71 protein-coding genes and 23 pseudogenes (1 of these 94 running past the window's edge) are annotated in these 115,343 nt (G+C 66.0%); 53 read left to right on the forward strand and 41 right to left on the reverse strand.

The features are described 5' to 3' along the window. Window positions 1-427 precede the first annotated feature (427 nt). The gene (locus OG310_RS36105) at window positions 428-1,030 is read right to left on the reverse strand and encodes an ankyrin repeat domain-containing protein (RefSeq protein WP_329453783.1); all 603 of its coding nucleotides are present in this window, start codon (window positions 1,028-1,030) and stop codon (window positions 428-430) included. A gap of 120 nt (window positions 1,031-1,150) precedes the next feature. On the opposite strand from OG310_RS36105, the gene OG310_RS36110 reads away from it, so the two are divergent. The 9 genes and pseudogenes from OG310_RS36110 (at window position 1,151) to OG310_RS38680 (ending at window position 14,372) form a co-directional block, all read left to right on the forward strand. Next, window positions 1,151-3,802 carry a DEAD/DEAH box helicase gene (locus OG310_RS36110; RefSeq protein ID WP_329453784.1) on the forward strand — a complete coding sequence of 884 codons (2,652 nt, stop codon included), beginning with the start codon at window positions 1,151-1,153 and terminating at the stop codon, window positions 3,800-3,802. Window positions 3,803-3,895: 93 nt separating this feature from the next. Next, entirely contained in the window at window positions 3,896-7,171 is a 3,276-nt protein-coding gene (locus OG310_RS36115) for a Helicase associated domain protein (RefSeq protein ID WP_329453785.1), read from the forward strand. A 240-nt stretch (window positions 7,172-7,411) separates the two neighbouring features. Continuing rightward, window positions 7,412-8,818: a DNA-binding protein gene (locus tag OG310_RS36120; protein WP_329453786.1), complete on the forward strand. Its 1,407-nt coding sequence runs from the start codon at window positions 7,412-7,414 to the stop codon at window positions 8,816-8,818. 178 nt (window positions 8,819-8,996) lie between these two features. Next, on the forward strand, window positions 8,997-9,773 hold the full coding sequence (locus OG310_RS36125; protein ID WP_329453787.1) for a TnsA-like heteromeric transposase endonuclease subunit: 777 nt from the start codon (window positions 8,997-8,999) through the stop codon (window positions 9,771-9,773). Then, window positions 9,770-11,932 (forward strand): Mu transposase C-terminal domain-containing protein, encoded by a 2,163-nt coding sequence (locus tag OG310_RS36130; protein ID WP_329453788.1) that lies wholly within the window; start codon window positions 9,770-9,772, stop codon window positions 11,930-11,932. The genes OG310_RS36125 and OG310_RS36130 overlap by 4 nt, the downstream gene beginning before the upstream one ends. An 83-nt stretch (window positions 11,933-12,015) precedes the next feature. Continuing rightward, the gene (locus OG310_RS36135; RefSeq protein WP_329459966.1) at window positions 12,016-12,999 is read left to right on the forward strand and encodes an ATP-binding protein; all 984 of its coding nucleotides are present in this window, start codon (window positions 12,016-12,018) and stop codon (window positions 12,997-12,999) included. A 7-nt stretch (window positions 13,000-13,006) separates the two neighbouring features. Further along, window positions 13,007-13,639 carry a hypothetical protein gene (locus OG310_RS36140; RefSeq protein WP_329453789.1) on the forward strand — a complete coding sequence of 211 codons (633 nt, stop codon included), beginning with the start codon at window positions 13,007-13,009 and terminating at the stop codon, window positions 13,637-13,639. 259 nt (window positions 13,640-13,898) lie between these two features. After that, window positions 13,899-14,072 (forward strand): annotated as a pseudogene (locus OG310_RS38675) (helicase associated domain-containing protein); the annotation flags it as partial. A 24-nt stretch (window positions 14,073-14,096) separates the two neighbouring features. Continuing rightward, on the forward strand, window positions 14,097-14,372 hold the full coding sequence (locus tag OG310_RS38680; protein ID WP_443078927.1) for a helicase associated domain-containing protein: 276 nt from the start codon (window positions 14,097-14,099) through the stop codon (window positions 14,370-14,372). A 1-nt stretch (window position 14,373) separates the two neighbouring features. On the opposite strand, the gene OG310_RS36150 is transcribed toward OG310_RS38680, so the two are convergent. Further along, entirely contained in the window at window positions 14,374-14,598 is a 225-nt protein-coding gene (locus OG310_RS36150; protein WP_329460541.1) for a hypothetical protein, read from the reverse strand. A 91-nt stretch (window positions 14,599-14,689) separates the two neighbouring features. Here OG310_RS36150 and OG310_RS36155 point away from each other — a divergent pair, with 91 nt between their 5' ends. After that, entirely contained in the window at window positions 14,690-16,411 is a 1,722-nt protein-coding gene (locus OG310_RS36155) for a hypothetical protein (protein ID WP_329460542.1), read from the forward strand. Here the strand turns inward: OG310_RS36155 and OG310_RS36160 are convergent. Next, window positions 16,316-17,166, reverse strand: a protein-coding gene (locus tag OG310_RS36160) for an IS5 family transposase (protein ID WP_443078929.1) whose coding sequence is annotated in 2 segments (ribosomal slippage) — window positions 16,316-16,819 and window positions 16,822-17,166 — 849 coding nt in all. Because the reading frame shifts where the segments join, the coding sequence is not laid out codon by codon here. The genes OG310_RS36155 and OG310_RS36160 overlap by 96 nt on opposite strands. A gap of 101 nt (window positions 17,167-17,267) precedes the next feature. On the opposite strand from OG310_RS36160, the gene OG310_RS36165 reads away from it, so the two are divergent. Beyond that, window positions 17,268-17,537, forward strand: a complete 270-nt coding sequence (locus OG310_RS36165) for a DUF742 domain-containing protein (RefSeq protein ID WP_329460543.1) — start codon at window positions 17,268-17,270, stop codon at window positions 17,535-17,537. A 405-nt stretch (window positions 17,538-17,942) separates the two neighbouring features. Here the strand turns inward: OG310_RS36165 and OG310_RS36170 are convergent, their stop codons facing one another. Genes OG310_RS36170 through OG310_RS36180 form a run of 3 tightly spaced genes read right to left on the reverse strand, consistent with a single transcriptional unit; the run spans window position 17,943 to window position 22,007 of the window. Beyond that, window positions 17,943-20,492: a hypothetical protein gene (locus OG310_RS36170; RefSeq protein ID WP_329460544.1), complete on the reverse strand. Its 2,550-nt coding sequence runs from the start codon at window positions 20,490-20,492 to the stop codon at window positions 17,943-17,945. Window positions 20,493-20,495: 3 nt separating this feature from the next. Then, window positions 20,496-20,867, reverse strand: a complete 372-nt coding sequence (locus OG310_RS36175) for a helix-turn-helix domain-containing protein (RefSeq protein WP_329460545.1) — start codon at window positions 20,865-20,867, stop codon at window positions 20,496-20,498. A gap of 12 nt (window positions 20,868-20,879) precedes the next feature. Next, window positions 20,880-22,007, reverse strand: coding sequence for a tyrosine-type recombinase/integrase (locus OG310_RS36180; RefSeq protein WP_329460799.1), 1,128 nt, complete (start codon window positions 22,005-22,007; stop codon window positions 20,880-20,882). A gap of 170 nt (window positions 22,008-22,177) precedes the next feature. On the opposite strand from OG310_RS36180, the gene OG310_RS36185 reads away from it, so the two are divergent. The 4 genes from OG310_RS36185 to egtD all read left to right on the forward strand — a co-directional run bounded on the left by OG310_RS36185 (window position 22,178) and on the right by egtD (window position 26,919). After that, complete coding sequence (locus OG310_RS36185) at window positions 22,178-23,353, forward strand: ATP-grasp domain-containing protein (protein WP_329460546.1); 1,176 nt, start codon at window positions 22,178-22,180, stop codon at window positions 23,351-23,353. Then, complete coding sequence (locus tag OG310_RS36190; protein WP_329460547.1) at window positions 23,341-24,567, forward strand: hypothetical protein; 1,227 nt, start codon at window positions 23,341-23,343, stop codon at window positions 24,565-24,567. Before OG310_RS36185 ends, OG310_RS36190 begins: the two co-directional genes overlap by 13 nt. Window positions 24,568-24,644: 77 nt before the next feature. Continuing rightward, on the forward strand, window positions 24,645-25,835 hold the full coding sequence (locus OG310_RS36195; protein WP_329460548.1) for an MFS transporter: 1,191 nt from the start codon (window positions 24,645-24,647) through the stop codon (window positions 25,833-25,835). Between the two features lie 133 nt (window positions 25,836-25,968). After that, a complete protein-coding gene (gene egtD, locus OG310_RS36200) occupies window positions 25,969-26,919 on the forward strand; it encodes an L-histidine N(alpha)-methyltransferase (protein WP_329460549.1) in 951 nt (316 codons plus the stop codon). 107 nt (window positions 26,920-27,026) lie between these two features. Here egtD and OG310_RS36205 read toward each other — a convergent pair whose 3' ends face one another. Then, entirely contained in the window at window positions 27,027-27,224 is a 198-nt protein-coding gene (locus OG310_RS36205) for a hypothetical protein (protein ID WP_329460550.1), read from the reverse strand. 69 nt (window positions 27,225-27,293) lie between these two features. Here OG310_RS36205 and OG310_RS36210 point away from each other — a divergent pair, with 69 nt between their 5' ends. Next, entirely contained in the window at window positions 27,294-27,764 is a 471-nt protein-coding gene (locus OG310_RS36210) for an MmyB family transcriptional regulator (RefSeq protein ID WP_329460551.1), read from the forward strand. Between the two features lie 845 nt (window positions 27,765-28,609). Here the strand turns inward: OG310_RS36210 and OG310_RS36215 are convergent. Next, window positions 28,610-29,830, reverse strand: a complete 1,221-nt coding sequence (locus OG310_RS36215; protein ID WP_443078930.1) for an ISAs1 family transposase — start codon at window positions 29,828-29,830, stop codon at window positions 28,610-28,612. A 1,148-nt stretch (window positions 29,831-30,978) separates the two neighbouring features. On the opposite strand from OG310_RS36215, the gene OG310_RS38685 reads away from it, so the two are divergent. Together OG310_RS38685 and OG310_RS36220 are read left to right on the forward strand one after the other, a co-directional pair. Continuing rightward, complete coding sequence (locus OG310_RS38685; protein WP_443078931.1) at window positions 30,979-31,224, forward strand: transposase; 246 nt, start codon at window positions 30,979-30,981, stop codon at window positions 31,222-31,224. 188 nt (window positions 31,225-31,412) lie between these two features. Continuing rightward, entirely contained in the window at window positions 31,413-32,099 is a 687-nt protein-coding gene (locus OG310_RS36220; RefSeq protein ID WP_329460553.1) for a hypothetical protein, read from the forward strand. 37 nt (window positions 32,100-32,136) lie between these two features. On the opposite strand, the pseudogene OG310_RS36225 reads toward OG310_RS36220, so the two are convergent. From OG310_RS36225 to OG310_RS36240, 4 genes and pseudogenes are all read right to left on the reverse strand, one after another. Next, window positions 32,137-32,726 (reverse strand): annotated as a pseudogene (locus OG310_RS36225) (transposase); the annotation flags it as partial. A gap of 4,535 nt (window positions 32,727-37,261) precedes the next feature. After that, complete coding sequence (locus OG310_RS36230; protein WP_329460554.1) at window positions 37,262-37,573, reverse strand: hypothetical protein; 312 nt, start codon at window positions 37,571-37,573, stop codon at window positions 37,262-37,264. 48 nt (window positions 37,574-37,621) lie between these two features. Further along, window positions 37,622-37,822 (reverse strand): hypothetical protein, encoded by a 201-nt coding sequence (locus OG310_RS36235; RefSeq protein WP_329460555.1) that lies wholly within the window; start codon window positions 37,820-37,822, stop codon window positions 37,622-37,624. 1,593 nt (window positions 37,823-39,415) lie between these two features. Next, window positions 39,416-40,246, reverse strand: a pseudogene (locus OG310_RS36240) (transposase); the annotation flags it as partial. A 105-nt stretch (window positions 40,247-40,351) separates the two neighbouring features. Between OG310_RS36240 and OG310_RS36245 the strand changes: the two are divergent. After that, window positions 40,352-41,152: pseudogene (locus tag OG310_RS36245) on the forward strand (IS5 family transposase). Window positions 41,153-41,207: 55 nt separating this feature from the next. Beyond that, window positions 41,208-41,502: pseudogene (locus tag OG310_RS36250) on the forward strand (zinc ribbon domain-containing protein); the annotation flags it as partial. Between the two features lie 620 nt (window positions 41,503-42,122). Here OG310_RS36250 and OG310_RS36255 read toward each other — a convergent pair. After that, the gene (locus OG310_RS36255) at window positions 42,123-42,344 is read right to left on the reverse strand and encodes a hypothetical protein (protein WP_329460556.1); all 222 of its coding nucleotides are present in this window, start codon (window positions 42,342-42,344) and stop codon (window positions 42,123-42,125) included. Between the two features lie 777 nt (window positions 42,345-43,121). Then, window positions 43,122-43,769: pseudogene (locus OG310_RS36260) on the reverse strand (IS5 family transposase); the annotation flags it as partial. A 107-nt stretch (window positions 43,770-43,876) separates the two neighbouring features. On the opposite strand from OG310_RS36260, the pseudogene OG310_RS36265 reads away from it, so the two are divergent. The 4 genes and pseudogenes from OG310_RS36265 to OG310_RS36280 all read left to right on the forward strand — a co-directional run. Continuing rightward, window positions 43,877-44,111 (forward strand): annotated as a pseudogene (locus tag OG310_RS36265) (transposase family protein); the annotation flags it as partial. A gap of 69 nt (window positions 44,112-44,180) precedes the next feature. Beyond that, on the forward strand, window positions 44,181-44,489 hold the full coding sequence (locus OG310_RS36270) for a transposase (protein ID WP_329460557.1): 309 nt from the start codon (window positions 44,181-44,183) through the stop codon (window positions 44,487-44,489). Beyond that, window positions 44,486-45,100: an IS3 family transposase gene (locus tag OG310_RS36275; protein WP_329460558.1), complete on the forward strand. Its 615-nt coding sequence runs from the start codon at window positions 44,486-44,488 to the stop codon at window positions 45,098-45,100. Before OG310_RS36270 ends, OG310_RS36275 begins: the two co-directional genes overlap by 4 nt. Then, window positions 45,028-45,756 (forward strand): annotated as a pseudogene (locus OG310_RS36280) (NF041680 family putative transposase); the annotation flags it as partial. The gene OG310_RS36275 and the pseudogene OG310_RS36280, both read left to right, overlap by 73 nt. 1,926 nt (window positions 45,757-47,682) lie before the next feature. On the opposite strand, the pseudogene OG310_RS36285 reads toward OG310_RS36280, so the two are convergent. After that, a pseudogene (locus tag OG310_RS36285) lies at window positions 47,683-48,502 on the reverse strand (IS5 family transposase). 813 nt (window positions 48,503-49,315) lie between these two features. Here OG310_RS36285 and OG310_RS38690 point away from each other — a divergent pair. Next, window positions 49,316-49,723: a hypothetical protein gene (locus OG310_RS38690; protein ID WP_443078932.1), complete on the forward strand. Its 408-nt coding sequence runs from the start codon at window positions 49,316-49,318 to the stop codon at window positions 49,721-49,723. 268 nt (window positions 49,724-49,991) lie between these two features. After that, on the forward strand, window positions 49,992-50,156 hold the full coding sequence (locus OG310_RS36290; protein WP_443078933.1) for a transposase family protein: 165 nt from the start codon (window positions 49,992-49,994) through the stop codon (window positions 50,154-50,156). 1,241 nt (window positions 50,157-51,397) lie between these two features. Here the strand turns inward: OG310_RS36290 and OG310_RS36300 are convergent. Continuing rightward, window positions 51,398-52,756: an RNA-guided endonuclease InsQ/TnpB family protein gene (locus OG310_RS36300; RefSeq protein WP_329460560.1), complete on the reverse strand. Its 1,359-nt coding sequence runs from the start codon at window positions 52,754-52,756 to the stop codon at window positions 51,398-51,400. 24 nt (window positions 52,757-52,780) lie between these two features. Here OG310_RS36300 and tnpA point away from each other — a divergent pair, with 24 nt between their 5' ends. The 5 genes and pseudogenes from tnpA (at window position 52,781) to OG310_RS36325 (ending at window position 56,347) form a co-directional block, all read left to right on the forward strand. Further along, complete coding sequence (tnpA, locus tag OG310_RS36305) at window positions 52,781-53,209, forward strand: IS200/IS605 family transposase (RefSeq protein WP_329460561.1); 429 nt, start codon at window positions 52,781-52,783, stop codon at window positions 53,207-53,209. Window positions 53,210-53,404: 195 nt separating this feature from the next. Continuing rightward, window positions 53,405-53,875 carry a helix-turn-helix domain-containing protein gene (locus tag OG310_RS36310; RefSeq protein WP_329460562.1) on the forward strand — a complete coding sequence of 157 codons (471 nt, stop codon included), beginning with the start codon at window positions 53,405-53,407 and terminating at the stop codon, window positions 53,873-53,875. Between the two features lie 110 nt (window positions 53,876-53,985). Next, a pseudogene (locus OG310_RS36315) lies at window positions 53,986-54,553 on the forward strand (IS630 family transposase). Between the two features lie 20 nt (window positions 54,554-54,573). Then, window positions 54,574-55,282: pseudogene (locus tag OG310_RS36320) on the forward strand (helix-turn-helix domain-containing protein). Window positions 55,283-55,483: 201 nt separating this feature from the next. Next, the gene (locus OG310_RS36325) at window positions 55,484-56,347 is read left to right on the forward strand and encodes a Bax inhibitor-1/YccA family protein (RefSeq protein ID WP_329460563.1); all 864 of its coding nucleotides are present in this window, start codon (window positions 55,484-55,486) and stop codon (window positions 56,345-56,347) included. A 253-nt stretch (window positions 56,348-56,600) separates the two neighbouring features. On the opposite strand, the gene OG310_RS36330 is transcribed toward OG310_RS36325, so the two are convergent. From OG310_RS36330 to OG310_RS36335, 3 genes are all read right to left on the reverse strand, one after another. After that, a complete protein-coding gene (locus OG310_RS36330) occupies window positions 56,601-56,831 on the reverse strand; it encodes a DUF4287 domain-containing protein (RefSeq protein WP_329460800.1) in 231 nt (76 codons plus the stop codon). 159 nt (window positions 56,832-56,990) lie between these two features. Further along, window positions 56,991-57,812 carry a transposase gene (locus tag OG310_RS38695; protein ID WP_443078957.1) on the reverse strand — a complete coding sequence of 274 codons (822 nt, stop codon included), beginning with the start codon at window positions 57,810-57,812 and terminating at the stop codon, window positions 56,991-56,993. Between the two features lie 591 nt (window positions 57,813-58,403). Beyond that, window positions 58,404-59,608, reverse strand: a protein-coding gene (locus tag OG310_RS36335) for an IS3 family transposase (protein WP_443078934.1) whose coding sequence is annotated in 2 segments (ribosomal slippage) — window positions 58,404-59,317 and window positions 59,317-59,608 — 1,206 coding nt in all. Because the reading frame shifts where the segments join, the coding sequence is not laid out codon by codon here. A gap of 1,607 nt (window positions 59,609-61,215) precedes the next feature. Between OG310_RS36335 and OG310_RS36340 the strand changes: the two genes are divergently transcribed. Continuing rightward, a complete protein-coding gene (locus OG310_RS36340; RefSeq protein ID WP_329460564.1) occupies window positions 61,216-62,031 on the forward strand; it encodes an IS5 family transposase in 816 nt (271 codons plus the stop codon). Window positions 62,032-62,094: 63 nt separating this feature from the next. Then, complete coding sequence (locus tag OG310_RS36345; protein WP_443078935.1) at window positions 62,095-63,255, forward strand: IS701 family transposase; 1,161 nt, start codon at window positions 62,095-62,097, stop codon at window positions 63,253-63,255. Window positions 63,256-63,577: 322 nt separating this feature from the next. Here OG310_RS36345 and OG310_RS36350 read toward each other — a convergent pair. The 5 genes and pseudogenes from OG310_RS36350 to OG310_RS36370 form a co-directional block, all read right to left on the reverse strand. After that, window positions 63,578-64,696: pseudogene (locus tag OG310_RS36350) on the reverse strand (IS1380 family transposase); the annotation flags it as partial. After that, window positions 64,642-65,412, reverse strand: coding sequence for an IS21-like element helper ATPase IstB (istB, locus tag OG310_RS36355; protein WP_329453874.1), 771 nt, complete (start codon window positions 65,410-65,412; stop codon window positions 64,642-64,644). The pseudogene OG310_RS36350 and the gene istB, both read right to left, overlap by 55 nt. Further along, complete coding sequence (gene istA, locus OG310_RS36360; RefSeq protein ID WP_329453873.1) at window positions 65,409-66,827, reverse strand: IS21 family transposase; 1,419 nt, start codon at window positions 66,825-66,827, stop codon at window positions 65,409-65,411. The genes istB and istA overlap by 4 nt, the downstream gene beginning before the upstream one ends. Before the next feature lie 117 nt (window positions 66,828-66,944). Then, window positions 66,945-67,322 (reverse strand): annotated as a pseudogene (locus OG310_RS36365) (transposase); the annotation flags it as partial. A 1,040-nt stretch (window positions 67,323-68,362) separates the two neighbouring features. Beyond that, window positions 68,363-69,730: pseudogene (locus OG310_RS36370) on the reverse strand (IS1380 family transposase); the annotation flags it as partial. A gap of 166 nt (window positions 69,731-69,896) precedes the next feature. On the opposite strand from OG310_RS36370, the pseudogene OG310_RS38700 reads away from it, so the two are divergent. Beyond that, a pseudogene (locus tag OG310_RS38700) lies at window positions 69,897-70,184 on the forward strand (transposase); the annotation flags it as partial. Window positions 70,185-72,822: 2,638 nt separating this feature from the next. Here OG310_RS38700 and OG310_RS36380 read toward each other — a convergent pair. Continuing rightward, window positions 72,823-74,053, reverse strand: a pseudogene (locus tag OG310_RS36380) (IS701 family transposase). Window positions 74,054-74,973: 920 nt separating this feature from the next. Further along, window positions 74,974-75,623, reverse strand: a pseudogene (locus OG310_RS36385) (transposase family protein); the annotation flags it as partial. 1,282 nt (window positions 75,624-76,905) lie between these two features. Between OG310_RS36385 and OG310_RS36390 the strand changes: the two are divergent. Beyond that, window positions 76,906-77,973, forward strand: a complete 1,068-nt coding sequence (locus tag OG310_RS36390; protein WP_329460565.1) for a zeta toxin family protein — start codon at window positions 76,906-76,908, stop codon at window positions 77,971-77,973. A gap of 49 nt (window positions 77,974-78,022) precedes the next feature. On the opposite strand, the pseudogene OG310_RS36395 reads toward OG310_RS36390, so the two are convergent. Beyond that, a pseudogene (locus OG310_RS36395) lies at window positions 78,023-78,840 on the reverse strand (IS5 family transposase). 498 nt (window positions 78,841-79,338) lie between these two features. On the opposite strand from OG310_RS36395, the gene OG310_RS36400 reads away from it, so the two are divergent. Both OG310_RS36400 and OG310_RS36405 read left to right on the forward strand, forming a co-directional pair. Beyond that, the gene (locus OG310_RS36400; RefSeq protein ID WP_329460566.1) at window positions 79,339-79,881 is read left to right on the forward strand and encodes a hypothetical protein; all 543 of its coding nucleotides are present in this window, start codon (window positions 79,339-79,341) and stop codon (window positions 79,879-79,881) included. A gap of 185 nt (window positions 79,882-80,066) precedes the next feature. After that, window positions 80,067-80,600: a hypothetical protein gene (locus OG310_RS36405; protein WP_329460567.1), complete on the forward strand. Its 534-nt coding sequence runs from the start codon at window positions 80,067-80,069 to the stop codon at window positions 80,598-80,600. Here the strand turns inward: OG310_RS36405 and OG310_RS36410 are convergent. Together OG310_RS36410 and OG310_RS36415 are read right to left on the reverse strand one after the other, a co-directional pair. Beyond that, a complete protein-coding gene (locus OG310_RS36410) occupies window positions 80,550-81,413 on the reverse strand; it encodes an IS5 family transposase (RefSeq protein WP_329460568.1) in 864 nt (287 codons plus the stop codon). The genes OG310_RS36405 and OG310_RS36410 overlap by 51 nt on opposite strands. A 352-nt stretch (window positions 81,414-81,765) precedes the next feature. After that, window positions 81,766-82,902, reverse strand: a complete 1,137-nt coding sequence (locus OG310_RS36415; RefSeq protein WP_329460569.1) for a lactonase family protein — start codon at window positions 82,900-82,902, stop codon at window positions 81,766-81,768. A gap of 453 nt (window positions 82,903-83,355) precedes the next feature. Between OG310_RS36415 and OG310_RS36420 the strand changes: the two are divergent. Beyond that, window positions 83,356-83,793: pseudogene (locus tag OG310_RS36420) on the forward strand (sigma-70 family RNA polymerase sigma factor); the annotation flags it as partial. A gap of 363 nt (window positions 83,794-84,156) precedes the next feature. Here the strand turns inward: OG310_RS36420 and OG310_RS36425 are convergent. Beyond that, window positions 84,157-84,926, reverse strand: a pseudogene (locus OG310_RS36425) (transposase family protein). A 160-nt stretch (window positions 84,927-85,086) separates the two neighbouring features. Between OG310_RS36425 and OG310_RS36430 the strand changes: the two are divergent. From OG310_RS36430 to OG310_RS36445, 4 genes are all read left to right on the forward strand, one after another. Further along, window positions 85,087-85,569, forward strand: coding sequence for an SDR family NAD(P)-dependent oxidoreductase (locus OG310_RS36430; RefSeq protein WP_329460570.1), 483 nt, complete (start codon window positions 85,087-85,089; stop codon window positions 85,567-85,569). A 29-nt stretch (window positions 85,570-85,598) separates the two neighbouring features. Beyond that, the gene (locus tag OG310_RS36435) at window positions 85,599-85,820 is read left to right on the forward strand and encodes a hypothetical protein (RefSeq protein ID WP_329460571.1); all 222 of its coding nucleotides are present in this window, start codon (window positions 85,599-85,601) and stop codon (window positions 85,818-85,820) included. 1,460 nt (window positions 85,821-87,280) lie between these two features. Beyond that, a complete protein-coding gene (locus OG310_RS36440; protein WP_329460572.1) occupies window positions 87,281-87,916 on the forward strand; it encodes a TetR/AcrR family transcriptional regulator in 636 nt (211 codons plus the stop codon). A 931-nt stretch (window positions 87,917-88,847) separates the two neighbouring features. Further along, window positions 88,848-90,056 carry an acyl-CoA dehydrogenase family protein gene (locus tag OG310_RS36445; protein ID WP_329460573.1) on the forward strand — a complete coding sequence of 403 codons (1,209 nt, stop codon included), beginning with the start codon at window positions 88,848-88,850 and terminating at the stop codon, window positions 90,054-90,056. A gap of 519 nt (window positions 90,057-90,575) precedes the next feature. On the opposite strand, the gene OG310_RS36450 is transcribed toward OG310_RS36445, so the two are convergent. Continuing rightward, the gene (locus OG310_RS36450; protein WP_329460574.1) at window positions 90,576-91,217 is read right to left on the reverse strand and encodes a hypothetical protein; all 642 of its coding nucleotides are present in this window, start codon (window positions 91,215-91,217) and stop codon (window positions 90,576-90,578) included. 861 nt (window positions 91,218-92,078) lie between these two features. On the opposite strand from OG310_RS36450, the gene OG310_RS36455 reads away from it, so the two are divergent. Further along, window positions 92,079-92,483 carry a hypothetical protein gene (locus OG310_RS36455; protein WP_329460575.1) on the forward strand — a complete coding sequence of 135 codons (405 nt, stop codon included), beginning with the start codon at window positions 92,079-92,081 and terminating at the stop codon, window positions 92,481-92,483. A 101-nt stretch (window positions 92,484-92,584) separates the two neighbouring features. Here OG310_RS36455 and OG310_RS36460 read toward each other — a convergent pair whose 3' ends face one another. Further along, window positions 92,585-93,613 (reverse strand): IS701 family transposase, encoded by a 1,029-nt coding sequence (locus OG310_RS36460; RefSeq protein ID WP_443078936.1) that lies wholly within the window; start codon window positions 93,611-93,613, stop codon window positions 92,585-92,587. Here OG310_RS36460 and OG310_RS36465 point away from each other — a divergent pair. Continuing rightward, window positions 93,612-94,994: pseudogene (locus OG310_RS36465) on the forward strand (IS1380 family transposase). The gene OG310_RS36460 and the pseudogene OG310_RS36465 overlap by 2 nt on opposite strands. A gap of 1,285 nt (window positions 94,995-96,279) precedes the next feature. Here OG310_RS36465 and OG310_RS36470 read toward each other — a convergent pair. Then, entirely contained in the window at window positions 96,280-96,546 is a 267-nt protein-coding gene (locus OG310_RS36470; RefSeq protein ID WP_329460576.1) for a hypothetical protein, read from the reverse strand. Window positions 96,547-97,075: 529 nt separating this feature from the next. Then, entirely contained in the window at window positions 97,076-98,368 is a 1,293-nt protein-coding gene (locus tag OG310_RS36475) for a nucleotide disphospho-sugar-binding domain-containing protein (protein WP_329460577.1), read from the reverse strand. Window positions 98,369-98,983: 615 nt separating this feature from the next. On the opposite strand from OG310_RS36475, the gene OG310_RS36480 reads away from it, so the two are divergent. Further along, a protein-coding gene (locus OG310_RS36480; RefSeq protein WP_443078958.1) for an IS5 family transposase occupies window positions 98,984-99,911 on the forward strand; the annotation gives its coding sequence in 2 pieces (ribosomal slippage) (window positions 98,984-99,358 and window positions 99,360-99,911; 927 coding nt in all). A 117-nt stretch (window positions 99,912-100,028) separates the two neighbouring features. On the opposite strand, the gene OG310_RS36485 is transcribed toward OG310_RS36480, so the two are convergent. Both OG310_RS36485 and OG310_RS36490 read right to left on the reverse strand, forming a co-directional pair. Further along, window positions 100,029-100,835, reverse strand: a complete 807-nt coding sequence (locus OG310_RS36485; RefSeq protein WP_329460578.1) for a family 1 encapsulin nanocompartment shell protein — start codon at window positions 100,833-100,835, stop codon at window positions 100,029-100,031. Next, window positions 100,832-101,890 carry a Dyp-type peroxidase gene (locus tag OG310_RS36490; RefSeq protein WP_329460579.1) on the reverse strand — a complete coding sequence of 353 codons (1,059 nt, stop codon included), beginning with the start codon at window positions 101,888-101,890 and terminating at the stop codon, window positions 100,832-100,834. Before OG310_RS36490 ends, OG310_RS36485 begins: the two co-directional genes overlap by 4 nt. A gap of 585 nt (window positions 101,891-102,475) precedes the next feature. Here OG310_RS36490 and OG310_RS36495 point away from each other — a divergent pair. Both OG310_RS36495 and OG310_RS36500 read left to right on the forward strand, forming a co-directional pair. Further along, window positions 102,476-102,781, forward strand: coding sequence for a type II toxin -antitoxin system TacA 1-like antitoxin (locus OG310_RS36495; protein ID WP_329460580.1), 306 nt, complete (start codon window positions 102,476-102,478; stop codon window positions 102,779-102,781). Beyond that, entirely contained in the window at window positions 102,778-103,164 is a 387-nt protein-coding gene (locus tag OG310_RS36500; RefSeq protein WP_329460581.1) for a fic family toxin-antitoxin system, toxin component, read from the forward strand. The genes OG310_RS36495 and OG310_RS36500 overlap by 4 nt, the downstream gene beginning before the upstream one ends. A gap of 892 nt (window positions 103,165-104,056) precedes the next feature. On the opposite strand, the gene OG310_RS36505 is transcribed toward OG310_RS36500, so the two are convergent. The 3 genes from OG310_RS36505 to OG310_RS36510 all read right to left on the reverse strand — a co-directional run bounded on the left by OG310_RS36505 (window position 104,057) and on the right by OG310_RS36510 (window position 106,383). Further along, window positions 104,057-105,226 carry a serine hydrolase domain-containing protein gene (locus tag OG310_RS36505; RefSeq protein ID WP_329460802.1) on the reverse strand — a complete coding sequence of 390 codons (1,170 nt, stop codon included), beginning with the start codon at window positions 105,224-105,226 and terminating at the stop codon, window positions 104,057-104,059. Window positions 105,227-105,609: 383 nt separating this feature from the next. Then, the gene (locus OG310_RS38705) at window positions 105,610-106,017 is read right to left on the reverse strand and encodes a winged helix-turn-helix domain-containing protein (protein ID WP_443078938.1); all 408 of its coding nucleotides are present in this window, start codon (window positions 106,015-106,017) and stop codon (window positions 105,610-105,612) included. Between the two features lie 6 nt (window positions 106,018-106,023). Continuing rightward, window positions 106,024-106,383 carry a response regulator transcription factor gene (locus OG310_RS36510; RefSeq protein WP_329460582.1) on the reverse strand — a complete coding sequence of 120 codons (360 nt, stop codon included), beginning with the start codon at window positions 106,381-106,383 and terminating at the stop codon, window positions 106,024-106,026. 2,235 nt (window positions 106,384-108,618) lie between these two features. Between OG310_RS36510 and msrA the strand changes: the two genes are divergently transcribed. Then, window positions 108,619-109,134 carry a peptide-methionine (S)-S-oxide reductase MsrA gene (gene msrA, locus OG310_RS36515; RefSeq protein WP_329460583.1) on the forward strand — a complete coding sequence of 172 codons (516 nt, stop codon included), beginning with the start codon at window positions 108,619-108,621 and terminating at the stop codon, window positions 109,132-109,134. A gap of 331 nt (window positions 109,135-109,465) precedes the next feature. Then, window positions 109,466-109,942, forward strand: a pseudogene (locus OG310_RS36520) (IS5/IS1182 family transposase); the annotation flags it as partial. Window positions 109,943-110,167: 225 nt separating this feature from the next. On the opposite strand, the gene OG310_RS36525 reads toward OG310_RS36520, so the two are convergent. Continuing rightward, complete coding sequence (locus tag OG310_RS36525) at window positions 110,168-110,560, reverse strand: tautomerase family protein (protein WP_329460584.1); 393 nt, start codon at window positions 110,558-110,560, stop codon at window positions 110,168-110,170. A gap of 435 nt (window positions 110,561-110,995) precedes the next feature. Here OG310_RS36525 and OG310_RS36530 point away from each other — a divergent pair. Then, window positions 110,996-111,244: pseudogene (locus OG310_RS36530) on the forward strand (transposase family protein); the annotation flags it as partial. Window positions 111,245-111,339: 95 nt separating this feature from the next. On the opposite strand, the gene OG310_RS36535 reads toward OG310_RS36530, so the two are convergent. Beyond that, window positions 111,340-112,260, reverse strand: a complete 921-nt coding sequence (locus tag OG310_RS36535) for a recombinase family protein (RefSeq protein WP_329460585.1) — start codon at window positions 112,258-112,260, stop codon at window positions 111,340-111,342. 335 nt (window positions 112,261-112,595) lie between these two features. On the opposite strand from OG310_RS36535, the gene OG310_RS36540 reads away from it, so the two are divergent. From OG310_RS36540 to OG310_RS36550, 3 genes are all read left to right on the forward strand, one after another. Then, the gene (locus OG310_RS36540) at window positions 112,596-113,543 is read left to right on the forward strand and encodes an RNA polymerase sigma factor (RefSeq protein ID WP_329460586.1); all 948 of its coding nucleotides are present in this window, start codon (window positions 112,596-112,598) and stop codon (window positions 113,541-113,543) included. 125 nt (window positions 113,544-113,668) lie between these two features. Beyond that, window positions 113,669-114,523, forward strand: coding sequence for an alpha/beta fold hydrolase (locus tag OG310_RS36545; protein ID WP_329460587.1), 855 nt, complete (start codon window positions 113,669-113,671; stop codon window positions 114,521-114,523). Then, window positions 114,520-115,343, forward strand: partial view of an N-acetyltransferase gene (locus OG310_RS36550; RefSeq protein WP_329460588.1) — the 5' portion only. The gene runs 16 nt beyond the window's last position; only the first 824 of its 840 coding nucleotides appear in the window; its start codon is at window positions 114,520-114,522; its stop codon lies beyond the right edge, outside the window. The genes OG310_RS36545 and OG310_RS36550 overlap by 4 nt, the downstream gene beginning before the upstream one ends.

A 115,343-nucleotide genomic window follows, 5' to 3' on the forward strand; every position in this document is an offset into this window, starting at 1 on the left:
GCGCTGCGCGCAATGCAAGCGAACCACCTTGCTGCGCAGGTGGTTGCGCTCCGCTCCGCGGGAGCGCTGGTGGCCCGCTGCGCGGCCACTCACCCCACGGGCTGCGCCCGTGGGTGAGGTTCCGTTCGCTGCGCTCCCGGAACGGGGTGAAGGTTGCGCCTTCGCTGGGGGCTTTCGCTTCGCTTCGGCCCGGGGCGGGTCCGCTGCGCTCCCCGCCTGACGGTCCTTCCGGCTGCGCCTCCAGGCCCGTTGGGGCCCGCTGGCGCGGGCCGGGCTGGCTGCGAGGGGTGGGGGGCTCGTTCGTGTGGGTTCTAGTGGACCGTGTGCATCACGGTTGATGCACCATGTATTGTTGGCGGAAAGGCGGGATACCCCCAGCCATCCGGGAACCTTTCCGGAATTCTGAGAGAGGAACGGCGGTTCAGGGTCAGTTGCTTGCGGCCAGGAGCATGGAGATTGTCTCCGTGTACTCTGCTTGGCGCTCAGGAGTGTGTTTCCAGCGGTTGGCGCCACGGCCAGCTTGGGCCAGTGCCTCGGCTATCCGGGTGGCGCCGTGGTCCAGCAACAGCCGGACGACTGCCGGCCTGCCCCCGGACGCCGCCCATTCCAGCGGTGTCCGGCCCCGTCCCACCGACTCCAGGCATGCTCCGTGGTCCAGCAGCATCTCAGCGATGCCCTCCTGTCCTTCGGTGGCCGCCACCATCAAGGCGGTTGCCCGCCCCTCACACAGTCGGCCATCAGGCTCTGCCCCGGCCTCCAGCAGAATGCGGGCCATGGTCTGCATTCCACGCTCAGCGGTGAAGCGCAGTGGCAGCGTCTCGGCGTACTGCCCGATGGGCTGTTCAGTGTTCGTGCCCGCAGCCAGGAGCAGACAGACAGCTCCGTGCCGCCCCGCCCACAGAGCACGATCCAGAGGAGTACGGCCCTCTCGATCTCTGCCGTCGACCGGTGTGCCCTTGCCCAGCAGACTTGTCATCAGCTCCAGATCGCCACAACCCGCCGCCTCTACCAACTTCGCTGCCCCATCCATCTCCCGCATCGTCCCCCAACATCCCAACCAGAGCTACGTCCATCACCGCCAGTACACCGCAATCACCTCGGCTTCATTGTCGGACAACGAACCGTAGACCTCACTGAAAGAAAGTTCTCCATGCCGCACGTACAGCTTCGGAAACACCAACTGGACCAGAAAACGAGTTTCCGCAGATGGGTAGAATTTACTGCAAGATCATCTCCGCCCCCGCAGGGTGCCCGGGGCACGATCGTCTCCGCGACCGGATCCGGCAAAACGATCACCGCTGCTGCGTGCGCGCTGGAGTCGTTCGCGGACGGCCGGATCCTCATCACGGTGCCGACCCTGGACCTGCTCGCGCAGACCGCCCAGGCGTGGCGGGCGGTGGGCCACCGGGCGCCGATGGTCGCCGTGTGCTCGCTGGAGAACGACGCGGTCCTGGGCTCGCTCGGGGTGCGCACCACCACGAACCCGATCCAGCTCGCTCTGTGGGCCGGGCACGGGCCCGTGGTCGTGTTCGCCACGTACGCCTCTCTCGTGGACCGGGAGGACATCGACGCGCCCGAGGGCCAGCGGAGGGTTCGCGGGCCGCTGGAGGCCGCTCTGGCGGGCGGGGAGCGGCTCTACGGGCAGCGCATGGACGGCTTCGACCTCGCCATCGTGGATGAGGCACATGGAACCGCTGGTGATCTTGGGCGTCCGTGGGCGGCGATCCACGACAACGCCCGTATCCCGGCGGACTTCCGGCTCTACCTCACCGCCACCCCGCGTATCCTCGCCGCGGCCCGCCCGCAGAAGGGCGCGGACGGCCAGGAGGCGGAGATCGCGACCATGTCGGACGACCCGGAGGGCACGTACGGCGCGTGGCTCGCAGAGCTCGGTCTGAGCGAGGCCATCGAGCGCGAAATCCTTGCCGGGTTCGAGATCGACGTGCTGGAGATCCGCGACCCCTCGCCTGTCCTCGGGGAGTCGGAGGAGGCGCGGCGCGGCAGGCGCCTGGCGCTGTTGCAGACCGCGCTCCTGGAGCACGCCGCCGCGTACAACCTGCGTACGGTCATGACGTTCCACCAGAAGGTCGAAGAGGCCCGTGCGTTCGCGGACAAGCTGCCCGAGACGGCTGCCGCGCTGTTCCTGAACGACGCCTCCGACGCCGATCTGGCCGCCGCCGACAAGCTCCCCGCGTCCTCGATCGACGCGGAGTTCTACGAGCTGGAGGCCGGCCGCCACGTCCCGCCGGACCGGGTGTGGTCGGCGTGGCTGTGCGGTGACCACCTCGTAGCCGAGCGGCGGGAGGCGCTGCGGCAGTTCGCCAATGGCATCGACGCGGCCGGGCGCCGGGTGCACCGGGCATTCCTCGCCAGCGTTCGCGTTCTCGGTGAGGGCGTGGACATCACCGGCGAGCGGGGAGTCGACTCGATCTGCTTCGCGGACACCCGCGGCTCCCAGGTGGAGATCGTGCAGAACATCGGCCGCGCGCTGAGGTTGAACCGCGACGGCTCCACCAAGGTGGCCAGGATCATCGTGCCGATCTTCCTGGAGCCGAACGAGGACCCGAACGACATGGTCGCCTCCGCCTCGTTCCGCCCCCTTGTAGCCGTTTTGCAAGGGCTCCGCAGTCATGATGAACGACTCGTTGAGCAGCTCGCCTCCCGCGCCCTCACCAGCGGCAAGCGCAAGGTCCACATCCAGCGAGACGAGAACGGCCAGATCATCGGCGCCGACGGCGCGGGCGACGGCGAGGACCAGGAGCACGACGACACCCAGGCCGCCGCCGAATCCGCTCTGCTCCACTTCAGCACTCCCCGGGACGCCGCCACGATCGCCGCGTTCCTGCGTACCCGCGTCTACCGGCCGGACAGCCTCGTCTGGCTGGAGGGCTACCAGGCCCTGCTCCGCTGGCGGGCGGAGAACGAGATCACCGGCCTCTACGCCGTTCCCTACGACACAGAGACCCAGGTCGGGGTGACGAAAGATTTTCCCCTTGGGCGCTGGGTCCACAAGCAGCGGAAGGCGCTGCGGGCCGGGGAGCTGGAGGAGCGGCGCAAGGAGCTGCTGGACGCCGAAGAGGCCGGGATGGTGTGGGAGCCGGGTGAGGAAGCCTGGGAGACCAAGCTCGCCGCGCTGCGCTCGTACAGGCGGGCCACCGGGCACCTCGCACCCCGTCAGGACGCCGTGTGGGGCGAGAGCGAGGCCAAGGGCATGGTGCCCATCGGGCAGCACATGGCCAATCTGCGCCGCAAGGGCGGCCTCGGGAAGGACCCCGAGCGCGCCGCGGTACGGGCCGCGCACCTGACCGCCATCGATGAGGACTGGGACTGCCCGTGGCCGCTGGACTGGCAACGCCACTACCGCATCCTCGCCGACCTCGTCGACGCCGACGGCATGCTGCCGCAGATTGAGCCGGGCGTGCTCTTCGAAGGTGATGACCTTGGCCGATGGCTCCAGCGGCAAGTCAGCTCCTGGACGGAGCTGCCGAAGGAGCAGCAACAGCGCCTGTCCGGGCTGGGCGTGAAGCCTGCCGAACGGCCCGTCCCGGCCACCACGACCAAGGGCTCCGGGAAGGCGTCGATGGCCTTCCAGCGGGGCCTTGCGGCTCTCGCTCAGTACATCGCCCGCGAAGGCCACGACCGCGTCCCCAGGGCTCATGCAGAGCGGATCACGGTCGGCGGCGAGGCTGAACCGGTGACCGTGAAGCTGGGCGTGTGGGTCTCCAACACCAAGACCCGCCGCGACAAGCTCGCGCAGGAGCAGCGCGCTGCCCTCGCGGAGCTGGGAGTCGAGTGGGCATGAATGCTGCTTGATCGGTGCGCAGACCCCTCCGTTCCGTAACTGGGTGTGGCTCGCAGGTGGTTACGAGAAGCGGGGCCGACGGAGTGGGGTGGCATGAGCGGCGAGAGTAAGGCACCGGCAGCAGTTGAGGGGCTCGCGCTGCCGAGCGGTGTGCTGCGCGTGGGACCGCTGCAGGGCGAGATGACGCAGTCGTTCCTGACGCGGCTGGCGGCGCGCTACGGCATGGCGTTCAGGGACCTGCTGGCGGCGGTCGTCGATGTGGACGGGCTGCCGAACGCGATGGGCAGGGCGCAGCTGGACAGCGAGATCTACCTGAACCAGGAGGCCCGGAACCGGGTAGCGCAGCTGTGTCGCGTCCCGGAGGATCGTCTGCTGCGGGCGCTGCCTGCCTGGGCGCAGGAGGAGCCCCGTCGACGGTTCGCTATAGGGCCGGCAGCGCAGTTTCACCACACCGCGGAGAAGGTTCGGTGCTGGGGGCCGGCTTGCCCTGAATGCACGGCGCGGCGTACCGGAAGGAGGGAGACCGCTCGCCTGTATCTGGGGCCGCAGCAGCGGGTGTGCCCGTCTCATCGCCGGTGGCTGATGCATATCCCGGGCACGGCGGGCCGAGTGATGGACCTGGCCGGGTGCGGGCAGGTGCTGGACGCCCAGCGCCGTCACGTGAGGCTGCTGCGTCGTTCCGCGCTGGCGTCGGATGCTTTTGAGGTGGCGCGGGCGGTGGCGTCGTCGTGGTGGTGGCAGACGTGGCCGCAGGAGCATTTGTGGTCGGCGCGGCTGCGGAGCCTGGACAGTGACGGCTTGGACCAGGATGTGTGGCGGGTTGTGGCTCGGGAACTGGTGATCTATCCGGAGACCGTTGCTCTGGCCACTCTGCTTGCCAGTGACGGCTTCCGGCGCCGCGTGGTGGCCGATGCACAGGGCCATCTTCCTTTTCGCCTGGCTGATCTGCCGTCGCTTTTAACTGCTGTTGCGGGCTGTGTGCGGAGGCCTTGGTACGTGGAGCAGCTGGCGCAGGAGACGTCAGGTCCTCTCTTTGCGTGGGCTTATCAGTGCGTGCGGGCACAGGGTGGGACAAGGGCTGCGGAACAGGCGATGTGGGCGGTGGCTCCGGCGCACCGTCAGCTCCCTCTGGTGGACGAACTCGCGGTACGGGCGCATGTGGGGTCCGGCGGCCGTAGCGCGGAAGGCAAACGGCGGCGCGGACACAGCCGGCAGGCGGACGAAGCCTTCGCGGCCGGCCTGGTGCATGCCAGCCGCTACGTGCGCGAACACGGCAATCTCGCAGTCCCGCAGGACACCGTGATCGATTCCTATCGGCTTGGGGAATGGCTGAGCAACGTCCAGACCAGAGCGTGGGCAATAGGGCCGGACCGTGCACAGGCTCTCGCGGTTTTGGACCCGTGGTGGAACGTCCCCTGGTCGGTGCAGTGGCAGCGCTCGTACTACCGGGCGCGCGATCACGCCGCAGTCGCCGGCCCGCCCGATGCGGCCGCGGGATTCCCCGGCACCCAGATCCTCAACGGCGAGTGGCTGTATCTGCAGTGCACCCACTACAGCACTCTCCATCCTGAGCAGCAGCGTCTGCTGGCGGACATCGGGATCACGGCCGAGGCGGCCCGCACCGCTCTGCCGCGGCGGATCCCCATCCAGGCCGGCTTCGAAACGGGGCTGACGCACGCCAGGTCCTACGTCGCCGAGCAGGGTCACCTGGCCGTCTCGGGCAAGGACGCGATGTACCAGGGGTATCCGCTGAGGTCGTGGCTCGTGCACCAGCGCCGCAGGGCCCGCGAGAACCGGGAACCTACGGAGCACTCCCGTGCCCTCGACGCCGTCGACCCCTGGTGGAATCCGCCCTGGGTGCTGACATGGCAGCGCTCCTACGCACAGGCCCGGCGGCTGGTGGAGAGCCGGGGCGGGCTCGATGTGGGGGGCGGCTTTCCAGGAGTCGAAGCAGATCTTGCCCTGTGGTTGTCGCGGCAGTGCGCCGCGTATCGGCGTCTGGACCCCGATCAGCAGCGCCTGCTGGCAGACATCGGCATCACAGCCGAGGAAGCCGCGAAAGTGCAGGGCGGGTCCGGGGCATCCCAGGCCGTGAACGAGCAGATTGCTGCTGCCGGTCTGTGGGCTTTGGACGGCATGGCCAGTGCTCGTTCCTTCGCCGCGGTAAACGGGCACCTTGCGGTTGCCTCCGAGTACGTGCACGACGGGTTTGCCCTGGGCCGCTGGCTGGTGGAGCAGCGCCGCCAGGACCGTCGGCACGCTCAAGCCACCGAAGGCGTGTGGCTGCGTGGCCGGCTGCTGGCCGAACTGGATCCCTGGTGGAACCCGCCCTGGCCCTTTCCCTGGCAGCGGAGTTACCAGCGGGCCCGTAAGCGATGGCGGAAAGGCCAGCTGAACGTGCTTGGCCCGCATCGCGGCAGGGACGAGGACGAGGTGACAGTGTGGCTGCACCGTCAGTGCGTCCAGCACGACGTTCTGCAACTCGATCAGCAGAGTCTCCTCGCGGACATCGGCATCTCCTCTGCCGTCGCCCGCGCAGTGACCGAAGCCGATCGAAGCCCCGCCCGCGTAGACACAGGGCTCGCCCACGCACGTAGCTATGCCGCCGAACACGGGCATCTGGCCGTGGCCGAACGGACCCGCCACAACGGCTATCCCCTCGGTACCTGGCTCCTACGCCAGCGACACCGCGTGGCTGACGGGCGCACCGATCCGGCCCGGATCGCCGCGCTGAACGCCCTTGACCCGCACTGGAACCCGCCCTGGCCCCTGGCGTGGCAGCGCGCCTACCACCGGGCACACGCCGCCCCTGCCAGCGGCAACCTGACCGTGGCCCAGCGACGCTGGGCCACCACCCAGACAAGGCTGTGGGACAGCCTCCATCCCACCCAGCAAGAGCTCCTGGCCAACCTCGGCGCCACGCCCGCCACCGAACCCGTACCGGCTCCTACAACCGCGCACCGCTATCCCGCAGGCGAAGGCCTCCCCCACGCCCGTGCCTACGCCGCCGCCCACGGCCACCTAGCCGTGTTCAAACACACCCAGCACCACGGCTTCGCCTTGGGGCACTGGCTCATCCAGCAACGGCGCAAAGCCCGCGCTGGCCTCCTGTCCGCCCTCACCCTGCAAGAACTCACCGTCCTCGACCCCTGGTGGAACCCGCCCTGGCCCTTCGCCTGGCAACGCAAGTACCACCAGCACCGCACCCTCCGCACCACAGGCCAGCCCCTCCCGCCCGAGCTTCAGCGCTGGGCCCGTAAACAAACCGTCCTCTGGCACCAACTCCACCCCCACCAACAGGCCCTGCTGAGCACCATCGGTATCCGCCCTGAGGCTTCGAGTCGGCAAGGCACCTTGCGTGAAGCGTGACGGTGAGACTTCCGAGAGTGATCACGTAGGGCGTGCCGATGGCCAAGATCTTTTCCCAACTCCCCCTGTCTCCCGGCCTGTCGCATCGCCTTCGCAGGTCACAGGGGTAGCAGGAGGTGGCAGGAAAAACGGTCTGAAGGTGGCTCCGTCGAGTAGAAGTGACGGCCCCAGGAGGACGGGGCGCCTGGGCATCCGCTGCAAAAGCGCCCGCCGGGACGGCGGACACGAGACCGTGGTGAAGTGACCCATCACCCCGGCCTGCTGCGGACAGTTCCCCTTCAGGGGGAGACGACCTCGTCGCTGATCTGCCGCATCGCGGGCCGTTACGGGATGGAAGCGAAGGTGTTGCGGTCGTGCTGGCAGTGGCGCAACTACCCGCCGGGGCACGACGGCGGGGGCACGCGGGCCGACGCCGAGGTGCTGCTGAACCCGCCCGGACGACAGCTACTGGCAGGCATGTGCGGCGTCGAGGAAGACGTGCTGGCGCGGGCGTTGCCGTCCTGGGGACAGCAGGACGCCAAGCTGTCGGCCAGAAAGAACAGCGTGCCGGCGGCCGCGTGGCGGACCGGGGGTGCGGTCGCCGGGCCGGTCGCCTTCGGCTGCCGTCTGTGCGCGGCCCGGCGCGCGGGGACGGCCGTGCGGGTGGTGCGGTACGCGCCGCGATGGGAGCGGGTGTGTGTCCGGCACGGGCGGTGGCTCCTGGACGCCGACGCCGACCAGCCTCTTGAGTATCTGGACGTACGGGGTGTGCCGGAAGTGGCCGCGGCGCAGCGGCGGTGGACTGGTGTGACGCGGCGGGCGGTACGGGCTGGAGCGGAGCCGGAGAGGGTGTTCGCTCTGGCTTATGCGGTGGTGGCCCGGTGGTGGGAGCAGGCTCTGCACTGGGAGCGGGAGACGCTGTGGCCTCAGCGGCTGCACCAGGTCGCGGGCGGCAACGCCGGTACAGAGCTGGAGCGGTGGCGGATCGTGGGCCGGGACGCGGTCGTCTTCCCCGAGGTGGTGGCCGTGGCCGACGCGCTGCTGGACCCGGCGATGGCCGAGCTGGTGTGGAGGGACAGCGGTGCCGGGCGGCCGCGGGCGCTGCCCTCCGACGGGGCGTTCTGCCGCCGACTCGGTGAGCGCGTCGGGCGGGGGTGGCTGGGGCCGCTGGCGGCAACCGACTACGGCGGCCCGCTGACCTCGTGGATGGGCGCCGTCATCCGCATCCGTCGTGGCGCCGGCGGCCCGCCCGGCTACGACAACGATCCGTGGTGGCTGCGCCAGGAACACCAGCCCGCGACCATGGCCGGACAGTTGCGCGTCCTGTCCAAGGAACGTAGCGCGCCCGGCTCGGGCACCACGTGGCGCTCTGCGGTGCCGGCCGAGCAGCGGGCGCTGATCAGCAGCCTGGTCAACGACGCCGAAGAGCAGCTGACCCAGCTGCGCGGCGCCCAGTACGGCAAGACCGCCGACGCCGCGCAGCAGTTGCTGGGCAACCTCGGCCATGCCGCCACACTGATCGAGCAGGCCGTCCGGGAGAGCGCAGCAGCAGCCTTCGCGGCCGGGATGGCGCTGGAGGACCTGGCGCGCTGGGCCCGTCTGCCGGCCGATGTCCTGGCCGAGGCACTCGCGGACCAGCGCAACGAGCGGCCGGGAAAGGAGCGGTGAGTAAGTGTCAGGAGGCAGGCAGGCTCTGCAGGGACCACGATCCGCAGGGCACTACCTCATGGCCCGGCACTCGTGATCAAAATCCGTGAAGCGGCCCGCCGCACTGGCAGGACGGGCTTGACTGGGGCGCGTGGGCAGCAAGGACGCAGCGGCCGCAGCAGGTGGCCGCTCACAGCGCATGCAGACGGATACCGGATCCGAGTGGGAGGCGGTCTTCGTCGATCCTCTCGGGCAGGTGGTGCAGCAGCGGTGGGCGGACGCGGTTCTCGCGGTGGCCTTCGAGGAGTTGGAGCCGGTGTCGGCGTTCCCGGTGGTGCCGAGGCGGCGGTGGGGTCCTGGGCAGTGGTGGTCGGCCACGACCGGCCGGCATGTGGCGTGCGGGTCGGCCGCGATGCGGGCGCAGCTGACGGTGCTGGACCGCGACCCCGAGGTGGTCGGCCTGGCCGGGCGGCCGGTGCGTCTGCTGTGGCGGGACGCGCGCGGCCAGGTCCGCTCGTGGGTGCCGCAGCTCTTCGCCCGCCACCGCGACGGCACCGCCCTGCTGGCCGACTGCCCCAACCACCTGGAGGCCGGCGGCGAGCGGGCGCAGCGTGCTGCGACGGTCCTTGAGGCGGCGTGCGCGCAGGCCGGCTGGAGCTACCGGCGCCTTGAGCCGCTGGAGAAGACGCTTTCGGCAAACCTGAAATGGCTGGCCGGGTACCGCCACCCCCGCAACGCCGGCCATCCCCGTCTCGCGGCCGCCCTGCGTGAGGTGTTCGCACAGCCGCAGCCGCTGATCGAGGGCGTCGAAGCGGTGGGCGACCCGATCGAAGTCCTGCCCGCCGTCTTCCACGCCCTGTGGCACGGACACCTCACCGCGCCCCTGGACGTACCGCTTAACGAGCGGGTCCTCGTCAGCACCGGCGCCGGCGGTGCGAACGGCCACGGCGGCCCGGGCAGCGGGGAGGGGCAGTGAGCGTGCGGCGTGGCGGCCGGCCGGTGCTGCAGGTCGGAGCGCACGTCCGCTTCCGTGACCGCACCTGGCAGGTCATCGCGATGGCGGGGCAGCAGGTCCACCTCGCCGGTGAAACAGGCGAAGACGAGACGGTCGTGGCCGGACACCTGTTCGCCGACCCGTCCTTCACCATCGTGGGCGCCGAAATGCCCCAGGCCGCAACGCAGTGGGGTCTGTTCGAAACCGCGCCCGAGGACGCGCGGCGCAAGGCACTGGCCTGGCAGCGGCACATCCGCGAGGTGGAGACCGGCCTGCCCGGCGGGACGGACAGCGACGGGGCGCCCCGGGCCGAGTACGACCCCGACCGGTTCACCCTCGCACAGCGCGAGGAGGCCAAGGCCACGGAGCTGACCGCGATCGGCTTCGGCCCTGTCTCCCGGACCACGGTGCAGCGCATGCGCCTGGCCTACCGCAAGCAGGGACTGTGGGGGCTGGTTGACCACCGCACCACCCGTCGGCCCGTGCCTACCGGGCGCACCGACGAACGCGTCATCGCCGCCATCGAGGAAGCGCTGCGCCGCCAGCGCGGCCGTTCCAAGGGCACCGTCAAGGGCTTGATGCCCCTGGTCACACAGATCCTTACCGACCGGCACGGCCGCGGCACAGTGCCCGCCCCCTCCCAGGCCACCTTCTACCGGCTCGTCCACCAGCTCGCCGACCCTGCCGAACACCCCCACCGCCCCGCCCGTACTCTCCCCTCCCCCACCGGCGGACAGGCGTTCACCCCGACCGTGGCGCTGCGGCCGGGCGAGCAGGTGCAGGTCGACACCACACGGCTGGACGTCCTGGCCGTCTTCGACGACGGCACCACCGGCCGGCCCGAACTCACGATCGCCGTCGACGTCGCCACCCGCGCCATCCTCGCCGCGGTCCTGCGGCCCGCCGGCACCAAGGCAGTCGACGCGGCCCTGCTGCTCGCCGAGATGGCCGTCCCGCACGCGGCCCGTCCCTCCTGGCCCGACGCACTGTGCCTCGCCCACACCCAACTCCCCCAGCTACAGCGGCTGATGGACCTGGACGAACGGCTCGAGGGCGCGGCTGCCCGGCCGGTGGTGGTGCCCGAGACGATCGTCGTGGACCGGGGCAAGGTCTACCTGTCCACGGCGTTCACCGCCGCCTGCGAAACCCTCGGCATCAGCGTCCAGCCCACCCCGCCCCACGCCCCCGCCGCCAAAGGCATCGTCGAACGCACCTTCGGCACGGTCAACGCCCTGCTGTGCCAGCACCTGCCCGGCTACACCGGCTCCGACGTCACCCGCCGCGGACCGGACGCCGAAGGCGAGGCCTGCTTCAGCGTCGCCCAGATGCAGGACCTTCTGGACGAATGGCTGATCCACTACCACCACCGCCCCCACGAAGGCCTGCGCCACCCCACCCTGCCGAAGAAGGCTCTCACCCCGAACCAGATGTGGGCCGCGCTTATCGCCGTGACCGGCTACGTGCCCCTCCCCTTGAGCGGCAGCGACTACCTCGAACTGCTGCCGGTGCGCTGGCAGGCCATCACCGAACGCGGCATCCGCGTCGACCACCGCACCTACGACCACGATGTCCTCGCCCCCTACCGCGGTCAGCCCTCCCCCGTCACCGCACGCGGCGGCAAATGGGAAGTCCACACCAACCCCCACGACGCCCGCCAGGTCTGGATCCGCCTGCCCGACGGACACCTGACAGAGATCCCGTGGATCCACCGCGACCACATTCACCAGCCGTTCAACAGCGCCACCTGGCAGCACATCAAAACGATCACCACCCGCCACAGCGACCGCGACACCCACGAAGCCGACCTCGCCGACGCCCTCGACCAGCTCATGCGCCGCGCCCACGCCGGCACCGCTACCCCCGGCGAACAGCGCCTGATCACCCGCGCCGCACCACTGAAAACACCCCCGCCCGCAGCCGGCACCCGCCCTCCCTACGATCCGGCCCCGCAGGCCGACGCCTGGGACGACGCCTGGGACGACGACAGCATCGACGACCTCGACGACCTCGACGACCAGCCCGACGAACCAGAACAGGCCGACAGCGAAGACGAACTCGGACCCGGCGACACCAGCGACGTGCCCGTCCCGTACACCGGACTCGGCCTCTACGACCCCGCTCAGGAAGCCCTCAACTGGTGACCAGCCCCGCACGCAACCACCACGCCCCCGCCAACACCGAGGCACCGCCGCCTGGCACGCAGGCAGTCGAGCCGGAATGGCCGATCACCACCTGGCAGGGCTGGCAACGCTTCGCCACCACCCCGCCCCTCACCCCGCCCCAGCCCGGCGACACCCCACGCAGCACGGAAGAACGCCTCGCCTACCACTCCGCGTTCGTCACCGTCCGCACCCCCGCCATCAACACCCTCGCCACCCAGGTCCGCACCCTGATGCTCCTCGGCCGCCACCAGCAGACCACCGCCCGGCCCTCACTGATCGTCACCGGCCCCGCCGCGGCCGGGAAAACGACCGCCCTCCTCGAAGTCGGACGCACCTGCCACCTCGCCCACACCCGAAAACACCCCGCCCCGCCCGGACGCACCCACCAGCAGACACCGGTCGCGTACCTGCTGGTGCCGGCCGGCGCCACCGCGAAAACCCTGGCCACCGAATTCGCCCGCTACCTCGGCATCCCCGTCACCACCCGCATGACCCAGACCCAGATCACCGAGGCCGTCTGCCACACCTACACCGCCGCTGGCGTCCGCCTGGTCCTCATCGACGAGATCCACCGCCTCAACCCGCGCACGACCACCGGCGCCGAAGCCGCCGACCTGCTCAAAGACCTCACCGAACGCATCAGAGCAACCTTCGTCTACACCGGCATCGACGTCGCCTCAACCACGCTGTTCTCCGGAGTACGCGGCGCCCAACTCGCCGGCCGCGCCAGCCTCATCACCTGCGGCCCCCTCCCCGCCCGCCACGGAAACACCCGCCCCTTCACCGATCTCATCACCGACATGGAGAACGCCCTCGACCTCACCCAGCACACACCCGGCACACTCCCCCGCCACGCCTCCTACCTCCACCAGCGCACCGCCGGCCGCATCGGAAGCCTCGCCCGCCTCATCCGCCAAGCAGCGATCACCGCCATCTGCGACGGCACCGAACGCATCACCAAAAAGGCGCTCGAAGCTATCCAGCTCGACCACCTCGCCGAAGAAGCAAGCCGCCCCCGAACCCGCCAACCCGCCAGAACGGCATGATGCGGACATGAAGACGACCACCGAAACGCCAGGCGGCGACGAGTTCGCTGCCCTCTGCCGGCAGGCCTGGGACACCCTGATCCCCGCCCGCGCCGACTACCTGGCAGGCGTCTCACCCCACTACGACGAGGTCCTCCACGACGTCGCGCAGCGAACCGAGCACACCGGCAGCCTCGGCAAGACGGACATCGCAGCCCTCGTCGTCTGGAAACGGCTCTCCGCACAAACCCGCTGGGTGACAGAACTGATGTCCCTGCCCGACACCCAGGTCCGAGCCGTCACCGAGCGAGTCGTCACCGCCGTCCGCGACACCACCATCTCGCGCGGGGAGGCCGCCCGCACGGGGCGCGGCATCATCTGGGAACTGCCCGGCTTCCGCACCGGCGACGCCCTCGCCTCAGCCATCCTCACCGCAGCAGCACCCCAGCGGATGGCCGTCTACGACCGCCGCGTCCAACACGCCCTCGACACCCTCCGCCTCCCCCTCACCCCCACACCGGGACGCTACGGCCGCTACCTCCAGCTCCTCGACGACCTCCTCCACCACGGCGGAGCACACGCCGCCGGCTGGACCGCACGCGACATCGACACCGCCCTGTACTGGACCGGCGGCAACCCCCACCCGACAGCAACGGCATAGCCCACCAGCAGACCCCGACCATGCAGCAAGCCGCTGACCAGCACAAACCCGCACCGACCCTTTAGATACCGGAGCCCATCACCAACACCACACCGCCGTTATCAACGAACCCCGAACAACCACAGGCCAGACGCCCCATCACCACTGTCTCCAGCTCCCCGTAAGCGCCGGACTCCTTATCAGGGAATCACCAACACCCCAGCTCAAGCAGCCCTCGCCACACCAGCTACGAACCTCGGAATCACACTGCCCGTGGCCGCTGAACTGGCAGCGGCACTACCGCGTCCTCGCCGACCTCGTCGACGCCGACGGCCACCTGCCCTACATCGCGGGAGGCGTCCTGTTCGACGGCGACGACATCGGCACCTGGAGATGGCGCCAGCAAGAACCAGGCACCTGGACACAGCTGTCGACCGAGCAGCAGGAACGGCTGACCGAACTGGGCATCAATGCCCCTGTGGCCCCGTCCGCCGCTCCGGCGGCCGCGCGCGCGACGAAGAGCCCGAGCAAGGCACAGCAAGCCTTCCAGCGCGGCCTCACCGCCCTCACGCAGTACGTCGCCCGCGAAGGGACATCGTCGGTGAAACGGGCCCACCGAGAACGGATCGTCATCGACGGCCAGGAACACGACCTGGCGCTCGGCATCTGGTACTCCAACCAGAAGCAACGCCGCGACAAACTCACGCAGGAACAACTCGACGCACTACGGCAACTCGGCGCGGAATGGGCCTGACTCAGACAGGGTCGGCCATGGGGCGGTCGGGTTCTGGAGCCGCGGTGGGTGTCGCAGCGCTTGCTTTGAGCACTTCGTTCTTCTTGGCCCTTGCTGTGGCGCGGCGCTTCTTCGTGGTGCGTGCCCAGGCTGCTGTTGCGGCGATGGCGGCCGTGGCAAGTTGGGCCGGCAGTTGAGTCAGCAGGCCTTGGATCGTGATGTCGAGGGCGTGCTGCAAGGCGTGCACGATGAGTCTCCTGGGTCAGGGTCGGGTGGTGGGGCGATGGCTCGACTGTGCTGGAGCGGCGCGAGCGCGATCTACTTGTCCGGCTCTCCGTGTGGACAAGCCCGGATATGGTCGGAGCGGGAGATGGGAGCCGGGGGAGATGGCCACGAGAGGGCGCAGGACTCGTCCGTGGGGACAACTGAAGGGGCCAAGGCCCGAGGACAACGCCGCGGCCGAGTTGCTCAGGCAGTGGCTGGACGACGCCGGCGGTATGGGTGTCGACGAACTCCTCGGCAAGCTGACTCCTGAACACTTCCTCGATCGACAGCGTCCGAGCCGATCAACCGTCAGTTCTCGCCTGTCGGGAGTCGGACTGCGTGAGGACTTCATTGAGGCTGTCGCAGACGTCTGTTCCCCCAACGCCGCCAAGCGGGAACAGCTCCTCACCCAGATGCACCGAGCGCGCGAACAGGCTCGTTCGGGGCAGAGTCGTGACCGGGTGGCCGGACCTGCCGCGCACTCCGAGTTGCTCCTCGTGCAACAGCGCTCGATCGAGGTGTCTGACAAGCTCCTGCTGGCCATGGAGCGGGCAGCGCACTTGGAGCGTGAACGCAGCGAGGCGAACCAGATGGTGTTGGTCCTGCTCGCCATGGTCGACAAGCTGCAGCGGAACATCGCCGATCTCGCGCGAGAACGCGACCGGCTGCGCGCACGCCCCGGAGGGGACGAGTTTCAGCAGGTACGTGAACGGCTCACGCGCACCGAGCAGCAACGAGACACGGCTGAGGCCGAGCTAGACCGCGCGCGTTCGGAACGGCAAAAGGCCGATCAGCTCACCGAAGAGGCACAGCAGCAAGTCCGTCGGCTGACGGACGAGCTCAACCAACTCCGCGGAGATGCGCCCACCGCCAGGGACCCAGGTGATCTGGATGCCGCAGCCCCGATCCTTCGAGACCCCTCAAGCTACGAGGCGGACGACGTCGACATCGCGCTCCTCAAGGCCGCACACCACCTGGACGACCGAGCCGACCGACTCGACCGACTCGCCGGTGAGCTCCACTCGGACAACCCTCCGGACAACTCCCCCACCGCACACGATGACCCGGACATCCCTCCAGAAGGCCCCGCCTCGCCCGGCTCGGCGGTGCTGACGGCTGAGGGGGAGGAGGTCCTGGGTGACATCGCACAATTCCTGTCCGGAGACGTTGGCGCGGGTCTCGAGGAAATGCTGACGTATGCCGCTGAGCAGGGCTCGGACTTCCGCCTGATCCTGCTGATAGCAGCCCGTCTTCGCGACGGCGGTCACCCCGATCGGGCAAACCGGCTGATCTACCTGCGAGCGACCGGTAGAGGGTTTGGCGAGCTGACCGCCATCGTGGCCAAGTTGCGTGCAGAGGAGCGGGGACCCGAGGTCTACCAGCTGCTGAACCACGTGGCACAGGGGTGGCCTGGGGACCAGATCGTCGCAGCGGTCACACTTATGCGTGAGGCCTACCACAGTTCAGACGCCTACCAGGTGCTCAGCGCCGTTGGCAGGAGCTGTCCGCTGAAGGAGACCATAATGCTCCTCCCTCTCCTCACCACGAGTGACCGTGAGTGGATCTTGGAGGTGGCGTGTCGCGAGCGCTCCCTGGAGGAACTCAAACTCCTCCAGAGGTCGCTTCGCCGCGATATCGAGGTCGCCCGGGTTGCACTGGCTCGCCGCGAGCGTGTCGCCCTAGGGCGTGTCTTCAAAGGGTCATATCCACATCAGGAGGGATGCGATCGTGACGGCCGCTTCGTAGGATTCGCGGGTTTTGTCGTAGCGTGTGGCGATGGCCCGGTACTGCTTTAAGACGTTGAAGCAGCGCTCAACGACGTTGCGCTTCTTGTAGCGCTCCTTGTCGAAAGCGGTTGGTCTGCCGCCGCTGCTGCCGCGTCGACGACGGTTTTCTCGTTGGTCCGAGCGTTCGGGAATGGTGTGCGGGATTCCGTGTTTGCGCAGGTAGTTACGTATGCGGCGGCTGCTGTAGCCCTTGTCGCCCAGAAGGTGGTCGGGCCGGGTGCGAGGTCGGCCCGGCCCCTGGCGGCGGACCTTGATCTGCGCGAGGACCTGCTCCAACTGTGTGCAGTCATTGACGTTGCCGCCGGTGAGGACGAAGCCCAGTGGGCGGCCGCGGCCGTCGCAGGCGAGATGGATTTTGGTGGTCAGTCCGCCACGGGATCGTCCGAGGGCGTGAGCGTGTGCCGCTTCTGCGGGGGCTGCCCCTTTTTACGGGCGCCGGCCGCGTGCTGGTGAGCGCGAGTGATCGTGGAGTCCACCGACACCAGCCAGTCGATGTCTCCTGCCGCATCTTTGCCGGCCTGGAGAGTCTCCAGCATCCGTGTAAACGTCCCGTCCAGGGCCCACCTGCGAAAACGCGTGTACAACGTTCGCCATGACCCATACCGCTCAGGCACGTCACGCCAAGCCGAACCGGTCCGCAGTTTCCATACGATCCCGTTCAGTACCACCCGATCGTCCAGCCGGGGCCGCCCCGTCTCCGTCCTTGGCAACAGCCCCGACAGCACATCCCACTCTTCGTCCGAAAGCTCATGCCGCCGCACCATGCACCACATGATGCCCCATCAGTTGCCTTTGAAGACAGGACCTAGCCGCTCGCCGAGACGAGGCGTGGCCTTCAGACAGCAGCGTCCGGCTGCGTACCGAGGTGCCCTCTGCCTGGCCTGCGACCAGCAGTGAAGAGCGGACGAACATCCTCCACCAAATGGCCGACGACGGAATCGTCCACACCATGGCCATGCCCGACGTGCTGGAGCAGCTACCGCCCGAACGCCGGCGGATCTGCTCGCTGTGCCAAGAACCCAGAACGGTCGCTGAGATCGCGGACCAACTGTCCATCCCTCTCGCTTTGACCAGACTTCTCTTGGCCCACCTCGTTGTCGACGGACACGTGGTGATCACCCCCGCAACCACATGAGCACACCTCCAGACGGCACCAGCGGCCTGCACCACTCTGTGCAACGGTCGGGAAAGCTGGTTGCCGACAAGGACACGCACCCGCTGGGGAAGTGCACCACCCTCAGCGGCTGATCAGCCATGAGCAGCGGGTGACGCGGCGTAGGCGCCTGGGCTCAGAGCCTGGGCGCCTACGCCGTGGCTGTCCGCTTTCCCTCTCGAAGTGTCTGCTCGATCTCGATCCGGAGGTCGGACCGAAGCCATCTCGTGTACAAGTTCAGCGCTCCGCGCTGCGAGGAACACGAGACCCCCGGGCAGCCGCCGGTCCCGCGGGTGCTGGGCGCTGAGTGAGGGGCATTGCGCAGGTTGGAATACGACGCATTACCGGTACGACGCAGGACAGCCTCACGGACGGGTGGGTGGGCGTTCAGCGGCGGGTCAGGTCGGCGGCGTAGTCGGGGCTGAGGCCCTGGGCGTCGTCGCGCCAGCGGTCGGCGGTGTTCTGGTGGAAGCCGAGGAGTCTGCTCACGACGACTGCGGGCAGCTGGCCGGCCAGGTCCATCAGCGCGGTGTGCCGGGCGGCGCGAGGCCGCAGGCCGATCGCCTTGAGGCGGTGGGCGAGGTGGGAGGCGCTCATGGGGTGCGCGGCCTGGCCTCCGGGAAAGAGCCAGCCGGCGGAAGCGAGGGGCTCGGTGGCGCTGCGGCCCCGGGGGTGGTCGGCGAGGTGGCGCAGGAGGTCGTCGAGCGGGGCCGGCATGGGGGTGGGGTGGCTTCCCAGGCGTACCTGGAGGGTGCCGTCGTCGTGTTCGGTGAGGTGGTGGGTGGTCAGCAGGATGATGCGGGAGGGCGGTTGGGCGAACAGGAGAACGAGGAGGCCCGCGGCGCGGATCGTTGCGTCGAGGCCGGAGTCGGGGGCGTGGGCGAGGCGGCGGACCAGCGCCCAGCGGCGGTCGTGCAGGATTTTCTCCGTGCCGGACTGGTGCAGGCGCGCGGAGGCGTGGAGGGGCGGGTAGCCGTGGCGGGCGGTCCACTGCAGGAAGAGGCCGACGCGGGCGCGGGCGGGTGCTCCCTGCGCGAGCCAGGCGTCGAGGTGTTCCTGGCGGCAGGTGCGCAGGGTGAGGCCCTGGCCGTGCAGGTGGGCCAGGAAGCGGATGGCGACGCCGATTTCGCCGCGCACGCCGTCGGCCTGGCCGCGGGTCGTGGAGGTGAGGGTGCGGGTCGTGGGGGCGCGGGTCGTGGGGGTTTTGCGGGGCCGGCGCAGGCGGCGCAGGTGGTGCCAGGTGGTGTAGCTGCGCAGGGCGCGGCGGTCGTCGCCGGCGGGGATGCGGGCGTAGGCGGCCGTCAGCCAGCGTTCCAGGTGGGCGAGGTGTTCGTCGCGGGCGGGCAGCGCTCCGCCCGCGACGAGGGCGGCGCGTAAATGGTCGACGGACTTGGCCGGCCGGCAGGCGTCGAGGGTCTCGTGGGTGACGGGCCGGCCGGTGGCCACGAGCTGGTCCAGGATCGGGCGGCAGCCCGAGGCGGGGGCCAGCTTTTTCAGGAGTGCCTCGGGAGTGGTGCGCAGCAGGGCGTCCCGTACGGGCTGAAGGACGGCGGGCACGGTGGCGTCGGGGCCGCCGAGGACCTGGTCGAGCTGGTGGCGGGCGGCGCAGGCGGCGCAGCGGCCGAAGTCGCGCAGCCGGTCGATGCCGTGGCAGTCGCGGCAGGGGCGGCGGGCGGTGGGGTGGTGCTTCCAGCACGTTTCGCACAGGGGTTCGCCGTCCGGGGTGCGGCCGTAGCGGCGGCGGGGGCGGTTGCACAGGTGGCAGGCCGGTCGGGGTTCGCCGCACGAGCGGCACAGGGCCGCTCCTGTCGGGGAGCGGTAGAAGACACGGCGCCGGCGGCGGCAGCGGCTGCAGGTCTGCTCGGGGCGGACCTTCGCGGTGCAGGTCAGGCACAGGGGCCGGGGGGAGTTCGCGGCGCGGCAGGGGCGGGTGCGTCCGCACTGTGAGCAGGTCGCGGTCGGAGGCCGGTAGCAGCGCTGGCAGACCGGGCCGGTCTCTGCGCGGCCGGCGCTGGGGCGGAGGTCGCCGCATACCGAGCACACCCGGTCCGTGCAGCCCGTCTTGCGGTAGCAGGTGGTGCACAGGGGCTCGCCGTCCTGCGTGCGGGCGGCGGGTGTCGCGCTGTTCCCGCACCCGGCGCAGGGGCGCCGGCGCGGCTTGTTCCAGCAGTTCTTGCAGCAGCGCACCCCGTCCTGGACCAGGTCGAGGGGAAGGTGGTGCCCGCAGGAGGGGCACGGCGGGTACACGACGCCCCTGGCGCCGCGGGCGGTCAGCTCCTGGACCAGCCGCAGTGCGGCCGGCGGGCCGAGCGCGCCCCGGCCCTCCAGCAGGCCCGGGACGTCCTCCAACGCCCACAGCAGTCGCAACTGGCGGGCCCGGCCGCGCGCGGCGGCCTGGATCGCCGCGGCGACGTCCTCGCCCGGCAGATCGTCGGCCACCGCCATGACGCGGGCGGTCAGTTCGGCCAGGACGTCGCGGCCCTCGTCGGGCGGGTGGGCCTTGCAACGCGGCCGGCCCTCGCGGTCCCGGCCCGCGAAGTCGCAGCTCCCGCACACGGTGCAGGGATTGGCCAGCGCACTCAGGCGTGCCACGCACGACGCGCACACCCGTACCGTGCCGGGCGGCGTCGCAAGGACCCGCGGGCGCTCGCAGCGCTGGCAGTGCGGCAACCGCACCCGCACCGCGCCCTCCGTCTGCAGCGCGGCGACCAGCCGGCTTACCGACGTCGGACCCTGCGCCCGGCCCGAGACGAGCAGCAGCGGATCGGCCGCGAGCGCCGCAGCCAGCTCACGGCGCTCGAAGACCCGCCGCACGGCCCGCCGCAACACACCCACGACCGCCGAAGCGTCCAGCTGCGGCTCGAAGCCGGCAACCGCCGCGGCCACCAGCTCCTCCGCCTCGGACACGCTCCCCACTCCCGGTCCGCCCGTGCCCATCCGCTACTGCTCCTTGATCACGCGGGCCCGCCTGGGCCGCAACCCGTCCAACGACTGCGAAGCCTGCTGCCCCGCACCCCCGCCACCCGCCCGGCCCGGCCCGCCCTGCTCGCCGGCCGCTTTCCTCGCCCGGCCCTGGACCACGACCGGCTCGATCAGCTCCTCCATCGAGCAGCCCAGGATGTCCAGCAGCGCCATCAGCGTGCGCAGGCTCAACCGCTCAGGCCGCTCGGTCACCAGCCGGTAGGTCTGACTCGCCGACAGCACCACCCCGCGCTCGGCCAGCAACGGAATCAGGTCCGTCGTCGCGAACAGCGAGCACCGCGTCGCCAGCAGCTCCCGCAGATGCCAGCGATAGTCCAGCTCCCGCGACATGTTCAATACTCCTCAATGGCCCCCGCGCAGTGCCTCATCCAGGACCCTACGCATCATCGAGTTCATGAAATCGCCGCTCACCCCCGCATACAGGGCCGTCGTGGAGGCGTAACGGTGCCCGACCTGGCGCTGCACGAACGCCGGGTCCACCCCGTCCTCGATCTGATGGGTGACATAGCTGTGCCGCAGACAGTGCGGCACCAGCGACCGCTCCATCCCCAACGCGTCCCGGTAGGCGGAAAACCGGGCCTCGATCTCCCGCCGCGCCAGCCGGCCGCCCCGCTCGGTCGGCCACAGCGCCCCGCCCTCCCCCACCGCGTACCTGGGCCGCACCACCGCCACGTACTCCGCCAGCGCCTCCACCGCCCACGGCATCACCGACAACACCATCCGCCGCCGCGGCGCAGAGCCCCGACTCCGCTTCCCGAACCGCACCTGCACCGCCCCCAGCGACCCCAACTCCGGCGCCCTCGCACTGCGGTAGAGGTCCTCCACATCCAGCCGCGACGCCTCCGTACACCGCAGACCCCACCCGTAGATCACCTTGAAGACCGTCGCGTCCCGATACGCCGCCACCATCCCCTTGCGCCCCGAGACCCCGGCCCGCTCCACCTGCCCGTCCGCATAGTCCAGCAGCGCCTGGACCTCCTCACGCGTCATCGGCCGCCGCCGCGGATCCCCCTCGTACTCCGTCAGATGCGCCAGCGTGTTCCACTCATGGCACACCTGCACCGGATGCGACCCGAAACGCTCCTCACACTCCTCCGGCCACTGGTAATGCGGCGAGGTCACGTAGTCACAAAACAGCCGCAACGCCGTCTGATACTGACGCACCGTCGACGGCGCCCGACCCAACTCCCCCAACAAATGAGCCGTCCACTCATCACAGTCCGCGGCCGACCACTGCCACGGAAACCCGTTCGTCCACACCCCGAAATGCCGCACCGCCGCCACCCGCCCCGCGACCGTCGCCGCCTGCAACCCCCGCCCCCCACGCTGCTGCCGCCCCCACCCCTCCAATATCGCCTCGAACACCACATCCTGCGGACGCAACAACGACACACCCGACGCCAACACCCCCCGCGCCGACCCCTCAAACCCTGCCAAAACAGACCCCCAGCCACCGCACGGAACATGCATCCAATGCACGAAGCGATACCCGTAGAATCCTCCCGCAACACCCACAAACCAGCCCCACCAACGCATGCATCCAATGCAATTCCACGCGGTCGCGACGCCTTCTCGTCCTGGGCGCAGGGAATCGTCTCTTCAGGGAATACGGACTGCGAGCGATCGGCGGCGAGTACCCCGTGGTGCTGCTCGACGAGCACGCTCCGGTCTGGGCCCGTGCTCACGCCGTGCAGACACTCAACGTCGACCTCCACGACGAGACGGCGCTGCTCGCGGCCGGCCAGCGCATCGCTTCCCAGTACGGTGTCAGCGGCGTGGTCACCTACATGGAGCACCATGTGACCGCGGCCGCGCGACTCGCCGAGCAGCTCGGCGTTCCGGGCAACAAGCCGGAGGCGATCGCCGCGGCACGCGACAAACACCGCACACGAACCCTGTTGGCCGCCGCAGGGGTCCCCTCGGCCCGCTCCGTCCTCGCGCCGTCCGAGCAGGACGCCATTGCGTACGCCGCGGAGCTGGGCTACCCGGTGGTGGTCAAGCCGCGCGGGATGGGTGGGAGTGCCGGGGTGCGCCGCGCCGACACCACCCGGCAGGTCCGCGACGCCTACCGCACCGCGCGCTCAGCACGCGTCTTGGGTCTGGAGAACGCGGGTGAGCAAGGGGTGCTGGTGGAGCAGTACCTGGACGGGCCGGAGATCAGCGTCGAGTGCGTCGCGCTGGGCCGCGGCCAGGTGCACGTCGTCGCCGTCACGCGCAAGGAGTTGGGGCCGGAGCCGGCTTTCGAAGAAGTCGGCCACGTCGTCGACTCCCACGAGCCACTGCTTGCCAACCCGCGGATTCAGGAGGTCGCCACCGCGGCGCTCGACGCTGTCGGCATCGTCACCGGCGTGCACCACGTGGAAATGCGCCTGTTGGGTGGCGTGCAACCGCACATCATCGAAATCAATGCCCGCCTGGGCGGCGATCTGATCCCGCACCTGGTGCGCCTGGCCACCGGGGTGGACCTTGCTCTGATCGCCGCCGGCCTGGCCGTAGGTGAGCCAATCGGCCCCGAGGACCTCCAGCACACCGCGACGGGTTGTGCCGCAGTGCGATTCATCTACCCGGCCGGTACCGGGCAGCTCAGTGAGCTGACGACGCCGCAGGTGGACGCGAGCTGGCTCGACACGTACACGCGCACAGCGAGGCCGGGCCAGCAGGTGACCGCTCCCCCACAGGCCACCCTCCTGGATCGCCTGGTGCACATCGTGGTCACCGGGGATACCCCGCAGACCTGCCAGGACCGTATCGCTCAAGTCGAGCGGATCACGACGCACACGGTCCTTCCGACTCAGGCCACGGCATGCGTCGCCTGATCCCGCCGTACGTTCCGCAGATCCCGATCCTCTCGCCTGCCGCCGAGGGGACCCCACGAGCCGGTCTCGCTGCGATCGTCACCCCCGACGAGGCTGGGATCCGGTACGTATCCGCACTGCACGAGCACGGTTGGCGGGCGCTCAGCCTTACGACCGAACCCATCGGCGTTGCCCCGGTCCACTTCCCCTACGACGGGCAGCTGCAGTTCTCCGGCGACGTGGCCGGCGCTGCGGCCACCCTCAGTTCCCTCGACGTCCAGATTGTGCTGGCCGGCTCGCCCAGGGCGGTCCGCTTGGCCGACGAGTTGGCGGCACGGCTGGCGCTGCCAGGCAACGACCTGTTCCTTCAGGGGTATCGCACTGACATCGCTGAGACAGCTCTGGCGTTGCGCGGCGCAACGCTGCCCACTGCGCTGACAGTGCGAGTTCATGGCCAGCAGACGGCACTGCCCTCGGCCGTCTTCTCGCAGGTCCCGGAAGTCGTCCTGCACCACCCCGACCCCGCCTACTCTGACGCGGGCATCCCGTGCCGATCCGTGCAGGACCTCCAGGCTGCATGGGCGCGCCTACTGGAGACCACACCGCCTGCCGACACCTATGTGCTGCAGGAGCGGCCGCCCGGAATGATGTATCACCTCGACACGGTCACAGTGCCCGCCGGGATCGCACCCGAACACCGAGTCACCGCCCTGTGGGCACAGCCTCGCGACGACGATCTCACTCTGGTGCAGCGCTTCGACCTGGTCCGCGGCGAGACCCTCATCGCTCGCTGCCTCAGCCGTTGTCTGCAACCGGCGTTGACCGCCCTCGGGGTTCGCTTCGGCCCGTCACGGGCGCGCATGGCGCTCCTGCCCGATCGGGGGCCGGTCCTGCTCTCGGTCGTGCCCGGCCCCCACCCCGACATCGCCGTACATACCATGCGCGACCTCGTGGGCGATGCCGCAGCCCAGGCCGCGCATCTGGCCACAGCACGCCGCCTCTGCGCCCCCGGCGGCCGAGACCAGGCACCACAGGCCTCGCGGGCCGTGGCAAAAATCCGGTTGGCGTCGTGCCCGCCTGCGGTGGCGACGGCCGCCCGGCATCTGCCCACCCGAACTGCTGACGAGGGACTGGACTCCGGCCCAGGCCCGGCCTGGCTGCTGCTGACCGCCGACGATGCCGCAGCCATCGACCGCGACGTCGCCACGCTCAAGTCAGCCGCGACCATGCCGTGACCGCGCTCACGGCGCCCTGCCCGTCCTCTGTCCTCGGAGAGCTCGTGCCTGTCTCCTCCCCTCCACTCGGGCCCGACATGTCGGCCAACGCCGCGCACCAAATCGGCTATCGGGACGTGATGCGCCTGCCCCACACCGCGCGGCTCCTGTCCGGCAGCCTCATCGGCCGGCTGCCCGGCGCCATGATCCCCCTCGCCCTCCTGAGGGCAGAGCCCTCTCACGGCATCGCCTTCGCCAGCGTCCTGGCTTCCCTGTACCTGCTGTCCGCCGCGGTCGGAGGACCGCTCGTCAGCCGGCTGGTAGACCGATACGAACCGAGATGGGTCCTGTCCGCGACGTCCGCGGTGAGCAGCCTCGCGCTGCTGGCTCTGGTCTGCGGCCGGCAACAGACCATCGTAGGCGGCGCCGTGCTGATCGCCGGGGCCCTCGCGCCGCCGCTGGACGCCACGGTGCGGGCGCTGTGGCCGACCCTCACGCCCAGCGGTCACCATCTGCGCCGCATGCTCGCCCTGGACACCTCCGCGCAGGAACTCCTCTACATTGCAGGTCCTCTGCTGGTCGCCACCCCCGCTCTGGCGGCCGGTGCCGGGATGGCGTTCGTTGCGGACGCGGTGCTGAGCATGCTCGGCACCGCGCTGGTCCTCACCGCTGTTCCGGCACGACGCTTGGCCGCCTCCCGGACAGCAGTGCAGCGGACCGGCCCGTTACGCTCAGCCGATATTCGGCTGCTGTGCCTGGCGATGGTGTGCGCCGGCGGCCCCATCGGCGCTGTCACGGTCATCGCGCTCCGCGCGGCGAACCACATCGAGGCGCCAGCTCTCGCCAGCGCGCTGCCAGCTGCCCTGTCCGTGGGCGCTGTCGTAGGCGGGCTTCTGCACGGGCGCCGCACATGGCAAGCACACCCTCTGCAACAACTCACCGTGCTCTGCTCGCTGTTCGCCCTCGGTTGGCTTCCCTTCAGCGTTGCGCACGACCCGCTCGGCATCACCGCGACCACGTTTCTTGCGGGCCTGGCCATGGCTCCCCTCATCTCCGGCGCCTATCTCGCCGCCACGGAGCTCGCGCCGCCGGGCCACTCAGCCGAGACCAACGCGCTCGTGGCCTCGGCCCTGGGCATCGGATGCGCCCTGGGTACGGCGACCGCCGGCATCATCTCCAGCACCCTTCAACTGCCCGCAGCGGCCGCTGCCGCCACCGCAGCCGCACGCCGCAGGAAGGGAACAGCCGGACACGGACGAGGACGATCGCAATCTAAAAGGCACGCCTGACCACCGCTTTCCCCCAACGCTGAGAAACGGTGCACCCGCCAGTAGCTGCTCAGGGGATCGCGATCCGACACACGCTCGTCGCAGCCGCAAGGCCCCAAACTCACCCATTCCTGCCTCGAAAGGCCACCACCCCATGTCTGTCCATGCTCCGTCCATCAATCCGGCGTTCCTGGCTGACGTGCGCGACGGGCTGCTCGCCCGCCCGAAGTTCCTGTCGCCCACCTGGCTGTACGACACGGCCGGCAGTCGACTGTTCGAGGAAATCACACGGCTTCCCGAGTACTACCCCACGTCGGCCGAGACCGAAATCCTCACCGCGCACAGCTCCGACATCGCCCGCCGCACTCAGCCCACCACTCTCGTCGAGCTGGGCTCGGGATCCTCTACGAAGACCCGGCTGTTGATCGACGCGGCCCGGGCCGCCGGCCACCTCGCGCGTTACGTACCCGTCGACGTGTCCGAGGATGCCCTCATCGATGCCGCTCGCGCTCTCAAATCCGACTACCCGAACCTGAGCATCGAGCCGAAGATCGACGACTTCACCGGTCCTTTCCCTTTGCCAGCAGCATCACGACGCGTCATCGCCTTCCTCGGTGGAACATTCGGCAACCTCCTCCCCGATGCGCGGCATCGATTCCTGACCTCTCTCCGGGCCCAGATGAGTGCTGGCGACACGCTGCTTCTAGGCGCCGACCTGGTCAAGGAGTCCGCCGTGATCGTGCGTGCGTACGACGACGCCGCCGGGATCACCGCCGCGTTCAACGTCAACGTGCTGGTCCGCCTCAACCGCGAACTGGGATGCGACTTTGACATCCCAGCCTTCCAACACATCGCCCATTGGGACGTCGAGCACGAGTGGATCGAGATGCGGCTGCGCTCCCTCAAGGCCCAGACCGTACGCGTGCCTGCCCTCGGCCTCACCGTCGCCTTCGACGCAGACGAAGAGCTGCGCACGGAGATATCTGCGAAATTCCGGCCGGCCAGGCTCGCCGCAGAACTCTCTGCGGCCGGACTGCCGGTGCAGGGGTGGTGGACGGACCACGCCACCCGCTACGGCGTCGCGCTCGCCGGTCTGCACGTCTGAGTCGATCACCAGGAGGACCTGTGCCAGCCCTCGCAGCTACCCGTCCCGACGTGCTGGGTGACTTCCTGCGCGCCTCCCGGGCCCGCCTCACCCGTGCGGACGCCGGGCTACCGTCCCTGCTTCGACCCCGCCGTGGCCCTCGCACACCGGGACTGACCCAGAGCGAAGTAGACCAGCTCATCGCCCTGCGCGGTGGCGAGGCGGGTGTTGACGCCTTCCAGCGCTTCGAGAGCGGCCGATGGGCGAGCCCGCCGGAACATTACGTCGATCACGTCGTAGCGGTCCTGCAGATGGATAACCGCCAAAGGGCCCTGCTTTATGCCATTGTCTACCGCAAACAGCCCTCGCCCGCTCCCGCCGACACGCGGCCAGCTGTGAGCGCACTGTGGCGGCAGATCATCAATTCCCAACACGACAGCATCGCCTTGATCACTGACCACCGCGGTGACGTCCTCCACCACAACGACGGCTTCGCGACCATGAGCCCCCATACTCCGCCGCACAACGTCTTCCGCTGGACGCTCCTTTCCCCCGAAGCGCGCGAGGGCACGCTGCGGGACTGGGCCGGCACCTGGGCACAGGCCGCTGCCTTCCACCTCCAGCTCTCCCAGCTGACCCATCCCGACGACACGCGCCTCACCGACCTCGTCAGCGAGGTCGTCTGCGACCCAATCGCCGGCCCGCTGTACGCACGAGTCGACCACACCCGAGCGTTCGCCGCCGAAACCTGGCGCCTACAGCACGCCCAATGGGGACCCGGATATGTCCAGATGGCGTCCGCCCAGCCCTCCAGCTCACACCCCACCACCGTCGTGTTCATGCCCTTCCACGGCACCCGATTGTGACCCCGGCGCCCCGACCCGAGGCCATGGCGCCGTGCGCGCTCTCCTCCTCTCCGGCTCCGGCAGATCGGGCGCGAGCCGCCCCAGCTGCCAAATCCACGTCACCGCAACGAGACAGGCGTACACATGAGCGACCACCCCTACGTCCGCGACCCACTCGACACGGACCCGCTGCGTAAGCAGAAAGCACTCCAAGCGGCCAGGGCCGCCGTACGAGTCGACGTCCTCGGCGAACAGGCGTGGGCGATAACCTCGCCCGACCTCCTTGACGACCCGCAGCTGTCCCCGCACATGCCCAAGGACCCTAAGGGCTGTCCCGTAACTCTGGGCACCGCTTGCCGATGTCCGGTTCGATCTACCTGGTCAGGATCCGGCTTAGGCCGCGATTCGGGGCGCGACCGCACAATAAGATCTTCCTGTGGTGACCTACCGACCCCTGCCCTGAGTAACGGGACAACGCCTAGGCAGCACTGGCCCCACTACTCCACCGTGCCCGACAGCCGCGCCGCCGACGGAGTCATACGTCTGCAAGGCAGAGGCCATTGACGAGCCGCTGACAGTGAGGCGTTGACAGCGAATACCTTCGTGGCCGCGTAGAACCGCACCTGGCGGCAGCTCCCGCCGACGTTCGGCCTGCCCGGCCCACGCCGTAAGGCCGGGACCGCGTCTGGACCGGGCTCTACCGCGTCGTCCTCGACGAACTCGGCATCCGGGGCGACCTTGCTCACCGACTACCGTCGGCTGGACTACCGCTGCGAACGCCATCTGCGCAGTTGCCAACCGTGTGCTGCTAAAAGTACTTCCGCAACCTGCAGGGCTTCGGCGTAGTTCGGTGTCGTCCGTTTTGATCATGTGAGGCCGAGGAGGGCGAGGGGTCGGGTGTGGTCTCGGGCTGCCCGTCGGAGGCCGGCGGCGATGTTGCGGATGCCGGCGAGGCGGAGGGCTCCGATCGCGAGGTTTCTGCAGGTGGCCATTGCTCGGGGTGCGTTTCCGGTCCGCACCTGGGAGGCGTCCTCGGTGAAGGTGACGTCCCTGACGTGGTGCAGGGCCTCGACGGTCCAGTGTCCTCGGATCAGTCGGGTGAGTTGAGCCGGGCCGGCCTGCCCGGCGGTGAGGCTGGTGACCGCGTAGACGGTCTTGAGACTGATCTTCCCGGTCTTGCGGTCCACGCGGCGACGGACGATCTGGACGGCCTGACGGGCCCCGGGGAAGAGCAGGTTGCTCACCGTGCAGACCTTCAACCGGCGGATCTCATGACGGCCGTGACCGGTCGAACGAGTCCTGTCCTGCAGCGGAATCCGCTTCCAGGGAAGGGACTTGAGCTGCTTGCGAAGCTTCTTCGTGTTGCGCTTCACGATCACGATGTAGTGAGCCTGCCGGTCGAGCAGGTAGACGGCGTGGGCATGCTGGGTGTGCATCGCGTCGCTGGTGACCGTGTCGGCCAGGTCCTCGAGGGTGTCGAGCAGAGGCTGGAATCGGGTGATCTCGTTGGTCTTCTCACCGACGTCCATCTGGGCGAGGACCAGTGCGCTCACGTGGTCGCAGGCGGCCAGGAGGTGGATCTTCCGTCCCTTCGCGCGGGCAGCACCCCGCAGCGACTTCCCGTCGACCGCCAGTCCCCGCAGTCCTTCCTTTCCGCTCTGCCGGTCCGCGAGCCAGGCTCCGACCGCGTGGTCCAAGGCGTCCGCGTCAACTCTGGCCAGCAGCCGCCGGATCGTGGATTCCGCGGGCCAGGACCGTTTCCGTTTCGGCACCAGTGGGTCGATGACCGTGCCGAGCCGTTCCAGCAGGGCCGGCGGTGCGTCGGACACCCATTCACCCACCGCGAGCAGGGATCTCGCTCCGGCGAGGACCGCGCAGGCCGTCAGCGCGAGGAGCGTAACGAGCGGATGCCGAACTCCCCGCGAATCACGCGGGTCCGGGACCTGCGCGAGGCGTTCCAGCAAATCCGGAAGCTCGCTCCCGGACACTTCCGGATGCGGCCTGAGCTGGTCAAAGACAGGGGAGATCAGAGAAGATGCAGCGGCAGGCACGGGCAGTCCAAGGTCACAGAGCGTAGAGAACTCCATGATCATGGACGTCCGTGCCTGTGCTGTATCCAACCCTGCCCAACGCGACGAGACGTCAGCAACCGGGCGTCAGCCGACTACGCCGAAGCCCTGCCGCAACCTGGCTGTACAGGACACGGCTTAACGTCGACGAGATCCCGGGTCCCTCCCCTGCGAGGGTTTCGTATACTTGCCCGGCCCGGGCACATTGGGTATAGGCCGCGCACCGCTGCGCGAGCCCCCCGGGGCGAGACCGCTTTGCTGGTTGAAAGCTGCAGGCCGCCGCGAGGCGGGAAAAACCGGGCTGCCGTCAGAGGGTCCTTGCGGAGGCCTGGTCCAACGGTCCGCCTGGGCGATCCGCGCCGCGGATCGCGTAGAGGGCGGATGGCCCTCCCACTGCACCGGCCCCCGAACCGCATTCCCACTCGAATCATAATTAGGATTAACATACCCCCTTACAGTCTTCAAATGCTCTATTCGCCCTGCATATGTTTTCGCGTCAAGCGCGGCCTGCGGTCCATCCCTCTTCATTCTGAAGTTATGTTCCTCTTGCATCTTAATCCTATCCCTCTCCTGCGATTCAATAGCCCATTGAGTATGCTCCTCACCGCCTAGATAACTACTGAGCTGCGTGTAAAATTGGTCAGCCGTCTGTTCTTTGCCACTACTATTAAATTGGGCCTCTCGTCGAGAACTCCTCCCCCCGCCCGAAGTGTCACCCCTAGGCGCCGAGCTGTTTAGATAGGCCCCGTTGGCCTGTCCGTTGTCCATGAGCTACTCCTGATTTGGCGGATGGATTTTCGCGACTCGTCGTCTCTCACGCCTCATCGCACCGCACAGCCGACCACGCAACCGAGGCCGCCTGCACCCTCCTTTCCATGGTCAACGTGGAGGCGTGGGACTTGGTTCAAACGGCGGTCCGTTAGGGCGCGTGTCGGAAGTGCTCCAGGTTGGCTGACGTGAGTGAGTCGGGACAGGGGTACCGATACGTTGGACCGGAAGAACTCGAGCCGGTCCTTCCTGGCCTCGATCATTCATGAGCACTCGTCGGTTCGCTGACGGGGACTCTGTGCTCGCGAGGTGCGGAATTGCGCGGGCTGGGTCAGCAGGTTGGCGACCCGGCTGTCGCGTCGGGTGGATGCCGAGTCCCACGGCTACGAGATGTTGCCGTGGCTCGTCGGGACGGCCGGAGTTACCGGTCAACCGGGGTTCGGCGGGGCTGTGATTCGCTGGATCGCGCTACCCACCGGCCGCTGCATCTTTACGACGGCCGTGAAGGCGAGGACCTGGCGGCTTGGCTTTGCGGCCACCCCGAGGTCAAGGTGATCTGCCGGGACCGCTCCAACGGTTACGGCGAAGGCGCACGGGTTGGAGCGCCCCAGGCCCAGCAGGTAGACGACCGGTATCACCTGTAGGCCAACCTCGGTCAGGCCGTCGAAAAGAGTGTGAACGCCCATCGCTCCCGCCTGGCCGAACCGGCTCCAGACGACACTGTCGACCAGCTGAGGATGGAGCCTGCAGTGGTCCAGTCGCCGAACGAGCCGAAGATCGTGACACAGCTGCGGGAACAGCACCCCACCGCCCACGAAATCTGGGAGCAGATATGTCGAAGGCGGCGATCGGCCGGAAACTCGGCCTGTACCAGGCCACCATCCGCAAGCCGGTCAACACCCGCTCCGCCGATGACGTCGTCGCCAAGAGCATGCAGCGGGTGCACGTCGTCGACCCGTACATCGATTACCTGCACCGACGCTGGAATGAAGGCGCCAGAAACGCCGCCCAGCTCTGCCGGGGGATCCAAGGCCTCGGTTATCCCGGCGGCGAGTTGGCCATCCAACGTCACCTGCGGCGCTACCGGACCGGACACGGTCGTGCGCCCGCTCCCGGTTCCAAGCCTCCCTCAGTCCGTGAGGTCACTTCCCGGATCATGACGCACCTCGAGCACCTCCGAGACGAAGTCGCGGACAAGCCGCACCGTCTGCGCGAGCGGGATGCCGAGCTGAACCGGCTTACCGGCCACGTCCGGAAGTTCGCCGTGATGATGACCGGCCGCCACGGCGACCGACTCGAGGACTGGATCACCGACGCCGAACAGGACACCCCGGTCCCGCTCGCGGCCTTTGCCCGCAACCCCCGGCGCGACCTCGCTGCCGTGCGCAACGGTCTCACTCTGCCCTACAGTTCCGGCGCCGTCGAAGGCAACGCCAGCCGGCTGAAGATGCTGAAACGCCAGATGTTCGGGCAGGCTGGCCTCGATCTTCCTCGCAAACGCGGCCTGATCGTTCGTTGAGTCCCGACCACCTGGATCACGAGATCGTCGACAGAACCCGGATCTTCACGTGGATCGCGTCGATGAACACGGGCGGATAGAGGGCATCGAGGAGCCGGCTCTGCCACTCGGCCCTCACATCCAGGACCCTGTCGGTGATCGTGGGGATCGTCTGGCGGGATATGTCGGCGCCATAGACCTCCACGAGGTGAGCCTGGACCTCACCGGCGGTCAGGCCCTTCGCAGCGAGCGAGATAACCATCTCCTCAACGCCGGTCGGGCGCATCTGCCGCTTCTTGACGATCCGCGGCTCGAAGCTGCCTTCCCGATCGCGGGGAACGGCAACCTCCACCGGGCCGGCGTCGGTGAGCACGGACTTGGCGCGGGTGCCGTTGCGTGAGTTGCCGCCGTTCTTCCCGGCCGGATCGTGCTTTTCATAGCCGAGGTGGTCGGTGATCTCGCCCTCGAGAGCGGACTCCAGGAGCCGCTTCGTCAGCTGCTGGAGCAGCCCGCCCTCGCCGGTCAGCTGAAGGCCCTCGGCCTGAGCCCGGCCCACCAACCCGTCGATCATCCGGTCGTCCACGACTTCGCTGGCGCCGCTTCAGACTGCTCGACGGACTCGGCCTCGGGCGTGTTGTTGCTGGTCACCGGTGCATCTTCCTTGACCGGGAGTTACACCGAACGTTTTTTACAGTCCCGCTTACGGGTCGAAGGCTGACGACAACGGCCATGCGACACCCTGCGGACTGCCGGGATCTGCCCACCCCGCTGGCTCCTCTCCCTGGCGCAGCTGCACGAGGGCTGGGGGGATTCTTCCACCGTGACGAACCGTGAAGCGATTTAGTCCGTCGTTGTCTGTGCGGGCATGTAGGCGTTCCGCAGCTTGCCTGCCTGATGTAAGACGCCGCGCGGCACCTGACGCCACCCGTACCCGGCAAGTCGCGGCTAAGTCGTCCCGTCCAGGTTGCGCCCTTGCTTGTGGCGATGCAGGGAGGCCAAAGGTGTGCAACGCGCCAATCGAGACACGAAACGAAGAGGAAGTTAAGTGCCGGATCATCCGAGCAGCGAAAATCATCAAAGTGGCAGCGATTCGGACACTAGCTACAAGAGTGCACGCACAAGCCACGACACGACGTGGTCCAGTGGGAGCCGATGGACCACGTCGGAAATCAGGACCCGCACCTCCCGCGAAAGCCGCACTCATCCGCAACCCAATCCCATGCAGTCACGAGCGGCAGCCCAGCCTAACCGCACCCAGCGTCCTGGCCAGGTCTCCAGCGCGGACAAACGTGAAAGCGTCATCAACTCAGCTTCACTCGGCCTTCAGTCTGCAGGTATAGCTCTCAATAACGCAAAACTCCCAAAGGCAGGAAACCCCGTCTACGGGGCAGGGGTGGTTCTTAGCGGCTTTGGAGCAGCACAAGAAGTAGTCAGCGAACTACGAAGCCCGACCCCAGACCATAGGCACACGCTGACTAACTCCTTGAAGATCGCCGGCGCAGCGGGATACGGCGCTGGCGCAGGTCTCGGCTACATCAGCCCCAAAACAGGAAACATCTTGCAGATTACTGGCTCGGGATTGCAATCTCTTGGAAACCTGGGACGCGCTTGGGAAGACCACCACGAGCAGCATGCCGATAATGGTCAACCGAGGGTGACGTCGGCAGGCCCGCGGAGCGCGGACCTGCAGGGAGATGAACCAATTCTGCCAATGCATCATTCCACGAATTCATCTAGCACCCCTGCGGCACTGCCCCTTCCTTCCCCCAATTCAAAAATGAAGACAAGTAGACGGAAGTAACAGCCCGGCAGGGCTGCAAGGGCGGCCACCCCGGGCACATCTATCATTACATTCAATTCGGGATACCACAAGAAACTCAGAGCGCCATGACTACCTGACAAGCGTAAATCGCCAGCCCGAGAGTCATGCCATCTTATCCACCCCCGCGCTGGCCAACCCAATTACGCTCTCGTTGATTCGATGGTCACACTTCCGCGACAGTACCGCGTTCTCGGGCCGTCCAGCCTGGTCACCTGAGCCCAGAATTCACTTCAGACCTCCCGGAAAACGTTCGAGGATTCCACTTGCGATCCTCCGGTAAGGTCAGTCGAGTTCTCAGCCCTGTTCCGTAGTCAGTGGTGACGGTAGGTGACAGCTGTCGTCGAGCTGGTATACGAGATGCCAACGCCCCTGTAACACCGGCGTTTCTAGGGCTCTTGGTGCTGGTCATCGCGGATGCGGCGGATGTCGGTGGAGTGATCCGGATGATCGCCCGGGCCCGGGATGTCCGGCGCCCTGCCCGTTGCGCGGGGCCCTAACGGGAAAAGTACACGGCTATCACGTCCGGACGGTGGCGGATGTCCCCATGGACGGCCGGTCGTGGCTCGCGTCCGGGCGCGGCGCCTGGCTTGTCGGCAGCAGACCCTCTGAACAAGTTCCCGGGCTGATCAAGCGCCTTCAACGCCACACCAGGCGTCTGACCACGCGGGTCTCGGGGGTTGCCAAGGAGTCAGGCGGCTGGGTGGCCTCCCGTCTCACCCCGTTTATGGCTACGTCCCTCCCTTGTGCCGCCGCCTTGCGCCTACTGCGGCGCATCCCCCTCCGACGGTGTGCGCCTCATGGGTGATCGGGGCCAACGACCCCGCCCCGTGCCACTGCCACTGCCACTGCCACTGCCACTGCCACTGCCAACGACCCTCATTGACGCCGAGACCGGGGAACGCGCCATCCCCTGCCCGACCATGAGGCCGCCACCTTCGCGGCGTAACTGCGCACGCAGAAGGGGGCTGAGGCCGTGTGCCGAGACGGCTCGGCCGCCTACGCCAAGCCAATCCGCCGAACACCGCGTGACGCGGTGCAGATCAGCGACCGCCGGCACCCCTGGGGCAACCTGCGCGACGAGGTCCTGGTTGAGGTCCGCACCCACGCCCCTTGCTGGGCCACCATCAACCCGCACCGTCCCGGCCGTCGTCCGCGTGCAGGCCACCCGCAAGCGCCGGCACACAATCCCCCCGACTCCGGCATCGGAATGCTCGACTGCCCCCGCAGACTGGGCCTCTCTCTGAACACCGTCAAGCCCTACGCCCGCATCCCTGAACCGTCCACCGACCGCATCACCCCACACGACCACCCGCCGGCATCGCTCCGACAACCCAGCCATCCCCCTCACCCACCCCCTGCACAAAATCAGGGAAGCGGACCACGCCAGCAGCCCCAACCCCCAGCCCGCTACAACAACCAGGACCGCGCCAAAGACCACCGCCCCCTCAAAACCCCGCCACCTCACCCACCCCGAGCACCCGCGGACCAAGGACACCAACCTGCTCCGCCCCTCACTACGACCTGACGCCAGACCACCCAGACCACTCCCTCATCCACAACCTCGCCGCCCCACCGACACCCTCCAGCGACAACAACCCTCCAAGCCCACCTAATGGATCCACCGGGCCCACAGCACAGACCCACCCCGCCCACACACCTACTGCAACAGCCTCCAACTCGACCCCGCCACAGCCAACACCGGCCTCACCCTGCCCTGGAGCAATGCCCCACCGAAGAGGTCACCACCCACACCAAACGGATCACACGGCAGATGCACGACCGTGCCGGATGCGAACTCCTCCCCCACCACATCTTGCTCAGCACATAGGCACTCAGCACCGCCACCGACTACGGAACAGAGCCGAACATTTCAGTCCCAGTTGATCCTGAGCAGTGGACTAGCCGTAGTAAGTGTCAGGAGCTTGGATTGCATCCCGGCCGAGGAGCCGGGCCTATAGAAGGAGTGAGTGTTCGTGGACTCGCAGCACGGGACCTCAAAAGGCAGTTCGGGGCAGGCGACGGGGTGGGATGAACTACTCCAAACGGCCAACAGGCGACAGCAGCAGATCCAGCGGTGGGCTCGAATGACCGACGAGGAGAAGGACACCGCCCGTCGTCGACTTTCTGAAGGGCATGAAAAGAGGAAGGCGGCTATGACCCCTGAGGACCATAAGAGGGAGAGGGATCGACGGTCTGAAGTGATGGTTAACCGGTGGGCTAACATGCCCGAAGAGAAGCGGGACCAGACTATTGCGGCGATGAGTGCGGCGCAAAAGAAGCGATACAACGACATGAGTCCTGAAGAACGCAATGCGCTTAAAGCTCAAAGGTCCGCAGCACAAGTGAGGCGATCGAACGAAATTCCCCCTCAAGAGCGCAAGGAGATAAAAGCTCAAAGGTCCGCAAAACAGAAGGCACGGAATAACGCTCCTGCGGATCCGGCCGCCACAGCCGCCACAGCCAGACTAGCGGCAGGAACACCCCAGTACAGCTGGATGAATCCAATTCCTTCCGGTTCATCTTCCTCGACGCCAGCTGGCCCCTCACGGCAGCCCACCAATCCGCGCCCCAACTCCAGTACGAGGAGGTGAACTTCTTTCGCCTCCATCAGTTGGTCATTGGTCCGGAACACCATTGCACTTAGACAGTGAGCTCGGGCGACACGCGGCTTACAGACCGGATCCCGCTGGCTTGAGCGTGGCCACTCCCCGAGCCTAGTTCGTTCTTCGCCGGGCGTAGGACGCATTGCAAAGCGGCGCCGCCATCAGGCCCAGCGTGAGTGCGGACAAGCTCCCGTTCAAGCCGACGAGCCGTTCACTTCACCCCCCTCAACCCACTGTGGGGACCAACGCGCAGAGGACTGCGGTCTTGACGTCGATCCCCAGCATGTACGTCATGGTCTTGGGAAGGGGTTCACCTGAAGGGCTTTCTCGATTCGGGCGGTCCGGAGTCCGCGCTGGTCGAGCACGGATCGGAACGAGGCGGCGAGGCTCGGGGCGATCCGCGTAGCTACGCTGGCCCTGGGGAAACGACGGACCGTTCATCCAGCATGGTAAAGACGTCCTCGACAAACTGCCCGACCACGCGCGGCGCCCACGGTCGTATCAGAGCCAGGGGCCGCCGACGCCCAGCCTTGCATATCCGGCCCCGGGGAAGTGAATGGTCCAAGGACTTGAGCAGGGCTGGGTAGTGCACTCTGAGGCCTAATGACCCAAGTCGGGGATGCGTCGGCGATAGACGGCAACTTCGTCAAGGACCTCATTGGCGGTCTTCGTCCAGATGATGGGCCAGGGGTATCCGTTCCAGCCGGCGAGCCGGCCGCAGACGTCACACCCAGGCTCTGGACGAAGCGGTGGACACTTCATCTGATCTCCTTCTGGGCCGGCTCGCCGAACCACCGCTCCACCAGGTTCAACAAGGACGAACTCACAGGCGTGAGGTGCGGGCGAAGGCGCGGACACGCCAATAGCCACCTCTTGATAACAGGCGTCTTGCGGCTGAGGTAGTTGTCCAAGATCGGGAGCACGCCGAGACCGATGGGAAGAGCCTTGTCGATCTTGACGAAGAACTGTCGCAACTCGCTGGCGCGATGGCGACGGTGCCGGGCGCCGATCACCTTGCCGATCGCAATCTCCAGGGACGCGAACAATGCGGCGGGTGCCGGCATAGACATAGCCGTGACTACAGGTTCGGGGACGCCGTAATCCACCGGCGGTACGGGTCAGGACCGGTCCAGAGCCTGGATCTGGAATTTCCCATCCACGCCCGGCAGCAACGCCTTCTCCAGCAGGTCCAAGGCAGAGGCCCCCACGTCACGCACCTTGTCGATGAAGAACAGGTCCGCAGGCCACTTGAAGGTCTGCCAGCGCCGCGGAGCGAGAGCGAACGCCCGCCAAATCCACGAGATGGCTGACTGCGGCATCCCGGTAGCCGGCTCCTTCAGCCACCTCGACCAGTGGGTGCCAATCTTCGACGTCCCCTCCGGCGTCTTGACGCTAACCCGCTCGACACTCCCGTCGCGATCTTCCGCACCGCACCGCACCGGAGCACGCCTCATCCGACAGGCCCTCCAAGCCACGCCCCACGAACCGCCACCGCCAGGAACGCACCGTGTCGCAGTCACCGACAGCCGCCGCGACGCCCCCAGGATCGAAGGCCCCTCGACACACGCCCAACGGCCCTTGAACGCTGGGCCAGGGCCTGCGTCGTCGTGCCACGGCACACCCACCCCTCCAGCACAACACGCTCAGCATCAGCCACCGACAACACCGATGGATCAGAACGAGGAGGCGCCGCGCCTCAAAATCCCCGCACAAAGTGGCGTCCCCATCGAACGCGAGACGGCTGGCCCCTCAGATCGTCGGCTCGCACCTGAACTCGGCAGCAGCGGCACTCGTCGTAGGCAGAGAGGCGGCCCGCCGGCCGCACACGAAAGGAACGCAGGCGACGGCACATGAGCAACACACAACCCAAGAAACCCGACAGCAAACAGTCCCCAAACCAACGCGACCCCGCGAACTCACCATTCAGCGACAACAGCTCACCCCGCTCCTCACCCCCGACCCACCACTTCGCACCCCCCAACTTGCAGACAAAACACCCCAGGAGCGCCTCCATAAGCTCGCAGGAGTCACAAGACTCACTGTTCGGCGAGTACAACTCACCCTCACCCCGGCCCCTCGCGCTCCCTCCCCAAAGGCCTGTACGACCTTGCCCACAAACACACCGCACAGCCGCTCCCACTGTTGACGTACCAAGCCCGAGCACATCCACCCACGCACCGCCAGCCCGCACGACAATGCCCCAAGAGCAACCCACCCACATCAACCGGACGTCCAAGAAGACCGGGCGGACCGCCTCCTACACAAACGAGGACATGGTCGCCGCGCTTGACAGTTACGTGAGCCAAGACCCTGACAGGCGTGGCGTCAGGCCCAGTATGAATTTGTACTATGACAATCTGCCTGTCGGCAGGTGGATGAATGATCTGAGCAGGAGGGGCCTTGTCGACCCTGACCACCTGATAGAGCTGACACTCAGCCGAAACGGATTCAATCCCCAAATCAACGAAGAGGGAAAGCTCGTAGGATTCAAATCTGACTATGCAAACGAGAAGGGTCGACCTTGCAAGGAGGTAAATCGAGGGAGGGTTAACAGTTTCCGCGAAAGCAACCAGACGGCCCGCACATTCGCAGGGGGGCGATACTTAAAATCTTGGATGGACCCTCAGAGCACAATAACTCAATCCCCGCCCCGCACAGTGCCTCAAACTCGAGGTTCTAGCGCAACCAGACCAGTCGGCAACTCCAACCCGTCGACCCCCAAACGCGGCAAGAAAAGCTAGCCCCGATCCTTCATGAGTCTCTGTCAGCAAGCTGACAGGGACTCTGTGTCTGTGTGGTGGGTCTTTTCGGGGTTAGGGCAGGTTGAGGGCCCGGTTGTCGCGTCGAGTGGGCGCCGGGTTCCACCTCGCCGGCGTGGTGATGCGGGTTGTCAGTATGGTCGACGTGGCTGGTCAGCCGGGGTTCGAGAGGCTGTGGAGCCTGTCGATCGCGCGGGTGATGATGTCGGTCCAGGGCCATCGGGCGGTGAAGCGGAGCCAGTGGCGGCGGCCGGTGGTGGCGAGCTGAGCGGCGGCGGCCGGTGGTGGTGAGCTGAGCAGCAGCGGAGAACAAGCGCAGGCGGAGCTTGTTCGGTTGCCAGCGGCGGGTTTGGCCGGTCAGGGCGAGCATTGGCATCCAGGCGAGGAGGTCGAGTGCGAGGGAGATGATCTCCAGCCAGATCCGCTTCTGGGCGGTGTCGTGCAGGGGCAGGTTGCGCAGGCCGGTGTGCCGGGCGCCTCGAATACGGTCCTCGTGGCGAGCCCGTCTGCGGTGGCGTGGTTCGAGGTCGGCGAGCTGACCGCCTTTGATATTGGTGGCGAACCAGGTCAGTCCGTCGAGGTCGGTGAACCGCAGGCGCTCCTTACGCACGATCAGCCGCATCCCCCTGGGCCAGCTACTCAGGTCGGGCATGTCGGTGATCTCCGCGACCCAGGAGCCGGGCCGCTCGGTGCCGCTGGCATCGTAGGCCGGCGTCCATCCCTTCTCCGGGATCTTCAGCACGGCCTGGTGGATGGTGTCGGTGTTGGTCATTCCGACGGAACACGACAGCCACCGTCCTGGCCTGGAGGGCCAGTCGGAGAAGGTGTGGGTGCCGCTGACGGAGTTGGTCCAGATCAGTGTCTGCCGTGCCCGCCGCAGGTGTTTCGGCTGTTGGGCCAGGCGAATTGGGCGGTTTCGATGTGGTCACTGGCGGTGTTGGAGCCCGCGTTGCCCGGCCGCAGCAAGGTGGCCATCGGCTCCCCGGGCCACCGCCCGCGGTTTGCGCTACGGCGCGAGCGCCGCCGATATCGCGTTGTCCAGAGCCCCTGATGACATGACTGTGAGCTTGGAAGCTCGTTGGGCTGTTCGTGGGAAAGAGGGGGTCACGTCCATGGACCGTCTCGGATGGACTGTGGTCGCCGGTCGAGCCGTTGTTACCTGTGCCAGGGCCGAAACTGGTGGCCGGTCCACCGAGAGTGCCTGACCGCCAGGCGCTGTGCGGGATCATGTTCGTGCTGCATACCGGCATCCAGTGGGAGTACTTGCCGCAGGAGCTAGGGTTCGGTTCGGGTTTGACGTGCTAGCGACGGGGCCGGAGTCTGGGACAGGCTCCACGTCGTGCTACTGACCAGGCTGCGAGCGGCCAAACAGCTCGACTCGTCGCGGGCGGTGATCGACTCCCTCATGTCCGGGCCGCTCGGCGCGGCCCAAAAGCGCCCCCAGCCCGGTCGACCGCGCGCGGCCGGACAGCAAGCACCACATCCTCGTCGACGGGCAGGGCACCCCGCTCCCAATGCCACTGACCGGCGGAAACCATGGGCGACGTCACCCAACTGATGCCCCTGCCTGCCAAAATTCCACCTGTCCCGGGGCTCGTGGGACGGCCACGTTGACGGTCTGACGTCCTGCTCGGCGACCGCGGTCACGACCACGACAAGTACCGTCGCTTGCTCTGGGCACAGGGCATCAAATCGGTCATCGCCCGCCACGGAGTGCCCCATGACTCCGGCCTCGGCGTTCACCGCTGGGTCGTCGAGCGCGCGATCGCCTGGTTCCACGGCTTCCGGCGCCTCCGAGTCCAGTGGGAACGACGCGACGACATCCACGAAGCATCCCTCGGCTTCGCCTCACATACCGCCACGTCCAACGTCCTCGTTACCTCTAGGTAGCCTAGCCATGATGCCTACAGGAGAACCTGCGCCACCCAGGCCCGTCGAGCCCACCACGATGCTGGAATACAGGGCAGCGAAGTACGGCCGCACTCCCATCCGCATCGGACGCTTCGAGCCGACGTCCCAGGTGTGCTCGCAGTGCGGCGTCAAGGACGGCCCCCAAGCCCCTGCACGTCCGCACGTGGACACGCGGGGCCTGCGACGCCCACCTGGACCGGGACATCAACGCGGCGGTCAACGCCGCCAAGGCCGCCGGACTGGCCGTATCAGCCTGCGGAGCGCGGGTAAGGCCCGTACTTGTCCCGGCACAGCGCGAAGAAACAGGAACCCACCCGAAGCCCCAGCCGGCGACCACCAGCAGGCAGACGGGAATCTCCCTCCTTCAGGGCGGAGAGGATGCCAATGCGGCACTGACTGGGCCGAGCGGACACACAACGTCGCCCGCGTCGATGACAGCAGCCAGCTACCCGCCAAGCGGCACGTCACCGACGACGCCCGGGCTACGAGATCCTTCTGGCCCTGCTGGTCGAGTACTGCGATAGCGAGGAAACCCCGGTTCCGGCCGCGACCGAAACCTCCGGCAACCTGCTCGTGACCGTGCGGCGGACTGGGAAGCAGCAGGCGTTCGCGATCAATCCGACAGCCGCCGCACGCTACCGCGACCGGCACTCCGTCTTCCAGCAAGGAGCCCGAGGCCGGCAACACCCCGCGAACATCCTGCGGACCGGCATGCACAGCCATCGGCTCCTCCCGAGGGCAGCGACCCCGGACAGGCCGTCGCCGTCCTCCCCGTGCTGGGCAGAACTCACTCCGGAACCAACAGCCGACCAACCAGCCTGCGTAAGCAGCTGCGCGAGTACGACCCTGCCGCTGTAGCGGCCTTCGATCCCCAACGCAACGGGTCTGCGCAGGCCCGAGGCCCGGAAACTGCAGGAGGCAGCCCCGACGCCAACCCGGGCCGCACGGCTCACCCGCACCGCCTGGAGGCCGTACTCAAACGAGCCGATCGCAAGCGGGCTTCCTCGCCGGCACGCACCTTCTCGACCAGGTGGCCGCCGCCCATCCCCAGGACCGCAAAGTCTGGGCAGACAGCGGCCACCACCTCGTCGAACACGCCACCGGACACGGCATCGCCATGGGAATCGCCCGGACCTGAGGAGTTCACGCTGATCCCGAAATGCTGGACCATCGAGCGGGCCTTCGGCTGGCTGGCGTTCCACCAGCGCCTGGCCTGAGCCTACGAAGCCCACCAGCCCGCTCCGAAGCCATGACTCGCCTCGCGATAACCGACCTGATGGCCCGCCGCTCACAGGAGAAACCACCACTTCTTGTCGGGAACCGTGCACCGTCGAATCAACAGCCCATTCCGGAGTGAAACATCAGAGAAAAGGGACTCTAACGGCTTCGGTCTGCGGTCCGAGCGCCCCCGCCTCCGTGGTGCTGGGCTGTCGTCGAGCTGCTTGAGCCTGTGGAACTCTGGTGATTGGAGGTCGTACCGGGGGCTTGCGTGTACGGGGGGAGCATATGCCCAGAGTATGCAGGAGTCGGGATGTATCCAGACATACCGGTAATGCGGGCGTCTTCAGCAACTCGTTGATTCGTGAAGGCACTCGCTGCTTGCATGCGTTGTCGATCGACGTTGTATTGAAAGTAAGGCGGACGCCCCGGAACCCTAGAATTCCGCATCGTCACGACCCTCTCATTTTGTAGTGCAACTAGAGCACTGCCAAAGACGGTGTTCCCCGCCTTGGAAGTGTTGATCGCTTCGGCTATGTTATCTGCGGTGAACTCCTGAGTCTGATATTTCTTCAGGTGGCTCTTGATATCAGCCTTATACTCTTCCAGGTTGCGCACGGCTACTCCTTCGATCATTGAGGCGGATTGATCCTTCAAACAACGCGACGTCCACGACGGCCACACGGTTCAGAGGCCGGGACGAGGCGTGCGCACGAGCTAAGACCGTGTCCTACATGGTGAGGTTGCGGAAGCGTTTGTAGCAGCGGATTGCGGCTGTCAGCCCAAGAAAGGCCAGGTAGTCGCGCGGGTGGCGTTCGTATCGGTGGTTCAGTCTGCGGTAGCCGGTCAGCCAGGACATGGTGCGCTCGATGACCCACCGTCGACGTCCTAATCGTTCGCTGGACTCGATGCCCTTGCGGGCAATGTGGACGCCGATGCGTTTCCCCCATAGCCATTTCCGCAGGTGAGGGACGTTGTACGCCTTGTCGGTCGGCGTGAAGACGTTGAGGCTTGGAGTCAGTCGCGTGGGGTTCGTATCCCATGTGGAAATGGGACGGCACCGGCTTCAGCCCAAGGCCGTCGTGGGTGCTGGCCGCGGGGAGGCCGACGCGTAAGGGCACTCCGTCCGCATCCGACAGGACATGCATTGTGGAACCGGGCTCACCCCGGTCCACGGGGCCCGGACCCGTAAGTTCGCCCCTTTTTTAGCGCGGACATGCGCGGAGTCAAGGACCGCGCGGGACAGGTCGACCAGGTCCATTTCGTCGAGGAGTTGGAGGACCCTCTGGTGCAGCCGGCCCCAGAACCCTGCCTTCGACCAGATGACGAACCGACGATGCACGGTCGACTTCGACGCACTGAAGCACGGTGGCAAGGAGCCTTTCCCAACCCGCCTCAGCAGTCTGCCGGTTGGCCTGACAACAGGGTGAAGCCCCTGGTAGATGGGTTTTCGACCAAGAGAACCGTCTCCACCAGAGGCTTCGCATGCTCGTCTACCCGCCGGGCGTCAACGTGTCCAGCTCCACCCTGCACTTCCTCGCGCAACAACTGCGACGGCACCGCCGTGCGATCGGGTCCAGATGGCGAGCGGCTGAGCGCGGGTCGCCAAGCCCTTCACGCACTCGCCCACCTGCGCGTGGGACACACCCACGCCCAGCTCGCTGCCGGATTCCGCGTCGGGACCACGACCGCCTACCGCTACGTCGCCAAGGCCGTCGACTGAGGTTCCCGCGAGATGCGGAGGAGGTTGACAGGGGGTCAGATGGTTCTCATGAGAGGAACTCTGACCGTGGCTGCTCCCAGGAAGTACCCGCTCGAATTGCGTGACCGTGCGGTGCGGATGTATCGCACATCTGATCCGAAGCCGCAGATCAAGAAAATGGCCGTCGATCTCGGGGTGCATCCGGAGGCACTGCGCGGCTGGATCCGGCAGGCCGAGGCCGACGCCGGCGAGCGCGATGACCGGCTGACCACCGACGAACGTGCCGGGCTCACCGCGCTGCGGAAGGAGAACGCCCAGCTCAAGCGAGCGAACGAGGTCCTGCGAACGGCCTCGGCGTTTTTCGCGGCGCAACTCGACCCGACCCGGCCCAGGTGACGGCGCTCATCGCAGAGCACCCCAACCTGGGGGTCGAGTGCGTACTCCGGGAACTGCACATCACCTCCTCCACCTACTACCGCTGGCGCCGAGCCGAGCGTGAGCCGTGTGAACGGCGCCGCCGGGATACAGAGCTGACCGAGCAGATCAAGGAGATCCACGCCGATTCGGGCGGGATCTACGGCTCGCCGCGGGTGCATGCCGTCCTGAAGCGCGAGGGCGTCCATGTCGGCCGGAAAAGGGTCGAGCGCCTGATGCGTGAGGCCGAAATCGCGGGCGGCAGCCCTCGCCGCAAGGGCTTCACACGCCGGGATCCCAACGCCACGCTCGCCCCTGACCTGGTCAATCGGAACTTCACGGCACCCGGACCGAACCGGTTGTGGGTCACCGACCTCACCATGATCACCACCGGTGAGGGGCCGCTGTGGCTCTCCGCCATCCGCGATGCCTTCTCGCGGCGGGTGGTGGCCTGGGAGACCTCCGCCCGCGCGGACGCCGACCTGGTCCTGTCCTCGCTGGAGTACGCGCTCGCCTCGGCCCGCCCCGCCACGGCGGCGAGTTCGTCTTCGGCGACCCGGCCACCTGGAAGAAGCCCGACGCGCAGACGGTGACGCAGACCCGTCTCTACGGCGCCGCCATCGCCCGGGCCTGGGACCGGCTCCACCCCAGGCTGACCCACCGCTCGGCCTGGACAGCTCAGCTCGGCGCCCTGCCAGTGATTGAGGGCACCGTGATCCTTCTGCACGTCGATTCCTTGCCAAGCGGTGCGACACCCAAGCCGGTCTGGCTGTGGTGGTCCGGCACTGACGCCACAGCCACGGACGTCACCATGCTCTGGCAGGCGTTTCTGCGGCGCTTCGACATCGAACACACCTTCCGCCTGTTCAAGCAAACCCTGGGCTGGACCTGCCCGAAAGTCCGCACCCCCGAAGCAGCACACCGATGGACCTGGCTGATCCTCTCGGTCTTCACGCAACTCCGGCTCGCCCGCCCGCTGGCGGCCGACCTACGCCGACCGTGGGAGAAGCCAAGCCCGATCGACAGACTGACTCCCGCCCGAGTCCGCCGCGATTTTCGGCACCCCCGCCCGAAGACCGCCTGCCCCGCCGGGGCACCGAAATCCTCACACCCCGGACCCGGACGGCCACCAGGCCGCAAGAACACCTGGCCCACCCCACGCTATGACGTGCACACCGTCGGCACACCAGGCCCAACGAAGCAACGGACCAAGAAGTCCACCACCCCACGACCCCGCCGCACAGGTTAAAGATCAAGTTAGCGTCGGCGTACGCGTGAACGTGGATCTCGCCCGCATGGAGGAGTCCGCCACCGAGCATCGCACCCCCCAGTACAGGCGAACGCTCGTAACACCTACCGCGACTATCTGCGTCGGCGCCGAAGCGAAGAGCGCGCACCGTGGGTGTCACCGACCTCCTGCGGGAGATCTGGGAAACCGCGTTAGGCGGGTGGCGCGAACCTCCGCCCGCCCTGTTCCGATGACGGCCGCTTTGGCGCCTACCGGCGCTTGGCCCGCATGGTGAACCCTCAGAAGACCCTACGCGTAGTTATGGATGCAGGTGCCCAGCCGAGAAGGGAAATAACCCATGACTACACCCGTACCATCGGGTTCTGGTTCTGCCAGCCGAGCTAAGATGCTCGAGAACGTTCAAACCGAAGAGCGGGCCGTATATGCTATGGCCACTATCTACGTCGATGGTAAGCCCTGGGGGAAGACCCCAAAATTCCGGAGTGGCAAGGAGGATTCATGGGACAGTCAGAAGAGTCGCTACGCGTTTAGCCCCGAGGTTGCAACACCGGCGGGCCGCAAGGCATCGCAAAACGATGCAGAAGTAAAGCTCACTGGGTACATCTACGAGCAGATGAAGAAGAACCCCCCTAAAGGTACTCAGGTCTATATCGACGTCGCTGGGACTACAGGGCCCTGCCTCCCATGCCAGGGGCGGTTGAAGCACCTCACGCAGGACATTCAGAACCTTTACCCTAACGGGAAGGTTAGGGCAAACTATAACTGGAGGCCTTACCAAGAAATGGCCGCAGTACCGGCTCGCAGGGGGTCGCAGTACGGCACGGGTCAATCTACAAGGCGAACGAGTACTGCTTCCCCTGAAGGCCCGGAGTACTTGAGCGCGAGGGTACGACCGGGGGCTCCCGTGATTCAGACCGTTGTTCCCGGCGGCGTCAGGGTGACCGACGTCCCCGGCCCGTTCTCTGATTCGGGGTCACCACAAATTACATCGAGTTCCGGCAGCAGCGGGCCAGGATCTGGAAACAACAGTTCGCGAAGCGGAAGCAGTAAGGGGAACAGCCCCAAGGGGTCTGGGAGCGAAGGACCCCATAGCGACGGGGAACGGAAGAACGAGAATAACAACAAGCCTATTGCGCCATCGACCACCGGCGGCAGCAGCAGCACGAAGCCGACCGCCTCATCGAGTACGAGTAAGACGCCACGGACTCAACGGAAGTAGCTACGATTGACAGTGAGTCAAGTCGTTGACCGGACAAGATGGTCCTGGCCAATTGGGACTCAAGGCGTGGACTACTGGAACCCCCCGGAGGTGCCGACTCCCCCCTTCTCCCCCGACCACGCCAGCGAGGACTACGACCGCCCCGCTACCGCCCGAGGCAGTAGCAGTAGCAGGGGTATTGCCGGCGGCGCTGTCCAGACGTTCACCGTAGACGCCGACCGCAGCCTCCAACGGTGCGTGCGGGACGCGGGAGGTCCAGCATAAGGCGCCCCTAAGGGCTGTCCCGTAAGTCACTGGAGGGGCGGACGGTCATCGTCACTCGGACGGGTTGTCCGCTTCTGGCCTGAGTTTCGAGGCTCGACGACATCGCCGCGAATCAGGTCGAACCGGACGCGCGCAAGACGTCGAACCAATTACGGGACAACCCTTAGGCGACCCCCTTAGCCCGGGCTAGGCGCGCGACCGGATACCCACAACGGTCTGCTCGACCAGTAGGTGCCTACTGGGACCTCAACGGACCTTACGACAGGATACGCGGACCCTCGCTGCGATGCGGATTCGACCCGTCCACCCCGCCGAAGATCTTCCACTTTGATAGAGGTGCCCTCCCGGTTGAGTTGCTTGCCACTCACACACGGTTCCACCGGCGCCCTTTGATAGCCCGAACTAGCCCAGAGAACTAAGCGAATGTCCTAAAAGACCGTGTCCTATGTAGTGAGTCGGATGAGTCGTTTGTAGCAGCAGAGGGCTGAGGCGAGGCCGAGAAAGGCCAGGTAGTTGCTCGGGTGACGTTCGTATCGGGGGTTGATCCGGCGATGGCCGGAGAGCTACGACATGGTTCGCTCGATCACCCACCTTCGGCGTCCGAGCCGTTCGCTGGACTCGATGCCTTTGCGGGCAATACGAACGCAGATGTGTTTGCCCCATAACCATTTCCGCAGGTGGGGCATGTCGCAGGATTTGTCCGCGTGCAAGCGCTGAGGTTTGACGTAGCGGCCTCGGTGGGGATCGCGTCTCGTTTGGTAACCGGCGACCATGGGCTTCACCGCGAGGCTGTCGGGGACGTTCGCGGCGGAGATACCGACGACCAGGGGCAGTCCGTTCGCGTCCGACGGGATGTGTGCGTCTTGGAGCCCGGCTTGCCCCGGTCCGCGGAGCTCGGACCTGCCTGTTCGCCCCCTTTTTTTGCCCGTACGTGCGCGGAGTCCAGCACGACACGCCAGACATCGATGAGGCCGGCGTCGTCGAGGCGGTGGAGCACCGCCTCGTGAGGTCGGCCCCAGACGCCGACTCTCGACCAGATCATGAAGCGGCGATGCATCGTCGATTCGACACCCCGAAGCACGGCGGTAAAGCCCGCCAGGAGCAGCCGCTGACCAGCACGTAGACGACCGCCGCGAACAGCGTCCCATCAGGCGTGTCCTTCGTTCCACCACCCTGCGGGCACACCCTCGACGACGGGATGAAGGGCTTCGCCATCGCCCACAACCCACCCGGGGCAATCCAACTCCACTTTCCCCGACCCATGTTGAACAGAGATACCCAACATCACCACACAGGACACGGTCTCTGGCGCAACCCCGTGACGTCATGGCGCGGCGCTGGCCGGAATAGCGGGAGTGGTGACGAAGTCGGCGGCCCGATCCTCAGCGTCGACCTGAAAGCTTAGTGGTCAGCACCCGAAGGCCCGCTGACGCCGTCAACTGATCTGAACAGCCACGGTAGCTACTTCGTCACGACGGTCCGTTCGTAGCGCGGAAAACCCCGCGCGGACCCACGACGAAGGGGCGCCACTCTCCGGAATCAAGAACAACAGCATTACGACCGCCCGCAGAGTAGGTGGTGGGAGTCTGTAGTCACCGTCCGCTCAGCATCTGAGGCCTAGTCCTCGCAGCAGCACTGCTACCCCTATTTCAAGCGTTCGACCCAGAGTCGAGACCCTTAAGGCCGATTCTGCAAGGGGGGTGCCGCTCGAGTTCCGAGCAATGCGACCACCCCGCTTGGCGGCCCGTCACGGCCTCACCGCCCGTGTACCGACACGAATAGCGAAAGCGCGGCCTGTTCCGAAGTCAGGCTGCTATTTCATTACACGGACCGACCTGCATGCGATTGAAGCAGCGGGTGACAGCCACCGCTGACGTGCCGTCATCGCACCAGTAGACTATCTTACCTGACGCGCCAGAGCGGGCCCGAACAACACCTGTCGCCTGAAGGAGAATCTGTGACGAATTCGCACTGCCGAACCGTCATCGCGCCTTTGCAAAGGCCAATAGCTAGCTCCGTCGAGCCAGCCCGGTACGGAACGCCAGGGCAGGCACGCGCGACGACCGTAGGTCTTCCGTGGCGCCGATAGACCTTGCCATCCGCCAGGCCCTGCGGTCTCGATGCCGCTACCGGATGGGCGCCGTGCTAATGGCCGGCAACCGGGTCCTGGCCTGGTCCCCAAACCTGCCGCGCAACAACCCAGTAGTCGACTTCCAGCACGCCACCTTCCACGCTGAGGAAGTCGTCCTGCGCCGCGCCCGTCGTACACGAGGTGCCGTCGTCTACGTCGCCCGCGTGAACCGTACAGGTACCACACTCCTCGCCCGGCCCTGCCCAAGGTGCCAGCAGGCCCTCGCAGTCGCAGGCGTCACACATGCTTACTACACGACGAGCCCCACATTGGCTGAAAGAATGGCGATCCCGGAACCGGAAGGTCAATCCCTCCTGCGACCCTTCCGTGAACTCGCACGCAACCAGCGCTGAGGTACCGTCTCCCGATCACTCCTATATGGTGCCGTTGAGTGTTTAATCGGCTTCATGCAGGCAGGGGACTGCCAAACGGGCTGAACCCTGTTCTATAATCGGTGGCAACGGTAGGTGCCGGACCTCATTGACGTGGCGTGTGAAAACACAACCCTCTTGCGGCAAGGGCCTTTTCAGAGCTCTCAGCGCTCGTCGCAAGGAATGCGACGGATGATGACGAGGTTACCGGGGAATCGCCCGGACCCGGCGTATTCCGGTTCCCTGACCGGTGTGCGGAGCCCTGGCGCGCAAGGTGTACGGGTATCACGTCCGGACGGTGGCGGATTCGCCAGTCGGCGGTCCGCAGATCGCGGTCCGCGTCCAGCTGAGGCGCCTCGCCTGTCCGGCCCCGGGCTGCCGACGACAGACCTCCCGCGAGAAATTGCTGGACTGATCGAGCGCCTTCAGCACCGCACCACGCGCCGGACCAGCCAGGCCCGGAGAAGGCCGAAGAGCTATGCGGCCACCCGTCCCACCCGCTTCCTGGCCACGCCCCTCTCCTACGCCACCGCCCTGCGACTGCTGCGGCGCATCCCCCACACCAACGGCGCCCGCCCCACCCCTGACCGAGGTCGACGACTTCGCCCTTCCCCCTCCGCTACACCACAATCACCACCGACGCCGACACCGGGGAACGCGTCGACATCCCGACCGACCGCGAGGCCGTCACCCTGGAAGCATGACTACGCGGAAAGAAGCAGATCGAAGTCGTGTGCCGGGACGGCGCCGCCACATAAGAGTCCATATCGCCCGCAACAGAACCGAGGCCGGCGAACGACCAGGCCGCCGCCGATGGGACATCGAACGGACCATGTCATGGTTGATCGGCTACCGCCGACTCAACTACCGCTACAAATGCAAACGGCACAACACCCCCTGTCGCCGCCGGCCAGCCCCACGCAGGTCCAGCGGCGACAGAGACCGCAGAAAGCGGTTGGTGCCCATCCGAGGTTCAGTACCGGACGTGCGGCAATGAACACTCCCGAAAGGAGCCCCCTGTGCGGGACGATCATTTCACGATCCAGGGGGGTTAAGCCAACGGGCTGGCCGGAACCCCTACCCAACTGGACCCGCTGTCTGGCTTCAACGCGCTACCTGCAGCGCCCCACGGCGTTGTTGATACAGGGGACGGATGGCTGCCTGTCGAGTGCGGTGCGACAGCGATGATTGTGGGTCTGGCCCGTTCCTCCGGGGGGGTGTCCTTGGAAGCACTCGACCTTCCCATGGGTCCGAGGACGGTGGGCCAGGCCCGCTTGTCAGTGATCCCGGCCGCCGTCCGCGCGGTGCGCCACAGGTGGGACTTGCACCGGACAACGTAGTTGGTCAGAGCGGGTTCGATGAGACGCCATTGTCCCTCAAAATGGCCTCGACCTGTTGCCAGAACCCGGTGCAGAGCCTTTCTTCTCGTTGCCGCATCGCCGCCGATCGAAGGGCGCAAGCTGCGCAATGGCCGGGGTAAGGCTGCCAGGCAGCAGGGTGGGAGGCAGAGGGGAACGAGCTGCCGTCGTCGACGTCGACGAGAATACGGGCCGCGGTCTCGACGCCGACCCTCCGGCATAGATATCAGGGCCTTGGAAAGAAGGTGCGCCTTAAAAACCTCCTCGACTCGGGCAGTGGGCCCTTGCCAACTTGGGTTCACTTGTCGCCCAGTTGGTTCGACACATGAGTGAAACCCCTGGTAGACGGGTTCACGACCAAGATCGCCCGATACTCAGCAGAGGCTTCACGTGCTTGTCTACCGGCGCGTCTATTGACATCCTCTCCGCCCTGAAGGAGGGAGATTCCCGTCTGCCTGCTGGTGGTCGCCGGCTGGGGCTTCGGGTGGGTTCCTGTTTCTTCGCGCTGTGCCGGGACGAGTCCCGGTCTTACCCGCGCTCCGCAGGCTGATACGGCCAGTCCGGCCGCCTTGGCGACGTTGACCGCCGCGTTGATGTCCCGGTCCAGGTGGGCGCCGCAGGCCCTGCATGTCCACGTACGGACGTGCAGGGGCTTGGGGCCGTCCTTGACGCCGCACTGCGAGCACACCTGAGACGTCGGCTCGAAGCGTGCGATGCGGATGAAAGTGCGGCCGTACTTCACCGCCTTGTACTCCAGCATCGTGGTGAACGCCGACCATCCGGCGTCGTGCACGGATGTGGCGACGCGGGTGCGGGCGAACCCTTTGACCGCCAGGTCTTCCACTGCAACCGCTTGGTTTTCGCGGATCAGCTTGGTGGAGAGCTGGTGGTGGAACTCACGCCGCGCATCGGCCGTCCGTGCGTGGGCACACGCAACCTTGACCCGGGCCTTCGCCCGGTTCTTCGACCCCTTGGCCTTGCGGCTGAGATCCTGCTGCGCCTTCTTCAGCTTCTTCTCGGCCCGGCGTAGGAAGCGGGGGCTGTCGATCTTCGTGCCGTCCGAGAGGATCGCGAAGTGCGTCAGTCCCAGGTCGACGCCGACCACGCTGTCCGTGGCGGGCAGCGTCCCGGGCTCGGTTGCGACCACGAACGAAGCGAAGTACCGTCCCGCGCTGTCCTTGAGCACGGTCACCGTGGACGGGGTGGACGGCAGGGAGCGCGACCACCTGAGCGGAACGTCACCGACCTTCGGCAGCCGGAGCTTCCCGCCGGTCGTGATCTTCCATCCGGCGTTGGCGGTGAACCGGACCGACTGCCGGGTGTCCTTGCGGGACTTGAACCGGGGCGGCCCCATCTTCGGCCGCTTGCCCTTGAGGCCGTCGAAGTAGTTCTTGTAGGCGGTGTCCAGGTCCGTCAGAGACTGCTGCAACACGACCGAGGACACCTCGGCGAGCCAGGCCCGCTCGGGGGTCTTCTTCGAGGCGGTGAGCTGCTTGGACAGCTCACCTGGCCCGATGAACGGCAGCCCGGCGGCACGGGCGGTCTCACGAGCCTGAAGGGCGTCGTTGAAGACAACCCGAGCACACCCGAACGCCCGTGCCAACGCAATGCGCTGACCGGCACTCGGGTACACGCGGAAGCTGTACCGAAGCTGCATGTCGATCACACAACCCTTTGGTTCATGTCACCACGATGGAACCATAATCCCGATGTACGCACCGGACGTCACGTCGTCTACAACCTGCACGTCCACTTGGTTTTCGTCACCAGGTACCGGCGCGAGGCCATGACCGACGCCATGCTGACGCGGTGCGAGGAGATCATGCGGGAGGTCTGCGCGGACTTCGAGGCCGAGCTGAAGCAGTTCAACGGCGAGGACGACCACGTGCACCTCCTGGTGCACTACCCGCCCAAGGTCCAGCTCTCGAAGCTGGTCAACTCCCTCAAAGGAGTGTCGGCCCGGATGCTGCGCAAGGAGTACGACGCACACGTGCGCCAGTACCTGTGGGGCGGACACTTCTGGTCCGGCTCCTACTTCGCCGGGTCCTGCGGCGGCGCACCGCTGACTGTGGTCAAGCAGAACATCGAGAACCAGAAGCGGCCCGTCTGACCGTCACAGCGGAGGCGCAGCGAACTCCGGCGCTTCGCGCCTCCGCCCCAAGAATGGCCTTCACCCCCTGCCCTAAAGGACGGAGCACTGGCCAAGATCAGAGGTAGACTGTCGCGACTAAGTGTCGTTCTGGTTGGTGGAGTTGGGGTCGGGCAGGCATCGCTTGATGCTTCCGTTCGGCCGGGCAGGGGTGCCGTGTCCTCGCATAAGAAGTATCCGGTTGTCTTGAGTGCCGAAGATCGTCGGGCGTTGGAGCGTGTGACGACGACGGGGGTCCGCAGCGCATCGATGATCAGGCGGGCGCGGGTGCTGCTCGCGTTGGACACCTCGGCCGGCGAGGTCGCTCCGCGGGCGGTGATCGCGGAGCGGGTCGGGGTCTCGTGCGATTCGGTCCGCCTGATCTCGAAGCGGTACGCGGAGGCGGGCGGCGATGTGTGGGCCACGGTCGGCCGGAAGAAACGCGCACTGCCGCCGGTGCCCTCCCCCGTGACCGGCGAGGTCGAGGCAAGGCTGATCGCGCTGGCCTGCTCGAAGCCGCCCAAAGGACACGCCCGCTGGTCGCTGCGCCTGCTAGAGAAGCACGTCGCGCTGGCCGAGGACATTCCGGATCTGGACCACTCCACGATCGGGCGGGTCTTAAAAAAACGGAACTGCGCCCTCATGTGAAGAAGTGCTGGACCATCCCGCCGGCCGCGAACGCGGCCTTCGCCGCGGCGATGGAGGACGTCCTGGCGGTCTACCACCGACCCTTCGACCCGGCGCGCCCGGTGGTGTGCATGGACGAGAAGCCATACCAGCTGCTCGGCCACGTCCGCGATCCGCTTCCCGCGAGGCCGGGCCGTGACCGGCGCGAGGACAACGAGTACGTCCGCTCGGGGCCCTGCTCGATCTTCTGCTGGGTCGAGCCGCTGCGCGGATGGCGGCGCGTGGACGCGCAGTCCCGCCGGACCAGGGTCGACTGGGCGCACCAGGTCGAGCACCTGCTGACCGTGGACTATCCCGACGCCGCCACGGTCGTGCTGGTGATGGACAACCTCAACACACACCACCGCCTCGCTCTACGAGGCGTTCGACCCGGCAAAGGCCTCCGCGCTGGCCCAGCGCCTGGAGATCCACCACACCCCCAAACACGGGTCCTGGCTCAACATCGCCGAGATCGAGCTCTCCGCGCTCACCCGCCAGTGCCTGGACCGCCGCATCGACGACCTCACCGTGCTCAACACCGAACTCGGCGCCTGGCAGCAGCACACCAACAGCAACCAGCGCCAAGTCGACTGGCATTTCACCACCGACGACGCACGCGTGAAACTACGCCACCTCTACCCAACCACACAGCGAAATTAAGCCGCGACAGTCTACTAGACGTGTCCAGTCGGTCTCTGACGTTCCTCGCCGCTCATCTGCGCGAACACCGTCGCCGGATCGGAAGCGGCTGGCGCCGGCTACCGGTCAGCCGTCAAGCCCTGCTGATGTTGGCACATCTGCGCAAAGTAACGACGTACGCCCAGCTCGCAGCGGGTTTCGGAAGCGGGGCGAGCACGGTATACCGCTACATCGGCGAGGCCGTCGACCTGTTGGCCGCCCTCGCGTCGACTCACGTACGAGGCCGTCCGAGCCGCTTCGACGAAGGCTTACGTCCTGCCTGACAGGGCCCTCCTACCTATCGACCGCATCGCTGCCGACCGGCCTCACTCCGGCAGGCACAGGAGGCACGGCATGAACGTACATGCAGGTCATCACCGATCACTCGGCCCGCGAACACAGCATTATGAATGCTCTCGACCCGGCCCACATGCCCTGCTAGGCGGTCAAGGGCTACCAAGGCACCGCGGCACGATCCGGGTTCCTTTCCGCAGCCGATGGAAGGCTCTCTTCGCCGGTCAGCAGGCCGCGAACCGAGCCCAGGCCGAGATCCGAGCCCTCGTCCAGCGAGCCATGACCACCCACAGGTCCTGGCGGCTACTCCGTAGACTTCGCTGCTCGACCACTCGCATCACCGGCCTCGTCCAGGCCGTAGACGGGCGGTCCGCAGGCGACCCGCTCAACAAACAACCGCCTGCTGCGGAAAGTTAAGCAAGCGTTACGGTGGGAACCCACGACTTCCTGGGCGGTGCCGTCCTAGACAGGTCCACCACACTGACAGCGCCGCTCCTCGCGTGGACGCCGGTATGACGATGTCATGATCGGGCAAGATCCCCGCGCGGACGAGATGTTCCCTTTGCCTACGCATTACTGTTGACGCGAGACCGCGCGAGGCGGTCATGGAGGAGTGAGATGAGAAGTAGCAACCCGGTCTTCTCACGACGGGGCTTCACCCGCGACACCGGCGCGCGCGCCGGGTACGCGGGGTTCAACACGGCGCCCCGGACCGGGGGCAGCGCCGTTGGCACCGACCCGTACGCGACGAACCCGTACGCGGCCGACCCCTACGGGCAGCGGACCGCCGCCCGGTCCGGCGCCATGACGATCGACGACGTCGTCTCCCGCACGGCCCTCACGCTCGTCACGGTCGTCGTCACGGCCGTCCTGTCGTGGCTGCTGCTGCCGGTGGACGCGGCGAACGTCAACAAGTCCTACGGCATCGCTGCCGGGGCCACGCTCGTCGCGCTGGTCCTCGGCCTGATCCAGTCCTTCAAGCGCCGGCCGACGCCGGCGCTGATCCTCGCGTACGCGGCGTTCGAGGGCGTCTTCCTCGGGGTGCTGAGCAGCGTCGTCAGCACGTACATCGCGTCGGGGGTCGTCGTCCAGGCCGTCCTCGGCACGATGGCGGTCTTCGCGGGCACGCTCATCGCGTACAAGATGCGCTGGATCCGCGTCACGAACCGCTTCTACCGGTTCGTGACGGCCGCGGCGATCGGCTTCCTGATCCTGATGGCCGTGAACCTGCTGTTCTCCGTCTTCACCCACGGCGACGGGCTGGGCTTCCGCAGCGGCGGTCTCGGCGTCGCCTTCGGCATCGTCGGCATCCTGCTCGGCGCGTGCTTCCTGGCGCTCGACTTCAAGCAGGTCGAGGACGGCGTCGCCTACGGCGCCCCCCGCGAGGAGGCATGGCTCGCGGCCTTCGGGCTGACGATGACACTGGTGTGGATCTACCTTGAGGTCCTGCGGGTGCTGTCGATCCTGCAAAGCAACAACTGACAGCGCGGGGCTCGGAGCACGGCCCTCGCATCCGCGCAGCGCGCGACTCTCGCACCCGAGGCACCGGGACTGGAACACGACAGACCCCGACGGCGCCCGGAACGCGTGAAGGGGTCCACGGGCACCATGCCCGCGGACCCCTTCACGTCATGCACGTATCCGCGTCCGCCTTCGACAATCTCCCCGGCGTCACCGGCGGCGGGCACCCGAGCGGATGTCGCCCCGGCCCGTCCCGGCGCGCAAGGGACCCTGGTCAAAGCAGACGGCGCGCCGCCCGCCTCAGGTCGTGCTCATGGACGATCGCCTTCGCATACCCGTACGAGAGGTCGTGCTCGCCACGCAGCCAGCTCACCTTCTCCTCGAAGCGGACAAGCGCCGGACCTTCATCGAGCAAACACAGCCACTCCGAGACGCCCCGGCCGGTGCACTGCGGAATGTGGGAGAGCAGATTGCGATGGGTCTCTTCGGAAAACTCAAAAGACATCGGCGCCTCCGGACGCGTCGCGTACTGGTGCAGCGGCGCCCGCCTGCGGAGCAACCGTAAACGACACCGTGCCTGAATGGTCACCCGAAGGCAACCGTCCCGGCCCCTTTCTCACCGGTAGTTGGATTGATCACAAACGTTGTTGACACTAGAGGTTGCTCAGGTTGGTGCGGATGTGGGTATGTCGCAGTGGGCAGATGGGGCAGGCCCCGGTCCATGTCGCGAGGGCGATCTGTAGCTCGCGGACACTGAGGTGGAGGCTCTGGCCGCCGCCGTGCCTTCGGGGCTCCGGCCGGCCGTTGCAGGGCGCCAAAGGCGTGGGCGACGGAGACGAGGGTGGCATGGTGGTGCCGGCCGCTCCAGCTGCTGCCCTCGAAGTGGGCCGGGCCCAAGGCCTCTTTCATCCCGCGGTAGTCGTGTTCGGTACGCCCGTGGAGCTTGACGAGGCAGGCCTGAGTGGTCAGCGGGGTGTCGGCGGGCAGGTCCGAGGGCCAGAATCGGACAGGTTCTCCTGGTCGGGTTACTGGGCCGGGAGCCAGTACTCGGATAATCCCGGGCCGTCGGCGGCCTGGCCGGCCTCGCGTCCGGCAGAGCGGATCCGCAAGGCCACGAACCGTGGGTACATCGCTTGGAGCTGCGGCCGATGCCGGGCTGGGAGGCCTCACGCCATTGCACCGACTTCGCCGCCCTGCGTCCAGCGGCCACGGCCAACTGCTTGACCGAGTACGGCTTGTCCGGTACTTCACAGGTGGTGGGCGTCCACTCCCGGAGTGCGGCTCGGTGACCGTTGCGGCTTCGCCGGGGTGGGCCGGCATGGTGGTCGAGATACCCGCCACGTAGTTGACGCCGCAGGCCCCGCACGCCGAGGTGGAGGGCCGCAGCATTACCGTATCCGGCATCCACGACGGCCAGCGGCACCTCAATGCCCCACAAGCGGGTTTCTCCGCGCATGACGAGCGTGAGCTGCCATTTCCCCCACATGCCCGACGTCGTCGACGATCTCACAGGCAGTCGATCTCGGCGGCTTCCTCATCGGGGGCCATTGCCCTCTTCGCGAGGCGGAGCACCATCGAGGCGGCAAGTTTCTCGCCGAGCAGGGCGCCGCCCTGGCGAGTGGAGCGACGCCGCGCAGCCTACGATTGTGCAGCCAGGTCTCGAGGCGTCTGCCACTGCTGGGCCTGGTAGCTCGTCAGCGGCACCACGAACCCGCGGTTGGTCAGCTCCAACAAGCGCGAAAAATACCGGGAACATCTCCATCAGTTGAGTCCGGGATCGGTTGGCCTGGCGGTCTTAGATTCAACTGGCGAGAGCAACAGTGCTGGTTGAGGGCGGTATATGCGGCGAGAGTGGGTCGGCCGAGAGTGCCGGAGCAGATGAAGGCCGAATTGTCGCGCCAGTACAGGGCTGGGGAGTCGATCAGTGCCATCTTGAGGCAGACCGCCAAGCCGCCCGGATCAGTCTTCAGCGCCCTCAAGCACCACGGGGAACTCGCTCCCGTGCCACGCAGGACACGCGCCGACAGCCTGACCAGTGGCGAGCGGGAGGGCCTTGACCCCGAACCCTGAATACGGGTTATGCGGCTGGTGCCAGCGTAGTTGGTGTGAGGTGGCGGGCGTTCTCGAAGGCGATCGGTGATCGTTGTCCGAGGCGGGAGTGTCGGCGTCGGGTGTTGTAGCGGTGGAGCCATCTGAAGGCGTCGAGTCGGGCCTGGCGTTCGTCGGGCCAGCTCTTTCGTCCCTGCAGTGTCTCGCGTTTGAAGGTCGTGTTGAAGGACTGGGCGAGTGCGTTGTCTGCGCTGGACCCGACCGCGCTCATGCTTCGCTGAACCCCTGCTGACCTGCAGGCTTCGGCGAAGGCCCTGCTCGTGTACTGGGCTCCGTGGTCGGTGTGCATGATTGATTCGGCGAGGCTGCCGCGGGTGCGGACCGCCGCGGCCAGAGCGTCGGTGGCGAGATCCGCGCGCATGTGGTCTGCAATGGCCCAGCCGGCCAGACGGCGTGAGGCGAGGTCGATGACGGTCGCCAGGTAGCAGAATCTCCCGCCGTCGATGGGCAGGTAGGTGATGTCGCCCACGTACTTCGTGCTGGGTTTCTCGGCGCTGAAGTCGCGGCCGATAAGGTCCGGTGCTTTGGCCGCGGCCGGGTCGGGGACGGTGGTGCGGTGCCGGCGTCGCAACCGGACCCCTTCGAGCCCGGACGCCCGCATAATCCTGGCGACCTTCTTGTGGTTGACCGCCTCACCGCTCGTCTCGCGGAGCTCGGCGGTGATTCTCGGAACTCCGTAGGTGCCGTCCGATTCTTGGTGCACCACCCGTATCCGGGCGGCCAGTTGTGCGTCGGCCGCCTGCCGGGCAGCTCGGGCCTCGGCTGTCCGGCGCCAGTAGTAAAGGCTCGAGCGGCTCACGCCGAGGATGCTGCACAGCCGCTTCACGCCGTAGCGGCGGTGGAGGTCGGCGACGCACTGGAAGCGGTTCACCAGCGCGTCTCCCCGGCGAAATACTTCGCCGCTTTGCGGAGGATCTCGCGTTCCTCCTCCAGCTCGCGGATCTTCTTCCGCAGAGCCGCGTTCTCCGCTTCCAGCGGGGCCGGCGGCTGGGCCGGTTCCTGCGTCCGGCATCCCCGCGGACGGCTTGCTCCGGCAACCCTCACCCAGTTCCGCAAGGTCTCTGGATTGATCCCCGGATCGGCGGCGACCGACCTGATCGTCGCGTCGGGCCGCGACTCGTACAGCGCGACCGCGTCCGCCTTGAACCCCGGCGGGCAGTTCTTCATGACCACGAGATGTCCGTTCTCAGATCCGCAGGATCCAGTGTCTCGTGTGTCCAACATCAGGGGTCAAGGCCCGGCGATGGTTGGGTTCGACCAGGCCCGGATCGTGGCCTGCGCACGGTTCACGGCCCGCTGCTCCTCTGACACGTTTGTCCCATCGACCTGGGTAGGACGTGCGCACGGCCGATCCGGCACCTGGTATCTCTCTATCCACCCTGCAGCCCGATCTCTGCTGAGGCGAGGGCCGCACCGCTGACAGCCTATCGAACCTCAACGTCCAGCAGTCCGACAGCGGTTCGCGACGATGTACGCAGCCCTCATCGATGTACCCCACCTCGAACGCGGCCTGCTCCAGCCTTCCGACATCCACCGCCCTCCGCCGAATCGATCGCACCGAACCGATCCGAGCAAAGCCGCCAGCGAGCACCCGCCTCCAGCGATACGAGCTCAAACCACCGAGAGAGGGAAGACCATATGAGAAGAACGGAGATCAGCGACAACACGGCCCGAGACGCACCCACACGGCAGGCAGGCAGCATCACCTGAGACCGATGGCATACCTCACCGCGACAGCAGCAACGTCACCCGAGACCAGCAGCGAATCCACCAGGGTTATCTGAGACAACGAGAACGTCACATGAGACGGCCAAAACGCTCGCGGGACCGGAGCACAGGAAGGCCGTTCGCCGAACCACCGCGAGAGACGGTTGAGCGAACGGCTCCTCTGCATGCAGTACCGCCTCTAGGCTCCCTGACCTACAGTTTCGAAGTTGAGGGAGGGATCCTCAACGGTCTCCGGAGCTGCACGATGGAGACTAGATGATCGGTCAGCGCGACCTTCCGGCCTGCTGATTACCGGTCGGCTTCCGTGTCGGGCGCGTCGTACCAGAACTTGTTCCCGCCGCAGGCCCTTGATTATGCGCGCCTCGCTGAGCGGTCGCTCGAGCCCGCTCTGAAAGCCTTTTCATAGTCGCCTCGTCTGCATCCATCACTCTCTTCTGCGATTTTCCGTCAATGCCACCGGTTGCAGCCATGCGGTTCCACTCCTGGGGACTGGGGTGCTGTCCCGGTTGGGGTTGCAAATTCTGTAGCTCATTAACGTAGGCCTTATGTTCTGCCGACGTTTCGGGGCTCCTGAGCCTTACGGGATTCTGAACAGTCGCGCCCGCAGTCGACTTCGTCTTCAGGTGACCCATTTTCTTGAAAGGGTCTGGTTTATCAGTGGGCATTTGAATATCTTCCTTCTGTGCGATAAGGGTTGAGTCTGCGCTCTGAGGCAGAGATAGCCTCGGCCTCTTGCCCTTTTGTAAGGCATTTGCCTATTTGGTTAGACGGTCCGTGTGGCCAGATGGTTCAGCTTCGGTCTGGGCCCCTGCCGAACACAACATCACTCCGCCGCTGAATTGATGGAGTGACGCCGGAACAGCTCGCCTCACACCAGCCTGCTGGCCCTGGTACCTCCTGCGAGGGACACGCCCGACCGACGGTGAGAGGGCCCAGCGAGGAGGGATGGGGTCGCAAGGAGCCGTCCGTCTCAAGGACCGGAGTCGAAGCGTGAGGCTACTGCCGCTCTAAGACCGTGTCCTACATGGCGAGTTGGGGTAGACCGCGCGTGTATGGGGCGTGGGCGATGGGACTGGATTGTTCCGGTCGGTTTGTGGGAGATCGCGGAGTCGGTGCTGCCGCCAGCGCGTGTGCGGCCGCAGGGCGGCAGGGTGGCGAATATCGACGATGAGGCGGTCTTCGCCGCGATCATCTACGTGCTGGTCAGCGGCTGCGCTTGGTGTGCGTTGCGACCGTGCTTCGGAGTGTCGGAGTCGACCGTGCACCGCCGGTTCGTCATCTGGTCCCGCGCCGGTGTCTGGGGCCGGCTGCACCAGAGAGTTCTGCAACTCCTCGGCGAACAGGGCCTGGTCGACCTGTCCCGGGCAGTCCTGGACTCGGCGCACGCACGCGCTAAAAAAGGGGGCGAACTTGCAGGTCCGAGCCCCGTGGACCGTGGTAAGCACGGTTCCACAATGCATGTCCTGTCGGATGCGGACGGACTGCCCCTACGCGTCGGGCTCTCCGCGGCCAACACCCACGACAGCCTCGGCCTGAAGCCGATGCTGTCCCATTTCCACATGGGACACGAATCCCACGCAGCCCAGTCCAAGCCTCAGCGTCTCCATGCCGACAAAGCGTCCGACATCCCCCACCCGCGGAAATGGTTGTGGGGCAAACACATCGGCATCCGTATCGCCCGCAAAGGAACCGAGTCCAGCGAACGATTAGGGCGCCGCAGGTGGGTGATCGAGCGGACGATGTCATGGCTGACGGGTTACCGCAGACTCAGCCCCCGATACGAACGCCAACCGGCAACTACCTGGCCTTTTCTCGGCCTCGCCGCAGCCCTCTGCTGCTACAAACGACTCATTAAACTCACCATGTAGGACGCGGTCTAATACTGCAACGACACTCCGTGACGCGGTGCGTTCCTCGTCGTTGAACTCTTCATGCAGGAGGATATAGCTGACGGTTGGTCAGGTGCGTTCGGTGACTTCGTGGCGCGGTTCGCGGGGCGCTTCGGGCCGGTGGAGCCGAGGCGACGGATGGTGTCCTACCTGCGGGGACCGCTGAGTGAGGCGGAGCGCAAGAACGGCTGGACGCTGGCTGAGGGCGCCGGGGACACGGGTCCCCAGGGGATGCAGCGGCTGTTGAACCACTACCTGTGGGACGCGGATGCCCTGCGCGACGACGTCCGTGACGCGGTGGTGGAGCACCTCGGGGATCCCGTGCGGGGTGTGCTGATTCTTGACGAGACGGGATTCCTGAAGAAGGGGGTCCGGTCCGCGGGGGTGGGCCGGCAGTACTCGGGGACTGCCGGCCGGATCGAGAATTCGCAGATCGGGGTGTTCCTGGCCTATGGCTCCGACCGGGGGCGGGCGTTGATCGACCGGGAGCTGTACCTGCCGAAGGACTGGACATCGGATCGTGAGCGCTGCCGGGCGGCGGGTATCAGTGACGAGGTCGAGTTCGCCACCAAGCCGGATATGGGCTTACGCATGCTGCAGCGTGCCGTTGATTCCGGTATTCCCTTCGGGTGGGTGACCGCGGACGAGGTATACGGCCAGACGAGCCGCCTGCGGATGTGGCTGGAGGAACACAATATCCCTCATGTTCTCGCGGTCCCGAAATCACAGATGGTCATGACCATGGGATTCTTCGGCCAGGCCCGCGCCCACCAGCTGGTCAGCGAGCTTTGTGACGGTGCGTGGACACGCCTGAGCTGCGGCGGGGGCGCCCACGGCCCGCGCGAGTATGACTGGGCAGCGGTACCCATCAGGCCCTGGCGGCGAGAAGGCTGGGGCCACTGGCTGCTGGCACGGCGCAGCCTCACGGATCCCACGGACATCGCCTACTACATCTGCTTCTGCCCGGCCGGGACTTCGCTGGAAGAGCCTGTCCGAGTCGCGGGATCGAGGTGGATGATCGAGGAGTGCTTCCAGAGCGCGAAGAACGAAACGGGACTCGATCACAACCAAGTCGGCGGCTACATCGCGTGGTATCGGCACATAACCCTCTCCATGGCCGCCCTTGCCTTTCTCGCCATCCTGCGGGCAGAGGCAAAAAAGGAGGGCCGCATACCGGCCGCGATCAATCCCTCATCCCCGTGACCATGAACGAGGCCCGACGAATCTTCAATCGCATCTCTTCTCCTATTCGCCACAGCATCCAGCACCTGCTCGCCTAGTCTCTATGGCGAAGAAGAAGCCAAGCCCGGGCCCGCATCAGCCACTACAGACGCAGAGGACATCACGGAGTGTCGTTGCAGTACTAACCTCGATCTTTCTTGAGGGTCCGCCGACGGAGTCGGCGGACCCTTTTGCTTTCCGGTGCTGATGCCGGGCAGGCCGGTGGCCCGGCTGTCGCGTCGGGTGGGCGCCGGGTTCCACTGCCCGGGCGGGTGATGCTGCCGCAGGGACGATGGGTTGCCAGTCAGCCGGGGTCAGGCAGGAGCGCGAGCCGTTCAAGGGCGGCGGTGATCTCGCCGGTCCAGGGCCAGTGCCGGGCGAGGCGGAGAATCCTGCGCCGGTCGGTGGTGACAAGCTCGCCGGCTGCGGAGAACAGGCGAAACCGCAATCGACGCGGTTCCCAGAGCCTCGCCCGGCCGGTCAGCGCGAGCATGGGCATCCAGGCCAGCGGGTCGAGCGCGATCTGGACGATCTCCATCCAGACCCGGTTCTGGGCGGTGTCGTGCAGGGGCAGGTTGCGCAGGCCGGTGGCCCGGGCGGCCCGGATCCGGTCCTCGGCCCGTGCCCGGAGCCGGTGGCGCAGCTCGAGCTCGGCGATCGGCCGGCCGGTGGTGTTGGTCGCGAAGCACGTGATCCGCATGCCGTCCGCGTCCGTGATCCTCAACTGGGCGCCGGGATGGGGCCGTTCCTTGCGGACGATGAGCCGCATGCCCTTGGGCCAGTCGTCCAGGAGCTTGCCGGTGAGCTCGGCGACCCAGGCCCCGTCCCGGGCCTCACCGTCGGCCTCGACGGCCGGGGTCCAGGCCGAGGCGGGGACCTTCAGCACGTGTTCGTGGATCGCTTCGGTGACCGTCATGCCGACCGAGTAGGACAGCCATCGGCCCCGCTTCGCGAGCCAGGACACGAAGTCGTGGGTGCCGCCGGCGGAGTCCGTGCGGATCAGCGTCTGCCGTCCTCGCCGGTAGTGTTTGGGCAGTTGGGCCAGGGCGAGTTGGGCGGTGGTGATGTGGTCGGCGGCGGTGTTGGAGCCCGCGTTTCCCGGTCGCAGGAGGGCGGCGACGGGTTCACCGGTTCCGCCCGGTCCGTGGTCGACGAAAGCCGTCAGCGGGTGGTGGCCGTAGGTCTTCTTCCAGGTCGCGGCCGCGTCCCGCTTGTCGGAGTGGGCGATCACGAGGACGCCATCGAGGTCGACAGTGACCTGGCCGTCGGCGTCCGGGGCGTTCTCGCCGGCCAACGACCAGGCACGATGACGGATGTCGGCGTACGGCTTTAGCTCCCCAGTTGCGTACAGACGAACGTCCCCAGGTGTCAGGCCACTTCGGTCTCTCGCTCGAGGGCCTTGAGGCGGTTCTTCAGCCGGTAGCTGTTGCCGTTGATGGGGACTACTTCGCAGTGGTGGAGGAGGCGGTCGAGGATCGCGGTGGCGAGGACTTCGTCGCCGAAGACCTGGCCCCATTCGCTGAAGGTCTTGTTCGAGGTGAGGATGATCGAGCCCTTCTCGTAGCGCTTGGAGATCACTTGGAAGACCAGGTTCGCCTCGGCTCGCTCCAGCGGCTGGTAGCCGACTTCATCGACCACCAGGACACTCGGCCGCAGGTAGGAGCCGAGTTTGCTGGTCAATCTGCCGGCGGCCTCGGCGGTCTTGAGGTTGCGGACCATGTCGTCGAGGCTGGTGAAGTAGATCGAGTAGCCGGCCCGGCAGGCCGCGACCGCCAGCGCGACGGCGATGTGTGTTTTGCCGACTCCGGGCGGCCCGAGCAGGGCCACGTTCGCCTTGGCCTCGACGAACGACAGGGTCGCGAGGTCCTTGATCTTGCGCGGGTCGAGCTCGGGCTGGAAGGAGAAGTCGTATTCGTCGAGCGTCTTGTGGTGCGGCAGTTTCGAGGTCCTCAGGCCGCTGCGGAAGCGCCGGTCGTCGCGGACGGCGAGTTCCTCGGAAAGCACCAGGTCGAGGAAGTCGAGATAGCCCATCTTCGCCTCATCCGCCCGCCGGGTGTACTCGTTGACGGCTTCGGCCAGGTGGGGCAGGCCGAGCTTGGCGGCCGTGGTGCGGATGCGGTTGCCGGTCAGCTCGCTCAAGACGTGTCCTTGCTCTGGGAACGGGTGGTGAAGGGGCGGGTGCCGGTCAGCTCGTCATAGACCGACAACGGCCGGCGTCCGACCTCGATCCGGCTGGCCGCGGCCCTGTTCAACAGGGCCTGCAGCGGCCCGGATTCCTCACTGCGGGGACGCCCTTGGCGGGGTTGGAGCGGGATGTCGCCGGTGGTCGTCCGGCGCCCCTTGCCGGTGGGGAGGCCGTCCCAGTGCTTCTCCTCGACGACCCGCGCTCCGCGGCCGACCGCCCGCGGGTGCATGGCCAGCAAGGTCTCGCCGCTGGTATCGGGGGCGGTCGAATACAGCATGACCTGCGACTTCGTAGCGCGGATCTCGATCAGCTGGCGGGGTCGGACCTTGCGGGCGGGTACTGAGTAGAGGTTGCCGCCGAAGGCCACCAGGCAGTCCTTGCCGACCGGTCGCAGATGCCTTTCGGCCACCAGATACGGGGTGGGCGGCAACGGTCGTAGAGCCGCGTGATCGCGGGCAGCCCGCTCGCCGATGACTTCCCGGTGCGTCTTGTGGATCTGAGCCCGCCGGTGCGGCACCCACGCGGTGAACGCGGCGTCCATCTCATCGGTGGAGGAGAAGGCCCGCCCGGACAGAACATGATCACGGACGATCAGAACCTGGCGTTCGACCCGGCCTTTTCCGGTGGGCCGGTAGGCAGCCAGCACGTCGATGTCGAAGTCGTAGTGGCCGGCGAATCCGGCCGCCTCCGGATGCAGGGGAACCGCCTCACCAGGAGCGACGTGGCGGCGGACGACGGTCTTGGTGCGGTCGTAGACGATCGTCATCGGCGCCCCGCCGAAGTGCGCGAACGCCCGCCGGTGGCAGTCGAAGAACGTCTGCAGGTCCTGGCTGCTGGTAAAACAGCAGAACGGATCTCGCGAGTACGACAGGACCATGTGGAAGGAGTAGACCTTCGGGATGCCCATATGCGCGAGGATCTTCCCCTCGTCACCCCAGTCGACCTGGGCCTGGGCCCCCGGGATCACCTCGAACCGGCGGTGCATGCCCGCCAGTTCCCGCGGCGTGATCCCCAGTTCCTCGGCGACCCTCGGGCGGGCTTTCTGAACGTAGAGCTTGACCCGCTGATAGTTGCCCGTGAACCCGTACTCCCTGGCCAGCCGCTCGTGGATGACCGCGGCCTTCATCAAGATCTCTGCCCGGAGCATCGAATCGATCAGCGGCGCGAACTCGTCGATCACCCTCGCCAACGACCGCCCGTTCGTCGACCGCCGCGGCGGAGTCGCCGGCCCCGGTGCCGAGAGGTACTTGCGGACCGTCTTGCGGTCCAGCCCGGTCTCCCTGGAAATCTCCGACAGGCTCATCGCCCCGGACTCCAAGAGGCCACGAAAACGCCGCAGTTCCAACCAGCGACGTGGATCCAAAACCATCGCCGACCACCCTTCGCCACCCACACCGACATGCAGCAGAGTGCCGAAAGCGGCCCCTCAACACGTCAAGAACTGGGGACGTTCATCCGTACGCGGGTGGGGACGTTCATGTGTACGCCGACAACGGACTTCGGAGCGTGCGGACCGGACGGCCTGCAGGGCTTTGTCGCCGGATGCGGCGAGGGTGTCGATCAGGCGGGAGACGGTCGGGTCGGAGGCGACCGGGCCGAAGACGGCCGGCTCACACCGCAGCATGGCGACGTCTGCGAGGAAGTCCCCGCCCAGTGCGACCGCCAGGGCGACGTCCAGGAGGATCTTGCCGGGATCGTGGACGGCCCGCGGTTTGCGCCACGGAGCCAGAGCTGCGGATATCGCCTGGTCAAGGCCCGTCTTGCGGACCGTCTCCAGCAGCAGGACCGCACCGGCCTGCGAGAGCACCTGCCGACCGTCTGCCTGGACACGGACACGTGGGTACGACGAGATAGGCTCTCTCACCTGGAAAGTGCTCTTTTCCTTGCAGCCAACAGGACCCTCAGCAAGTCCTATCGTTGCAGGTCAAGGGCACTTTCCGTGCTTCTGATCAACTCTTGGACAGCCCACCTCGTGAAAGCCCGAGGCTAAGGGTGAGCAGGCGGTCTGTGCAGGGGTGGCGTTGTGCTCGACTTGAGCGCGGCGAGGCCGCAATCGCGTCGAAGGCCTCTCCAGGTCGGTTCCCGCTCAGCGAGACGCAGATCGCCAGACTGAAGTGCGAGTTGGACCGTAGCCCGCTGGTCCATGCCTGGTCGGACCACCGGCGAGCGCTTTCACCCATGACGTCGTTGATCGGCCCTCTGGCCCACGTCCGACCGCAAGCGGAGGACACGTTGGAGCAGCGTCGCTGGAGCTGGCAGCAGCGGCGATCCATCGAGCGACACGACGATACGGTCACGGTGAAGAAGAGCAAAACCTAACCGCGGGTGAGCGCATCACGGAGGGGCCGCGGTGCCTGGACGCCTCAGGCTGCAGCGACCAGGCGGTTTGGGATCGAGGGCGTCTCAGGGGCCTTGACTCGGCTCTGCACCCTGGGCACGGGCTGCGAGCTGCGAGCTGCGTGGGCGCTACGGCCGTGGACGATGTTTCGTCAAGGCGGGTCCCACACTCGTTGAACTAGCTCCACCGGCTGTAGCGCCCACGCTTGAACGTCGCTTTGAAGGACTCGGCGAGCGCGATGTCCCATCCAGGAGCCGACCGCATTCGTGACTCTTCCCCCTCGTGAACGAGGGGGAAGAGTCACCAGTACTTGAACAGCGCAGACTCGTGGCCACTCGGACCGAGGAACTGCTGGAGAACCACCTTCTGAAGATCCTGACGTTCAAGCCGGGAATCTCTCTTGCCGCGAGCGTTCGCGACGTCTCATCAGGTCGACTGGTGCGTCGTTCGCTTTGTTGTGCCGGGTGTGAGCAGGCTGGTGGCCTCGCTGTCTCAGCGGCTGGGCGCCAGGTTTCACAGCTCCGGCAGGGTCGTGCTGCTTGTTGGGGCGGGAGTCTGCTGGCCGGCCCAGGGTTCGGGAGGGTGTCGTGCTTGGCCAGGACACTGGTGAACGTCGATCCAGAGCCAGCGGTCGGAGGATCTGAGGTTGCGGCGCGGGCGGTGGTGACGATGTGGGCGGTGGCGGGAAGAGGCGGAGTCGCAGTCGGCGTGGTTCCCAAGGCCTGGTCTTCCCGGCCAGCGCGGGCACCGGCATGCAGGCCAGCAGATCGAGTGCGTTCTGGACGATCTCCAGCCAGATCCGGTTTTGGGTCACGCCGTGCAGGGGCAGATTGCGTGGACCGGTGGCTCGGGCGTTCCGGATGCGTTCCTCAGCGTGGGCGCGTCGATGGTGCAGCAATTTTCAGGGCTTTGATCTTCTCGCCGGTGGTGTTGGTGGCGAAGCAGGCCGGCCGCAGCCCATCGGTGTCGGTGAAGCACAACTGGGCCCCGAGGTGAGGACGTCCCCTGCGCACGATCAGCCGCATGCCCTTGAGTCAGCCCTTGAGGACGTCACCGTCGAGTTCGGCGACCCAAGCGCCGCCGCGGATGACTCCGCGGGGCTCGATGACCACCGCCCAGGCAGAGGCGGGAACCTTCAGAACGGTCTGGTGGACGGCTTCGGTGATGGTCACCTCAACCAGGTAGGACACCCACCGGGGGCGCTGGGCGAGCCAGGCCACGAACTCGTGGGCGCCACCACTGGAATCGCTGCGGATCAGTCCCTGCCATCCGCGCCGGTACTTCCTCGACGGCGGAGCCAGGCAAGTCCAGCGGTCGCTACGCGATCGGCGGCGTTGTTGGAGCCCGCGTTCCCTGGCGGCATCGGAGCTTCGGCAGGCACCTCGCTGTTGCCCGGTCCCTGGTCGACGAAGCTCGTCGGTGGGTGGTCCGAAGGTCTTCTTCCAAGTTGCGGTGGCGTCCTGTTTCTCGGAATGCGCCAGCACGAGCACCCCGTCGATGTCCACGATCACGTGCCCGCCGGCGTCCGGGCCCGCCTGTCTTGTCAACTTCCACACGTGGTCGCGGACCTGTGCTCGTGCGGCGTGAATCGCTGTCAGAGCCTTCGGCCCGGCCGGGACGAGGGGATCGATCAGGCGGGAGACGGTGGGATTCGAGGCCGCCGCACCGCATCCCGCCGGCTCGGCCCGCCGTATGCCGGCATCGGCCAGGCATTCACCGCCGAGCGCGGCCACCAGGACCACATCCAAAAGGATCTTCCCCGGATCGTGGACCGCCGCGGTTTGCGCCACGGCGCCAGCGCCGCCGATAGCGCTTTCTCCAGCCCGGACCTGCGGGACCGTCTCGATCACGAGGACACCACCGGCCTACGAGACCACAGCGCGGCCACCGCCCCTGACCCAGGCACGTAGGTATGAACCGATACGCCTCTTCACGTGGGAAGTGCCCCCGACGGTGGCGGGAGCAAGAGCCTTAACAATCCTTCATTCTCACTGTTCAGCGGCACTTTCCGCTTACCCGACCACCCATCGGACAGCCCGCTTCATGAAGGCCGGAGGTTAGGACCGGAGCCAGATCCTCATCGACATCGGCGGCGGCAGTTCGTTCCCGACTGCCGCCCACCTCGCCGCCTGCGTCGGTCTCGCCCCCACAACCCGCAGTTCTGGCCCCGTGATCTGGGGCGAACAGCCGTCCCGACGTGGAAGCAAGCAGCTCAAAGGGGCCTTCTTCTTGTCCGCGTTCGCGATGCCGACCGACCCGGCTTCCCGGGCCTACTACGACAAGAAAGTCAGACAAGGAAAGCACCAGACCCAAGCACTCCTCGGCCTCGCGAGGCGACGAGCCGACGTGCTCTTCGCCATGCTCCGCGACGACACCTTCCACGAACCCCCAACCCATTGCCACAGGTTGACGAAACGCACAGGGGCCTCTTCGCCCGCCCTCAATTCGAAGACTTGTCGGCGAACCATCGTCCCGCAAGTCCCCCGCGACCCACTCAAGGGCCTAAACGCCCTCGCATCCCAGCAGACTCGCCTCAGACCATCAACAAACATCGATGCCGTTCCCCCAGATGAGGCAGCAACACTCCGAACCGGACAATGATCCGCCGCAGCCCCCACTCCGAAATCACGACACCAGATCATCGAAACGCATCCGTGGAAGCAAAACCTTGACTCCTCCCAAGTTCACCGGTTGCGGAATCCTCTTTCCTACACCGTCCGTCGAGTCGGGGACAGGACCGCCGGCCGTGCGCCGGAAAAGGAGCGGACGCCTTTCGACACTACCTTCGATGACTACCCGCCAGCAGCCCGTCAATGGCCTCAACAGCACCAGTGCCACTGAGAATCTACACCGTGCACTGGATACACATCACGCGGCGACCATCATCCATGAGTCGCGGATAACTATCCAGGGAACCTCAACGGCCGAAACCAATGAAGGCTGGCACGGTTAGGCGCGTGCCGAAAACTTCAGTGTAGGAAGACATGGGTTTGCGCTCCAAGCGTTACCCGCTTGGAGCGCAAACCATTTCTCACCCGTAGCTAGGTGAGCACACTCAGGATAGAAGGGCCTCCCATCGCCTACCGTCGCGTTGAAGAGTGCGCACTGCTACCGCCGCTAGTGCCGCTACGCGCCGGCCTGGTGGCTGAGGTCTGTGCATTCTGAGTAGTACCGCCGCTACGCGCCGACCCCGCCGACTGGCCAGAACTCTGAGAGTACACACTGCCAGAACTACCACTGCCGCTACCACCGCCACGCGTCGGCCTGGAGTCTGAGCCTCCGGACGAGTGTCCATTCGTCCCACTGCTATTCGACGAATGGGACGACGCTACACTAGGCGCAGTTCGATACGACGGGGCCTGTGAATCACTCCTTCGTACTGTATAACCCGGGACTGGATCAGTAAGGGCAGAATGCTCCGCCTGCGCCGATGTATCGGACTCTACAGCGTGCCGCGAGGGCCGGTAGGCAGGATCCATACTGTTGAACGCGTTCTGAATGCCCTCGTTGGTGCTAAAGTCCATCGTACCGGCAGTGGGCCGTTGAGCCGGTCGGTAGCTGCTGGGGCCAGCTGTAGACGTAGAGGCACGGGGTTGAGGGGTACCGGTCCTTGCCCTTTCCGCGGCGCGCAGCTGAGCCATGTTCACATGGTTTGGCCGATCATTCTGCCCAAAAATCCTCTCGTCTGAGCGCGCGGGCCGCGGAGGCGCAGGGTTTTGCCCTTGCGCCCGCTGTGCTGCCCGTCGCCGTTCGCGTTCGCGACGAGCCGCCTCCTGCGGTGACATTCCCTCTTCTGGCATTGCGCTTCACCTTTCTGGCCAGCACTTAAGTGGTGCTTCATACATAGCGACGGCTCGCAAGGCACGCGGGTTCGATGAAGGCCACTCCCAGGTCTAGAAACGGTTTTGTCCGGGCGGAGCTGCATGGCTGGCGCGATGTCAGCGGCACCGGGCGGCCTGTGCCAGCGTGCGAGGACCACCCTGGGGAGCAAGATGTGTACGGCGGCCGATGTGGCAGTGGTCGATCCCGCCGACGACCCGGGGAGGGGAGGTCTGGCCCCGTCCTGGGGCCACGACGCCGCCTTTGTAGGCGATGAGTGCTCCGAGACCTCGCAACCGCCGCACCTGCCTCAGGAGATGTGCTGGGAGAGGGCTGTCGCAGGTGGCCTTCCTGCCGGCGGCTCCCAGCCTTCGGCACCTTCGGCAGCACGCTGCGCGGGATCCAGGGAACTGGCATGTTGCCATCCGACCATTGGCGGCCGCCGGTACAGGGGATGCCTGTTGACTGCGGGGAAGCGGCGGGTGTCATTGATGGCCTCTGACAGCCGGCAATGAGAGGTGGCAACGCGGGGGCCAGTGGGGGACCGGAAGCTATAAGTTCTTCCAGCTCGGAGTCGACTCTTGGGCTCGTCTGCGGCTCACCCATGAGCGGGACTGGCAAACGAGCAGTTCTGTTCCGTAGTCGGTGGTGACGGCAGGTAGCAGCTGTCGTCGACTTATATGTGAGATGACAACTCCCTCGTGGCGCTGGCACTTTCATGGCTCTCGACGCGGGTTGTAGAGGACGTGATGGATGACAGTGAGGCGATCCGGGTCATCGCCCGGGATATGCCGATGTATGGCCGGCAGGTAGTGGCGCGTGTCCGGGTGCGGCGCCGGGTCTGCCCGGTCCTGGGCTGCCGGTGGCAGACTTGCTGCGGCGCATCCCCCACCGACGGTGCGCGCGGGGGTCGAGGCCGCGTGCCGGGACGCCCGGCTGCCTAGGTCGAGACGACCTCCCGAGCCCCGCCCAACGCGGTGCAGGCCAGCGACCGCCACCATCCGTGGCGCAACCTGTGCGACAAGGCCCCAGTACTCCAGCAGAATTTCGGTGTCTGACCTGTGGGTTTCGCTGGGCGGCTGGAGTGTAGCGGGTCGCGAAGTGGTCGGGGCGGCCTCACGGAGACCGACCTCGAACGTGCGGCAATGCCGCCGGTAATGACAGTGGCGGGCGACGGCCTGGCGTCGCCGGCGCCAGTTGGATCAGCTCATCGCGTGGCGTCGGCCTCGTTGTCCACGCAGGTGCGGGGGTCTCGGGCGACAAGCTGCCAGAAGTCGCCGAACCCCTGCCACTGTGAGCTCGATGACCTCGGCCGCCTCACCTGTCCCGTCCCTTTTTCTCTGGCCTGGTGCGCCGTGACAGCCAGGAACGCGTGCGCGAGCATCGCGAGGGTGATGTGGCGATACCAGCCCACGTAACGGCGGACTTCGTACTGGTCGAGGCCGCACTCGTTCTTCGCGGCCTGGAAGCACTCTTCAATCGTCCAGCGTGACCCGGCTATCCGCACCAACTCCCGGACGGTGATGTCCAAGGGAGCGTAGGCAAGGTAGTAGGCGATCTCAACGAGCTTGCGGAGACTGCGCGGGCCAGCGCCCAGCGCATCCGGTGGGGGACCTCGCCCTGATAGTCGAACTCGGCAACAGCAGGCAGCCGCACCGCCGCCCAGTGGTAGACACGCGGGCACTTCGCTCCGTCACCGCAAGATATCTCTTCCCACGCTTCGCCCGGCGCCTGCGCAAACAGGCCGTCGATACGAGGACAGCCCACCGCGAACTGGGACTTGGGCACGGCCAGCACATAGCCCACGCCCGACTGCTCGAGCATGCGACGAAACCGGCTCCCCTGGCCGTAGGCGGAATCCGCTGTAACCCACGCGATCGGCAGCGGGGAAGCGAGAGCACGCAGGACCATGCGTCTGGCAAACTCGCCTTTGGTGGCGAACTCCCGCTCATCCGGGACCCTGGCCAAGCGGCAGCGTTCGCGGTCCTCAGCCCAGGACTTGGGGGATAGAGCTCGCGGTCGACCAGAGCCCGACCTCGGGAGGTGGCGTAGGCGGAAAATACCCCGATCTGGCAATTCTCAGTGCGACCGGCGGTCCCGGAGTACTGGCGCTGGACCCCGGCGGAGGTGGTGCCCTTATTGATGAACCCCGTGTCGTCGATGATGAGGACCCCGCCGTCCTCGCCGAGTTCGTCAGCGACGTATTCCTGCAGGTCGTCCCGGATGTCGTCGGGCTGCCACTTTGCGTCGGCGAGCAAGTGCTGCAGGCCGTCAGGAGTGGGATGGCCCGCTTGCTCGGCCAACTGCCAGCTGTTCTTGCCTGCTACCGGCGAAAGCAGTCCCCGGACGTAGTCGCGCATGCGGCGGCGAAGTTCCACACGGCCGAACCGATGGCCGATGGCCACAAAAGGGTTATCCAGTTCCAGATCCCACCGCACGGCAGCCCGCTCGCCGATCACCTGAAGAGACTTCCCCCGAAGCTCTCCTCATTGGCGGCGTTGTCGCACATTCGAGGGTCGGTCTCCGTGAGACCGCCCCGACCACTCCGCAACCCGCTACACTCCAGCCGCCCAGCGAAACCCACAGGTCAGACACCGAAGTCCTGCTGGAGTACTCAAGGTTGTCCCGTAACTCCTCGAAGCTGCGATCAGCTCGGCATCGTGGCTGACGTTTGTCCCCTTCCGCCCCGACCCTCAGTCGCGAGTGGACCTACCCCGAATCGGGATCAACCAGACCCTGGAGAGCCCATCGCGAGCTACGGGGCAGCCCCTAGCCGAGATCTGCACCCACGCCCCCTGCCGGGCCACCGTCACCCCGCACCGCCCCAGCGCCGTCCGAGAGCAGACCACCCGCGAGCGCTGGCACAAAGTCCACGCGCCCTCGACTCCGGCATCGGCCTGCCCGGTCGCCCCCGCAGACTGAGCCTCGCCCTGAACACCGTCAAGCGCTACGCCCGCTTACCCGAACCGTCCACCGACCGCACCGCTCCACGCCACCGACCCACCCTGACCGACCCCTACCGCGCCCCCCGCACCGACAACCAGTCATCCCCTCCACTCACCCCCTGCACAAAATCAGGGAACCGGACCGCGCCAGCAACGCCAACCGACCAGGCCGTTACCCCAACCAAGATCACACCGAAGACCACCGCCCTCTCACAACCCCCCGCCACCCTGCCCGACTCCTCTTTACCGACCCGGAGCACCCGCGGACCAAGACCACCGACCTGCTCCGCCCCCTCACCGCGACCTGACCTCAGACCACCCAGCTCACCCCCTCACTCGCGACCTCGCCGCCCTGCTGACACCAGTCGGCTACAACGACTCCAAGCTCCCCCAGTGAGCCTTTTCCATCTTGATCAGGTTGCGGGTTCGAGTGCGACGACGACACGGACGACGGCGGTGATCCGGGTGGTGCTGCAGCGGAGCTTCCGCAGGAGGCGTGAGGGTGGCCAGGGCGCGTTCGCCGAGGCTGCGGATCTTCGCGTGATCGCGGTTGTGACGCCGGCGCCAGCTGCGAAGGTCCTTCCACCGGTATAGGACGCGGACAGCAGGGCCTGCACCCTGATATGCCCCGTCCGCCCAGCACTTGACGTCGTCGACGGTCAGGACGGCGAGGATGCCGTGGATCCGGGCTGAGGTCAGATCGTCACGGCTCCGGGTAGGGCGTCCGAAGCCCAGATCAGACGGCCGGCTCGATCCGCGAGGACCTGCACGTTCATCCCGTGGTGCTTCTTCTTCCCCGAGTAGTACGGCCGGTCGGCAGCGATGCGGTCAATCGGCAGCACGGTGCCGTCGAGGATCAGGTACGCCTTCTTCCGCGCGGTCGTCATGGCCTGTTCCAGCGTGGGCGCGAATGCGGCCAGGAGGTCGACGGCCTCGCGTATGTACCGGTGGACCGTCGTGATACCGACGCGGAAACCTGCTGCGAGACGGCATGGGTGTCACCGCAGCGAAGGCGGGCCAGGACGAGCAGGGTGAAGCCTGCCTTGGAGCAGCGGCCCCACCGAAGGGGTCAACACCCACACCAAACGGACCACGCGGCAGACGCACGACCGTGCCGGATGCGAACTCCTCCCCCACCACATCTTGCTCAGCACGTAGGCACGCAATACCACCACCGACTACGGAACAGAGCCGAACGTCATACAGACCCATCACATCGGTGAACTCGCCACTGTCCTCACACGTCTGACCAACGAAAGGGGCGTCTGGCGTCTCGGGGACCTGTTTCCCGGGCGCCGCTGGGATGAGGGGACTTCTTTGCGAAAGATTGCGGTGGCCGCTTCATTTGTCTATGGGCACTTCACCTCCCTTAATCGGGCGGCCGCGTTCTTGGCTGACCGTGGACATCGTGTCACGTTGCTGAGCCACGAGCAGTCCCGGGCGAAGGCTAGTGAGAGTGCAAGCCTTCCGTTGAGGGGGCCAACGTCAACTTGGAGCCGTTGTGCACCCTGCCGGAACGGCCCACAGTGACCGCCGGGCCCGAGCAGTTCGCCTGGAATATACACAATGTGTTCGTTAGAGCAATGGAGGCCCCAGCACCCCGACCTCCAACGTGTCATCGGCGAGGCCTTGGACCAGCCGGTGGTCCTGCTCCATGAGACTGGGTTTCTGGGGGCGGCCCGTCCCCGTTTGAAGTGACAGGCGGCTCGTGCCGTTCTCCAGGCGCTGCGGCACGGAGTGCCGATGGTCACTGCGGCGTTAGCGAAGAGAAGCTGGAGAACAACGTTCGCTCGCCTAGCCGCAACAGGCGCGGTCGTAAATCAAGCCGCTGGGCGAGCAGCTGCCACCAAAGTATTCAAGGTCGTCGAGCAGATCCTCGACGCTGCCTCCTTCCGGAACAACGCCCGGCGCCTAGCGGCCGGGCACGCCGCCGTTGGCGCGTTCGACGAGGTGGAGGAGGCCTTCACTAGGCCGACCTTAGAACCCCGGCGGGGACAGACCGTGCGTGTTGATCGCCAAGTGCCGCTCGCGCTAATCAAATCTCTGGCCATCAGTCTCGGCAGACTTGACGGACTGCGATTCGAACTGTGTGGGGAGCCTTCCGCTACTGCCAACGGCTCCGGCCAACGAGCTCGTCAAGGATCTGACCGATGATCCCGGCGGCGGCGCAGCGGGCCATGGATCTCCACACCCCGCGGTGTGCGAAGTCAATAATGAAAGAGAATATCTGATGGGTGCTTCACCCACCTACCTGGAGACTTACTGTGATTGAGCGGCGCTACGAAGATAGGCAGAGGACGGATCACCGTGCCTGGGGGGACACTAGGCGAAAAATTTCCGAGAACATGGAGATCGCCGGAAGCCTCGCAGCCAGAACGCAGAATCTCTTCGAGAGGAAAGTAGCTGCGTCAGATGAAGCCATTCGTAGTGAAGTAGGGCCACGGCGTGAAACCACTAGCGGTCTTACCTCCCAGGAGATTAAGTCCATTTTTGAAGATAAGGTCGCCCCCAGTATTAACTTCGTGGGCTGCGGCCGCAAAGGGCCGACAGCGTTGGTTCTAATCGGGCAGGTTGGCGCAGGGAAGACGACCGCACAGCAGGGTTTGATGAAAAAGTTTGATATCGCTGATGCTGCTGTAATTGACTGCGACGCCATGCTCGCCTACCACCCTCGATACGCGTCTAGGGCGTACCAAGCTGATGTGGCGTCCTTCGATGACACGCGTGCTATTCACGCTTGCGGGGAGGCGGCCGAAGTGTGGCACGACATGGCAATGGATCGCGCCGTGAGGACAAGGTCGAATATAGTTATTCCCATGAATGGATCCATTGGAGCCCTGGGCGATCTCCAGGAGTCTGGATACCAAGTGGAGGTCGCCTACCTGGCTGTCGATGACCTGCGAAGCAAGCAGGCGGTAATTGCACGATACATCGACGCGAGGAACTCTCAAGGATATGGCAGAATCGCGTCCCCTGATTCCGACGATCGGTTGTATAAGAGAGTTATCTATATGGCCGAAACTGGCCAGCGCGGGCTCTTTATTGACGGGATCAATGCGGTTAACAGAGACGGCCATGTCCTAGCAAGAATGACCTACCCTTTCAAGCCAGGAAAACAAAAAACGATAGTGAATGCAATCAAGACTGAAAGGATACGCGAGTGGACAACTGGGGAGGCCACTCACTTCTGGGCGACGCAGATACGGCTGGAGCAGCAGCCGATGGCATCCAGCATGCGTGATCACCTCCTCTCTATCAGGCAGCGCGCTTGGCATGAGAGGCCGGAATCTGTGAGACAGGCAGGTTTGGCCTACGCCAGCCCATATAGCGGGGGAACGCATTCTAGAACCAGCAGCTCAGCAACAGTGCCTGGCAGGAGCCATCATCCGACAAATCCTCAACGGCGTAGGTAAAGCTGTGACATTCGACGTGCCACTTAAGGATCAGCGCATAGACAGTGTCCTATGTGGTGAGCCGAATGAGTCGTTTGCAGCAGCAGAGGGCGGCGGCGAGGCCGAGGAAGGCCAAGTAGTTGCGGGGATGACGTTCGTAGCGGTGGTTGAGTCTGCGGTAGCCGGTCAGCCAGGACATGGTCCGCTCGATGACCCATCGTCGTCGGCCTCATCGTTGGCTGGACTCGATTCCCTTGCGGGCGATGCGGACGCCGATGCGTTTGCCACGGAGCCATCGTCGCAGGTCGCGCTGGTCGTACGCCTTGTCGGCGTGGAGCTTGCGGGGTTTGTAGTGCCAGCCGTCTTCGGGGTCGTGTCTCGTTTGGAGACCGGCGACCATCGCCTTCAGGCCCTGACTGTCAGGGGTGTTGCCTGCGGAGACGCCGACGACGAGGGGCAGCCCGTTCGCGTCCGACAAGACGTGCATTGTGGAGCCCGGCTTGCCTCGGTCCACGGGGCTCGGACCTGTGAGTTCGCCCCCTTTTTAGCCCGTACGTGGGCGGAGTCGAGGACCGTGCGTGTGAGGTCGAGCAGTCCGCACTCGTCGATCCGATCCAGCACGGCCTCGTGGAGCCGGCCCCACACTCCGGCTCTCGACCAGATCAGGAACCGGCGATGCGCGGTGGACTTCGAAATGCCGAAACAGGGTGGCAGGGCCCGCCAGGCACAGCCACTGACCAGGACGTAGATGATCGGCGCGAACAACGTCTCATCAGGCGTGTCCTGCGTCCCGCCGCCCTGCGGCCGCACCTTCGACGGCGGGATCAATGGCTCCGCGATCTCCCACAAACCATCCGGAACAATCCAACTCCACGTACCTCGCCCCATGTTCAGCTCAACGAGACGCTCCCACATAGGACACTGTCTTAGATGCTTTTTCTCGGTCATGTTCGAAGGCAGGTGACGTGGGCCGCGAGTCTCAGCGGTACGGATCGGCCCGATTCGTCCCCTGTCCAGTCCTCCTTCGGCGAACGGCGGCCGGGGGCGCGTTCCTCCCGCCCGCGGCATCTCCGCCTTCGTGCATACGAGGGGGAGCGGCATCTTCCACGTTCTAACAGCTGACCGGCAACGCTGAACACCCTCCAGATCCCATTCGAATTACGACTCGCGCCGCCAATAACCGAACTCAAAAACCAAGATCAGCTGCTACCGCGACCATCCGATCACATTACCTGCCACCACAGAAGCGTCACCTGTTGTTACAAACCAACTCGAATGACCCTGAAACGAAGCACCATGACGAGCAGATTGAGCCCTTGAGGCCGTGCGTGCGTTGTAGAGGGCACAGCGACACGACGAACACCATCCGAGGGAACGAGAACAAGGATGATCGACGAGCCCGCGATATCAAAAATCGGATTGGCGCAAGAGATAGCGGAAGTCAAGGCCAAGGAGGCGGCGACAAAGAATGCAGATTCTTTTTTGCTCAACACAGAGCCGGACAGTAGAATAGACCTCGAAAAGTACTACGCCGCCACCTTCTCCGATGCATACCAATCTGCATTTAGGCGGGAATTCTCGGCGAACTGTCCAGACAGCCTTTCCAAAGTAGAAATCAAGACGCTGGCACGTGCGGTAAATGATAGTCCAGAAATGACTCTGCGCGCCCTCAAGGAGGCGCAGGCTCGGCCTGAATACCAGGAGAGATTGACCCAACTTTCGCGGGAGGGCCAGCATAATTTCAAGACAGCTGCCGCTGCGTCGCTCACCGTTCCTGCGGCCCAGGTTCAGTCGGAGTCGCTGGCTGCTTCAACGAAAATACCTAGTGAAAATAGCGGAACCAGGGCTCCATCGTCTTCAAAGCCAGCGACCAGCACCCAAAGCATTGCCTCACCGCGCGGCACGAATCGCGTCGCTCCTCGCCGATAAGCGCTATGCGTCCCGCACGGGGCCGGTACCCGCAACGGATCAGGTCTGTCCCGCGAGACGGCTCGTAGCTCAGAAGTTGTTGTCTTTCCGTACTTGATCGTTGACCTTCTGCAGGTCAGGCATGGTGTGGCGGGTTCTGTGGCAGACAGGACCCGTCGTGTCGTCTTGGTCGTGGAGGTTCGGGGATGCCGTCGGTGATCGGTTTGCTGGAGGAGCGGGAGCGGAGTGCCCGGCAGCGGGTTGAGGTGTTGCGTGAGGAAGCGGACCAGGTCCTTGCCGAGCTGCGCGACGCTGAACTGTCCTGGGAACGGTTCGTGACTGCGCGGGAAGTTCTCGTCGAGATGCTTACTGGTCCGGGCGGTGGTGCCGCCGTGGAGGAGACGGCCGTACCGGTTGCGCAGAACACTGCCCCGACGCCGATGGGGATGGTCGGGAGGGTGCCGGGGTCGGTGGTGCCGGTCAGGGATGAAGGCGTCGGGGTGTCGGCACTCTCGCCGGACCATCGGCGGATCGTCTGGGTCCTTGCCGCTCCTCAAGTGGCGTTGGCGTGCGGGGAGATCGCTTCGGCGCTCGGCCTGGAGCATATGCCCACGAAGGTCGAGGGGGTGCGGTCGAAGGCGGCGCGGATGGCGGAGCGGGCTGGCTGGTCAAGGAGCCGTCGGGGCCGTTCACGCTCGTGCCCGGGCTGCGAGGCGGCGGGCCATGAGCATGGTCATTGACCACAGGATCATCGCCTCGGATGTGTCGGGCCGCCGCTCGTAGTCGCGGACCAGCCGGCGTGAGCGCATCAGCCAGCCGAACCTCCGCTCCACTACCCACCTGCGGGGCAGCACCACGAGGCCGGACGTGTCGTCGCTGCGTCTGATCACGGTGACGACCAGGTGCAGGACGGCCAGGGCCCAGGTGATCAGAGTTCCGGTGTAGCCGCCGTCGGCCCATAGCCTGGTGATCGCGGGGAAACGCTCGCGCAGGGCGGGCAGCATGTCGGCGGCTGCCTGGCGGTCGGTGACGTCTCCCGCGCCCACGTTGATCATCAGCAGCAGGCCGACGGTGCCGCAGATCAGGTGCCTGCGCCTGCCGTTGATCCTCTCGCCTCCGTCGTAACCCCGGCTGCCGGCGCCGACGACCGCGTCGGCCTTCACGGACTGCGAGTCGATGACCGCGGCCGTCGGCTCCGCTTCCCGCCCGGCCTGCTCGCGGACCGTGCCGCGCAGCCGGTCGTGGAGCTCAGCGATCAGCCCGGCCTCGCGCCATCGTCGGAAGGAGGCGTAGACCCGGTCCCAGGCGGGGAAGTCCACCGGCATCGCCCGCCACTTGATCCCGTTGTCCAGGACGTAGAAGACAGCATCCAGCATCTGGCGGTGGCAGTAACCCTCCGGACGTCCGCCCCGGCCCTCCGGCCAGCCCGGCACCGCCAGTAGCGGACAGATCTCCCGCCACTCGGTGCCCGTCAGATCCGTGCTGTACGCCGGCGTCCGGCCGGGCTGATCGGCCGCGTTCCCAAACCGGTGAGCGAGACAATCGCACGACACGACCGACGAGTTGAGATCCTGACTTTCGACCGCGCACAACATAGACAGCAGGGCCTGCTGGCGCGCTCGGTGTCTCAGCAACTCCGCACTGCACCAGAGGCCCTGCCTTCATGCACGGTCACAACCAGATTCAGCCGACCCGGCAGCCACTTTCGATCACACCGCACTCAGGATCGATAGGACAACGGCTTCCCAGCGCAAGGCAGGCGAGGCGTCACCATGCTCGTCAGGTGCGCGTAGATACGCTCCGGCCCGTCCCGAGACCGAACGAAACCCTACGGGTCCGACCACGCACAATGACGCCTCTCTCTTGTGAGCCTATCCGCGGGGCTGCGGAAGCGAGGCCAGAGGGTCAGGACGCGGCGATCCCCTCGCCGCCAACAGCGTTCGGCACAGTTGCCGAGCCGATCTTCGTGAGCGAGCCATTCGCGTGGACACTGAACTCGTCCACGCCCCCCGCGACACCGGTCTGCACATAAAGGAACCTGCCGTCAGGGCTGACAGTAAGGTCCACGGTGCCCGCGCCCGCGGGGGTGTTCCCGATCTCCTTAAGCTGCCCGCGGCTCTGCTCGAAGCCGGAGAGGGTACTGCTGCCCGCGTTCGCGGCGAAGAAGAAGTTGCCATCCCTGACCACCCAGCAGGTGCCCTTCTGGCCCGTCGCGGCCTGGTCATCCTTCGTGAGCGAGCCGTTACGGCCTACGGTGAAGGTGTCCAGGGAATTCGTACCGGCGTCCGCGACCACGGTGTGACCCTTGGCGTCGAACGCCAGCGCGAAGGGGACTTCGCCCCCCGTCAGGGTTGTCACGGTCGGTTTGGCCGTAAGGCCGCCGAGCAGGTCAACGTTGAAGACCGTCAGGCTACCGTTCCCCTTGCCCGCAACCACAAGCTTCGAGCCGTCGGGGGTGAACGACACCTGTCCGGGGGTGCCGTCACCCTGGGACCCCAGGGAACGGTGCCAAGACGGCACGGTCACGAGGTGGCCAGCAACGTTGAGGTAGCCCTGCACGGACCCGCCGTTTAGGGCGTTCAGCACATACACGCTGCCGCCGTGCACGGTCACGCTCACCGGGAACGACCCTCCGGTGGAGACGACTTGTTCGCGAATGAGCCGGTCACCGCGGACAGAGAACACAGTAAGCGTGTCGCTACCCGCGTTGACCACGTAGAGGCGCTGGTGAGCCTTGTCGTACGCCAGAGAGCCCTGCGAAGCAAGGTGGTCGGCCCCGGTACCGTCCTCCTGGCCGCCAAGACCGCCCGTCGCGTAGACGCCCGCCTTAGTTAGCGATCCATCCGCAGCCCGGTCGTAGGTGACGACGGCGTTCCCCTGCACGTCATCGTTCTGCACGAAGAGCGCACCATCCGCCGAGGCCGTGCGTGAAGGGGAGTTGTGCTGAGGCGTGTGCGCGGAAGCAGGCGCCGCGAACAGGGCCACCGAGGCCAGGACCGTAACAGAGGCGCCGGCTAGGCGCGCGACAGGCTGCTTTCGCATGATGTGTTTCCTTAACGAGCGGGGCGAGAGTGGTCGCCTGGTGCAGGACGGGGTCTCTTGACCCTGTCGCACCTTTCGTGACCGGGAAGCTCAGACTCTTACTCAAGACGCGCCTTACGAGGAAGTGACAGACTCTCTGACCAGACATGGCCGTGCCGTGCCGCCCCCTCGACCTGTGAATCAGCAGCCAGGCCGTGGGGCGCGTGGCGCAAGTGCCGACTACTGCAACGCCTCAAGCTCGGGCGGCGACGCGTGGGCCGCCCGACGGTCACGTCCTGTCCCCTCGTCTTCCGGTGGAAGAGCCTGTCTGCATGGCTGTCCTACTCAGGCAGCCAAATTCAGCAGGCAATCGATGCCCCCACGGCCTGCGGCCGCTCGCGACCTCGGGGGGCCAGGCGGACGAGGAGGCAACGACCGCCAGCCGCAACCCGCGACGGCGGCTAATCCCGGCCTGTGAACGTCCTGCGGCTGGTCGCGGGCGACCGGCAGCGCGCCGAGGACGTCGTGCAGGAGACGCTCATCCGCGCCTGGAAGAACGCCGGTCAACTCGATCCGGCGGCCGGCTCCGTGCGGCCCTGGCTGGTAACGGTCGCACGCCGTATCGTCATCGACGGCCACCGGAGCAGGCAGGCCCGGCCGCAGGAGGCCGGCCCGTCGCCGCTCGAGATAATGCCCGCGGAGGACGAGATCGACAAGGCGCTTTGGCTGATGACGCTCTCGGACGCGCTCGAAGACCTGACACCCGCACACCGCGAAGTACTCATCGAGACGTACTTCAAGGGGCGGACGGTCAACGAGGCGGCCGAGACGCTCGGCATTCCCAGTGGAACGGTGCGCTCAAGGGTGTTCTACGCGCTCCGCTCCATGAAACTCGCGCTGGAGGAGACAGGGTTCAACACGAAGGCACGGGACTGCCGTGGGAGTTGCTGCCGCCCAACCGGTCCGAGACCAGAAAGCCCTCACCTGAATGCGACGGCGCGGGTTCTGGGCCTGCCCGCCAAAGACCCATGGCCCGATCCCGCACATCGCACGACGAACCGGACGGCGCCGGATGTCACATCTACCCTGGTGCAGAAGGCTCCAATGTGTAGACCTGCTGGAAGTCCTTAAAGACTGAAAGGGATCCAACGGTGCCGGCCGGTGCCAACGGACTAGCTTCCGACAGAGCGGCACAACTAATACGCGGTCCTCACGAGCAAGGAATAACAACCACGGGCGCAGGACGTCTACTCGAAGAAAAACACTGAGGCTTTTTCAACCTGCGGTTGAGCTGGCGTGATGCAGGGTGAGTACGGCCTGGACGAGGCCGGTGATGCGAGTGGTCGAGCAGCGAAGTTTGCGGAGTAGTCGCCAGGACTTGAGGGTGGCCATGGCTTGCTCGACGAGGGCTCGGATCTTGGCCTGAGATCGGTTCACGGCCTGCTGACCGGCGGAGTGAGCCTCCCATCGGCCGCGGAAGGGGACCCGGGTCGTGCCGCCGGCGCCGTGGTAGTCCTTGTCCGCCCAGCAGGGGGGTGGGCCTGGGCAAGAGCATCGATGATGCCGTGTTCCCGGGCTGCGCGAACGTCGTGGACGGCCCCAGGCAGTGCCGGCGAGGCCCACAGCAGCCGGCCGAACGGGTCGGCGATGACCTGCACGTTCATGCCGTGTCTCTTGTGCTTGCCGGAGTAGCAGGGCCGGTCGGCAGCGATCCGGTCGATGGGCAGGAGAGTCCCGTCGAGCAGGACGTAAGCCTTCGTCGATGCGGCTTGGACAGCCTCGTCGAGGGTCGGTGCGAGGGCGGCCAGGAGGTCGACGGCCTCGCTGATGTAGCGGTAGACCGTGCTCGTCCCCATCTCGAAACCCGCTGCGAGCTGGGCGTACGTAGTCCCGTTGCGCAGATGCGCCACCACCAGCAGAGCTTGACGGCCGACCGATAGCCGGCGCCAGCGGCTTCCGATCCGGCGACGGTGTTCGCGCAGACGAGTGGCGAGGTACGTCAAGGACCGACTGGACACGTCCAGCCCGCACCGGTAGACAAGCACGTGAAGCCTCTGGTGGGTATCGGGTGATCTTGGTCGTGAACCCGTCTACCAGAGGCTTCACTCATGTGTCGAACCAACTGAGCCGCTACCGGGCGCAAGTTGGCAAAGGCTCACTACACGACTCAACGGAGGAAACATAATAATTGATGGCAAAACAGCCTTGGCAACAAGAGCCGGACGCGGCATCGGACGTGCCACGGCACTGGCCCTCTCGGACGCCGGTACTCCGTCGATTCTGGCGGCCAGGAGCGAGGCCGAGTTGCGGCAGACAACGGAATTAGTGAAAGCCCGCGGGGCCAAGGCATTGGATATTGTTGCGGACCTGACGAACCCGATCGCCCCCGCCCATGCAGTGGAGAAGGCTGTCAGTGGGTTCGGTCCGATCGACATCCTCGTCAACAACGCCGCAACGGTCGACCCGCTCGGCCCCAGCCAATCCCTGGACCCGACAGTGTGGGCTGCGGCCCTTGGTGTCGACGTGATCGCGCCCGCGTCACCGGCCCTTGCCCTCCCGCTCAACATGATCAAGGCCAGCTGGTGGCGGATCGTGAACGTCTCCAGTTCCATCGCCGCCAACCCGCGAGCGATGATCGGCGGGAATGCCTACGCGACCACGAAGGGAGGTCTCGAAGCTCACAACTAAACCTCGCGGCCGAGCTCAAAGGCACCGGCGTGACCGCGAACGTTTACCGCCCCGGGTCCGTGGACACGGCGATGCGAGCACTTATCCGCATTGAGGGCGAAGGCAAGGTGAGTGCTGCCACCCACGCACGGTTCATCAGGAACCTCGCGGACAAGGCTCCCATTACACCCGATCATTCAGCCGGAGCGCTCGTCGAACGTATGGCCGGTGAGACCGCCGGGGAGGCCTGGGACGTCGCCGACTCCCTCTGAGGCCAACAGTTGCGAAAACGGCGCACCCCAGCCGTTGCAGGCGTCGATGTCTGCGACGAGTTTCGCCGTCCCGACGCAGTCGATCTGGTCTCGTCTGACTTGATCTGTTCCAATCGATTCGTTTGATGTTTCAGTTAACCTGATCCATGCATGGGGCAGTTGTTCAATCTCAGCGCCTGTAGCTCTTTCGCACGGATCGACGCTCGTCCGACTGTCATCCAGGCAGTCTCGAGGAGGGGGCTGGGGGCCTCGGACTCCGCATCCGACGCGGCCGAAGGGAAATCGTGCGGACGGTCTGTGAGGGCCTCGCATGCGGACTGTTCGCATATGGTGGCGAGAACAACCGTGTCTACTTGCTTGCGGACTTCCACCGAAGGCTGCCACCTCCAAACCGGTCAACTCGCCCAAGGACGTCAGCTGCAGCAGACGCCTTAGCGTTCGCACGACATCTGGCCGATCGGTGATCGAGGGTGTGGAGCTCGGGAGGCGCAACCGTGCGAGATCTGCGTGAGCACCCGGTTGTGCCGGCTGACGGGCTGGGGCAGCTACGGAAACGGGCTAGAGCGCTGGCAAGCGAGGTTCCGGGATCAGGCCCTCCGAGGTGTCCGCGACCAGGCGTCTCCATCGGCACCCGGTCACGGCCTGGTTAGCTGACCCTGCGTCGAGCAGTCGTTTCGCATCGTCGAGGCGACAGGTGCCGCGCCGGGGGCACTGCGGCAGTTGTCCTCCCTTTACCACGGTGTAGCTGATCATAATGTTGCGGGGCCCCGAGCTAACGCCCACCGCTTTCACGCGCGACACCAGCCTTCCGGGGGCCCGGTGGGATTCATGAGGTTAACCCATCTCTTATCGCGAATTTAACATCATTTAAATTCTCCTTGCCGGCCGCCGTGAATTTCCCATCAAAGTCAATGTGGTACTGTTTTCATACCAGAAGTGTCTGGAAGGTTGCTACCGACCACAAAACGTCACGGAATCGGGCTCATAAGCTTCCTACGGAGATCCGGGAGTGAAGGCCGTCCATCTGGCAACCGTGGCCCAGGCCCACTCTGCTTCACTCCAGCACCGCAAGAGTGCGGGCGCCGTCCGGTCGACCCCGCACACGCCTCGCCCACGCTAATGCCTTTTAGTGAGCGCCCCGCCGCAGTGCCCCCACTCGGCCACTTCGGCACGACCGTCGAGGACTGTCGACACCAACGTCACACGATGCTCAACACCGCTCCATCTTCAAGCGTTTCATAAACCCGAAACCCCCGGCCCCCTGCGCTGTGCGTTTCGCGGGCTCCCCTCCCCCAGAGTGCAGAGAACCGGATCGGCCATCAGGTGGGAACCACCAGGCCCTGTCCCCGACAAGACGCTCCAGGTACTCGGATTGCGATCAAGCCAAGGAACGATCATGACTCGCCCCTTGAAAGTCCGCGCGACGGGACCACATGGTCCACATGGATTACACTCCCCACATGAGTGATAGCGGACCGGAGGAGCGCTCCGCGCGGCTGACAATCCGCGGAACGGCCACCCGCGACCGGATCGTCTCGGTGGCTACAGAGCTGATGTATGTCCAAGGCGTCGCCGGCACCAGCCTGGACGATGTGATGAGGGCCAGTGGTACAGGAAAGTCGCAGATATACCACTACTTCTCCGACAAGAACGCACTGATCGAAGAGGTCGTCGCAGAGCAGGTGGCGCGCGTTCTGCGCTTGCAGAAGTCACTCCTGCGCCATGCCGACTCGATGCACGGCCTGGAGCAGTGGCGAGACGCCATCGTACGGCTCAACGTCGCCCGCCAGGGAGCCTACGGGTGCCCTCTCGGATCGCTCGTTAGCGAACTGTCGGAACACTCCGAATGTGCCCGGTCCACCCTCGCCAGCGGCTACGCCACCTGGGACTCATACCTGGCCGACTGCTTCCAGCGGATGCAGGTCCGGGGCGAGCTCGCGGCGGAGGTCGACGTGGGCGGACTCGCCGTAAGCGTGCTTGCCGCGCTGCAAGGTGGACTGCTCCTTGCCCAGGTCACCGGAGATCCCAGCCGCCTGCAAACCGCTCTCGACATGGCACTGAGTCACGTACGTAAAAATTGCGTCGAGCTCGGATGAACAGCGAGTAGATGAGCTCGTGATCGGCTCCCTCTAACTGTCGAAGGCCCCTCCTCCGCCAGAGTCCAGGCACTGTGCACAAAGAGGGGCAGTGCTCCGCCGTCGGCCGTCCGCCGTCGGCTGGGTGTCGGAGCTGGCTAAGGGCTGTCCCGTAACCCTGGACACCGCTTGCCGATGCCCGGTTCGACCTACTTGTTCAGGATCCGGTTGAGGCCGCGATTCGGGGCGCAACCGGACAACCAGATCTGCTTGTGGTGACCTACCGACCTCCGCCCTGAGTTACGGGACAACGCTTAGGGCAGTGCCATACAAACAAAGAGGGATAGCACGTATACCCCCTGTTCCCTAACCCGGCATGAATCGACCATTGCAGGCCTCGAGGCACCTCAAGAGAGGCTTCAGCGCAGGCTGCCCGCCCGACTGAGACAGCCCTCATTAAGCCGGTCTCACTATGCAGGCGGGGACCGCCAAGTTACGGCGCCAAGCAAGTGCCATGGGCTACGCACGCCGACGCTGGAGAGCCGCCGCACCCTGACCGCACCGTATCGGGCCCTCGAACCTATCCGGCAGGACAGCAACCCCTGGGCACTTGAGAGTCCTGCGCCGGGACCCGGATTCGCGCCGAGTCGCCCACATCCCAACAAACCAGAAAATGGCCACGCCGGCCGAGCCCACGGCGACACGAATTCGTTTTCTGAATCGGCCGAAACCAGCCTGAAGGGGCGGTCCGTTGGGCCGACCATCGCTGCACCCGTACGCCAGCACGCATAGTGGCGTTGGAGAGGTGAGTCGGGACACAGCCTCAGGCCCGGATGACGACGGCTGCCCAAGGACGCGCCCGCAGTTGTCGACTCATCCGCCCAGCCAGCTGGCCAAACCGTTCTTCAGCTCCACTGCCCTGATCACCCTCATCACTTCACAAGGAGTAATCATGGCCGAGCGGCCCCCTGCCCCCGGACCCTTGCCCGAATCAAACCCCTCCAAGCTCAAGGCGCCGCTGGGTGACCCGCTCAACTTGCCGACCCAGCTGCGGCCGGCAATCGAAGCTGCCGCCGACGAAATCGATAGGACCAGCGAGATTCCGGCGGACCTTTACGAGACATTGCGCGATGCAGGGGCCTTCAGTCTGCTCACGCCACGCGAACTGGGCGGCTTTGAGGTCACGCAGCCACAGTCCATGACCATCTACGAGGAACTTGGTCGCATCGATGCCTCGGTAGCCTGGGTGGTGTGGAATGCCAACTTCGGCTTTCTTGGCGCATTGCTTCAGGAATCTGGCGTAGCACGGCTCTGGAAGGACGGCCGGGCGCCGAGTTTCGCGAACTCGGGCATCATGGCCAGCGCAGAGCCAGTCGAGGGAGGCTACCGGGTCAGTGGGGCGTGGAAGATTCTGAGCGGCCTACTCCGTGCGGACTGGCTCGTGGGGCTGGCGACGGTCACCCAGAACGGCGTGCCGGTCACCACGGACGCCGGCGAACCCGACGTGCGCCTGATGACCATCCCAACGGACCAGTTGACAGTCGAGCCAACTTGGAAAGTTTCCGGCATGCGCGGTTCGGGCAGCCACGATGCCCACGCCAAGGACATCGCGGTCCCCGCCGACCTCTTGATCCCTCTCGAGGCATCAGCTCGGATTGACAGGCCACTTTACCGGGGCTTCGTAGTCAACCTGATCTTCGCTGGCTGCGCCCCTGTGGTACTCGGTGTCGCCCAGGCTGCCATCGACGAGGTAGTCCGCCTGATGCAGACCAAGACGAGCCACGCCGGGGGAACTCTCGCAGACTCGCCTCGCGTTCAGTTGACCATCGCAAAATCCGAGGCAGCCCTGCATGCAGCACGCCTGCTCTTTTATAAGGCGACAGATTCTCTCCAGCTCGCATCCGAACGGAACGAACCCGTAAGCGTCGCGCAACGCGCAGCACTCCGCGCGGCCATGACTCACGCTGGCGAGACAAGTCGCGAAGCACTGACTGCGATGTACACGCTGGCGAGCTCAACGGCACTCTACTCTGGAAACCGAATTGAGCGATTGTTCCGCGACGGCATCGCAGCCTGCCAGCACATCAACTTCTCACCCATCTACATGGAGGCTGCTGGACGAATCCGCCTGGGCCGCGAGGCGGGGGTGGGCTTCATGTAAAAACACATTCTCCACCCCTTCCCAGCCCACGGGTCTCACGGTTCTACCGCATGGTCGATGCCGCATGCATGTGAATCAGGCCGTCGCGCTCGCCGGCGTCGACCCCGGCCTGCTTGACCCAGTCACGCACCGCGGTCTCGGTCAGGTCGAAGCCGTTGGCGATCCGGCCGACCGTGCGGTCACCACGCCGGCACAGGTGAACGATCTCCGCCTTGAACTACGGCGTGAACGAGCGGCGAGGGCGAGACTTCTTCTTGCCCATGCTCTGCCTGATGGACATCCCCCCAGGGGCAGAACCCCCTGACCTCGAATGTCCGCCAAAGCGGATCAAGCCCACTACCCGCACGAGCTGCCCTCGCGTAGGCCATGGGATCGATATAGGACTCGGACGCACTGGAGTGGGCATTTGGCTATCGGAGGGTGGGCTGCTCACCTCGCTGAGGTTGCAGGACGAGGCGACCGCCCGAGGCGGCCGGAGCCGAGACAACCTCGAGGCGGTCACCGTCTTTGGTGCGCTTCCTACGACTGTGCTGGGCTCCGCGTTTCGCTTACGCCGGTCAGCGAGGTTTCACCGGTCGGAACAGCCGTATACATTACAGAGCTTCCCTGCACCAACCGTTCTGCCTTTGCCTGTGCGACGAGTCGGTTGAGTGCCTGGCGCACCAGCGGCGGTGAAGACGGCTTGCGGTCGGGGTAGACCTCGTTGACTTCGGCCGTGACCTCGCCGGCCGTGCGCGGCTCTGTGTGCTGCAGCAGCAGGCTGTACACGAGCTGTGCGAGCGTGGGGCTCATGCCTGGTGCGGTGGCCTTCTTAACTGCGGAGGGGCCGGAGCGTTTCACCTTGGAGGGGGCGTCGTTCGGAGTGCTCTCGACGTCTGCCTTGGTTGTCCCCTGCTGCACAGGCAGCGTCGCGGCCCGCTTCTTCCGCGGCGATGCTGTCGATGCCTCGCCGCTCCGTGCCACAGAGTCCGTGGGCATGGCGCGGGTCGGCGAGTGGGGCGGCTCCTCGTTCAGCGAGGCCTGCATCTTTACCAGCACGCCTTCGTCACGGACCAGCTGTGCCAGGCGGTGCTGGAGGGCCGTCTGTTCGTCGCGATTGGCCTGCAGGTCTGTCGTTACCTGTTCTGCGTAGCGTTGAAGGGTTCCAGAACCATTGGACACGGTATGTTCTCCTCTATTAGGTTCCTTCCGTCGAATGCTACCCACTGTGGCGGCTGCGGGATGTTGGTGCCGATGAGGTGCGAGGACCAGTCGTGCTCAATAATGGCGCCCATTCTTAGCCCGAACCCTTCTGGGGTGCCGCTAGACGAGGCGTCAGGGGCGCCTCTCGGCCAGGGCCGAGCGGGGACCCAGTTAGTTTAACGAGAAACCATTTGGTGCCCACTTTCAACTTGTGCATCACCATGCAGTCTCGGCCCCTCGCATGTCGCTTGTGGGGAGGCTACTCGCGCGAAGGCCCGTGGATCATTGCCCCAGCATATGCGTGAACCGTGGACAGATCCGCGCCAGCCGTCCGGCCCAGCAGCTCAAATGAGCCCAGGCTGCCGTATTGCATTGAATGCAACACAAGTTGCGCTGGGCCAATTGACTGATCCGCAGGTGGTGCTCAGGATAACGCAGGGTTGGTGGCTGATTGGGATGGGGCCGTGCACCTGGACCGCGAACCCGCTGTTATGGAAGCCCTACCGGGGGCCGGGCACTGCGGCAGCTTACGTGCTTCTTGAACTGGTAATCGACGATCCGCCCCCGGATCACGCTGATCCGGCGGCTGGCCTGCTTCACTAATGAATACCCCTAGCAATGGGACCTCGCGAGGTGGAGGCCTTCTTCGACGACCTTCGTACCCGGCGCCCTGGCAGGCTGCTAGCGGTGCCGACCGCACGGAACTAGCAGAACGACCTATAACTGCTCTTCGACTACATCACCGACCCTCGCTAAGGCTGGCCGTCCAGGTGCAACGAGCGATTCGGGCGGGCTCCGCTCCAGCTTCTGCACGAGCGAAACACGGTCACTCACACCAGCGTGTACGAGGGAGCTGCCGAACGTCGTCCGCTCACCTACAGCGAAGTCCAGACCCCTTTCGACGCCGCCGACGGCCGTGTCGACGAGATTCGCGCACTACGACGCAATGGCCCGGTCGCAGCCCTTCGCGAGGCCATTGTCTCGAAGACGGCCAGCGCTTTCGGCTTGCGGCGCCAGGAAGCGTGCGGACTGGATCTGCGTGATGTGTGCCGGCATCCTAAAGTCGCCGACTGCGGACGTTTCGGAGCAATCTTCATCCGTGGACCTCCCGGGCGCCGCAAGGTTCTGACGGTTCCAGAAATGGACCGGATCATCGGCATCCTCGACCAGTACGTCAGCGAAGTCCGCCCCGCTTTCGTGCCGGGCAAGCATCCGGCGTCCTGGACCATCGAGCGGCGCGACTGAATGTCCCTGCGACGGCTGAACGAGGTCTTCGAGACAGTGCGCCGGTCCGCCGAGCTGCCGACGGAGCTGGACCTGCACTCGCTTCGGCACATTGTCCCTACTTAGTACTGCAACGACACTCCGTGATGCCCTCTGCGTTTGTAGTGGCGGATGCGGGCCCGGGCTTGGCTTTTTCTCCGCCATAGCGACCAGGCGAGCAGGTGCTGGATGCTGTGGCGAACAGGAGAAGAGATGCGATTGAAGATCCGCCGGGCCTCGTTCACGGTGACGGGTATGAGGGGTTGGTTGCTGCGGGTGTGCGGATCCCCTTTTTTGCCTCGGCCCGCCCGATAGCGAGAAAGGCAAGAGCGGCCATGGAGAGGGTTATGTGCCAGTACCACGCCACGTAGCCGCGGACTTGGTAGTGATCGAGTCCCGTTTCGCTCTTCGCGCTCTGGAAGCACTCCTCGACCATCCACCTCGATCCCGCGACTCGGGCGAGCTCTTCGAGCAAAGTCCCGACTGGGCAGAAGCAGATGTAGTAGGCGATGTCCGTGGGATCGGTGAGGCTGCGCCGTGCCAACGGCACGCTGCAGCATGCGTAAGCCCATATCCGGCTTGGTGACGAACTCGACATCGTCACCGATACCCGCCGCCCGGCACCGCTCACGATCCGATGTCCAGTCCTTCGGCAGATACAGCTCCCGGTCAACCAACTCCCGCCCCCGGCTGGATCCATAGGCCAGGAACACCCCGATCTGGGCATTCCCGATCCGGCCAGCACTCCCCGAGTACTGCCGGCCCACCCCCGCCGACCGGACACCCTTCTTCAAGAATCCCGTCTCGTCAAAAATCAGCACCCCCCGCACCGGATCCCCGATATGCTCCACCACCGCGTCACGGACATCACACGCAGAGCATCCGCGTCCCACAGGTAGTGGTTCAACAGCCGCTGCTGCATCCCCCTGGTGGCCCGTGTCCCCGGCAGCCTCAGCCAGCATCCAACCGTTCTCGCGCTCCACCTCACTCAGCAGTCCCCGCAGGCAAGACACCATCCGCCGCCGAGACTCCACCCGCCCGAAGCGCCCCGCGAACCGCGCCACAAAGTCATCGAACATACCTGACCACACGTCAGCTAACTCCTCCACCATGAAGAGGTCAACGACGCCGCACACACCACGTCGGGTCCGCGTCCAGGACGGCGGTCGCCAGGTCGTCCCCCAGGCCGGGCCGGTCCTGCTCGTCGAAACGGGCCGCAAGACCGGTCTTGACCAGGCCCTATCCCAGGCTCTGGCGCCGTGGCGCAAACCGCGGGCCGTCCACGATCCCGGCAAGGTCCTCCTGGACGTCGCGCTGGCGGTCGCACTAGGCGGGGACTGCCTCGCGGACGTCGCATTACTGCGCTGCGAGCCGGCCGTTTTCGGTCCGGTCGCTTCCGACCCGACCGCCTCCCGCCTGATCGACACCCTCGCCGCCTCCGGCGAGAAAGCTTTGCAGGCTATCCGCTCCGCACGCTCCGAAGTCCGTTACCATGTCTGGTCGTTGGCCGGTGAGAACACCCCGGACACCGACGGCCAGGTCGTCGGCGACCTTGACGGTGTCCTTGTGGTCGCGCATTCCGACAAGGAGGACGCGGCCGCGACCTGGAAGAAGACCTATGGCCACCATCCGCTGACGGCCTTCGTCGACCACGGACCGGGAGGAACCGGTGAGCCGGTCGCCGCCCTCCTCAGGCCGGGGAACGCGGGCTCGAACACGGCAGCGGACCACATCACCACCGCCCAGCTCGCTCTGGCCCAACTGCCCAAGCGCTACCGGCGAGGACGGCAGACGCTGATCCGCACGGACTCCGCGGGCGCCACTCACGACTTCGTGTCCTGGCTCGCCCGGCGAGGACGATAGCTGTCCTACTCGGTCGGCATGACGGTCACCAAGGTGATCCACGAGCACGTGCTGAAGGTCCCCGCATCGGCCTGGACGGCGGCCGTCGAGACCAATGGTGAGGTCCGTGGCGGGGCCTGGGTCGCCGAGCTCACCGGCAAGCTGCTGGACGACTGGCCCAAGGGCATGCGGCTGATCACCCGAAAGGAACGGCCGCACCCCAGCGCCCAGTTGAGGATCACGGACGCGGACGGCATGCGGATCACGTGCTTCGCGACCAACACCACCGGCCGGCCGATCGCCGAACCCGGGCTCCGTCACCGACTGCGGGCCCGGACAGAGGACAGGATCCGGGCCGCCCGGGCCACCGGCCTGCGCAACCTGCCCCTGCACACCACGGCCCAGAACAAGGTCTGGCTCGAGATCGTCCAGATTGCTCTCGACCTGCTGGCCTGGATGCCCATGCTCGCGCTCACCGACACAGCCAGGCTCTGGGAGCACCGCCGCCTGCGACTCCGCCTGTTCACCGCGACCGCACAACTCGTCACCACCGGCCGCCGGCGGATCCTCCGCCTGGCCCGGCACTGGCCCTGGACCGGCCACATCACCGCCGCACTCGAACGGCTCGCGCTCCTGCCGAATCCCGGCTGACCAGCGGATTCACCCGTCCCTACGACAGCCCTTCACCACCCGGAGCAGTGGAACCCGGCGCCACCCCGAGACGACACTCGGGTCCTCAGCCTGCCCACCCTCAGCTCAAGGCACGAAAACGGGCCACCGACTCCGTCGGCGGCCCGTCACGAAACTTCGAGGCTAATAACAGTCCCCCAAGTTAACGCCGGGTTTTAGGCTTCGCCCTTGGCCCTTGAGGACTCGTCGGCACACCCCTCCAACTCCCTGATTTCCGTCCGGGATCCGCGGAGATACCAGGCGTTCTGAGCGCGGCTGCTTTTGCAACGCTCGACTCGGACCCAAATGCGTCCGCGTCCCATCCAGACTTTCCAGGCCCGGGGTCCTTGGGCTTCTTACCAAATCCAGTCGCATCCCAATAGGCACGTTCCGCCTTCTGCCAGCGTTCAGCCGCACCTGGACGTCGGCCTTCCAGAGCCGCCAGCGCCTCCTGCCGCGCACGACTCGTTTCAGACAAGGGACGTTCCGCCTCCTGCCGGCGTTCAGCCACACCTGAACGTCGGCCTTCCAGAGCCGCCAGCGCCTCCTGCCGCGCACGACTCGTTTCAGACAAGGGACGTTCCGCCTCCTGCCGGCGTTCAGCCACACCTGAACGTCGGCCTTCCAGAGCCGCCAGCGCCTCCTGCCGCGCACGGCTCGTTTCAGAGAAGGCACGTTCCGCCTCTTGCCGGCGTTCAGCCGCACCTGGACGTCGGCCTTCCAGAGCCGCCAGCGCCTCCTGCCGCTCACTATGCCTTTTAAATGGCGTGTGCGGTTGGAAGCGTTGCGCAAGGAAGGCCCTGTCTCGTTCGGCACGCCGTCGACCAGAATTACTTCCTAGCTCATCCATGTCCTTCTCTAATTCTCTCGTGAAACGGTACTCATCTACATAACGGGCAGATGGCAGGTCCGGTTCGGCCCCTGGCTTGTCTGCGTACGGGGGCGCCGTCTCGCTGCTGACTCCAGCCACGCCGGTGTACGACAACCCGCGAACCCGCCCAGTCCCGCACCCGATCAACGAGGTCTGTGGGAGTGGGACATGCTCGCCGTCCTCAAAGCCTCCCTGGTGGAAGCCCCCTTCGTCAGCGATGGCCTCACCCAGGGCAGGGGCTGGGGCCTGGAAGCACAGCCGCATATCCCAGTGCAGACCGCAGGTGCCACACAGACGAGGCCACTCTCAGTCAGCCCCGTCGGCTTCATACGTAAGCCGGCTCAGCAATCGGTAGGCGCAGGACGAAGGCTGCAATACACGTATGCAAGGGGTTGGTCAGGGAATGTCTCCTTCCCAGTCCCATTTGATGGGATTAGCATTGCGCGGTCCGTACAGAGCGCGTCCGCCGGGGCCGTATTTGCCGACCTCCGTCATCAGCGCCGCCCCCTCCACAAGCTCTTCCGTGTCCCAGCCGGTGACGTCGACCAGCAGTCCATCTAGGGGGCCGCCGACCAGCTCCCGGTACTCATGCCCCCACTGCGGCCTCGGGTCCGAATCGTCATGATCGGCGCGGTACACCCGCCGCTGCATGAACTCACTCATCCCTACAGCATGTCAGCAACCACGAGATCTGATCGGAGGGCTCGTAGTGTGGCCCCCTGCCAGCGTTACCGTGGGGACGCCAACCCATACGAAGAACAACCGGCCGGACCTCCAGGCGAACCATGGCACTGCGCACCGGCCGCTCAACCATCAGCCGCGCCATGCGTAAAAGGTCGCCGATCTGCTTCCGCCGAGACCCTAGCCGACGCGACCGCCTACGGCCTGTCCCGTAACTCTGGGCACCAGCGGACGACGGCGACCCCCGATCCCGAAGCTGGGGAATCCACGCTGAGCCCTCACGTGAGGATTCCACGCGGCCTCCCGCCGCAGAGGCACCCAACTCCGCCAAAGCACGAGAGATTGGAGAGCGGCTCCCAAGGTCTGACTCGTTGAGCCTCCGCGCCCAGGGCGCTAAGCAGTCTGTCAAGCTGGTCAAACAGGCCAGGTAACTGACGGGGTCAACCTCGACTTCCCACCCAGCCGCCTGGCGCGTCAGCTTGCCACCACGAGGCCTTCAGACGGCAACCGCCTAGCCCATAACGTCCTTGACTACCTGCGCGATCTCGTCAAAGGCATCGTGCCGTGCACTCTCAGCTCGCAGCTCCATAGCCCGCGCACGGTAACCCGGTTCCTTGAAGATGGTTTCTACCGCCGAGCGAACGTCGCTCTCGGAGGGCGTGTCAGTGGCTAGGTTGATGGCCGCCCCCGTCCAGGCCAAGCGCGCGGAAACTTCAATCTTGTCCTCGCTCTGCCCGGCGATAACGAGAGGGACTCCGTGGGCCAGAGCCTGGAGACAACCACCGTATCCGCCATTGGTGACCAAAAGGTCGGCGTGCGGAAGTAGGGCCGCGTAGGGAACGAAGTCCACAATGCGAACGTTGTCCGGTACCACGCTCAGCGTGGCATCGGCACGTCCCGTGGTGACGACAACCAAGGCGTCCAGATCAGCCAGAGCCCGGGTCGTCGGTTCGATCAGCTGCGTCAGGTCCCGGTTGGCCAGGGTCCCCTGGGTGACCACGACCACTCGGTGTGCCGCCAAAACGTCGCCCCACCATCCCGGGAGGGAGAGGTCCTCGGGAAGCTCTGCGGGCAGTGAACCGACGAACTGAACGCCAGGCGGCAGGTCGCTGCGCGGGTACTCGACACCCTGAATGGCAAGTTCGAGGAACCGATCAGGGAGGGCCGCGACAGCGTCCATCGGGAAGGGCATCTTGCCAGTGTCGGCGCCCAAGTCCCTGAGGATACTGGCGAGCACTCCCGTAGAGTTGGCGAACATCGCCTCGACCATACGGTTCTGCTCTATGTTGCGTGCACGGCCTTCGGCGGAGCTGTCCGGGGGCAGCGCCAGACCGAACGGAGCGGTGTCCACGCTGTTCAGCGACAGCGGGACCACGCCGATACCGATACAGGCAGCCGGCTTGATCCCTGGTGCGCCAAGCTGAACGGGCCAATGCCCCATGAAGGACTGGTCGGTGATGAGCACAGTCGGCTCTTCAGGCGCCTCAGCCAGTACTCGCTGCAGGGTCGCGTGCTGTTCGGCTACCGGCTCGTAAAACATCTTGATGAAGTCGTAGTCGAGCTGCTGCGGACCCGGCTGCAGTCCCCTCCTGCCCTCGAAGACCTCGATCTGGCGCTCCGTGTCGAAGCCGGCGATCCCCGACAGGGCAACGAACCGCGGACCGCCCGCCCGCGCCGTTTCGCGGAACTGCGCCCCGGTAACGAACGTCACATCATGGCCACGCCCTGCCAGATCGTTCGCGATCCTCCACAAGGGACCTACATGCCCGGGGATCGGTACCGCTGCGACCAGGATTCGTGTCATTGACGGAATCTCTCTGCTGGAGAAGGACAAGAGAAGTGCTCGCTACATACATACACGTGTTGTGAGCGTGGGAGGTTCAAACCCTGCAGGGCAACCACCTCCAGCGCCCGATACGTAGGGCTGCACTCCAGGCCAGGGCCGACTGCGTGGACGTTCAGATGGGTGACAGCGAGCTCGTCGCCGGTATGCGGCCCTGTTCGACCGAGCTTGAACTGAAAGGACCGGCGCTGCGTACGCCGCAGCCACGAACGCGTCCCCATCCGTGCGACAACACCTGAGCGCCCACACAGGGAGAGCTGACCGCTCACGCCGACCGTCGCATGAGCCCGCACAGGACGCGCCGTGGACATGCCTTGCGCCTCAATCCGCACGGGCGTCAACATGACAACCCTGCTGGGGGAGGTGAATGAACCACTCCTCCGCGAGCGTTGAATCCGCCACGAAATCGCCGCGAGGAAGGTCGGCGTTCATCGGGCGTGTTGGGTTGAGCGACCCATGGCGCGCCCCGCCACTATCGCCTGGTGCCCTCTAATCGATCGCGTCCCACGACGCGATCGATTAGAGCTTGTCCGCCCGATCATGTGACTGTCTGACTTCTGGCTCGTTGTCCTGGGCCTGGGGCGGGGTGACTTGACGGATGCGGAGTGGGAGCGGCTGCGGCCGTTTCTGCCGGTCAGCAACAACCGGTGTGGCCGGTGGCGGGATCACCGGCAGGTGATCGACGGGATCTTGCACCGAGTGCGAACCGGCGTGCACTGGCGTGATCTTCCGGAGAGGTTCGGGCCGTGGAAGACCGTCTACGAACGTCATCGGCAGTGGTCGGCGGACGGGACATGGGAACGCCTGTTGCGGCAGGTTCAGGCCGCGGCCGACGCGGCTGGTGACATCGACTGGGACATTGCGGTCGACTCCACCATCGTGCGTGCGCATCAGCATGCGGCCGGTGCCCACACCGATCCGCCGCCCGCCCCCTCAAAGGGGGCGAACAGGCAGAACACCAGGACGAAACGCCCTGGCAGAGCCTGCACGGCCGGCTGGTGGAGGTGGTGCGGGAGGTGAGGGCCTGGGCCGCTCGCGGGGCGGCTTCACCAGCAAACTCCACCTGAGCGCCGACGGACGCTGCCGCCCCCTGTCCCTGGTTCTGACCGGCGGACAGCGGGCGGACTGCACCCAGTTCGAAGCGGTGCTGGAGAAGATCCGAGTCCCGCGCACGACCGTGGGCAGGCCGCGCGGCAAGCCCGACAGCCTTGCCGCGGACAAGGCATACAGCAACGGCCCCTGCCGCCGGTACCTGCGGCGTCGGGGTATCCGGCACACGATCCCGGAGAAGACCGACAGCCAGGCCGCCCGCCTGCGCAAAGGCTCACGCGGCGGACGGCCACCCGCCTTCGACGCGGAGCGTTACAAGAAACGCAACACCGTCGAACGAGCGATCAACAAGCTCAAACAATCCCGAGCCGTCGCCACGCGATACGACAAACGAGGCTACGTCTACCTCGGCACCGCAACCGCAGCAACCCTCGTCATCTGGCTCCGCACATGATCGCCCGGACAAGTCCTAGGCGCCCAACGATACTGCCCGATAAGGCCATTAGTTCCGGCTACGCCTCGATCACCGCTCAAGACTGCATCGGACCCAAACCAGGCAGGGCCGCCGCCCTCAGCCGCGGTGCGGCGAGAGCGCGACGATCGCCTCCGACGTGTACGTCAGGAAGGTGAACGTCTCCTGGAAGTACAGCTGCACGCTCGTCGCGTCATGGCTCAGGTAGCCGATGGACACGTCCTGGCCGATCCGCAGCTCGAAGTCGCCGCCACGGGTCGCGAGGACGAACGCGCCGTCGATGGCGGGCGCCCAGATGATGTCGCCGTTCAGCACCCGGCTCAGGTGCTCGCGGATCGGGTAGCCGTGGTCCGACGTCTCGCTCACCAGGGTGTACGCGTCCGCGCTGAGCGCCACCGCGTAGGGCCCCCCGACACCGGCGAGCCGCAGCTCCGTGATGGCCTGGCTGATCGCGTTCGGGTAGTCGCGCGCGTCGGCGGGCAGCGCGAGCGGCGGGTTGGACGAGCTGGCCCTGATGCCCTCGATGCCGGCCGCCGCGTATCCCTCGAAGATCGCCCGGTCCTCGGCGTACGCGAGCTTGCGCGCCGCGTCCTTGACCGGGTCCCAGTCGGCGTCCTTCGCGCCGCGCTCCACGTCGTCGACCTGCTCGCGCGAGACCGTGAACGGGACCCGCAGCTCCACCAGCGGCTGGGCGCGGCGCAGATGTGCCCGCACGCCCTCGGCCGGCGGCTCCACCGTGTCCAGGTGGCCGGTGGCGACGGCGGCCAGTTCGGAGCCCCCGGGCTCGGGTACGTCCACGAGGCGGCGCGCCGCCACATGGCGCTTGAACGTACGCCGCGCCTCGTCCTCCAGGTCGGCCCAGGCCGCGGCGGAGACGGGGGCCAGTTCGCGGTGCAGATTGTTCACTTGGCGGTGCTCCTGTTCAAGTCTCCGATACCGAGGCTCCCGTCGGCGCTGACGCCTGCGGGAGCCTCGCTACGGGTGTGGGGTACGGGCGGTACGGGCCGCTCGGCCGTCGCGGACGACGGCGGATCGGGAAGGTCGTCGAGGAAGTCCCCGGACGGTGCGAAGAACAGCGTGCCGGTGACCGCCGTGGAGAAGTCCAGGATGCGGTCGTGGCTCGCGTCGGCGTTGCCGAGGAACATGTTGCGCAGCATCTGCTCCGTGACCTCGGGGGTGCGCGCGTAGCCGATGAAGTACGTGCCGAACTCGTCGTGGCCGGGACTGCCGAACGGCATGTTGTCGCGGAGGATCTGCAGTTCCTCACCGTCCGCGTCGGTCACCGTGTTCAGGGAGACGTGCGAAGCGGGCTCGTCCAGCTCGACGTTGGTGAGTTTGCGGCGGCCGATGACCTTCTCCTGCGCCTCCACGGGCAGTGCGTTCCAGGCGGGGAGGTCGTGCAGGTACTTCTGCACGATCACATAGCTGCCGCCCGCGAAGTCCGGGTCCTCGTCACCGACCAGGGTGGCCTTGGCGGCCGCCCTGCCCTCGGGGTTCTCGGTACCGTCCACGAAACCCATCAGGTCGCGCACGTCCCGGTACTTGAACCCCTGCACCTCGTCGACGAGCGTGACATGGCCCCGCAGCCGGTCCATGATCTCGGCGGCCAGGGCGAAGCAGAGATCCAGCCGGGTCGCCCGGAGATGGAAGAGCAGGTCGCCCGGGGTGGCGGGGGCCCGGTGGCGCGGTCCGCTCAGCTCCACGAAGGGATGCAACTCCGCGGGGCGGGGCCCGTCGAAGAGACGGCCCCACACCCGCGAACCCATGCTGACGACGCAGCTGAGCGCGCCGTCCGGCGATCCGAAGCCATAGCTGCGCCGCAGGCCCGGCAGGTCCGCGAGCAGGTCGCGCACCGGTCCCTCACCGCCCTCGTCGACCGTGAGGACCAGGAAGATCGCCGCCGTGGTGAGCGGACTCAGCACCGGTTGCGGCTCCGGTGCGTCGGATGGTTCGGCCGTCAAATCCGCTCTCCTGTCTCATCGTGCCCAGGGTGCACGCCCTGCTCGCGGGTCTCCCCGCCCACTCGCGTGTTCCCGGCTCGGGCAGATCCTAGGGTGTCATCCAGCCTCACTGCCCCTACGACGAGGGCGTTCAGCCAATCTTGTGCCGACTTGATCACGGCCGATTTTTGGCACAAGGACCAGCGCGATGGCGTCCGCGGAGGTCAGCGACCAGATTGACCTCAGTACCGGACGCCCTCCGATTTCTCGTGCTGGCGGACGACACCGCAGCTGTCTGAGAAGGACTGGCCGACAGCGCGCAACCGCATCGCCAGGCCAGCAAACGTATCTGGGGGCGCGAGTAAGCCAACACACCCAGTACACATCAGCCCGACATGGCCGTCAGAACAAAGATCATTGCGGAAGAGGCGCTCGGTTCGCAGGGGCGCCGCGATCGAGGGATTCGTATGGTCTGGAGGCCCACCGAGACCCCGCCCACCCGCTACCGAAACAGTCAGCAGACAAGACGTGGTTCCCGTCGCCATACGGCCCTTGCAGATTCAACTAGAAACCACGGTATCGACTATCCGCGGTACCACTGGTACCATGGATACTATGTCGGAGCCCAAGGCTATGAATCTGCGATTCCCTGACCCTGAACAGCGGGCTGCGATCGCCGCAGCGGCGCAGCAGGAAGGGGTCAGCATGCAGGAATACATCCTGTCCGCTGCCTACAACCGCGCGACCGCCATCGAGCTGCGCTTCCTGGACGGCTTCAGGGAGTCGATGAGCCGCAGCGGCAGAGCCTTCGCCGCGGAGCCCAGCACTATCGACCCCTCCCATGAAGACCGGGCTGCTGAGCAAGAAGCACACCAAAAGCTCCAACACCAAGGACGAGGCCACGCCGCGTGACCCGCCCAGAACCACCGCACCCACTCGACGTCACATTCCTGTTGCACGCCGCCGAACTACTTGCCGGCGACCCCCAAGTCGACGACTACGGCCCGCTCTATGCCGCCACCGCCCGGGTCAACGCCCGGGCAATGGAGCACGACATCTACAGTTCCCCGCACCTCAAGGCATCCGCGCTACTACAAACCTTGGCTAGATTGCCCTGCCTGGAGCACTCAGGCGAAGCCTTCGCCTGGCACGCTACCGAGGCCTATCTCATCCTCAACGGACACCAGCTCGATTACCTCCCCAAGGCCGCAGTGGCACTGACTCGCGATGCCGCCTCAGGAGCACTGGGTGTTGCCCGGATCGCCCGCCAACTACATGCCTGGTCCGTCGCCTGAACCACTTCGGCAGCACCCATCCAAACGTGCCCGACGCTACGGAATGTTGGCCCGCTCACAACCGCCCAGCGACAGACGCTCGGGCGGGCATTCCTGGCCGCAGCGAGGTTTGCACAAGCGTCAGCAGCTCCTTCTTAGGTGGCGGTGGCTCGCTCAGCGGGTGTGCGGGTCTTGGCATGTGAGCGGTTGACGGCCTGCTGGCCCGCGAGCCACGCCCGCATCGACCCCAGCAGGGAGGCCGGAGCGTACCGTCGGCGCCTCGATGGAGGCGGTCTTCGGCGTGTCGGCGAGCGCGGCCGTGAGAGCTTACCAGGAGCTCGGCGGCTTCGGCGATGTGCCGATAGACGGAGGTGGCATCTCGAGGCCGGCGGCGAGCCGGGCGTAGGCGGGCCAGGAACACTCGTCGGCCGACGGACAGCCGGAGCTGCCAGAACCCGCGTCTGCGGCGGCTGATGCGTAGTCGAGTGCTCAGGTAACGCAGGGCTCGGCCGGCACATCAACGCCGGACGGGCAGCCAAACAAGCGAAAGCACCTGGCAAGACAAGCAATCCTGGTCATCAACCCGTCCAGAGCTTCTTCACGCCCCACCCACCCAGCGACGCCATCAACTTGGAAAAGCTCACTGAAATAGTGTTTTCCGACGCCTGATCGGCAGGCAGGGGGCACGGGCCGCCTCTACCCCACCACCGGCTGCCCGAATGAGGTGCAGGCCTCACATCACCGCAGCGCCCAGGACTGGGAGGTAAACACCAGCGTCGAGAACACGGTGCATGCCGATCCTGCTCATATCCCGGCCTGCCATCGCAGTCGGCGAATCGGCGGCGCCCTGTCCAAGATCGTGTGTGGCCGCGACGCGATGCTGATGGCCACCTCGAAGGCCCTGCTGACGCGATCAGGCCCTGTCAAGGGCACCGTAGAGCGCGGAAAGCAGTGCCATCTTTCGCGGGTCGTCCCGGAGAAGGGGCCCCATCTGGTTCATAACGTAACCAAAACCGACACCACGTTCGGGGTCAGCACAGCCGGTGGACCCTCCGAAGCCGTCATGCCCGAATGCCTTCGGATTGGGCCCAAAACTGGATTCATCGCTGCCGAGGGTGAAACCAAGGCCGAACTCGCCCCACACGCCTACGACAGCGTCCATGCATCGCCCCTGGCTGGTCCGGGCGCGTTCCAGAGCGCCCGCTGACAGCAGCCGATCCGAGCCGTCGGCCAGCACGCCATAGATAACTGCAAGTGCCCTGGCAGTACCATGCCCGTTCACCGAAGGTATCTCAGCCCGTCGCCACGCGGGGTTGTTTGCCATGCGCCCAAGCGGACGAGGGTTGAGCAGTGCGGCCTGCGCGGCTCTCCCCCCCGCCATCAGGACGTGAGCCATGGCAGCTTCAATCTCCGGAGCGGGGGCTGGTTCCAGTACCTCCGAGCATCGACCATCGTCTTGGGGCGGGACGCTCCCAAGCAGGAAGTCCACGTCGAGCGGCTCAGCCACGTTCCGTGCAAAATAGCCCCCTACCGTGCCGCCCGTGACGCGGCGTATCACCTCACCCACCAGGAACCCGTAGGAGATGGCCTGGTAGCCACTCACCGTCCCCGGTTCGAAAAACGGGGCCTGGGCAGCGAGCAGGGACGTGACCTTCTCCCAGTCGTACAAGTCATCGGCTGTCAAGGCCTCCTGTTCTGGCGCCAATCCAACAACCCCGGATCGGTGTGACAGCAGCCAGCGCACTGGTATATCCGCTTTGCCAGCCGCAGCGAACTCCGGCCAGTAGTGCGCCACAGCGGCGTCCAGGTCCAGGTCACCGGAATCCGCCAGTTGATGGGCAACGATGGCGGTCATTCCCTTACTGACTGACCACACGTTGGTGAGGGTGTCCCGGTGCCACGGCAACGTGAGGGCAGCGTCCGACGTGCCTGCCCACAGGTCGACGACTACTTTGCCGCCCGCTACCACGCTCACCGATGCCCCCACTTCGCCCCGCTCGACGAAGTTCCTCTCAAACTCGTGCTTGACGGCAATGAACTCGTCAGCGCAACTGCCGTGAACCGTAGGTTTACTCGCAGGCATCGTCATCCTGCCACCCTAGACCGTGTGAGGCGTGCCCGCTTGACGGCACGTCAGCTCCAGCACTGGAGCCTAGTGCGGGGACGCGCCGCGACGTAGAGGCGGCGGGACGGGACCCGCCTGCGGAGGGTTCACCCGCCTCCCCGCACCGTTCACGATGACGTCGACAGCACCAGTGCCTGTGTGGACTTGCGATCTCTGTGGGCCTCTGGCCCGGTATGGCCGGGGCGTCGGGCTAGAGCCGTTGAGTGTCTCGACGTCAACCTTCTGATGCCAAACCCAAACGGGCCAAGCGGATATCAAAGTCACAAGTTACCGGTATTGCTGCTAACCCAGGAGCCAGACACCTCAAGGCCAGCCCGCCGCGTCCAGGAGGACTCGGCGAATCACCTCAGCGGCGCAACGAGGGAGCTGGGACCACCATCCACCCAGTGCGGCGAAACGAAGAGTGGATCATCCCCCGGCGGCGAGACCCCTCCTCCGGCTGGCAAGGACTCCCCAAACTGGTACCCAGTGCCCCACACGGTGCGAATAATCCTAGGTCGTGAAGGATCACGCTCCACCTTCCGACGCAAGCGTCTGACGTGGACGTAAACAATAGAGCTGCCCGACGTAACGCCACCCCACACGCGATGAAGGAGAAAGTCCTTGCCGAGAGGGTGTCCCGGATACCGCATCAACAGCGCGAGCACGTCGAACTCATACCTGGTCAAATGCAGTTCACTGCCTGCTTTTATCGCGGTCCGCGCCCTTGGGTCAAGGACGATGCCCTCCCCGCACAACACTGGCCGCATGATAGGTCAGCCCCTACCGAAACGTTTCAAAACGGAACGAATCCTCAGCACCAACTCACGGACACTGCAAGGCTTGGGAATGTAGTCGTCCACACCGACCTCAAGTCCCTCAATTCGTTCCTCGACGCTGGATTTCAACGTCAATACAATTACTGCAAACGACCGTACTGTGCAGAAGCTGCGACAGAGCCGCATACCGTCCCCATCCGGCAGCAACACATCCATCACGACCACATGCGGCGGCGACTCAGCCACAGCCTTCCGCGCTGCCGCCTCGCTGCCGACATGCATGACGTCAAACCCTTCGCGCCTCAGATACACGGCCGGCGAGGCGCCCCCATCTCCATCCACGACCAGAATGCGCATACCAGCCCCTCATCCAAGAACTACACCGAAATCCCGCCAAACCGGCGAAATTTCGTTAGGCATGCCCTAAGGGCTGTCCCGTAACCCTCCTGGGCACCGCTTGCCGACGTCCGGTTCGACCTACTTGGTTAGGATCCAGTTTGGGCCGTAATTCGGGGCACAACCGGACAATCGGATCTGCTTGTGGTGACCCACCGACCTCTGCCCTGAGTTACGGGACAACGCTTAGCTCACGACAACCCCACTCGTATCCAGCAGCTCAGGCGCCCACCGTCACTCCTCGCCCCATCATCACCGCGTGCAGCACCGGCAGTCCTGCAGCCGCCGAACGACCGTCCGCGCAGCACGGGATCCTTGCCGGACACAGCGGCAGGAGGGTCCAGCGAGGTCTCTACGATGGCCGAGCACGCTGAGGATACGACCGCCCCCACCACTCTCAGTACACAACCCGAACACCGACATAGACCCCCGCCCCCACCTACTCACGCGACACCAATCAGCAAAGTTGAACAGAGCCTATTTGTCGATCAACGGAACTCGCGAACGACCGGGCGGTTGCCTTGAGCCTTGGCGGATGGTCTTACAACGTAACGCCGCTGACCTGCACGCAGACGGCCCTCTTCGATACGTTTGAAACGAGCGCCATGAGTTGAGCGAAGCGCCACCGGCCCCTCACGCCAACGCTCGCTGAGACCACGGCGACGATAACCACCACCACAACGCCGTCTAACATGGAGGCGTCTCGTTGAGCTGAATATGAGGTGAGGTACACGGCGTTCGACAGTGCCGGACGGCCTGTGGGAGATCGCGCAGCCGTTGATCCCGCTGTCAAAGGTGCCATCCTAAGGTCTGTCCCGTAACTCTGGGCACCGCTTGCCGATGTCCGGTTCAACCTACTTGGTTAAGATCCGGTTTGGGTCGCAATTCGGGGCGCAACCGGACAATCAGATCTGCTTGTGGTGACCCACCGACCTCTGCCCTGAGTTACGGGACAACACTTAAGGACGGCGGGACGCAGGACACGCCTGACGAGACGCTGTTCGCGGCAATCGTCCACGCCCTGGCCAGCCGCTGGGCCTGACGGGCCCTGCCAACGTGTTTCGGCACATCGAGGTCCACCGCCCACCGCCGGTTCCTGGTCTGGTCGAGGGCCGGCATCTGGGCGTGGCTCTACGAGGCGGTACTGGATCGCATCGACGAGTGCGGCCTGCTCGACCTCACGCTCACAGTCCCCGACTCGGCCAACGTACAAGCTAAAAGAGGAGCGGCCTCACAGGCCCGAACCCCGTGCACCTAAGCAAGCCGGCCCTCCGCGATGCACATCCTGTTGGACGCGAACAGGCTTCACCTCGTCGTCGGCGTCTACGCAGCAGGCACCTACGACAACAACCAAGGCCTGAGAGCGATGGTCGCCTTCCTACAAACACGGCCCCGAAGACAGCTGGCACTACAGCCCCGCAAACTCCGCACCGACAAGGCATGACCGTCAATGTGACCTGCGACGATGGCTCCGTCGCGAGCGTGGCGCCCACAGAGGAATCGAGTCCAGCCAATGATGAGGCCGCCGAAGGTAGTTCGTAGAGCGCACCATGTCGTAGCCGACCGTAGCTGACGGGCTACCGCCGACTCGACCGCCGCTTCGAACGCCATCCGCGCAACTACCGGGTCTTCCTCGGACTCGCCGCCACCCTCTGCGACTACACATGACTCGTCCGCCACCACATGGGGCCACCGCCTGAATTAGTACACCGCTGCCACAACGGGCACCCCTGTGCCGTCCTCTCAACAAGTGACCATCGGCGGTGGCAGAGCACGCCCTGCGCGGTTGGCTGATCGCCGCGTGGGGTAAGGCCTCCCACAAGGTTGTGCGCAGCCGCCACTACCCACGGGGACCGAGCAACAACACCATCCATCGATCCCTAGCGATCTCCGCGAGTACAAAGGCCCCGGAGGACCTTCGCCTCATGACCTCACTCCAGCGGCGTGTCTGCGACACTCAGATCACATCGTTTCGCCGCAGCTGCACAGGTCCGTTGCTATGGGCCACGAAAGAGCCAGGGGCTGTCCCATAGCTGCTGAATCTTCCCGTCGGCGTCCAACCTGCCCTAACTAAGCTGGCTCCGCGTCGCCACGAACGGCACGGCACGGACTTGCCCGGTGAAAGCACGCCCGCTCAGCTCTATGCTGGATTACGGGGCGACCCCTAGACCAACTAGAATAGGGAGACGACAAGAGATGACACAACCTACTGAACGTGCGGTCCTCGCCGGGGGCTGCTTCTGGGGCATGCAAGACCTCATCAGGCACCGTACCGGAGTGCTCTCGACTCGGGTCGGTTATTCCGGCGGCGATACTCCAGGGCCGACCTATCGCAGGCACGGCAACCACGCAGAGGCCATCGAGATCATCTTCGACCCGTCGAAAACCTCCTACCGCGACCTGCTGGAGTTCTTCTTCCAGATCCACGACCCCAGCACTCGCAATCGCCAGGGCAATGACGTCGGTCTAAGCTACCGATCCGCCATCTTCTATACGAGCGACGAACAGAAACGCATCGCCGAGGAAACAATTGCGGATGTCGACGCAACCGGGCTGTGGCCAGGAAAGGTCGTCACCGAAGTGACGGCTGTCGGCGAGTTTTGGCAGGCCGAGCCGGTACACCAGGACTACCTGCAACGCTATCCGCATGGCTACACCTGTCACTTCCCCCGTCCCGGCTGGAAACTCCCCCGCCGGGAAACGAGTGCGTAGGAGAAGCTACCGCCGGGAGACTGGACTTCAGTTGAGCCACTGCCGCCAAGGCCTATGCGTTTTGCCGTAACTCAGGGCAGAGGTCGGTAGGTCACCACAAGCAGAACTGAGTGTCAGGTTGCGCCCTGAATCGCGGCCTAAACCGGATCCTAACCAAGTAGGTTGAACCGGACATCGGCAAGCGGTGCCCAGAGTTACGGGACAACCCTTAGGCAGTGCCCGGCGCCACCTTCCGGTCGGTGACTGGCTGGCTCGGGTGCGGGTCGGAAAAATCTGACGACTTACAAGTGGTCGCATCTTGGGCCCGCGTCCCGTCCCGAGTCCAGACTAGGTCCCGCGGCGCGACCTACCGGAACGCTACAGGTCTTGGAAGACCGCCGACGAGCGGCATTGCCGCTGGTCGGCGGATGGTCCCGGGGCGGACCTAGCTACAGGACCCATTTGCCAGCGAGGGCGGCTGTCGCCTCTTGATCCTTCTGGTCACGCCGGGCCAATGGGTTGACGCACCCCAGGTGGTCCAGGGTCCTAGACCGGGTCCCGGTGCCCTGCCCGCGGGCCGGCGGCCCCAGTGCAGGCCCGGCCACATGAGCAGTGACAAGGCCTTACAGCTCTCGACGTAAACGCCGCCAGCTGCGACGACGTCAGATCAAGCGCACCAGCCTGGAGCCGAGGAGCAGCGCGTCACCGCTGGCGCAGAGGCAGCAGGCGGCAGACCTGCCGGGTTCAGCCAGGATATTTCCGACGCCGCAGTGAGGTTGAGCAGACCACCACCAACCAGCTCAGAAATTCCCGGGCCGTCGCCACCCGTTAGGGCAAGCAGGCCTACGTCTTCCGTGGCAGGTCACGGAGGCGGCAATCTGGCACAGCTATGAAAATCCGTTGGCGGTTCTGTGACCTCTGCAACTCCAGAGAAGCACCACAATCCCTGCGGACAGAGTTTCAGGGTGATCACTTAGCCAGCATGCCGATACAGGAAACGAGCTCCATGGAGCATTTCCAACAGACAGGCCGCAATCTGAGACAGTGAAGACTCTCAGCTCAGTTCGCCGGTCAGAAACTGAGCTCGGCCGTAGCCGAAGGACCAGTCTTCATTTGCGTTCTCCGTGATCGAGACGATCAAGTCAGCCGAGTCGATCCCGCAATCATAATTAAGCGCTGCCCCTAGTAGCCCATAGAACCGCTGCTTCTGGTCCAGCGGCCGCGGCCGACTAACAACGTGAATAATCACAAGGTACTCTGTGCGGCTGATACCGAGCCCGGTATCCAGGGCGATCATCTCGTTCGCGCCGTGGAGATTGACCACCTGATACCGATCTCGCTTCGGAACCTGAAATGCCTCTACGACAACGCGATGGGTTACATCCAGAAGATTTTGGATGTCCTCCTTCTTCCATCCCTGGAAGATGTCGAAGAATAGCAGCGGCACAGCACGCCTCCGAGGGTTCCGTCGGGTTGCCTTCACTTGACCCTACAGTCCCAACCGTTCACAGAGCGGCACCACAGTCCGCGCGCCGTTCCCCTCTCAGTGCCCCTCGCGGGATTCCAAAGGTAGTGAGGTGAGTCCGGGGCTTGCAGATCAAGGCGGTCCGCACCTAAAACGAAGGCCTTGTCAGCTAAGCGTTGTCCGGTAACTCATGGCAGAAGTCGGTAGGTCACCACAAGCAGAACTGATTGTCTGGTAGCGCCGCGAATTGCAGCCTAGACCGGATCTTAACCAAGTAGGTCGAACCGGACATAGGCAAGCGGTGCCCGGAGTTACGGGACAGCCCTTAGCGTGTCGATGAAAGGGGGTAGCCGTGGCTGCCTCCAGTGAGCCTTTGCCAACTTGCTGTGCGGACGTAGTTGTTGGGCTGGCAGATGGGTGAAGCCCCTGGTAGACGCACGACCAAGATGTTCCTTGTGTTTCCTCGCTGCCCGTCTCCGTGAACTCCGCCGGATCGGGAGCCGCTGGCGTCGGCTGACTGCTGACCGGCAAGCTCTGCTCACGCTTGCGCATCCGCGGAACGGGACGACGTATGCCCAGTTCGCGTCCGGTTTCCGAGTCGGGACGAGTATCGTCTATCGCCATGTGGTCGAGGCCGTGGACCTGCTCGCTGAACTCGCGCCAACCTGGCCGAGGCAGTCCGTGCCGCGTCGAGGGGTAGCGCCGAGGTAAGCCCAAAAGCCGCCAGTACTTGATCTTGGTGGGTGTGGTGCTCGGTCCGTTCAACGCAGGCTGGCAACCGGGAGCGCGTTGACGCGGTTCTCGTACTCGCGGCGGGCCTTGCGCTGGGCCGGGACCGACGTGGTGCCGTCGAGGGACTGGCAGCGGTCGAGGAGTTGGCGGTGGACCGCGGGCACGGCAGTGACGCGAAGGGTGTAGCCCTGGCCGCGCCGTACGGTCACGCCCTGGTCGAGCGTGACGCGCTCGACGGGCTCCAACTCGGCGGCGCGGAGGAAGTCGGCGACCTTGCCCGGCATGTCGAGGACGACCGGCAGTTCCGGGGCCGGGGCGCCTGGGTCGGCGGGTGTGTACTCGGGCAGGAGGTCCACGACGGCAGTGCGGATGGCGCCGCGGCTGACGTCGTGCTCGCGGGCGAGGGCCGCGATGGACCGGCCTTCCAGGTACGCGGTGCGCACGTCGTCGGTCTTCGCGGCCGCCACGGCGGGGCGGCGCCCGCCCTTGCGGCCCTTGGCCTCGGCCGCCCGCAGTCCGTCGTAGGTCAGCTCGCGCTGAAGGTCACGCTGGAGTTCGCCGGCGGCGGCGAGGGTCTGCACCATGAACTTCACGGTGGACAGCAGCTCGCCGGTGCGCGGGTGGCGGGCGGTGAGGTCCATCGCGGAGAACGCGCCGTCATGGATGCGCAGCGCGAGGTGGTTGCGGTGGAGGACGTCGAGCACGTCGAGGATGTGGCCGGTGCCGCGTACGAGGCGGAACATCTCGGAGATGTGCACGGTGTCGCCCGGCCGCGCGTAGTCGAGGAGCGCGCGGAACTTCGGGCGCTGGAGGGGATGGAGGCGGCTGGAGGTGCCCGGGTCCTCCTCAAAGACGACCGGGTCCTCGATCCCGGCATCGTCCAGGACGAGGTTCTGCCGAGCGGTCGACTGCTGGTCGGTCGAGACCCGCTTGTAGACCAGGTTCGCCACCGGGGCCACCTTCTATACGGAGGATTGGACCCTATCTGTCGTCAAACCCTGTCAGCAATCACCATCGGATCTGAATGGATTCGCGCCGTCGTGAACCCCCGGATTGCACGGGTTCATTGGACGCGTCGGCCGCCTGTCGTCAAACGATCATTTGCCAACAGGAGCAGGGTGCCGCTGCGTCTCCTGCTCGGCGGCTGGGTGATGATCGGGTCATGGCATCTACGTGGGATGGATCAACACCTAGAAGCAACGGGCCACCTGTCCGACGAGGGGATCGGTGAAGCGGTGAGTGGGGTGCAGCCATCTCAGTGACGCGTGGAAGGTATTGTCACGGTATGGCTGATCTTCTGGTGAGCGGGGCTCCGAGGGATGTCGATCTGGTGCGCGCCGCTCAGGCCGGCGACGCCGGCTCGCTCGGTCTGCTGCTTGCCAGGCACCGAGCGCACATGTACGCGATCGCGCTCGCTTTGCTGGGCCACAGCCAGGATGCCGAGGACGCCGTGCAGGAGGCGGCTCTCATAGCGCTGCGCCGCTTCGGCGACCTGCGAGACCCGGAGGCGGTCGGCCCGTGGCTAGGGATGGTGGTGCGCAATGTGTGCCGCGCCCAGTTGCGCAGGATGTCCGCGGTTCCCGTGGCCGAAGTCGCAGGGGTCGTGGCGATGGACCGGTCGGGCGGTCCGCCCGACCCGGCCGAGGTGCTCGACCGGCATGCGCTGCGGGACTGGGTGTGGAGCGCGTTGGAAGAGCTGTCCCCGAGGCTGCAGCTGGTGACGATGCTGCGCTACTTCACCGACGTCACGTCCTACGAGGACATAGCGACGCTGTGTGCCACGCCGGTCGGCACGGTGCGCAGCCGGCTCAACCAGGCGCGTACGAAGATGGTCGGCGCACTGCTGGCCTCGGCAGACCGGGTGCACGACGACGCCGCGGTCTGGAACGGGCTGCATCGACGGCTGGCCGAGGAGACCCTGGTGGCCGCCCATCGTGGCCAGCTCGCCTCGGCCCTTTCCGAGTGGTGGTCCCCGCAGGCGAGCGTGACATGGCCGACCGGGAAACGCACGGGCATCGACTACCTGCCCACTGCGTTCGATCGCGATCTGTCCGACGGTGTACGCCATGAACTGGTGAACGTGGTGGCCGGCTGCGAGGTGGTGATCTGGGAGGCCGCTCTGCGTAACCCGCCCGAAGACCCTTTCCACTGCCCGCCCGGCGTCGTCTGGATGCACTTCCTGGGCCAGGGCAGGGTCAGCAAGCTGCGCCTGTTTCACCCGCGCCGCCGCTGAAACCAACTCGGCGAGTTGTCGAACTTTCCCTGCCCTCAACGCATCGTGCGGGTATGAAGACAATGAAACACAGTCCCGGGCGGCGAGCGACCCACGGGAGTCCATTGGGCGAGGCACGGAGCGTCGTGGTCGATGGCGTACGCCAGGTCTACCGGGTCGCGGGTGAGGGGCCGGTATGCCTCGTGCACTCCGGAGGCCCGGGCGTACACCCGGAGTACCTGCGGATGCCTGGGCTGGAACGCGTGCTGACGCTCGTGTACCTGGACCCGGTTGGCGCCGGCGACAGCGAGCTGCTGCCGGGCGGGGACTATTCCATGTCCCGCTACGCGCGCTTTGCCGAAGCCGTACTCGACGACATCGGCGCCCCGGCCGCGTACCTTCTCGGCCACTCGCACGGCGGCTTCGTGGCCCTCCAGTTCGGCCTCGACCACTCCGACCGTCTCGACGGACTGATCCTGTACGACACCGCCCCCATGAACGGACCGGATATGAGGGAGGTGGCGAACAAGGAGATGACGTCCTTCGTCCAGCGCTGGCCGGACAGACCGGAGGCCACCGAGGCAGGCCGTATGTGGGACGCGGTCAATGTGTCACGGACGATGGAGGTCGCCGACGACGAGTCGTTCGGGCGTTACTTGAACGGTATCCTGCCCGCCTACTTCGCCGACTACCGCAAGACAACCGAACAGACGGGCGGCGATCTCAGCTTGGGGGTCACCTACGACCCGAACCGCCTCCCGGCCCCGTGGGACGTACGGGACCAGCTCGGTGTCATCAAGGTTCCGACACTGGTGATCGTCGGCACATACGACTTCATCTGCCCACCCCGCTTCGCGCATGAACTGCATGCCGGAATCCCGGACGCACAGCTGTCCGAGCTACGCGAGAGTGGCCACTTCGGGCACATCGAACAGCCGGACGAGTTCGCCGCCATCGTGTCGGGCTTCGTGAACAACCAAGAGATGGGGAAGAAGGCATGACGACCACCGTGCCTATCGGCCTGGCCGAGCAGACCGAAATCGAGGCGTACGCCGACTTCGCGGCCGGCGCACCGACGCCGGTCCGGGACTTGCTCGGCATCGGCTCACTGCGAGTCGGCTCGGTGCTGGCTCTCGCGATCCGCGAGGACCCGAGCCGCTTCTTCAACCGCGCCGGCGGATTCGGCACGGGCGAACCGATCACCGCAGACGTTCCGGCACAGGTCTGCGACTTTTACCGCGAGCAGGGTGTGCCCCAGGGCGGGTTCATGATCGCGCCGCCGCTACTGCCGGCGGACTGGGCCTCGACCGCCAGCAAACTGAACCTCAACGAAGGCAGCCGCTTCGTCAAACTGGGATGCGACACCGAGACCGCACTGTCCGCGCTCGACGGCGTCGCGGCACTCGACCCCGGGCTGCGCGTCGGGCCGGTCGAATCCCATCAGGCCGACGAGTGGGCCGCGGTCATGATGACCACCTTCGGGATCACCACGCCAGGCATGATCGACATGGCGGCGTCGTGCGTGGGCAGACCGAACTGGCACCAGTACGCGGTCTGGGACGGCGAGCGGATCATCTCGGTCGGGAGCATCTTCGTCAACGGTGAGTGTGCCGACATGTTCGGTGGAGCGACGCTCCCAGAAGGACGCGGACGCGGCGCCCAGTCGGCGCTGCTCAGCGCCCGCGCCCGGGCGGCCCAGGGGGCAGGCTGCCGATGGCTCGTCGCCGAGACTGGAGCGGAAGCCCCCGGCGACCACAACACATCCCTGCACAACATGCTGCGCACCGGATTCGAGCCGTTGTACGAGCGTGCCACGTGGCT

Origin of the sequence: Streptomyces sp. NBC_01497, from assembly GCF_036250695.1 — a bacterium.
GTDB lineage: Bacteria > Actinomycetota > Actinomycetes > Streptomycetales > Streptomycetaceae > Streptomyces.

Coding starts and splice junctions, on each gene's coding strand:
- OG310_RS36105 (WP_329453783.1), bottom strand. CDS start 1,030: ATGGATGGGGCAGCGAAGTTGGTAGAGGCGGCGGGTTGTGGCGATCTG.
- OG310_RS36110 (WP_329453784.1), top strand. CDS start 1,151: ATGCCGCACGTACAGCTTCGGAAACACCAACTGGACCAGAAAACGAGT.
- OG310_RS36115 (WP_329453785.1), top strand. CDS start 3,896: ATGAGCGGCGAGAGTAAGGCACCGGCAGCAGTTGAGGGGCTCGCGCTG.
- OG310_RS36125 (WP_329453787.1), top strand. CDS start 8,997: ATGCAGACGGATACCGGATCCGAGTGGGAGGCGGTCTTCGTCGATCCT.
- OG310_RS36140 (WP_329453789.1), top strand. CDS start 13,007: ATGAAGACGACCACCGAAACGCCAGGCGGCGACGAGTTCGCTGCCCTC.
- OG310_RS36170 (WP_329460544.1), bottom strand. CDS start 20,492: ATGGGCACGGGCGGACCGGGAGTGGGGAGCGTGTCCGAGGCGGAGGAG.
- OG310_RS36175 (WP_329460545.1), bottom strand. CDS start 20,867: ATGTCGCGGGAGCTGGACTATCGCTGGCATCTGCGGGAGCTGCTGGCG.
- OG310_RS36180 (WP_329460799.1), bottom strand. CDS start 22,007: ATGCATGTTCCGTGCGGTGGCTGGGGGTCTGTTTTGGCAGGGTTTGAG.
- OG310_RS36190 (WP_329460547.1), top strand. CDS start 23,341: ATGCGTCGCCTGATCCCGCCGTACGTTCCGCAGATCCCGATCCTCTCG.
- OG310_RS36195 (WP_329460548.1), top strand. CDS start 24,645: ATGTCGGCCAACGCCGCGCACCAAATCGGCTATCGGGACGTGATGCGC.
- egtD (WP_329460549.1), top strand. CDS start 25,969: ATGTCTGTCCATGCTCCGTCCATCAATCCGGCGTTCCTGGCTGACGTG.
- OG310_RS36215 (WP_443078930.1), bottom strand. CDS start 29,830: ATGGAGTTCTCTACGCTCTGTGACCTTGGACTGCCCGTGCCTGCCGCT.
- OG310_RS36220 (WP_329460553.1), top strand. CDS start 31,413: ATGTCGAAGGCGGCGATCGGCCGGAAACTCGGCCTGTACCAGGCCACC.
- OG310_RS36230 (WP_329460554.1), bottom strand. CDS start 37,573: ATGTCTATGCCGGCACCCGCCGCATTGTTCGCGTCCCTGGAGATTGCG.
- OG310_RS36235 (WP_329460555.1), bottom strand. CDS start 37,822: ATGCCGCAGTCAGCCATCTCGTGGATTTGGCGGGCGTTCGCTCTCGCT.
- OG310_RS36255 (WP_329460556.1), bottom strand. CDS start 42,344: ATGGTCCAGCATTTCGGGATCAGCGTGAACTCCTCAGGTCCGGGCGAT.
- OG310_RS36300 (WP_329460560.1), bottom strand. CDS start 52,756: ATGCAGCTTCGGTACAGCTTCCGCGTGTACCCGAGTGCCGGTCAGCGC.
- tnpA (WP_329460561.1), top strand. CDS start 52,781: ATGTCACCACGATGGAACCATAATCCCGATGTACGCACCGGACGTCAC.
- OG310_RS36325 (WP_329460563.1), top strand. CDS start 55,484: ATGAGAAGTAGCAACCCGGTCTTCTCACGACGGGGCTTCACCCGCGAC.
- OG310_RS36330 (WP_329460800.1), bottom strand. CDS start 56,831: ATGTCTTTTGAGTTTTCCGAAGAGACCCATCGCAATCTGCTCTCCCAC.
- OG310_RS38695 (WP_443078957.1), bottom strand. CDS start 57,812: ATGTGGGGGAAATGGCAGCTCACGCTCGTCATGCGCGGAGAAACCCGC.
- OG310_RS36340 (WP_329460564.1), top strand. CDS start 61,216: ATGGGGCGTGGGCGATGGGACTGGATTGTTCCGGTCGGTTTGTGGGAG.
- OG310_RS36345 (WP_443078935.1), top strand. CDS start 62,095: ATGCAGGAGGATATAGCTGACGGTTGGTCAGGTGCGTTCGGTGACTTC.
- istA (WP_329453873.1), bottom strand. CDS start 66,827: ATGGTTTTGGATCCACGTCGCTGGTTGGAACTGCGGCGTTTTCGTGGC.
- OG310_RS36390 (WP_329460565.1), top strand. CDS start 76,906: ATGGAGATCGCCGGAAGCCTCGCAGCCAGAACGCAGAATCTCTTCGAG.
- OG310_RS36400 (WP_329460566.1), top strand. CDS start 79,339: ATGATCGACGAGCCCGCGATATCAAAAATCGGATTGGCGCAAGAGATA.
- OG310_RS36405 (WP_329460567.1), top strand. CDS start 80,067: ATGCCGTCGGTGATCGGTTTGCTGGAGGAGCGGGAGCGGAGTGCCCGG.
- OG310_RS36415 (WP_329460569.1), bottom strand. CDS start 82,902: ATGCGAAAGCAGCCTGTCGCGCGCCTAGCCGGCGCCTCTGTTACGGTC.
- OG310_RS36440 (WP_329460572.1), top strand. CDS start 87,281: ATGAGTGATAGCGGACCGGAGGAGCGCTCCGCGCGGCTGACAATCCGC.
- OG310_RS36445 (WP_329460573.1), top strand. CDS start 88,848: ATGGCCGAGCGGCCCCCTGCCCCCGGACCCTTGCCCGAATCAAACCCC.
- OG310_RS36460 (WP_443078936.1), bottom strand. CDS start 93,613: ATGGTGGAGGAGTTAGCTGACGTGTGGTCAGGTATGTTCGATGACTTT.
- OG310_RS36470 (WP_329460576.1), bottom strand. CDS start 96,546: ATGAGTGAGTTCATGCAGCGGCGGGTGTACCGCGCCGATCATGACGAT.
- OG310_RS36475 (WP_329460577.1), bottom strand. CDS start 98,368: ATGACACGAATCCTGGTCGCAGCGGTACCGATCCCCGGGCATGTAGGT.
- OG310_RS36495 (WP_329460580.1), top strand. CDS start 102,476: ATGGATACTATGTCGGAGCCCAAGGCTATGAATCTGCGATTCCCTGAC.
- OG310_RS36505 (WP_329460802.1), bottom strand. CDS start 105,226: ATGCCTGCGAGTAAACCTACGGTTCACGGCAGTTGCGCTGACGAGTTC.
- OG310_RS38705 (WP_443078938.1), bottom strand. CDS start 106,017: ATGCGGCCAGTGTTGTGCGGGGAGGGCATCGTCCTTGACCCAAGGGCG.
- OG310_RS36510 (WP_329460582.1), bottom strand. CDS start 106,383: ATGCGCATTCTGGTCGTGGATGGAGATGGGGGCGCCTCGCCGGCCGTG.
- msrA (WP_329460583.1), top strand. CDS start 108,619: ATGACACAACCTACTGAACGTGCGGTCCTCGCCGGGGGCTGCTTCTGG.
- OG310_RS36540 (WP_329460586.1), top strand. CDS start 112,596: ATGGCTGATCTTCTGGTGAGCGGGGCTCCGAGGGATGTCGATCTGGTG.